At 57.2% G+C, this 115,343-nt stretch carries 106 protein-coding genes and 1 tRNA gene (2 of these 107 only partly in view); 50 read left to right on the forward strand and 57 right to left on the reverse strand.

Annotated elements, in window-relative coordinates; all coding sequences use genetic code 11:
* The 3 genes in view from ACYVIA_RS03235 to ACYVIA_RS03245 are tightly spaced (each overlapping or abutting the next) and all read left to right on the forward strand, a layout consistent with a single transcriptional unit that may run on beyond the window.
* Window positions 1-942: the 3' portion of a sensor histidine kinase N-terminal domain-containing protein gene (locus tag ACYVIA_RS03235; RefSeq protein ID WP_460837841.1), read on the forward strand. 609 nt of this gene lie to the left of the window's left edge; the window shows 942 of its 1,551 coding nt (coding positions 610-1,551); its start codon lies off the left edge, out of view; its stop codon occupies window positions 940-942.
* A complete protein-coding gene (locus ACYVIA_RS03240; RefSeq protein WP_460837843.1) occupies window positions 942-1,220 on the forward strand; it encodes a DUF4212 domain-containing protein in 279 nt (92 codons plus the stop codon). Before ACYVIA_RS03235 ends, ACYVIA_RS03240 begins: the two co-directional genes overlap by 1 nt.
* Window positions 1,213-3,249 (forward strand): sodium:solute symporter family protein, encoded by a 2,037-nt coding sequence (locus tag ACYVIA_RS03245; RefSeq protein ID WP_460837845.1) that lies wholly within the window; start codon window positions 1,213-1,215, stop codon window positions 3,247-3,249. Before ACYVIA_RS03240 ends, ACYVIA_RS03245 begins: the two co-directional genes overlap by 8 nt.
* A 135-nt stretch (window positions 3,250-3,384) precedes the next feature.
* On the opposite strand, the gene purM is transcribed toward ACYVIA_RS03245, so the two are convergent.
* Window positions 3,385-4,428: a phosphoribosylformylglycinamidine cyclo-ligase gene (purM, locus tag ACYVIA_RS03250; RefSeq protein ID WP_460837847.1), complete on the reverse strand. Its 1,044-nt coding sequence runs from the start codon at window positions 4,426-4,428 to the stop codon at window positions 3,385-3,387.
* Between the two features lie 253 nt (window positions 4,429-4,681).
* Here purM and hda point away from each other — a divergent pair, with 253 nt between their 5' ends.
* Genes hda through panB form a run of 7 tightly spaced genes read left to right on the forward strand, consistent with a single transcriptional unit; the run spans window position 4,682 to window position 9,700 of the window.
* The gene (gene hda / locus ACYVIA_RS03255) at window positions 4,682-5,368 is read left to right on the forward strand and encodes a DnaA regulatory inactivator Hda (protein WP_460837848.1); all 687 of its coding nucleotides are present in this window, start codon (window positions 4,682-4,684) and stop codon (window positions 5,366-5,368) included.
* Window positions 5,365-6,036 carry a histidinol-phosphatase gene (locus ACYVIA_RS03260; protein ID WP_460837850.1) on the forward strand — a complete coding sequence of 224 codons (672 nt, stop codon included), beginning with the start codon at window positions 5,365-5,367 and terminating at the stop codon, window positions 6,034-6,036. The genes hda and ACYVIA_RS03260 overlap by 4 nt, the downstream gene beginning before the upstream one ends.
* Window positions 6,029-7,396: a polynucleotide adenylyltransferase PcnB gene (pcnB, locus tag ACYVIA_RS03265; RefSeq protein ID WP_460837852.1), complete on the forward strand. Its 1,368-nt coding sequence runs from the start codon at window positions 6,029-6,031 to the stop codon at window positions 7,394-7,396. Before ACYVIA_RS03260 ends, pcnB begins: the two co-directional genes overlap by 8 nt.
* Entirely contained in the window at window positions 7,393-7,878 is a 486-nt protein-coding gene (gene folK / locus ACYVIA_RS03270) for a 2-amino-4-hydroxy-6-hydroxymethyldihydropteridine diphosphokinase (protein ID WP_460837854.1), read from the forward strand. Before pcnB ends, folK begins: the two co-directional genes overlap by 4 nt.
* Window positions 7,879-7,881: 3 nt before the next feature.
* Window positions 7,882-8,229, forward strand: coding sequence for a DMT family protein (locus tag ACYVIA_RS03275; protein WP_460837856.1), 348 nt, complete (start codon window positions 7,882-7,884; stop codon window positions 8,227-8,229).
* Complete coding sequence (locus tag ACYVIA_RS03280) at window positions 8,226-8,867, forward strand: deoxynucleoside kinase (RefSeq protein WP_460837858.1); 642 nt, start codon at window positions 8,226-8,228, stop codon at window positions 8,865-8,867. The genes ACYVIA_RS03275 and ACYVIA_RS03280 overlap by 4 nt, the downstream gene beginning before the upstream one ends.
* Window positions 8,868-8,869: 2 nt before the next feature.
* Entirely contained in the window at window positions 8,870-9,700 is an 831-nt protein-coding gene (gene panB / locus ACYVIA_RS03285) for a 3-methyl-2-oxobutanoate hydroxymethyltransferase (protein ID WP_460837859.1), read from the forward strand.
* Here panB and can read toward each other — a convergent pair.
* The 8 genes from can to ACYVIA_RS03325 all read right to left on the reverse strand — a co-directional run bounded on the left by can (window position 9,697) and on the right by ACYVIA_RS03325 (window position 19,317).
* A complete protein-coding gene (gene can, locus ACYVIA_RS03290) occupies window positions 9,697-10,377 on the reverse strand; it encodes a carbonate dehydratase (protein WP_460838695.1) in 681 nt (226 codons plus the stop codon). The two genes, panB and can, sit on opposite strands and share 4 nt — an antisense overlap.
* A 156-nt stretch (window positions 10,378-10,533) precedes the next feature.
* Window positions 10,534-11,142: a chalcone isomerase family protein gene (locus ACYVIA_RS03295; RefSeq protein WP_460837860.1), complete on the reverse strand. Its 609-nt coding sequence runs from the start codon at window positions 11,140-11,142 to the stop codon at window positions 10,534-10,536.
* Window positions 11,143-11,336: 194 nt separating this feature from the next.
* The gene (dnaJ, locus tag ACYVIA_RS03300) at window positions 11,337-12,473 is read right to left on the reverse strand and encodes a molecular chaperone DnaJ (protein WP_460837862.1); all 1,137 of its coding nucleotides are present in this window, start codon (window positions 12,471-12,473) and stop codon (window positions 11,337-11,339) included.
* A 115-nt stretch (window positions 12,474-12,588) separates the two neighbouring features.
* Window positions 12,589-14,535, reverse strand: coding sequence for a molecular chaperone DnaK (gene dnaK / locus ACYVIA_RS03305; protein WP_460837864.1), 1,947 nt, complete (start codon window positions 14,533-14,535; stop codon window positions 12,589-12,591).
* Between the two features lie 103 nt (window positions 14,536-14,638).
* A complete protein-coding gene (gene grpE, locus ACYVIA_RS03310; RefSeq protein WP_460837865.1) occupies window positions 14,639-15,169 on the reverse strand; it encodes a nucleotide exchange factor GrpE in 531 nt (176 codons plus the stop codon).
* Window positions 15,170-15,550: 381 nt separating this feature from the next.
* Entirely contained in the window at window positions 15,551-16,657 is a 1,107-nt protein-coding gene (gene hemH, locus ACYVIA_RS03315) for a ferrochelatase (protein WP_460838697.1), read from the reverse strand.
* Window positions 16,658-16,712: 55 nt separating this feature from the next.
* Window positions 16,713-18,362, reverse strand: coding sequence for a DNA repair protein RecN (gene recN / locus ACYVIA_RS03320; RefSeq protein WP_460837867.1), 1,650 nt, complete (start codon window positions 18,360-18,362; stop codon window positions 16,713-16,715).
* A gap of 37 nt (window positions 18,363-18,399) precedes the next feature.
* Complete coding sequence (locus ACYVIA_RS03325) at window positions 18,400-19,317, reverse strand: NAD kinase (protein ID WP_460837870.1); 918 nt, start codon at window positions 19,315-19,317, stop codon at window positions 18,400-18,402.
* Between the two features lie 73 nt (window positions 19,318-19,390).
* On the opposite strand from ACYVIA_RS03325, the gene ACYVIA_RS03330 reads away from it, so the two are divergent.
* Window positions 19,391-20,143, forward strand: a complete 753-nt coding sequence (locus tag ACYVIA_RS03330; protein WP_460837871.1) for an HAD family hydrolase — start codon at window positions 19,391-19,393, stop codon at window positions 20,141-20,143.
* Between the two features lie 33 nt (window positions 20,144-20,176).
* Window positions 20,177-21,199, forward strand: a complete 1,023-nt coding sequence (gene hrcA, locus ACYVIA_RS03335; RefSeq protein ID WP_460837875.1) for a heat-inducible transcriptional repressor HrcA — start codon at window positions 20,177-20,179, stop codon at window positions 21,197-21,199.
* Between the two features lie 44 nt (window positions 21,200-21,243).
* On the opposite strand, the gene ACYVIA_RS03340 is transcribed toward hrcA, so the two are convergent.
* Both ACYVIA_RS03340 and fur read right to left on the reverse strand, forming a co-directional pair.
* Window positions 21,244-21,567 (reverse strand): PilZ domain-containing protein, encoded by a 324-nt coding sequence (locus ACYVIA_RS03340; RefSeq protein ID WP_460837877.1) that lies wholly within the window; start codon window positions 21,565-21,567, stop codon window positions 21,244-21,246.
* 121 nt (window positions 21,568-21,688) lie between these two features.
* Window positions 21,689-22,120 carry a ferric iron uptake transcriptional regulator gene (fur, locus tag ACYVIA_RS03345; protein WP_460838699.1) on the reverse strand — a complete coding sequence of 144 codons (432 nt, stop codon included), beginning with the start codon at window positions 22,118-22,120 and terminating at the stop codon, window positions 21,689-21,691.
* Between the two features lie 76 nt (window positions 22,121-22,196).
* On the opposite strand from fur, the gene ACYVIA_RS03350 reads away from it, so the two are divergent.
* The 14 genes from ACYVIA_RS03350 to ACYVIA_RS03415 all read left to right on the forward strand — a co-directional run bounded on the left by ACYVIA_RS03350 (window position 22,197) and on the right by ACYVIA_RS03415 (window position 36,517).
* Entirely contained in the window at window positions 22,197-22,724 is a 528-nt protein-coding gene (locus tag ACYVIA_RS03350) for an outer membrane protein assembly factor BamE (RefSeq protein ID WP_460838702.1), read from the forward strand.
* Window positions 22,725-22,733: 9 nt separating this feature from the next.
* On the forward strand, window positions 22,734-23,540 hold the full coding sequence (dapB, locus tag ACYVIA_RS03355; protein ID WP_460837879.1) for a 4-hydroxy-tetrahydrodipicolinate reductase: 807 nt from the start codon (window positions 22,734-22,736) through the stop codon (window positions 23,538-23,540).
* A 48-nt stretch (window positions 23,541-23,588) separates the two neighbouring features.
* Window positions 23,589-24,293, forward strand: coding sequence for an energy transducer TonB (locus ACYVIA_RS03360; RefSeq protein ID WP_460837881.1), 705 nt, complete (start codon window positions 23,589-23,591; stop codon window positions 24,291-24,293).
* Between the two features lie 16 nt (window positions 24,294-24,309).
* The gene (locus tag ACYVIA_RS03365; RefSeq protein ID WP_460837883.1) at window positions 24,310-24,987 is read left to right on the forward strand and encodes a MotA/TolQ/ExbB proton channel family protein; all 678 of its coding nucleotides are present in this window, start codon (window positions 24,310-24,312) and stop codon (window positions 24,985-24,987) included.
* Window positions 24,988-25,002: 15 nt separating this feature from the next.
* The gene (locus ACYVIA_RS03370) at window positions 25,003-25,425 is read left to right on the forward strand and encodes an ExbD/TolR family protein (protein WP_460837885.1); all 423 of its coding nucleotides are present in this window, start codon (window positions 25,003-25,005) and stop codon (window positions 25,423-25,425) included.
* A 4-nt stretch (window positions 25,426-25,429) separates the two neighbouring features.
* Window positions 25,430-25,756, forward strand: a complete 327-nt coding sequence (locus ACYVIA_RS03375) for a barstar family protein (RefSeq protein WP_460837887.1) — start codon at window positions 25,430-25,432, stop codon at window positions 25,754-25,756.
* Between the two features lie 106 nt (window positions 25,757-25,862).
* Window positions 25,863-28,511 (forward strand): leucine--tRNA ligase, encoded by a 2,649-nt coding sequence (gene leuS / locus ACYVIA_RS03380; RefSeq protein WP_460837888.1) that lies wholly within the window; start codon window positions 25,863-25,865, stop codon window positions 28,509-28,511.
* Between the two features lie 26 nt (window positions 28,512-28,537).
* Window positions 28,538-29,041: an LPS-assembly lipoprotein LptE gene (locus ACYVIA_RS03385; protein ID WP_460837890.1), complete on the forward strand. Its 504-nt coding sequence runs from the start codon at window positions 28,538-28,540 to the stop codon at window positions 29,039-29,041.
* A 12-nt stretch (window positions 29,042-29,053) separates the two neighbouring features.
* Window positions 29,054-30,076: a DNA polymerase III subunit delta gene (gene holA / locus ACYVIA_RS03390; protein ID WP_460837891.1), complete on the forward strand. Its 1,023-nt coding sequence runs from the start codon at window positions 29,054-29,056 to the stop codon at window positions 30,074-30,076.
* 103 nt (window positions 30,077-30,179) lie between these two features.
* Complete coding sequence (locus ACYVIA_RS03395) at window positions 30,180-31,475, forward strand: glutamate-5-semialdehyde dehydrogenase (protein WP_460837892.1); 1,296 nt, start codon at window positions 30,180-30,182, stop codon at window positions 31,473-31,475.
* A gap of 433 nt (window positions 31,476-31,908) precedes the next feature.
* Window positions 31,909-32,325, forward strand: a complete 417-nt coding sequence (locus ACYVIA_RS03400; RefSeq protein ID WP_460837894.1) for a CopD family protein — start codon at window positions 31,909-31,911, stop codon at window positions 32,323-32,325.
* A 92-nt stretch (window positions 32,326-32,417) separates the two neighbouring features.
* Complete coding sequence (locus ACYVIA_RS03405; RefSeq protein ID WP_460837896.1) at window positions 32,418-33,623, forward strand: THUMP domain-containing class I SAM-dependent RNA methyltransferase; 1,206 nt, start codon at window positions 32,418-32,420, stop codon at window positions 33,621-33,623.
* A gap of 68 nt (window positions 33,624-33,691) precedes the next feature.
* Complete coding sequence (locus ACYVIA_RS03410) at window positions 33,692-35,170, forward strand: NAD-dependent succinate-semialdehyde dehydrogenase (protein ID WP_460837898.1); 1,479 nt, start codon at window positions 33,692-33,694, stop codon at window positions 35,168-35,170.
* 183 nt (window positions 35,171-35,353) lie between these two features.
* Window positions 35,354-36,517, forward strand: a complete 1,164-nt coding sequence (locus ACYVIA_RS03415; RefSeq protein WP_460837899.1) for a GGDEF domain-containing protein — start codon at window positions 35,354-35,356, stop codon at window positions 36,515-36,517.
* 59 nt (window positions 36,518-36,576) lie between these two features.
* Here the strand turns inward: ACYVIA_RS03415 and ACYVIA_RS03420 are convergent, their stop codons facing one another.
* Complete coding sequence (locus ACYVIA_RS03420) at window positions 36,577-38,184, reverse strand: DUF342 domain-containing protein (RefSeq protein WP_460837901.1); 1,608 nt, start codon at window positions 38,182-38,184, stop codon at window positions 36,577-36,579.
* A gap of 395 nt (window positions 38,185-38,579) precedes the next feature.
* Here ACYVIA_RS03420 and ACYVIA_RS03425 point away from each other — a divergent pair.
* Together ACYVIA_RS03425 and trmB are read left to right on the forward strand one after the other, a co-directional pair.
* Window positions 38,580-38,653 (forward strand) — tRNA-Gly (locus tag ACYVIA_RS03425).
* Between the two features lie 66 nt (window positions 38,654-38,719).
* Window positions 38,720-39,439, forward strand: a complete 720-nt coding sequence (gene trmB, locus ACYVIA_RS03430; protein WP_460837902.1) for a tRNA (guanosine(46)-N7)-methyltransferase TrmB — start codon at window positions 38,720-38,722, stop codon at window positions 39,437-39,439.
* A 9-nt stretch (window positions 39,440-39,448) separates the two neighbouring features.
* Here the strand turns inward: trmB and recQ are convergent, their stop codons facing one another.
* The 4 genes from recQ to ACYVIA_RS03450 all read right to left on the reverse strand — a co-directional run bounded on the left by recQ (window position 39,449) and on the right by ACYVIA_RS03450 (window position 43,032).
* Complete coding sequence (recQ, locus tag ACYVIA_RS03435) at window positions 39,449-41,269, reverse strand: DNA helicase RecQ (protein WP_460837904.1); 1,821 nt, start codon at window positions 41,267-41,269, stop codon at window positions 39,449-39,451.
* A gap of 11 nt (window positions 41,270-41,280) precedes the next feature.
* Entirely contained in the window at window positions 41,281-42,114 is an 834-nt protein-coding gene (locus tag ACYVIA_RS03440; protein ID WP_460837906.1) for an undecaprenyl-diphosphate phosphatase, read from the reverse strand.
* 87 nt (window positions 42,115-42,201) lie between these two features.
* Window positions 42,202-42,753, reverse strand: coding sequence for a DUF1439 domain-containing protein (locus ACYVIA_RS03445; RefSeq protein WP_460837907.1), 552 nt, complete (start codon window positions 42,751-42,753; stop codon window positions 42,202-42,204).
* 9 nt (window positions 42,754-42,762) lie between these two features.
* Window positions 42,763-43,032 (reverse strand): YkgJ family cysteine cluster protein, encoded by a 270-nt coding sequence (locus ACYVIA_RS03450; RefSeq protein ID WP_460837909.1) that lies wholly within the window; start codon window positions 43,030-43,032, stop codon window positions 42,763-42,765.
* Between the two features lie 327 nt (window positions 43,033-43,359).
* On the opposite strand from ACYVIA_RS03450, the gene ACYVIA_RS03455 reads away from it, so the two are divergent.
* The 7 genes from ACYVIA_RS03455 (at window position 43,360) to ACYVIA_RS03485 (ending at window position 52,774) form a co-directional block, all read left to right on the forward strand.
* Window positions 43,360-44,013, forward strand: coding sequence for a TetR family transcriptional regulator (locus ACYVIA_RS03455; protein ID WP_460837911.1), 654 nt, complete (start codon window positions 43,360-43,362; stop codon window positions 44,011-44,013).
* A gap of 7 nt (window positions 44,014-44,020) precedes the next feature.
* On the forward strand, window positions 44,021-45,205 hold the full coding sequence (locus ACYVIA_RS03460) for an efflux RND transporter periplasmic adaptor subunit (RefSeq protein ID WP_460837912.1): 1,185 nt from the start codon (window positions 44,021-44,023) through the stop codon (window positions 45,203-45,205).
* Between the two features lie 27 nt (window positions 45,206-45,232).
* A complete protein-coding gene (locus ACYVIA_RS03465; RefSeq protein ID WP_460837915.1) occupies window positions 45,233-48,457 on the forward strand; it encodes an efflux RND transporter permease subunit in 3,225 nt (1,074 codons plus the stop codon).
* A gap of 41 nt (window positions 48,458-48,498) precedes the next feature.
* The gene (locus tag ACYVIA_RS03470; RefSeq protein ID WP_460837917.1) at window positions 48,499-49,155 is read left to right on the forward strand and encodes a protein-L-isoaspartate O-methyltransferase family protein; all 657 of its coding nucleotides are present in this window, start codon (window positions 48,499-48,501) and stop codon (window positions 49,153-49,155) included.
* A 9-nt stretch (window positions 49,156-49,164) separates the two neighbouring features.
* On the forward strand, window positions 49,165-49,488 hold the full coding sequence (locus tag ACYVIA_RS03475; protein WP_460837918.1) for a rhodanese-like domain-containing protein: 324 nt from the start codon (window positions 49,165-49,167) through the stop codon (window positions 49,486-49,488).
* Between the two features lie 27 nt (window positions 49,489-49,515).
* Entirely contained in the window at window positions 49,516-50,805 is a 1,290-nt protein-coding gene (locus tag ACYVIA_RS03480; RefSeq protein WP_460837920.1) for a TolC family outer membrane protein, read from the forward strand.
* Between the two features lie 400 nt (window positions 50,806-51,205).
* Window positions 51,206-52,774 (forward strand): methyl-accepting chemotaxis protein, encoded by a 1,569-nt coding sequence (locus ACYVIA_RS03485; protein WP_460837922.1) that lies wholly within the window; start codon window positions 51,206-51,208, stop codon window positions 52,772-52,774.
* Between the two features lie 361 nt (window positions 52,775-53,135).
* Here ACYVIA_RS03485 and ACYVIA_RS03490 read toward each other — a convergent pair whose 3' ends face one another.
* Window positions 53,136-53,813, reverse strand: coding sequence for a TetR family transcriptional regulator (locus ACYVIA_RS03490; RefSeq protein ID WP_460837924.1), 678 nt, complete (start codon window positions 53,811-53,813; stop codon window positions 53,136-53,138).
* 214 nt (window positions 53,814-54,027) lie between these two features.
* Between ACYVIA_RS03490 and ACYVIA_RS03495 the strand changes: the two genes are divergently transcribed.
* The 3 genes from ACYVIA_RS03495 to adeC are packed head-to-tail and all read left to right on the forward strand — an operon-like array spanning window position 54,028 to window position 59,821.
* Window positions 54,028-55,236 carry an efflux RND transporter periplasmic adaptor subunit gene (locus ACYVIA_RS03495; protein WP_460837926.1) on the forward strand — a complete coding sequence of 403 codons (1,209 nt, stop codon included), beginning with the start codon at window positions 54,028-54,030 and terminating at the stop codon, window positions 55,234-55,236.
* An 11-nt stretch (window positions 55,237-55,247) separates the two neighbouring features.
* Window positions 55,248-58,409 carry an efflux RND transporter permease subunit gene (locus ACYVIA_RS03500; RefSeq protein WP_460837927.1) on the forward strand — a complete coding sequence of 1,054 codons (3,162 nt, stop codon included), beginning with the start codon at window positions 55,248-55,250 and terminating at the stop codon, window positions 58,407-58,409.
* A complete protein-coding gene (gene adeC / locus ACYVIA_RS03505) occupies window positions 58,406-59,821 on the forward strand; it encodes an AdeC/AdeK/OprM family multidrug efflux complex outer membrane factor (protein ID WP_460837928.1) in 1,416 nt (471 codons plus the stop codon). The genes ACYVIA_RS03500 and adeC overlap by 4 nt, the downstream gene beginning before the upstream one ends.
* Before the next feature lie 159 nt (window positions 59,822-59,980).
* On the opposite strand, the gene waaA is transcribed toward adeC, so the two are convergent.
* From waaA to ACYVIA_RS03570, 13 genes are all read right to left on the reverse strand, one after another.
* A complete protein-coding gene (gene waaA / locus ACYVIA_RS03510; protein ID WP_460837930.1) occupies window positions 59,981-61,252 on the reverse strand; it encodes a lipid IV(A) 3-deoxy-D-manno-octulosonic acid transferase in 1,272 nt (423 codons plus the stop codon).
* Between the two features lie 249 nt (window positions 61,253-61,501).
* Window positions 61,502-62,878, reverse strand: coding sequence for a phosphomannomutase/phosphoglucomutase (locus ACYVIA_RS03515; protein WP_460838704.1), 1,377 nt, complete (start codon window positions 62,876-62,878; stop codon window positions 61,502-61,504).
* A gap of 100 nt (window positions 62,879-62,978) precedes the next feature.
* Window positions 62,979-64,241, reverse strand: a complete 1,263-nt coding sequence (locus ACYVIA_RS03520; protein WP_460837932.1) for a lipopolysaccharide biosynthesis protein — start codon at window positions 64,239-64,241, stop codon at window positions 62,979-62,981.
* A gap of 200 nt (window positions 64,242-64,441) precedes the next feature.
* Window positions 64,442-64,759: an H-NS histone family protein gene (locus ACYVIA_RS03525; protein ID WP_460837933.1), complete on the reverse strand. Its 318-nt coding sequence runs from the start codon at window positions 64,757-64,759 to the stop codon at window positions 64,442-64,444.
* A gap of 100 nt (window positions 64,760-64,859) precedes the next feature.
* On the reverse strand, window positions 64,860-66,803 hold the full coding sequence (locus ACYVIA_RS03530) for a polysaccharide biosynthesis protein (protein ID WP_460837936.1): 1,944 nt from the start codon (window positions 66,801-66,803) through the stop codon (window positions 64,860-64,862).
* A 144-nt stretch (window positions 66,804-66,947) separates the two neighbouring features.
* Entirely contained in the window at window positions 66,948-68,168 is a 1,221-nt protein-coding gene (locus ACYVIA_RS03535) for a DegT/DnrJ/EryC1/StrS family aminotransferase (protein ID WP_460837938.1), read from the reverse strand.
* 18 nt (window positions 68,169-68,186) lie between these two features.
* Window positions 68,187-68,843: an acetyltransferase gene (locus ACYVIA_RS03540; RefSeq protein WP_460837940.1), complete on the reverse strand. Its 657-nt coding sequence runs from the start codon at window positions 68,841-68,843 to the stop codon at window positions 68,187-68,189.
* A complete protein-coding gene (locus ACYVIA_RS03545) occupies window positions 68,840-69,463 on the reverse strand; it encodes a sugar transferase (RefSeq protein WP_460837941.1) in 624 nt (207 codons plus the stop codon). The genes ACYVIA_RS03540 and ACYVIA_RS03545 overlap by 4 nt, the downstream gene beginning before the upstream one ends.
* A complete protein-coding gene (gene galE / locus ACYVIA_RS03550; RefSeq protein ID WP_460837943.1) occupies window positions 69,460-70,521 on the reverse strand; it encodes a UDP-glucose 4-epimerase GalE in 1,062 nt (353 codons plus the stop codon). Before galE ends, ACYVIA_RS03545 begins: the two co-directional genes overlap by 4 nt.
* Entirely contained in the window at window positions 70,518-71,714 is a 1,197-nt protein-coding gene (locus tag ACYVIA_RS03555) for a glycosyltransferase family 4 protein (protein WP_460837945.1), read from the reverse strand. Before ACYVIA_RS03555 ends, galE begins: the two co-directional genes overlap by 4 nt.
* Window positions 71,715-71,769: 55 nt before the next feature.
* Window positions 71,770-72,846, reverse strand: coding sequence for a glycosyltransferase family 4 protein (locus ACYVIA_RS03560; RefSeq protein WP_460837947.1), 1,077 nt, complete (start codon window positions 72,844-72,846; stop codon window positions 71,770-71,772).
* 194 nt (window positions 72,847-73,040) lie between these two features.
* Window positions 73,041-74,288, reverse strand: a complete 1,248-nt coding sequence (locus ACYVIA_RS03565; RefSeq protein WP_460837949.1) for a hypothetical protein — start codon at window positions 74,286-74,288, stop codon at window positions 73,041-73,043.
* A gap of 34 nt (window positions 74,289-74,322) precedes the next feature.
* Window positions 74,323-75,381: a hypothetical protein gene (locus ACYVIA_RS03570; RefSeq protein ID WP_460837950.1), complete on the reverse strand. Its 1,059-nt coding sequence runs from the start codon at window positions 75,379-75,381 to the stop codon at window positions 74,323-74,325.
* 155 nt (window positions 75,382-75,536) lie between these two features.
* On the opposite strand from ACYVIA_RS03570, the gene ACYVIA_RS03575 reads away from it, so the two are divergent.
* Complete coding sequence (locus ACYVIA_RS03575) at window positions 75,537-75,800, forward strand: hypothetical protein (protein ID WP_460837952.1); 264 nt, start codon at window positions 75,537-75,539, stop codon at window positions 75,798-75,800.
* A gap of 38 nt (window positions 75,801-75,838) precedes the next feature.
* Here ACYVIA_RS03575 and rfbC read toward each other — a convergent pair whose 3' ends face one another.
* The 6 genes from rfbC to ACYVIA_RS03605 all read right to left on the reverse strand — a co-directional run bounded on the left by rfbC (window position 75,839) and on the right by ACYVIA_RS03605 (window position 81,987).
* On the reverse strand, window positions 75,839-76,384 hold the full coding sequence (rfbC, locus tag ACYVIA_RS03580) for a dTDP-4-dehydrorhamnose 3,5-epimerase (RefSeq protein WP_460837954.1): 546 nt from the start codon (window positions 76,382-76,384) through the stop codon (window positions 75,839-75,841).
* Window positions 76,385-76,386: 2 nt separating this feature from the next.
* Entirely contained in the window at window positions 76,387-77,268 is an 882-nt protein-coding gene (gene rfbA, locus ACYVIA_RS03585; RefSeq protein ID WP_460837955.1) for a glucose-1-phosphate thymidylyltransferase RfbA, read from the reverse strand.
* Window positions 77,269-77,276: 8 nt separating this feature from the next.
* On the reverse strand, window positions 77,277-78,170 hold the full coding sequence (gene rfbD / locus ACYVIA_RS03590; protein ID WP_460838707.1) for a dTDP-4-dehydrorhamnose reductase: 894 nt from the start codon (window positions 78,168-78,170) through the stop codon (window positions 77,277-77,279).
* 5 nt (window positions 78,171-78,175) lie between these two features.
* Window positions 78,176-79,234 (reverse strand): dTDP-glucose 4,6-dehydratase, encoded by a 1,059-nt coding sequence (gene rfbB, locus ACYVIA_RS03595; protein ID WP_460837957.1) that lies wholly within the window; start codon window positions 79,232-79,234, stop codon window positions 78,176-78,178.
* Window positions 79,235-79,414: 180 nt separating this feature from the next.
* On the reverse strand, window positions 79,415-80,518 hold the full coding sequence (gmd, locus tag ACYVIA_RS03600) for a GDP-mannose 4,6-dehydratase (protein ID WP_460837959.1): 1,104 nt from the start codon (window positions 80,516-80,518) through the stop codon (window positions 79,415-79,417).
* A 62-nt stretch (window positions 80,519-80,580) separates the two neighbouring features.
* On the reverse strand, window positions 80,581-81,987 hold the full coding sequence (locus ACYVIA_RS03605; protein ID WP_460837960.1) for a mannose-1-phosphate guanylyltransferase/mannose-6-phosphate isomerase: 1,407 nt from the start codon (window positions 81,985-81,987) through the stop codon (window positions 80,581-80,583).
* 130 nt (window positions 81,988-82,117) lie between these two features.
* Here ACYVIA_RS03605 and ACYVIA_RS03610 point away from each other — a divergent pair, with 130 nt between their 5' ends.
* Window positions 82,118-82,942, forward strand: coding sequence for a symmetrical bis(5'-nucleosyl)-tetraphosphatase (locus ACYVIA_RS03610; protein WP_460837962.1), 825 nt, complete (start codon window positions 82,118-82,120; stop codon window positions 82,940-82,942).
* On the opposite strand, the gene ACYVIA_RS03615 is transcribed toward ACYVIA_RS03610, so the two are convergent.
* The 12 genes from ACYVIA_RS03615 to ACYVIA_RS03670 all read right to left on the reverse strand — a co-directional run bounded on the left by ACYVIA_RS03615 (window position 82,921) and on the right by ACYVIA_RS03670 (window position 97,883).
* Window positions 82,921-83,694 carry a lysophospholipid acyltransferase family protein gene (locus ACYVIA_RS03615; protein ID WP_460837964.1) on the reverse strand — a complete coding sequence of 258 codons (774 nt, stop codon included), beginning with the start codon at window positions 83,692-83,694 and terminating at the stop codon, window positions 82,921-82,923. The two genes, ACYVIA_RS03610 and ACYVIA_RS03615, sit on opposite strands and share 22 nt — an antisense overlap.
* A 9-nt stretch (window positions 83,695-83,703) precedes the next feature.
* Complete coding sequence (locus tag ACYVIA_RS03620; RefSeq protein ID WP_460837966.1) at window positions 83,704-84,990, reverse strand: dihydroorotase; 1,287 nt, start codon at window positions 84,988-84,990, stop codon at window positions 83,704-83,706.
* A gap of 6 nt (window positions 84,991-84,996) precedes the next feature.
* On the reverse strand, window positions 84,997-85,956 hold the full coding sequence (locus ACYVIA_RS03625; protein WP_460837968.1) for an aspartate carbamoyltransferase catalytic subunit: 960 nt from the start codon (window positions 85,954-85,956) through the stop codon (window positions 84,997-84,999).
* The gene (pyrR, locus tag ACYVIA_RS03630) at window positions 85,949-86,461 is read right to left on the reverse strand and encodes a bifunctional pyr operon transcriptional regulator/uracil phosphoribosyltransferase PyrR (RefSeq protein WP_460837970.1); all 513 of its coding nucleotides are present in this window, start codon (window positions 86,459-86,461) and stop codon (window positions 85,949-85,951) included. Before pyrR ends, ACYVIA_RS03625 begins: the two co-directional genes overlap by 8 nt.
* Window positions 86,442-86,831, reverse strand: coding sequence for a Holliday junction resolvase RuvX (gene ruvX, locus ACYVIA_RS03635; protein WP_460837972.1), 390 nt, complete (start codon window positions 86,829-86,831; stop codon window positions 86,442-86,444). The genes pyrR and ruvX overlap by 20 nt, the downstream gene beginning before the upstream one ends.
* 12 nt (window positions 86,832-86,843) lie before the next feature.
* On the reverse strand, window positions 86,844-87,518 hold the full coding sequence (locus ACYVIA_RS03640; protein ID WP_460837974.1) for a YqgE/AlgH family protein: 675 nt from the start codon (window positions 87,516-87,518) through the stop codon (window positions 86,844-86,846).
* Between the two features lie 188 nt (window positions 87,519-87,706).
* Window positions 87,707-93,775 (reverse strand): hybrid sensor histidine kinase/response regulator, encoded by a 6,069-nt coding sequence (locus ACYVIA_RS03645; protein WP_460837977.1) that lies wholly within the window; start codon window positions 93,773-93,775, stop codon window positions 87,707-87,709.
* 96 nt (window positions 93,776-93,871) lie between these two features.
* Window positions 93,872-96,133, reverse strand: a complete 2,262-nt coding sequence (locus ACYVIA_RS03650) for a methyl-accepting chemotaxis protein (protein WP_460837979.1) — start codon at window positions 96,131-96,133, stop codon at window positions 93,872-93,874.
* A 58-nt stretch (window positions 96,134-96,191) separates the two neighbouring features.
* Window positions 96,192-96,728 (reverse strand): chemotaxis protein CheW, encoded by a 537-nt coding sequence (locus ACYVIA_RS03655; RefSeq protein ID WP_460837981.1) that lies wholly within the window; start codon window positions 96,726-96,728, stop codon window positions 96,192-96,194.
* Between the two features lie 48 nt (window positions 96,729-96,776).
* Window positions 96,777-97,142: a response regulator transcription factor gene (locus ACYVIA_RS03660; protein ID WP_460837982.1), complete on the reverse strand. Its 366-nt coding sequence runs from the start codon at window positions 97,140-97,142 to the stop codon at window positions 96,777-96,779.
* A gap of 29 nt (window positions 97,143-97,171) precedes the next feature.
* Window positions 97,172-97,564, reverse strand: coding sequence for a response regulator (locus ACYVIA_RS03665; RefSeq protein ID WP_460837984.1), 393 nt, complete (start codon window positions 97,562-97,564; stop codon window positions 97,172-97,174).
* Between the two features lie 166 nt (window positions 97,565-97,730).
* On the reverse strand, window positions 97,731-97,883 hold the full coding sequence (locus tag ACYVIA_RS03670; protein WP_019141929.1) for a rubredoxin: 153 nt from the start codon (window positions 97,881-97,883) through the stop codon (window positions 97,731-97,733).
* A 99-nt stretch (window positions 97,884-97,982) separates the two neighbouring features.
* Here ACYVIA_RS03670 and thiD point away from each other — a divergent pair, with 99 nt between their 5' ends.
* A complete protein-coding gene (gene thiD, locus ACYVIA_RS03675) occupies window positions 97,983-98,813 on the forward strand; it encodes a bifunctional hydroxymethylpyrimidine kinase/phosphomethylpyrimidine kinase (protein WP_460837986.1) in 831 nt (276 codons plus the stop codon).
* 23 nt (window positions 98,814-98,836) lie between these two features.
* Window positions 98,837-100,120: a glutamate-1-semialdehyde 2,1-aminomutase gene (gene hemL / locus ACYVIA_RS03680; protein WP_460837988.1), complete on the forward strand. Its 1,284-nt coding sequence runs from the start codon at window positions 98,837-98,839 to the stop codon at window positions 100,118-100,120.
* A 61-nt stretch (window positions 100,121-100,181) separates the two neighbouring features.
* Here the strand turns inward: hemL and corA are convergent, their stop codons facing one another.
* From corA to mpl, 9 genes are all read right to left on the reverse strand, one after another.
* The gene (gene corA / locus ACYVIA_RS03685; RefSeq protein WP_460837990.1) at window positions 100,182-101,147 is read right to left on the reverse strand and encodes a magnesium/cobalt transporter CorA; all 966 of its coding nucleotides are present in this window, start codon (window positions 101,145-101,147) and stop codon (window positions 100,182-100,184) included.
* Window positions 101,148-101,461: 314 nt separating this feature from the next.
* Window positions 101,462-101,866 carry a hypothetical protein gene (locus ACYVIA_RS03690; protein ID WP_460837992.1) on the reverse strand — a complete coding sequence of 135 codons (405 nt, stop codon included), beginning with the start codon at window positions 101,864-101,866 and terminating at the stop codon, window positions 101,462-101,464.
* A gap of 18 nt (window positions 101,867-101,884) precedes the next feature.
* Entirely contained in the window at window positions 101,885-102,586 is a 702-nt protein-coding gene (gene mtgA, locus ACYVIA_RS03695) for a monofunctional biosynthetic peptidoglycan transglycosylase (RefSeq protein WP_460837994.1), read from the reverse strand.
* Window positions 102,583-103,413 carry a shikimate dehydrogenase gene (gene aroE / locus ACYVIA_RS03700; protein ID WP_460837996.1) on the reverse strand — a complete coding sequence of 277 codons (831 nt, stop codon included), beginning with the start codon at window positions 103,411-103,413 and terminating at the stop codon, window positions 102,583-102,585. Before aroE ends, mtgA begins: the two co-directional genes overlap by 4 nt.
* On the reverse strand, window positions 103,410-104,300 hold the full coding sequence (locus ACYVIA_RS03705; RefSeq protein ID WP_460837997.1) for a TonB C-terminal domain-containing protein: 891 nt from the start codon (window positions 104,298-104,300) through the stop codon (window positions 103,410-103,412). Before ACYVIA_RS03705 ends, aroE begins: the two co-directional genes overlap by 4 nt.
* A gap of 70 nt (window positions 104,301-104,370) precedes the next feature.
* The gene (locus ACYVIA_RS03710; protein WP_460837999.1) at window positions 104,371-106,350 is read right to left on the reverse strand and encodes a ribonuclease catalytic domain-containing protein; all 1,980 of its coding nucleotides are present in this window, start codon (window positions 106,348-106,350) and stop codon (window positions 104,371-104,373) included.
* 31 nt (window positions 106,351-106,381) lie between these two features.
* On the reverse strand, window positions 106,382-106,954 hold the full coding sequence (locus ACYVIA_RS03715) for a chorismate--pyruvate lyase family protein (RefSeq protein ID WP_460838000.1): 573 nt from the start codon (window positions 106,952-106,954) through the stop codon (window positions 106,382-106,384).
* Window positions 106,951-107,535, reverse strand: coding sequence for a YqiA/YcfP family alpha/beta fold hydrolase (locus tag ACYVIA_RS03720; RefSeq protein WP_460838002.1), 585 nt, complete (start codon window positions 107,533-107,535; stop codon window positions 106,951-106,953). Before ACYVIA_RS03720 ends, ACYVIA_RS03715 begins: the two co-directional genes overlap by 4 nt.
* On the reverse strand, window positions 107,535-108,908 hold the full coding sequence (gene mpl / locus ACYVIA_RS03725; protein ID WP_460838004.1) for a UDP-N-acetylmuramate:L-alanyl-gamma-D-glutamyl-meso-diaminopimelate ligase: 1,374 nt from the start codon (window positions 108,906-108,908) through the stop codon (window positions 107,535-107,537). The genes ACYVIA_RS03720 and mpl overlap by 1 nt, the downstream gene beginning before the upstream one ends.
* A 129-nt stretch (window positions 108,909-109,037) precedes the next feature.
* Between mpl and ACYVIA_RS03730 the strand changes: the two genes are divergently transcribed.
* The 8 genes from ACYVIA_RS03730 to ACYVIA_RS03765 form a co-directional block, all read left to right on the forward strand.
* The gene (locus ACYVIA_RS03730) at window positions 109,038-109,652 is read left to right on the forward strand and encodes a hypothetical protein (RefSeq protein WP_460838709.1); all 615 of its coding nucleotides are present in this window, start codon (window positions 109,038-109,040) and stop codon (window positions 109,650-109,652) included.
* Window positions 109,649-110,170: a TlpA family protein disulfide reductase gene (locus ACYVIA_RS03735; RefSeq protein ID WP_460838005.1), complete on the forward strand. Its 522-nt coding sequence runs from the start codon at window positions 109,649-109,651 to the stop codon at window positions 110,168-110,170. Before ACYVIA_RS03730 ends, ACYVIA_RS03735 begins: the two co-directional genes overlap by 4 nt.
* Window positions 110,171-110,262: 92 nt before the next feature.
* Window positions 110,263-110,700: a type II 3-dehydroquinate dehydratase gene (gene aroQ, locus ACYVIA_RS03740; protein ID WP_460838007.1), complete on the forward strand. Its 438-nt coding sequence runs from the start codon at window positions 110,263-110,265 to the stop codon at window positions 110,698-110,700.
* A gap of 77 nt (window positions 110,701-110,777) precedes the next feature.
* Window positions 110,778-111,251, forward strand: a complete 474-nt coding sequence (gene accB, locus ACYVIA_RS03745; protein WP_460838009.1) for an acetyl-CoA carboxylase biotin carboxyl carrier protein — start codon at window positions 110,778-110,780, stop codon at window positions 111,249-111,251.
* 86 nt (window positions 111,252-111,337) lie between these two features.
* A complete protein-coding gene (gene accC, locus ACYVIA_RS03750) occupies window positions 111,338-112,717 on the forward strand; it encodes an acetyl-CoA carboxylase biotin carboxylase subunit (protein WP_460838010.1) in 1,380 nt (459 codons plus the stop codon).
* Window positions 112,718-112,720: 3 nt separating this feature from the next.
* The gene (prmA, locus tag ACYVIA_RS03755; protein ID WP_460838012.1) at window positions 112,721-113,635 is read left to right on the forward strand and encodes a 50S ribosomal protein L11 methyltransferase; all 915 of its coding nucleotides are present in this window, start codon (window positions 112,721-112,723) and stop codon (window positions 113,633-113,635) included.
* Window positions 113,636-113,640: 5 nt separating this feature from the next.
* Window positions 113,641-114,807 (forward strand): DUF3426 domain-containing protein, encoded by a 1,167-nt coding sequence (locus ACYVIA_RS03760; RefSeq protein WP_460838014.1) that lies wholly within the window; start codon window positions 113,641-113,643, stop codon window positions 114,805-114,807.
* Window positions 114,808-114,884: 77 nt separating this feature from the next.
* A protein-coding gene (locus ACYVIA_RS03765; protein ID WP_460838015.1) for a carbohydrate kinase family protein crosses the window boundary here: on the forward strand, window positions 114,885-115,343 show its 5' end (the start). 474 nt of this gene lie beyond the right edge of the window; only the first 459 of its 933 coding nucleotides appear in the window; it begins with the start codon at window positions 114,885-114,887; its stop codon lies off the right edge, out of view.

The following is a 115,343-nucleotide window of genomic DNA, read 5'->3' on the forward strand; positions in this document are numbered from 1 at the left end:
GGTGTGATCCTGCCGCAATTCATCATCCTTCCCATTGCGCTGGCACTGGTCTGGTTCGCCTTGTCGCGCGGACTATCGCCACTGGCGGAACTGCAGCAGCGCATACGGGCGCGACGTTCCGATGACCTGAGTCCGATCGAGCCCGGTCAGGTTCCCGAAGAGATTTCCCCCTTGGTACGCTCACTGAATGATTTGCTGGAGCGCCTGTCGCAAAGCATCGAGATGCAGAAGCGCTTCATTGCCGATGCCGCGCATCAGATGAAGACGCCACTGGCTGGCATGCGGATGCAGTCGGAACTGGCGCTGCGTGAAACCGACGCCGCCGAAATCCATCGCTCGCTGGAACAACTCGCCAAAAGCTCGGAATCCGCAACCCGGCTGGTCAACCAGTTGCTGGCGCTGGCGCGTACCGAGAACCAGACGCCGGAAGCGAAACCCTTCGTTCCGCTTGAGCTGTGCGAGCTGGCGCGCAATGTGGTCCAGGACTGGGTGCAAGCATCCTTCTCGCACCGCATTGACTTGGGTTTCGAGCAGCCGGGGCATCCGATCATGGTACGCGGTAACCCTGTGATGTTGCGTGAGCTGCTCAGCAACCTTGTCGACAATGCCTTGCGCTACACACCCCAAGGCGGATCGGTCACGGTGCGGGTGCGGGCAAATGCGATGGAAGACCAGGCAATCCTGGAAGTGGAAGACACCGGCCCCGGCATTCCGCCTGCGGAGCGCTCGCATGTTTTCGAACGCTTTTATCGCATTCTGGGTAGCAATGCGGAGGGTAGCGGACTCGGCCTGGCGATCGTGCGGGAGATCGCATTACAGCACGGCGCCAATGTTGAGATATTCAGCAATCCCCACTGCAATGATCCGAAATTCCCGGGCAGCTTGTTCCGCGTGACATTGCGTATGGAGCAGCGCCCCGAATTTATCGAGGATATAGGTTGATGCCGCACAACTCAGCAAAGGCCATGCACCATCGCGCCATGTACTGGCAGCGCACACGCCGCTTCACATTCACTCTGCTCGCGATCTGGTTTATCGCAACCTTCGGCATGATCTTCTTCGCGCGTGAGCTTTCGCACTTCAGCCTGTTTGGCTGGCCGTTTTCCTTCTATATGGCTGCGCAGGGACTGACCCTGCTGTATGTGGTTCTGGTCGCGCTCTACGCAAGGCGGATGCGCCGCCTCGACAAACAGTTGAACAACGACACGCGCAATGGCTAACTCTCCATTCTTCCGCCGGCTGGTCAATTACTACAGCCTCTATACAATCGGCTTTGTGATTTTCCTGGCGGTGCTCGCGATCTTGGAAAGGGAAGGCTTTCCTCGCGCATGGATCGGGTACATGTTCATTTTCTCGACCATCGTGCTGTATGCCGGCATCGGCGTCATCAGCCGGACCTCTGATGTGTCGGAATACTATGTTGCCGGCCGCCGCGTACCGCCACTGTTCAACGGCGCGGCCACTGCAGCCGACTGGATGTCCGCCGCAAGCTTTATCAGCCTGGCCGGCGGCCTTTATCTGATGGGATTTGACGGCCTGGCTTACATCATCGGGTGGACCGGCGGTTTTTGCCTCGTGGCGCTACTGATCGCGCCCTTCCTGAACAAATTCGGCCAATACACGATTCCCGATTTTCTGGCCGCCCGCTATTCCGGGCGTTACGGCAGCAATGTTGTCCGCATCCTTGCGGTAGCATTCACCATCCTCGTTTCGTTTACCTACGTGGTCGCGCAAATCTATGGCGTCGGCCTGATCACCTCGCGCTTTACCGGCGTCGATTTTTCGGTCGGCATATTCCTCGGATTGGCAAGTATCCTCGTCTGCTCCTTCCTCGGCGGCATGCGGGCAATCACCTGGACGCAGGTAACGCAGTACATCATCATGCTGATCGCCTACATGATCCCGGTGGTCTGGCTTTCCGTGAAGCACACGGACTTCCCGGTGCCGCAGGTAGCCTACGGATCGGCCCTGTCGAAGCTGAGCGAGCGCGAAAAGGAAATCGGCAATGACCTGATGGAGCAGCAGGTTCGGGCGATGTTTCGTCAGCGGGCGGAAGAATACGATGCGAGGATCAATGCATTGCCAAAGGCCTGGGAAGATGGACTCATGGAGGCGCGGCAGAATGTCGAAGACCTCAAGCGCAGCAATGCTTCGCTCATCGAGATCAAGGCCGCAAGCCGTGCGCTCGCCGACTATCCCAAGGACCCGGATGAAGCGCGGCGCAAGTGGCTGGACGCAAAGGCGCTGAACCTCGCGCGCGCCGAGCCCGTCGTGGCCCATACGACGCCATTCCCCGGCAAGACGGAAGAAGCGTCAGACAACAAGCGCAACAATTTCATGGCACTGGCGCTTTGCCTGATGATGGGGACCGCTGCGCTGCCACACATCCTGGTGCGCTTCTACACGACACCTACGGTGCCGCAGGCACGGCGGTCCGTGTTCTGGGCACTGCTCTTCATCATGCTCCTGTACATCACCGTGCCGGCACTGGCGGTACTGGTGAAGTACGATATCTATACCTCGCTCGTCGGTACCGAGTTCTCCAAGCTGCCCTCTTGGGTCTCCTACTGGGCAAGCGTGGACAAGATCAATCCGCTGGTGACCATCACGGACATGAACAAGGATGGCATCGTGCAGCTGGCGGAGATAGCCATGGATGGCGATATCGTGGTGCTGGCGACGCCGGAGATTGCCGGCTTGCCTTATGTGATCTCCGGCCTGATCGCTGCGGGCGGCCTCGCAGCGGCACTATCAACGGCAGACGGCCTGCTGCTGACGATCTCCAACGGACTATCGCATGACATCTACTACAAGACCGTCGATCCGGTAGCTTCGACGCAGAAGCGCGTCACGATCTCGAAGCTGCTGTTGCTCGTCGTGGCATTGGTCGCGGCTTACGCCGCCTCACTGAAGCCCGGCGACATTCTTTCGATGGTAGGCGCGGCATTCTCGCTGGCCGCATCAGCGCTGTTCCCCGCACTCGTATTAGGCATTTTCTGGAAGCGGGCGAACCAGCAAGGCGCAATCGCGGGGATGATCGCCGGCTTTGCCGTATGCGTGTATTACATGTTGCGAACCTATCCGGCGTTTGGCGGCACCGCACTTAACCAGTGGTTGGGCATTGCACCGATCTCTGCGGGTATCTTCGGTGTTCCGGCCGGCTTCCTGACCATCGGAGTGGTCAGTCTGATGACGTCCCGACCGGACCAGCGCACCGACGCACTCGTTGACCATATCAGGACCCCCTGATTGGCGGCATCGATTGAGCAAATGCTGGCCTGGCAGGGCAACGGCAGGGGCCCGTACTGAGTCTGCAAAGTAAAAACGGCCGCAGGATATCCTGCGGCCGCCTCGCTGACCTTCGCGCCAGTTTACTGGTCTCGCTTAAACCACGATGGTCGGTGCTTCGTCGCCCTGGCGTTCGCGGATCTCGCCGATGCGGCTGACGGTTTCTCCTGCGGCCTTCAAGTGAGCGATTGCCGCATCTGCATTTTCCTTAGACACAATCACGACCATGCCGATGCCGCAGTTGAATACCCGATGCATCTCCGCATCTGCCACGCCACCGTGCTGCTGCAACCACGTAAACAATGGGGGCATGGTCCATGCATCTCGGTGCAGGACAGCAGTCAGGCTCTTGCCCAGCACACGCGGCACGTTTTCCACGAGGCCGCCGCCTGTGATGTGCGCCATCCCTTTGACTTCCAGCTTTTCCATTAGTGACAACAGGGGCTTCACATAAATGCGCGTCGGTTCCATCAGCACATCCGCCAGCTTGCGACCATGGAAGTCGGCATTCAGGTCGGGCTTTGCGACGGAAATGATCTTGCGTACCAGCGAATAACCGTTCGAATGCGCGCCGGAGGAAGCCAAACCGAGTACGACGTCACCCGGGACGATCTTGGTGCCATCGATGATCTTCGACTTTTCGACTGCGCCGACAGCAAAACCGGCGAGGTCATATTCACCATCCGGATACATGCTCGGCATTTCGGCCGTCTCACCACCGATCAGCGCGCAGCCAGCCTGTTCACATCCCTTGGCAATGCCTTTGATGACGTCGGTCGCGGACGGGACGTCCAGCTTGCCGCAGGCGAAATAGTCGAGGAAGAACAGCGGTTCCGCGCCCTGTACCAGGATGTCGTTGACGCTCATCGCGACCAGGTCGATGCCGACCGTATCGTGCTTGTTCAGATGGAAGGCCAATTTCAGCTTGGTGCCGACACCATCGGTGCCCGACACCAGCACCGGCTCCTTGTATTTCTTGCTGATTTCGAACAGTGCGCCGAAGCCGCCGATGCCGCCCAAGACGCCTTCGCGCATGGTGCGTTTGGCAAACGGCTTGATCGCTTCGACCAGCGCGTCGCCTGCATCGATGTCAACACCGGCGTCGCGGTAAGAAAGGGATACGTTGGAAGTGGAACTCATGATCTGAATAGTGTGAGAGGCGGTAAAATAGACAGTTTTGGCACGAATGCTGCGGGCAAGTCTGGTATTTTAACAAACCGCTCCGTTTCGCCCCCTTGCTGGTGGCTTTTTCTTTCACTCCTGTGCAAAACGGATCAGACAATGTTGCCAGCATTGCAAAAGCAGGATCAATCACAATCCGTGCTGCAGCGTGCTCGCCTTCGAAGAAGTATTTGCGCACCCAACTTTTGAATAGCAGTTTATATCGTCAGCTATGAGGCAATTAACGCTCGATCTCGGCGCCGTAAAACCACAGACGCTTGATACGTTTGTCGTCGGACGCAATGCAGAACTGTTGCAGCTGATGCGGCAATTTGCGGGCCGGACCGGGGTCAGTGCCAACGAGCGTTTTGTCTATCTGTGGGGCGAAGCGGGCGCCGGCAAATCGCATCTCCTGCATTCCTTGGCCGGACAGTCCGATGCGCGGTACATTCCGATCAGCGAGAAGGCCGACGACTACCTGTTTGTCCCGGACATCAAGCTTTACCTGGTCGATGACTGCGAACGCCTGTCGCCGGAAGCGCAGATCGCCGTTTTCAATCTCTTTAACCAGGTGCGGGAAAACGACGCCTTGCTGGTCACCGCAGGAGACAAGCCTCCCGCCAACCTGGAACTGCGCGAGGACTTGCGTACCCGCCTGGGCTGGGGCCTGATCTACCAGGTCCATGGGCTGACCGACGAGGAAAAGATCGCCGCACTGAATCAGGCGGCCTTGGCGCGCGGTATCACCGTGTCGCCCGGCGTGTTACCCTATCTCATTACCCATTTCCGCCGGGACATGCGGTCCTTGTCCGCCATGCTCGACGCACTGGACCAATATTCACTGGAAACCCAACGCCCGATCACATTACCGCTGCTGCGCAGCCTGCTGCAGATCGAAGGCGAACCGAAAGTAGAATGAATTTAGCTTTATTCGACCTGGACCATACCATCCTGCCCCTCGATTCCGATTACGAGTGGGGACAATTCCTGGTTCGCATTGGCGCTGTCGATGCCGACGCCTTTGCCAAGCGCAACGCCGACTTCTACGCACAGTACGAAGCGGGAACGCTCGACCCGGTGGAGTACCTCGAATTTGCGCTCGGCACGCTGGCGCAATTCCCGCGCAGGCAGCTCGACGCATGGCATGCGCAATTCATGGATGAAGTCATCCGCCCGGCAATCCTGCCTGTCGCGCGCGACCTGGTGAAAAAGCACCAGGATGCCGGTGACGTGGTCGCCATCATCACCGCAACCAACAAGTACGTCACTGCCCCGATTGCCGAAGCGTTCGGTGTACGCAACCTGATCGCCGCCGAGCCAGAAGTCACGCCGGATGGGGAAATCACCGGCAAGCTCCGCGGCATCCCGACCTCCGGTCCCGGCAAGGTAATCCATACGAATGAATGGCTGGGGGCGCAGGGCAAATCTCTCGACACATTCCCGCGCAGTTACTTCTATAGCGACTCGCAGAACGACATCCCGTTGCTGTCCGCCGTTACCCACCCGGTTGCGACCAATCCGAATGCCTTGCTCAAAGCACATGCGCAGGCACAAGGCTGGCCTATCCTCACTCTGTTCGATGATTAAAAAGTTTATCAAGCGCATACTCGGCACGAAGAAGAAGGCGGACAGTCACGCCAAGCCGGTCGTGCTCGGCCCGAAGGAACATGGAATCAACCCGCAGCTCCTGTCGCCGCATGCGGTGCGCGTGACGCAAACCCTGCAGGAAGCCGGCTTCAAGGCATTTGTCGTCGGCGGCGCAGTGCGCGACCTCCTCCTTGGCGTCAAGCCAAAGGATTTCGATGTCGCGACGAACGCCACACCGGAACAGGTGAAACGCCTGTTCCGACGCGCGTTCATCATCGGCAAGCGTTTTCAGATCGTACATGTGATGTTTGGGCAGGACATCATCGAGGTCACGACTTTCCGCGGCGCTTCGGCTGACAACGCCCCCAAGGACGAGCACGGTCGCGTATTGCGCGACAACACCTTCGGCGAACAGCACGAGGACGCAGCAAGGCGCGACTTCAGCATCAACGCGATGTACTACGATCCGGCAAGTCAGACAGTACTCGACTACCACCACGGCATCGAGGATATCCGCCACAAGACGCTGCGCATCATCGGCACGCCGGAAGCGCGTTATCGCGAAGATCCGGTGCGCCTGCTGCGCGTCGTGCGATTCGCCGCCAAGCTGCAGTTCACCATCGATCCGGCAACGCGTGAGCCAATTCAAGTGATGGCCCCGCTCATTAACAACGTGCCGGCTGCGCGTGTTTTTGATGAAATGCTGAAGCTGCTGATGAGCGGCCATGCCCTGGCCTGTCTGCAGCAATTGCGCACGGAAGGTTTGCACCATGGCCTCTTGCCGCTGCTGGACGTCGTGCTCGAACAGCCATTAGGCGAAAAATTCGTCACCCTTGCGCTATCCAATACCGATGAGCGCGTTCAGCAAGGCAAACCGGTATCGCCGGGCTTTCTGTTTGCGGCATTGCTGTGGCATCAGGTGCTGGAGAAGTGGAACGCATACCAGGCGGCAGGCGAATATCCAATTCCAGCGCTGCATCTTGCAGCAGACGACGTCCTCAACACACAGACAGAGAAACTGGCACTGCAGCGCCGCATTGCGACCGACATGCGAGACCTTTGGGCCATGCAACCTCGCTTCGAGCGGCGTACCGGCAAATCGCCCTACAAGCTGCTCGAGCATCCGCGTTTGCGCGCCGGCTATGACTTCCTGTTGCTGCGTTGCGAATCGGGCGAGATCGACATGGATATCGGCGACTGGTGGACCGACTTCATTGCTGCAGATGGGCCCGGACGCGAAGCCCTGCTCGCCAAGCTCCGCAAGCCTGAAGGCGAAGGCGCACCCGCGAAAAAACGCCGCCGGCGCAGCGGACGCAGCAAACACAAGAGCGCACCTGTCGAAGGCGGCAGCACGCCATGAGTAAGGTTCGGACCGCCTGCTATATCGGCATCGGCTCCAATCTTGGCGACGCGCGCGGAAACGTTCAGCGCGCGATTATCCGCCTCGGGCAGCTTCCGGAAACGCGGCTTGACGCGCACTCCAACCTGTTTCGTACGGCGCCTGTGGATGCGGGAGGCGACGACTACATCAATGCTGTCGCGCGGGTCGACACTGGTTTGAGTGTCTCCGAGATGCTGCACGCACTGCAGCAACTTGAACTCGAATTCGGACGCGAGCGGCCATTCCGCAATGCACCACGCACGCTCGATCTCGATATCCTGTTGTACGGTCAACAAACGATCAAGACCGAGAAGCTCACTGTTCCTCATCCCCGCCTCACGCAACGCGCGTTCGCGTTGATCCCCTTGCTGCAGCTTGATCCCCTACTCACGATTCCCGGACAGGGGCCTGCGCACAGCTTCGTTCCCGGTGTGGCGGGACAAGCAATTCAAAAAATCTGACGCATGCAAATCCCTGTTGCACTCCAAACGGTCGGCCTGCTGACCTTGTCGAACGTCTTCATGACAATTGCCTGGTATGGGCACCTGAAGAACATGGCAAGCAAGCCATGGTGGATTGCCGCAATCGTGAGCTGGACGATTGCCTTGTTCGAGTACATGCTGCAGGTTCCGGCCAACCGCATCGGTTACACCGAGTTCAGCCTGGCACAGCTCAAGATCATGCAGGAAGCGATCACGCTGAGCGTCTTCGTGCCGTTCGCAATGCTCTACATGAACCAGCCGTTCAAGATGGATTACGTATGGGCGGCGCTTTGCCTGGTTGGCGCTGTCTACTTCATCTTCCGCACATGAGTCTCGAGAAGTATCGCTACATCGTCGTCGAAGGCCCGATCGGCGTCGGCAAGACCAGTCTGGCGCGCAAACTTGCCGAGAACATCAACGCTCAGACGCTGCTCGAACTTCCGCAGGAAAATCCATTCCTGGACAAGTTCTACCGCGACTCTGCGCGTTATGCGCTGCCGACGCAGATGTTCTTCCTGTTCCAGCGCATGAACCAGCTGCGCGATCTGGCACAAACGGACCTGTTCAATGCTCGCATCGTGTCCGACTTCCTGCTCGAAAAGGATCCGCTCTTTGCACGCCTGACGCTGGGTGATGACGAGCTGAACCTGTATCAGCAACTTTACGATCATCTGCGTCCGCAGGCGGCACGTCCCGACCTCGTGATTTACCTGCAGGCCCAGCCCGAAACCTTGATCGACCGTGTACGCAAGCGCGGCTTGCCGACCGAGAACAGCATTTCGGAGCTCTACCTGCATCGCCTTTGTGAAAGTTACAGCCGCTTCTTTTATCATTACGACGCTGCGCCGCTGTTGATCGTCAATACCGAACGACTGAATCCGATCGAGCGCGATGAAGACTTTACCCTGCTGCTGAATCGAATCGGCAACATGCGCGGCAGACGCGAATTTTTTAATCTTGGGGAATGAATATGTCGGGCTATCTGCAAGACGCAACATCCACCGTCCGCAACAAGGCGGTGACGGTGACATCGCTGCAGGCACTGCGCAACAGCGGTGAAAAGATCACGATGCTCACCTGCTACGACGCAAGCTTCGCTGCGCTAATGGATCGCTGTGGTGTCGAAGTGCTGTTAGTCGGCGACTCGCTCGGCATGGTTTGCCAAGGCCATACATCGACACTGCCTGTGACGCTGGCAGATGTCGCATATCACACCGCGAGTGTTGCTCGCGGCAACCAGACCGCATTCCTCGTTGCCGACATGCCATTTGGCAGTTACGCCACGCCGGAAGCCGCATTCAACAATGCCGTGCAACTGATGCAGGCAGGCGCGCAAATGGTCAAGCTCGAGGGTGGTACCTGGCTGGCAGAGACCATTCGCTTCCTTACCGAGCGGGCAGTTCCTGTATGCGCTCATCTCGGCCTGACGCCACAATCCGTTCACCAGTTGGGCGGTTACAAGGTACAGGGCAAGACCGTGGAAGCCGCCGACGTGCTGAAAGCCGATGCGTTGAAGCTGCAGGCTGCGGGCGCCTCGCTGCTGGTGCTGGAAGCGATTCCGTCGGTGCTCGGCAAGGAAGTAACCGATATGCTCTCCATTCCAACCATCGGCATTGGCGCCGGGCCTGATTGCGCCGGGCAGGTTCTCGTCATGCATGACATGCTGGGCGCATTCCCAGGTCGCAAGGCACGCTTCGTGAGAAATTTCATGGAAGGCCAGACCAGCATTGAGGGCGCCGTCCGCGCCTACATTGCGGCGGTCAAGGACAAGTCCTTCCCAGCCGCTGAACACTGCTTCTAGGCAGAACTGCCGGCATTGCCTTCGTAGCGGGCGAGGCTGGCCGGCAGCTTCGCCGCCAGCTCTTCCGCGCTCCTGACTGTCAGGCCGAGGTCACGCAGCAAGCCATCCTGCAAACCATATACCCAACTGTGCACGGTCAAAGACTGGCCGCGCTCCCATGCATCCTGCACGATAGTGGTCTGGCAGACGTTAACCACTTGCTCGATCACATTGAGCTCACAGAGGCGATCCTGCCTGACTTTGGTTGGAAGCGCTTCGCCGAGATAGCGCTCGTGTTTCTGATGCACGTCCTGCACATGACGCAACCAGTTATCGGCAAGGCCGATGCGTCGCCTCGCAAGTGCCGCATGCACGCCGGAACAGCCGTAATGGCCGCAGACAATCACATGTTTTACGCCGAGCACGTCAATAGCGAACTGCAAGACCGAAAGGCAGTTCAGATCGGTGTGAACAACGACGTTGGCAATATTGCGGTGAACGAATAACTCACCCGGCAGGAGATCGACAATTTCATTGGCCGGGACTCGGCTGTCCGCACAGCCAATCCACAAGTACTCCGGCGATTGCTGGCCGGCCAGCTTCTTGAAGAAACCGGGATCCTGCCCCTCCATCGAGGCAGCCCAGTTGCGATTGTTTTGGAATAGTTGTTCCAGCGTGCCGTTGTTTTGTTCTGTCATCTGTTCGAGCCAAAGCGGGAAGAAGCAAAGCCCGGCGTGAATGACAAAGGCTGACCGCTCTATTTGAAAGATGCGGGAACGCCAGGCGCTCAGCACATTATACAGACGGCTGCCGATGCCTCCATGGAACCGGATGCACCGGGCAGAGGCATAAGGTCAGCGCTCCTCGGATTTCACGCCGAGCAGCATCGGCTTGAGTCGCGAGTCGGCCGGATGATCACCAAGCCAGATCTTCAAAATGGCATTGTAGAAAGCGATGTCCGGCAGCGGATCGATAGTCTTCTTCCCGTTGATTTGGATGACTGTTCCGACGCCGGGGATCCAATCAGTCGTCAGCACATCGCCCTTCTTCAGCTCTGGGATCGAAGCAAACAGCTCACCGAACTTCTGCAGCTGCGTGACGAGCTTGGCCTTCTCCGTCCTGTCACTGTTCTTTTGAATGCCGGACATGAAGGCGCGCCCGAAATCCTCGTTGCTGATGTCCCTGAGCGGAATAATCACAGTCCGTCGCGCTCCCGGTGCCGCCAAGACATCAGGGACCGTGGTTTTCTTTTCCGTAAGGTAGAGGCCCATGGCATAGACCTTGAAGATTGCCCTGTAGCGAATGCCGGCACCATTCAGCTTCAGTTCCTGATCGGCGAGACGTATCGTGTCGTCGAGTTTCATACCGCCCACCTCCGCTGCACCTGCTGTGTGCGCAACCAATAATGCGATCACGACAGTCAGGACGCCGAGCGTACGGGAAATGTAAGTGTGTCTCTTCATGTTGCCTCCCAGGTAGTTAGTCGACCACGAACAGAACGACCGTTTCTTATTATGCGAAGAAAGAATGGAGAAGATTTTCCACGCACATAAAAACTACCATAGAAAGGAAAAAGCCGCTTTCCGGTGGAATAGCGGCTTTTTCCTTGATTGCGCCCCGTCTTTGCAGGCCGAGAAAGATTGGAATCGATCTTCGATTATTCGAAGAATTCCTTGACCTTATCCTTCCACGACTTGCTTTGCGGGCTGTGCTTTGAACCGCCAGCAGTCATAAGCTGGTCGAATTCCTGCAACAACTCCTTCTGCCGATCCGTGAGTTTCACCGGCGTCTCGACCACTACATGGCAGAACAGATCACCCGCGTAACCTGAGCGTACGCCCTTGATACCCTTGCCGCGCAGACGGAATGTCTTGCCGGACTGGGTGCCCTCTGGAAGGCTAAACGACGCCTTCCCGCTGAGGGTGGGCACTTCGACTTCTCCACCCAATGCCGCTTTCGCAAAAGAAACCGGAATCTCGCAATGAAGATCGTCGCCATCGCGCTGGAACACCGGATGCTGCTTGATGCGAATCTCGACATACAGGTCGCCCGGCGGCCCACCATTCATGCCCGGTTCGCCGTTGCCGGAGGAGCGAATACGCATGCCGTCGTCGATACCGGCGGGAATCTTCACTTCCAGAGTCTTGTTGCGCTTGATGCGTCCTGCACCGCTGCACGATGAACATGGCGTCGGAATGATCTTGCCCGTCCCGTGGCACTTCGGACAGGTTTGCTGAATGCTGAAGAAGCCCTGCTGCATGCGGACCTGACCCTGGCCACCGCACGTAGTACAGGTGGTCGGCGAAGTCCCCGGTTTTGCACCGGAACCATGACAGGTGTCGCACTCGGTCCAGGAGGGAACACGAATGGTGGTATCGAAGCCATTCGCGGCCTGTTCGAGCGTGATCTCGAGGTTGTAGCGCAGATCCGCGCCGCGATAGACCTGCGGACCACCACGACCGCCGCGTGCGCCCTGGCCGAAGATGTCGCCGAAGATGTCGCCAAAGGCATCGGAGAAGCCTCCATAGCCGGCACCAGCACCGCCGAAGCCGCCGCCAGCCATGTTCGGATCTACACCGGCATGTCCATAGCGGTCATAAGCCTCGCGCTTGCTGGGATCGGACAGCATCTCGTAGGCTTCTTTTGCCTCCTTGAACTTTTCTTCCGCTCCCTTGCTATCCGGATTACGGTCCGGATGGTATTTCATTGCGAGCTTGCGGTACGCCTTCTTGATCTCGTCGTCCGAGGCGTTTTTCGCAACACCCAGTATCTCGTAAAAATCGCGCTTTGCCATTTTGTCGGCACCTTCTATTCAAGCGAAAACGCCGAGCCGAGGACCGCATGACGATCACTACGACTCGGCGGCTCATCGCGACCAGTAAACTCCCTGGTATCGCGACGAAGACAGATTATTTATCTTTGACTTCCTTGAAGTCGGCGTCAACGACGTCTTCCTCGTTCGCCTTCGCTTCCGAAGCGCCGGCACCCGCACCTGCTGCGCCGGCGGCACCAGCAGCACCAGCCTGCTGGGCTTGTGCATCGGCATACATCTTCTCGCCGAGCTTCTGCGCTGCAGTCGACAACGCGGCAACCTTGGCATCGATCGTATCCTTGTCGTTACCCTTGAGGGCTTCTTCCAGATCCTTGATCGCCGCTTCGATCTTCTCCTTCTCGCCGCCGTCGAGCTTGTCGCCATACTCGGTCAGCGCCTTCCGAGTCGAGTGCACCAGCGCATCACCCTGGTTGCGCGCATCGGCCAGTTCCTTCAGCTTCTTGTCTTCGTCCGCATACAGCTCGGCGTCCTTCACCATCTTCTGGATTTCCTCCTCGGTCAGACCGGAGTTGGCCTTGATGGTGATCTTGTTCTCCTTGCCGGATGCCTTGTCCTTCGCGCCAACATGAAGAATACCGTTGGCATCGATGTCAAACGTCACTTCGATCTGCGGAATGCCGCGCGGTGCCGGCGGAATGCCTTCGAGGTTGAACTCGCCGAGCAGCTTGTTACCGGTCGCCATTTCACGCTCACCCTGATACACCTTGATGGTCACAGCGGGCTGGTTGTCGTCCGCAGTCGAGAACACCTGGCTGAACTTGGTCGGAATCGTGGTGTTCTTCTGGATCATCTTGGTCATCACGCCACCAAGTGTCTCGATACCGAGCGACAGCGGGGTCACGTCCAGAAGCAGCAGGTCCTTGCGGTCGCCGGACAGCACGGAACCCTGAATCGCAGCACCGACGGCAACTGCCTCATCCGGATTGACGTCCTTGCGTGGATCCTTGCCGAAGAACTCCTTTACCTTTTCCTGCACCTTCGGCATGCGGGTCATGCCGCCAACCAAAATCACGTCCTGGATATCGGAAACCTTCACGCCGGCATCCTTGATCGCAATACGGCACGGCTCAATGGTGCGCTCGACCAGCTCCTCGACCAGTGACTCCAGTTTGGCGCGAGTCAGCTTCATGTTCAGGTGAACCGGTGCGCCATTGACCATCGCGATGTACGGCTCATTGACTTCAGTCTGCTGCGAGGACGACAGCTCGATCTTCGCGCGCTCGGCCGACGCTTTGATGCGTTGCAAGGCAATTGCGTCCTTCGACAGGTCGAGGCCGTTGATCTTCTTGAACTCGTCGATGATGTAGTCGATCAAGCGTTGGTCGAAGTCCTCACCGCCGAGGAAGGTATCACCGTTTGTCGACAGAACTTCGAACTGCATTTCGCCTTCGACATCGGCGATCTCGATGATCGAAATATCAAAGGTGCCGCCGCCGAGGTCATACACCGCGATCTTGCGATCGCCCTTGCCGCTCTTGTCGAGGCCGAATGCGAGCGCAGCCGCGGTCGGCTCGTTGATGATGCGCTTCACATCCAGGCCGGCGATGCGGCCGGCATCCTTGGTTGCCTGACGTTGTGCGTCGTTGAAGTAGGCCGGCACCGTAATGACGGCTTCTGTCACCTCTTCACCGAGATAATCTTCGGCGGTCTTCTTCATCTTGCGCAGGACTTCAGCGGATACCTGCTGTGCTGCGAGCTTCTTGTCACGTACCTGCACCCAGGCGTCGCCGTTGTCGGCCTTGACGATCTGGTAGGGCATCAGATTGATGTCCTTTTGTACTTCATTCTCAGCAAACTTGCGTCCGATCAGGCGCTTGACGGCGTACAGCGTATTTTTCGGGTTGGTCACAGCCTGACGCTTGGCCGGTGCACCGACGAGAATCTCGCCGTCTTCCTGATACGCAACCACGGACGGCGTCGTCCGGGAGCCTTCGGAGTTTTCGATGACCTTCGGCTGGCCACCTTCCATGATTGCTACGCAGGAGTTGGTGGTACCAAGGTCGATGCCAATGATCTTGCCCATAATGATGTTCCTCTTAAAGACTGGATTTCTGATGTGTTGAATATATGGAACAAAGCGCCGGTTTCAAGCACTTTTGCAGTAATTTCGTATTCTTTTCCTGTTTTTACTGTGCAACCGTCACCAGTGCTGGCCGCAACAAACGGTCAGCAATCGTGTACCCCTTCTGCAGGACGGTGACAACAGTATTGGCATCCTGTTCTGCAGGAACCATGGAAATCGCCTGATGCTTCATCGGGTCGAGCTTTTCGCCCGGTTGAGGATTGATTTCCGCCAGCCGGTTACGGTCAAAAGCCGCGTTCAACTGCTTCAGGGTCATTTCTACGCCCTCTTTCAGCGCCTCCACGGATGGCGTATCCAGTTTCAACGCCATTTCGAGGCTGTCCTTTACCGGGACCAACGCTTCTGCGAAATTCTCGATTGCGAATTTATGCGCCTTGGCAACATCTTCTTGTGCGCGCCGACGGATGTTTTCCGTATCCGCCTTAGCACGGAGAAACGCATCCTGCATTTCTGCTGCCTTGGCTTCCGCAGCCGCGAGTCTTTCTTCCAAGGAGGGCGCGGTCTGCTGTGCTTCGGTGCTTTCCGGAGCGGCCTGAGGCTGTGGCTGAGGCGGCTGCTCTACCTGCTCTTGCATTTTCTCTTGCTCTTGCATCGCAAAAACTCTCCAATAATCAAAGACTTAGTTGTAACTGCCCTTGTAAATAAGGATTCTCCCCTTTTTTTCAAGGGGAATCACTATCTTTATTGAACGGTACTTCGTCAGTGGCGGATGCGGCGTCTCCCTGCATGTCGCGAGGCGTAAATTCTTGTTACATTCTTTATGCCTCGGGCGCTTCCGTTTTCCGGCTGGCGTATTACGATGGTATTAACCATGTTGCAACTGCGTTTGTCGGTTGCAAGGAGAAACCATCATGAAACTGCCTTTGATCTCGGCAGCTATTGTTGCCTATTCATTGCTCGCTACCGCTTGGATTTGCCAGGTAAACCTGATTTCGCTGCCGTAAAGCAGGTGATCTTATTTCTCTGCGCCGAGTAGCAGTGCCTGTGCGCGTGAAATCTCCGAATCCTTCCTGATCTGCTCGCGCATTTGGACCGTCAGGACAGTCGGCCAGCCGATCATGTGCTGTTCGACGATCTCGGCAAGCGCAGTAATCCATGCCGGAGACTCATTCAGACATGGGATGTAGTGAAATTCCTTGCCTCCCGCCGTGAGGAAGTCGCGCTTGGCCTCCATCGCGATCTCTTCCAGCGTTTCCAGGCAGTCGCTCGTGAAACCTGGACAAATCACATCGACGCGGCGTGTACTCTCCTTGCCCAGCTTTTCCAGGGTAGGTGCGGTGTAGGGTTGCAGCCATTCCGCGCGGCCAAAGCGTGATTGAAATGTCACGATGTACTGCTCCGGCGCCAGCTGTAGTTGCGCAGCAAGAAGTCGTGCCGTCTTGTGGCATTCGCAGTGATACGGGTCGCCGAGCAACAAGGTCCTCTTCGGCACGCCATGGAAGCTCATGACCAGCTTGTCGGGGCGGCCGTGCACCTCCCAGTAGGAGAGCAACGATTCCTTGAGCGCGCCGATATAGGCCTCATGGTCGTGATAATGCTTCACCATGCGCAGTTCCGGCACGTTGCGCACCTTCGCGTAATGTGCGAAGACGGCATCGAAGATGGACGCAGTCGTGGTACCGGAATACTGCGGATAGGCAGGAAGGATCAGGATGCGGTCGCAGCCATCAGCCTTGAGCTTGTCGAGCACGCTTGGCAGGGAAGGATTTCCATAACGCATCGCATACGCAACGTCGACCTGGTGTCCGCGCTCCCCCAGGTAACCGCGCAACAGCAGCGCCTGCTTCTCCGTATGAATCTTTAGAGGCGACCCTTCCTGAGTCCAGATCGATGCATATTTTTCTGCCGATTTGCCGGAGCGGAAAGGCAGGATGAACCCATTCAGGATGATCGACCAGGCAGCCTTCGGGATTTCGACCACGCGTGGGTCGGACAGGAATTGCTTCAGATAGCGACGCAATGCCGGTGCTGTCGGCGCATCCGGCGTGCCGAGATTGACCAGCACCACTGCCGTACGTGGAACGGTGCCGTGTGTATAGGAGGGTTCCTTGTTGGGACGCATCGTATAAGGTTTGTTTTCTACTGCGTTATTGGGGAGGTAGGCAGCGTCCTTGGAATCAGGAAGCAAGAAGCTCTCTCGCATGCTTGCGCGTGGTCGCCGTGATCTCGAGACCGCCAAGCATACGGGCGATTTCTTCGATCCGTTCTTTGGAATCCAGCGCATCGATCCGGGACAGCGTCCTGCCATCGGCATTGCGTTTGCTGACCTGGAAGTGCTGGTTGGCCTGGCTGGCCACCTGCGGAAGATGCGTCACGCACAGGACCTGCCGGTCATGGCCGAGGCGTTTCAGCAAGCGCCCGACGACTTCGGCCACACCGCCGCCGATGCCACTGTCCACTTCATCGAAAATCAAGGTCGGCGTTGCGGTCGAACTGGACGTAATGACGGAAATAGCCAGGGAAATACGGGCCAGTTCACCGCCGGACGCCACTTTCGCGAGCGGCCGCAAGCTTGTGCCTGCATGTCCGGCGACCATGAATTCCACCTGTTCGACACCATAGCTGGCGGGCTCGCAAGGGTTCAACGCGACCTCAAAACGTCCACCTGACATGCTGAGGTCCTGCATTGCCGATGTGACCGCATCGCTCAATGCCTTCGCAGCGCGTGCACGAGCCTTCGACAGCTTCTGTGCCGCCGCCATGTACGCCGCCTTGAGCTTTTCTTCCTGCTCGCGCATTGCGTCAAGATCGGTAGCGTCCGCAAGCTGCCTCAACTGTGCCGACAGAGAGGTGTACTCCTCGGGCAAATCGTCCGGCGTGATGCGGAACTTGCGCGCAGTCGAGTGGATCGCTTCGAGCCGCGTCTCGACCTCGTGCAAGCGTTCGGGATCAAGTTCGACACGGCTGAGATAATCGTTCAGCGAATACACCGCTTCCTGCAACTGAATGCGTGCCGGTTCCAGCGCATCCACTACCGGCTTTAATGCCGCGTCGATATCCGCCAGCTTGCCAAGCTTTTGCGTCAATGCAGACAACTGGGACAGAATCGGGTTGGTGTCCGACTCGGAAATCGTATTGAGTGCCTCCTGCGCGCCCTCGATCAGACTGGCAGCATGTGAAAGACGGCTGTGCTCGTTGCTGATTTCGGTCCACTCACCAGGCTTGACTGCCAGCTTCTCCAGCTCGCCGACCTGCCATTCGAGACGCTCGCGCTCGAGCAGTACGTTTCGTGCATTTGCCTCGAATTCTTCACGTTGCTTCGCAAGTGCGCGCCACGCCTTGTAGGCCGCTGCAACTGTCTTTGCATCCTCCTGCAGGCCGGCCTGCGTGTCGAGCAGTACGCGTTGCGCATCGACCTTGAGGAGCGACTGGTGGGCGTGCTGGCCGTGGATATCAACGAGCATTTCCCCCAGCTCCCGCAACTGTGCGGCGGTCGCCGCAACGCCGTTGATGAAGGCCTTGGAACGTCCCGCGTTGTCGATCACGCGACGTAGCAGCACGGCGCCATCATCACTGCCAAATTCATGATCAGCCAGCCAGGTGTCGATCCTGCCGCCCGTCGAGAACTCGGCAGTGATATCGGTTTTGGCAGCACCTTCACGAACCGCGCTGGCATCCCCCCTTCCGCCAAGTGCAAGCGCGAGGGCATCGATCAGGATCGACTTGCCAGCGCCTGTTTCACCGGTAAAAACGGTAAAGCCGGGGGAAAAGTCGAGCTCGATCGAATCAACGATCACGAAATCGCGAATGGAAAGTGTGCGCAGCATGGTGCAATGATTGTTTCTTGTAGCGAAGACAAGCTGGTTATTTTAACTGCCCGGCCACGGACGGGTATTCATGCCAATGGAGCTTTTCGCGCAAGGTATCGTAATAGCTCCAGCCTTGTGGGTGCAGGAAGGTAATAGTATGGGCGGAACGCTTGACGACGATACGGTCATGATGCTGCAGGCTGGCAAGCGACTGCATGTCAAAATTGACACTAATGTCACGCCCGCCCATGATTTCGATGACGATCGTGCTCGCATCAGGCAATACGATAGGCCTGTTGGACAACGCATGCGGCGCGATCGGCACAAGCACGACGCCGGAAAGACTGGGATGGAGCAACGGTCCGCCGGCAGATAAGGCATAGGCAGTGGAACCTGTCGGGGTAGAAACAATCAGACCATCCGACCGCTGGTTGTACATGAAGTGTCCGTCAACCTCGACCTTCAGTTCCGCCATACCGGTTGTCGCACCGCGCGCCACAACAACGTCGTTGAACGCCAGCGCATGGAAGATCGTTTCGCCGCCACGAATCACGGAGCCTTCGAGCAGCGTCCGTTGTTCGGCTTCCAGTTTGCCGCTAAGCATATCGGCCAGGAGGGGGATCATCCCTTCCTGCGAAATGTCGGTCATGAAGCCGAGTCGGCCCTGATTGATCCCGATTAATGGAACATTGAAAGGCGCAAGCTGGCGTGCGATACCAAGCATCGTGCCGTCGCCGCCGACAACAATCGCGACGTCGGCATGCTGGCCGATTTCGGTCGGCGTCATGGCTGCGACATGCGGGAGAGACAGGTTCAGCGCAGTTTCCTTCTCGAGCACTACAGTATGTCCGGAACTGCTGAGAAAACTGACAATGTCGGACAGGGACTGTTCGATACCGGCGGCCATGTACTTGCCGACAACGGCGACAGTCTTGAAGGCGTTTGGGGTGGCAAGTGACTGGGAAGGCAACATGCTGCAGATTAGACCATAATTCAGGCGTCTGTTACAGCGCGCCGCCGTTGAAAATCGTTGATTCAGGGACCATATGTCAGTTATCAAAGCCGTTCTGTTCGACTTGGACGACACGCTCTGGCCGATCGTGCCCGTGATCGAGCGCGCGGAGAACGTGTTGCACGAGTGGTTGAAACACCACGCCCCGGAAGTTGCAGGTCGGGTGACGATCGACGGCATGCGACAACGCCGGCAGGAATTGATGGCAACGGATCCGGTATACCAGCTGGACTTGAAAGCCTTGCGTCATGCTGTGCTGCTTGAGGCTTTCCGCAAGCATGACGGGGATGTAGCAATGGCGGATATGGCAATCGACGTGTTTTCCAGAGCCCGCAACGAAGTCACGCCTTTCGATGATGTCCTCCCCGTACTCACCAGATTGCGCGAGCGCGTCGTACTGGGATCAATATCGAACGGCGTAGCAGACCTGCATGAGATCGGCATCGCCCATTTTTTCAGCGCTTCGGTCGCAGCGTATCGATTTGGGCGGGCAAAACCGGATGCGGCGATCTTCCATGCTGCGTGCGAGGCGCTTGATGTGGCGCCGCATGAAGCGGTCTATGTGGGTGACGATCCCTTGCTTGACGTGCAAGGCGCGCAAAATGCCGGTCTTCGCGCCGTCTGGATGAACCGTCCCGAGCTTGGACCAACGCGCCCCCTGCCTGAACACATACGTCCTCATGCCATCTGCACAACGCTGTTTGAACTGGAGCATTGGCTCGCAACGCAGGAAGAGTGGAATACAAAACCGGAGTTTGATCTGACTCGGGTCGGCAACAGAATCTAACATCTCGATTGGCTGCTCGCATAAAATAACCACATGCAACTCGATACTCGTGCACAAACGCTCCTCAAGGCGCTAGTCGAAAGGTATATCGCCGACGGCCAACCGGTGGGCTCGCGCGCATTGTCGAAAATATCCGGCCTGGATCTCTCGCCGGCGACCATCCGCAACATCATGGCCGACCTGGAGGAGATGGGTTTTGTCGCCAGTCCCCACACGTCCGCAGGCCGCATACCGACGCCGCGCGGCTACCGTGTGTTCGTCGATACCTTGCTGACGGTCCAGCAAATCGACGAAACAACCGTCGAATCGAAGCTGCAACCGCGCCTGCAGACCAACTCCCCGCACAAGATCATTGCCAACGCCGCGCAAGTCCTGTCATCGCTGTCACAGTTCGCCGGCGTAGTGATGACACCCAAGCACGAATCGGTATTCCAGCAAATAGAATTCCTGCGCCTGTCTGAACGGCGGATCCTGCTGGTGATCGTTGCACCGAACGGGGATGTGCAGAATCGCCTGCTGCTGACCGACGTGGATTACACGCCCGCACAACTCGTCCAGGCGGCCAACTACATCAATCAGCATTACGCAGGCTGCGGTTTCGATGAAGTACGCACTCGCCTCCAGGGCGAACTACGCCAGTTGCGTGACGACATGACTCGACTGATGCAGGCAGCTGTCGAAGCCGGCAGCGACGCCATGGCGGAAGCCGCTGATGATGTCGTCATTTCCGGCGAGCGCAACCTGTTGAGCGTGACGGATCTCGCGTCCAACATGACCTCGCTGCGCAAACTGTTTGACCTGTTTGAACAGAAGACGAGCCTGATGCAATTGCTCGATGTCTCGAGCAAGGCGAGCGGTGTACAGATCTTTATTGGCGGCGAATCACAACTGGTGCCGGTAGACGCAATGAGCGTAGTGACTGCTCCTTACGAGGTCAACGGCAAAATCGTTGGCACACTTGGCGTCATCGGGCCAACGCGCATGGCTTACGAACGCGTCATCCCGATTGTCGACATCACGGCAAAGCTGTTATCGAATGCATTGAGCCATTCCTGACCGTTCAGCACGCAGCCCTTTCAAGCGGTCGGTCGCAGGACAGGTCAAATCATCAATTCAGCGAGCGTCTTGTTGCTGGCTGAATCGATTTCGACGATCTGCAGGCCAGTACGGAATCCTTCCGTCCCCTTGAGAATGCTGTAAACGACTTTTGTTGTCGCGGTTACCCGCGCAATATTGCCATTGACAGGCGCTTCGAGCGTCACCGTACAGATCTGGCCTACTGGAAATTGATCGACAACGATCACGGAAACACCACCGAGTGAGATATCCATTGTCTTGGCGCGGTAAGTGGGTCGCCCCGGGAATGTGACTTTGGCGGGTGCCCGCAATATCTTGCGCGGGAAACTTCTGGTATCGGACTTCATTATTTCGTTCGGTATTGCGCTGCACTCTACCCGGACGCGAGTAGTTGCACTGCCGTGTTTTGCACGACAGTCTTACATCATTCTGCAGAAAGGGTGTTTAGACGAGCAATGAAAGATATGTCTAACGCGGGCGGTGCGGGCAATCCGGCTTGGTGCAGTGCCCGTAGAGTGCAAGCGCATGCTCGGCAATATTGAAACCTCGCTCCTTGGCGACTCGCTGCTGACGTTTTTCGATCTCTTCGTCGAAGAACTCTTCCACCCGACCACAATCCAGACAGACGAGATGATCATGGTGTGAGCCTTCGTTCAGCTCAAATACCGCCTTGCCCGTTTCAAAGTGATTCCGGTGCAGGAGCCCGGCTTGCTCGAACTGCGTCAGCACACGATAGACCGTTGCCAAACCGACATCCATGCTTTCGGTAAGCAGGATCTTGTACACGTCTTCAGCACTGAGATGCCGGACGGGACTGTTCTGGAAAATTTCAAGAATCTTGAGCCGGGGCAGGGTCGCTTTCAGACCGCTGGCTTTCAGCTCGGAAGGATTAGTAGGCATGTCGTTGATCGGAATAGGTATATCTGCTTTATCATATAGCGTTTTGGCCAACTTGCTCAACGAATTGAGATCCTCTATGCGAAAGCCGTTGCTGCGCTCAACCCGCCCTTTGGCCGGAACCATCTGTCTGGTCGCCGCCTGCCTTGCCGGCTGCGCGTCCAAGAATCCCCTCATCGATGAGCCGTCCGCGCCTTCCGCAAGTGCTGCAAAACCGGGCGAAAGCGGTGTCTCTACCGCCGGGCCAAGCCGTGCACGACGGGTATTTGGATTTCTGACGCCCTATCGCATTGATATTCAGCAGGGTAATTTCATTTCCCGCGAAATGGTCAACCAACTCAAGGAGGGCATGCGCACCAAAGACGGTGTCACGCCCGAGCAGGTTCGCTTCGTTCTGGGAACGCCTTTGCTGACGGATATCTTTCATGCCAACCGGTGGGATTATGTGTTCCGCCTGAAAAAGGGCAACGGCGAAATCATTTCCAGCCGCGTCACCGTCTATTTCAAGGACAACCGACTGGTCAGTATCGACGGCGGCATCCTGCCGACCGAACAGGAATATCTCGCATTGATTGCCGGTTCTACACCGGCGCAATCCAACAAATAAGTGCAAGCAATGACCCAACTGAAAATCGCCGTAGCAGGCGCCTCCGGCCGCATGGGCCGCATGCTGATCGAATCCATCCAGAATGCTGAAGATATGACGCTGGCAGGCGCACTTGATGTTGCTGCTTCGCCTGGAATCGGCACCGACGCAGCTGCTTTCCTGGGTAAACCCACCGGCGTCCCGATCGAATCCGACCTCGCCAAGGGTCTCGCGAACGCCCAGTTCCTGATCGACTTCACACGCCCCGAAGGCACATTGAAGCACCTCGAATACTGTGCTGCGCACGGTATCAAACTCATTATCGGCACCACGGGTTTCGACGATGCCGACAAAGCTGCCATTGCAGCAGCCGCACAGAAAACCGCCATTGTTTTCGCTCCCAACATGAGCGTCGGTGTAAACGTCACGATGAAGCTATTGGAGATGGCGGCGAAGAACTTTTCGCATGGCTACGACATCGAGATCATCGAAGCGCACCATCGCCACAAGGTCGATGCGCCGTCCGGTACCGCACTCAAGATGGGCGAAGTCGTTGCGGGCGCGCTCGGCCGCGACCTGAAGGATGTCGCAGTCTATGCACGTGAAGGCGTGACCGGCGAACGCGATCCCTCCTCCATCGGCTTTGCCACGATCCGCGGCGGCGACATCGTCGGCGACCACACTGTCCTGTTTGCGGGCATCGGGGAGCGCATCGAGATCACGCACAAATCGTCCAGCCGCGTCAGCTATGCGCTTGGCAGCCTGCGCGCAGCACGCTTCCTTGCGGACAAGGCAACCGGCTTATACGACATGCACGACGTGCTGGGACTGCGTTAAGCCTCAAGGACCCATTGCAGGCGCCCGCGCTCCAACACGGCGAATTGCATGAAACCTGTATCGCCATTGCCGGCTGCTGCAGCAACAATTTTGCTACATGCGGCGTTGATAGGCGTGGCGATGACGGCAATCTCGGACAACACACAGCAAGCGGCCGAAACTGTCCCGCTCGCTGTTGAGATCGTACCGACGCCACTACCGGCTCCCACGATGGCTCAGGCAGAGCCGGAGCCTCCGCCTGTTCCCCCGCCCCAAAAAAAAATTCAGCCAAAACCTCGCGAGCGCAAGCAGGCTGTGCCCAAGCCGGATCAGGCTCCCGCTCCGCGCCAGGAAAGTGCCGCGACGCCACCTTCCGATGCATCTCCTGACATAAAGCCGGAGCCATCGCAAGCGCCGCCAGCCGTGACCGCCACGGCCGTTCCGGAAGCGGTTGCACCGGGCCTCAACTCTCCAACTGCAGCAGCCAGGACGCGCGCGTCCGACGCGCATTACGCGGCAACGAACCAGCGTCCACCCTATCCTCGTCTTTCGCAAAACTACAACGAAGAAGGCACCGTATTGCTGCGTGTACTCGTGAAAGCGGACGGCACGGCCGGCGCAGTTGAAATCAAGAAGTCGAGCGGTTACCCGCTGCTCGACAAATCAGCAAGCACCACCGTCCGAACCTGGCGTTTCACTCCCGCCACTGTCAACGGCAACCCCGTGGACGAGTGGTATGAGGTTCCGATCCCGTTTAAACTTCAGGACAATTAAATTACCGCCACACACCATGAACCAGACTCTCGGATTTGCACATTACTGGGCCCAGGGCGATGCAGTGTCACATGCAGTCGCCTATCTCCTGCTGCTGATGTCGGTGGTCAGCTGGTACTACATATTCTCGAAAGCCTGGAGCTCTTTCCGCATCCGGAAAAGCGCAGGCGCCCTTGAAGGATTCTGGAAGGCCCCGACCCTGCCGGACGCCATCGCCATCGTCCGCAAAGCCGACAGCGAAAACGTCTATGCACCGCTGGCAATCCAGAGCGCCGAAGCAGCCAGCGTCACCGCACAGGCCGGCTCGCTGAACGCCACCATCGACCCGAGCGAGCTGATTACGCGCACGCTGCGCCAGGAAATCAACCGCGTGTCGTCGCGCCTGGAAAGCGGACTTACCTTGCTGGCATCGGTGGGCTCCACCGCTCCTTTCGTCGGCTTGTTCGGCACCGTCTGGGGTATTTATCATGCGCTCGTCGCCGTATCCACGACAGGCACTGTCCAGATCGACAAGGTCGCGGGGCCGGTTGGCGAGGCACTCATCATGACCGCGCTCGGACTGGTCGTCGCCATCCCCGCTGTGCTGGCTTACAACGCATTCACCCGCGTCAATCGCGTGACGCTCGCTGAGCTGGACGCATTTGCGCATGATCTGCATGCGTATTTGACCACCGGCACCCGCGTCGGCAAATAAAACCGGAGCAACCACATGGCATTCGGCGGATTCAACTACAACAAGCAGAACGCACCAATGGCGGATATCAACGTTACGCCGATGGTCGACGTGATGCTGGTCCTGCTCGTCATTTTCATTATCACCGCGCCACTCTTTACGCATGCGATCAAGCTCGACTTGCCGAATGCGCAATCAGCTGCAGCACCGCAGAAGCCTGAGACCATCTCACTCTCGATCAATGGCGAAGGCAAGATTTTCTGGAACAACGCCCCGATCGAACAAGCCGACCTCGGACCTAAACTGGCTCAGGCCGCGCAGCAAAATCCGCAACCGGAACTGCAACTTCGTGCCGACAAGGCAACACGCTACGAGGTGATCGCACAGGTCATGTCGGCAGCCCAGACCAACGGCATGACCAAGATCGGCTTTGTTACCGACGCGAAGGAAAAACAGTAATCCGATGCCTACCGTCCGACTCGACGGCCGCCAGATCGGCAACTGGGCCGCATTCCACGATGCCTGCAAGGCCGCCTTCGGCTTCCCGGATTTCTATGGCCGGAACATGGATGCCTGGATCGACTGCTTGAGCAGTCTTCGCGACGATGACGGCATGTCGTCCTTTGTGCTGGGTGCCGACGACGTGCTGGAAATTGAAGTCCCGCATTCCAGCACCCTGCGACGCCAGGCGCCGGATATCCTCGACGCCCTGGAAGAGTGCACTGCCGAAGTTAATGAGCGCTACGTCGAGAATGGCGAAAATCCCGCCCTGTCGCTTGCCCTGCGCTGACCTATTTGGTTGATTTTCCGGCGAAAATCCAATGCCGCCGCGACGCAATATGGATGGACGAACCAGTATAATGGCTGGTTTACATCCACTTTCAGCTTCATCCGTCATGCAAGAAAAATACATCCCCGGCGACGTCGAAAAAGCGGCGCAAGACCACTGGCATGCCATCGACGCGTACAAGACCGTCGAACACGCAAAGGACAAGAACGGCAAGGACAAGAAGAAGTTCTACGCCTGCTCCATGCTGCCCTACCCGTCCGGCAAGCTGCACATGGGCCACGTGCGCAACTACACGATTAACGACGTGATGTACCGCTACTTGCGGATGAACGGCTACAACGTGCTGATGCCGATGGGCTGGGATGCATTCGGCATGCCGGCGGAAAACGCGGCGATGGCCAACGGCGTGCCGCCGGCACAGTGGACCTACTCGAACATCGAGTACATGAAGAAGCAGATGCAGGCGATGGGCCTGGCGATCGACTGGTCGCGCGAGATGACCGCCTGCAAACCGGAATACTACAAGTGGAACCAGTGGATGTTCCTGAAGATGCTGGAGAAAGGCATCATCTACAAGAAGACCGGCACCGTGAACTGGGACCCGGTCGACCAGACCGTACTCGCGAACGAACAGGTGATCGACGGACGCGGATGGCGTTCCGGCGCGCTGATCGAAAAGCGCGAGATTCCGATGTACTACGCGAAGATAACGTCGTACGCGGAAGAACTGCTCGACTATGTCGACAACAAGCTGCCGGGCTGGCCGGAGCGCGTGCGCATCATGCAGTCGAACTGGATCGGCAAGTCGACCGGCGTGCGCTTCGCCTTCCCGCATGACATCAAGGATGCGTCGGGCAAGGCGATCAACGACGGCAAGCTGTGGGTGTTCACCACCCGCGCCGACACCATCATGGGCGTCACCTTCTGCGCGGTGGCGCCGGAACATGCGCTGGCCACCCATGCCGCGCAATCGAATCCGGCACTGGCCGACTTCATCGCCGAATGCAAGAAAGGCAGCGTGATCGAAGCCGACATGGCGACGATGGAAAAGAAGGGCATGCCGACCGGCCTGTTCGTCACCCATCCGCTGACCGGCAACAAGGTCGAGGTCTGGGTCGGCAACTATGTGCTGATCACCTACGGCGACGGCGCCGTAATGGGTGTGCCGGCGCATGACGAGCGCGACTTTGCATTCGCGAAGAAGTACAACCTGCCAATCGAACCGGTCATTGCCGTCGAAGGCAAGGCTTATTCGACGGACGCCTGGCAGGAATGGTATGCGGACAAGGAAAACGGCCGCTGCGTCAACTCCGGCAAGTACGACGGACTGAATTACCAGCAGGCGGTCGATGCGGTCGCGGCCGATCTGGCCGCGCAAGGCATCGGCGAAAAGAAGGTTACCTACCGCCTGCGCGACTGGGGTATTTCGCGTCAGCGCTACTGGGGCACCCCGATCCCGATCATTCACTGTGCAGACTGCGGCGATGTGCCGGTTCCGGAAAAGGACTTGCCGGTGGTGCTGCCGGAAGATTGCGTACCAGATGGAAGCGGCAATCCTCTGAACAAGCACGAAAAATTCCTGAAGTGCGACTGCCCAAAATGCGGCAAGCCGGCGCGCCGTGAAACCGACACGATGGACACCTTCGTCGATTCGTCTTGGTACTACATGCGCTACTGCTCGCCGGGCAGCAACGACGCCATGGTCGACAGCCGCAATGGCTACTGGATGCCAATGGATCAGTACATCGGCGGCATCGAACATGCGGTGCTGCATCTGTTGTACGCGCGCTTCTGGACCAAGGTCATGCGTGACTTCGGCCTGCTGAAGTTCGATGAGCCCTTCGTCAACCTGCTCACGCAGGGCATGGTGCTGAACGAAACCTATTACCGCGAAGACGCCAGCGGCAAGAAAACCTGGTTCAATCCGGCCGACGTCGAACTTTCCTTCGACGACAAGGGCCGGCCGGTATCCGCGATCCTGAAATCCGACGGCAAGCCGGTCGAACTCGGCGGTACCGAGAAAATGTCGAAGTCCAAGAACAACGGCATCGACCCGCAGGCGCAGATCGACCAGTACGGCGCCGATACCGCGCGCCTGTTCACGATGTTCGCCTCGCCGCCCGAACAGACGCTGGAATGGTCCGGTGCTGGCGTAGAAGGCGCGAACCGTTTCCTGCGCCGCGTATGGGCATTTGGCCATGCGCAGAAGGACCGCATCGCCGCGTCGAGCGACGTTGATTTCGGCGCACTGCCGGAAGCGCACAAGACGCTGCGCCGCGAGATCCACAAGATCCTGCAGCAAGCCGAGCATGACTTCAAGCGCATCCAGTACAACACCGTCGTCTCTGCCTGCATGAAGATGCTCAATACGCTGGAAGCAGCGAAGCTTGACGAATCAGCCGCGTCCAATGCGGTGATCGCGGAAAGCTATTCGATCTTCCTGCGTGTGCTGTATCCGGTTGCGCCTCACATCACCCACGTGCTGTGGCAAGAACTGGGTTTTGCAGTCGCCTTTGGTGACATCCTCGATGCACCATGGCCGCAGGTCGACTCCGCCGCGCTGGAGCAAGCCGAAATCGAACTGATGGTGCAGGTCAACGGCAAGTTGCGCGGCAGCGTGAAAGTGCCGAAGGAAGCCGACAAGGCGGCCATCGAGGCAGCAGCGCTTGCCAACGAAAACGTGAAGAAGTTCGTTGAAGGCACGCCGAAGAAGGTCATTATCGTACCCGGCAAGCTGGTCAATATCGTCGCCTGATGAACTGAATTGGATTGCAACCGGAGATGCCCATGAAACGCCGTACCCTCCTCACGCTGGCCGCCGCCGCGATGTTGTCCGCATGCGGTTTCCAGCTGCGCGGATCGAACGGCGGGACCGCGTTGCCGTTCAAGACGATCTACGTGGGGTTCGCCGAAACATCGCCGCTCGGCACTGAGCTCAAACGCCACATCCGCGCCAGCGGCGACACACAGGTCGTGACAGATCCTAAAGCCGCACAGGTGATCCTCGATGTGCTGTCGGAAAGTCGCGAAAAGGCGATTCTCTCCAAAAACACGCAAGGTCGTGTGCGCGAGTACACGCTCTATTACAGATTGGGATTTCGCGTGCGGGACAACAAGAGCAGAGAATTGCTGGCGCCGACGGAAATCGTCCTCAAGCGGGACATCAGCTTCAATGAGTCGGCAGTGATGGCAAAGGAAAGCGAAGAAGCCCTGCTCTATCGCGACATGCAAAGCGACCTGGTGCAGCAGATGCTGCGGCGCTTGCAGGTGCTCAAGCCGGTATGACAAGGAAACATCATGCAACTGCGGCTTGATGCCCTGGATGCGCACTTGGCAAAGACGCTGGCGCCGCTGTACGTGATCACCAGCGACGAACATCTGCTGGCGCTGGAGGCAGCGGACAGGATTCGCCAATCGGCACGCGCGAAGGGCTTTTCCGAACGCGAAGTGCTGGTTGTCGAACGCAGCTTCAAGTGGGGCGAGCTGCTGGCAGCCAACCAGTCGCAGTCGCTTTTCGGCGACCGCAAGCTGATCGAATTGCGCATCCCCACTGGCAAGCCGGGCAAGGATGGCGGACAAGCGCTGCAGGAGTATGTCGGATCCCTCAACCCCGACAATGTCACCCTAATTACGTTGCCGAAGCTTGATTGGCAAACGGCAAAGAGCGCCTGGGTGGCGGCACTGCAGCAGGCAGCTGTGTCTGTGTACATCGACATTCCTCTGGTGGAACGCAATCAGTTGCCGGCATGGATTGGCGCGCGGCTGGCGGCACAACGGCAGAGTGCCGATCGGCAAAGTATCGACTTCATCGCTGACCGCGTCGAAGGCAATCTTCTTGCGGCCCATCAGGAGATTCAGAAGCTCGCATTGCTGCATCCCGAAGGAAAGCTCAGTTTCGAGCAGGTGCAGGACGCGGTATTGAATGTTGCCCGCTATGATGTATTCAAGCTCAATGAGGCGATGCTCGCAGGTGACATCGCCCGGCTAGTACGCATGATCGAGGGTCTCAAAGGCGAAGGGGAAGCGCTGCCGCTGGTGCTGTGGGCAATGGCGGAAGAGATTCGCACGCTACTGAAAATCAAGGCCGGTGCCTCGCAAGGTAAGTCAGTCGGCATGCTGCTGAAGGAATACCGCATCTGGGGTCCGCGTGAAAAACTGATGGAACCCGCCCTGCGCCGCCTGAAGTTATCGACGCTGGAGAGCGCACTGCAGCAAGCTGCGCAAGTCGATAAGATGGTCAAGGGATTGCGTGCGAAGGAATTCGCGGGCGACGCATGGGATGCACTGTTGCAACTTGGCCTGAGAGTGGCCCACGGCTGACGTTACAGAATTCAAATAGACCGTAGGGCGGAAAAGCGCAGCGCCTTCCGACAGATCGCAAATCTATGGCGGAAGGCGCTGCGCTTTTCCGCCCTACGTATTCATGACATTTTTTAGGCAGGTTCATCGAAACATGGACATCAAACATTACATGAACGAAGTCGGCCAACGTGCCCGAAAGGCATCGCGTGCAATGGCCAAGGCCGATACCCGAGCCAAGAACCAAGCGCTGTCGCTGATCGCGGTCGCCATCCGGCGCGATGCTGCGGCCTTGCGTGCGGCCAACCAGAAGGACCTGGATGCGGCGCGTGCGAACGGCCTCGCGGAAGCGATGCTGGATCGCCTGACCCTGTCCGACAAGGCAATTGCGACCATGGCCGAGGGACTGGAGCAGATCGTCGCCCTGCCCGACCCCATCGGAGAAATCTCGAACATGAAATATCGCCCGACCGGCATCCAGGTCGGACAGATGCGCGTGCCGCTGGGCGTCATCGGCATCATCTACGAAGCACGGCCAAATGTGACTGTCGATGCCGCAGGACTGTGCATCAAGAGCGGCAATGCCACCATCCTGCGTGGAGGCTCGGAAGCGATCCACTGCAACCAGGCGCTGGCGAAGCTGGTCAAGGAAGGTCTGGCCGGTGCAGGACTGCCGGAAGATGCGGTGCAGATCGTCGAAACCACCGATCGCGCCGCCGTGGGCGAACTGATCACGATGCCGCAATATGTGGATGTGATTGTCCCGCGCGGCGGCAAGGGCCTGATCGAACGCCTGATGAAGGAATCGACGGTGCCGATGATCAAGCACCTCGACGGCATCTGCCATGTGTATATCGACGACAAGGCCGACATCGACAAGGCGCTGAGGGTTTCCTTCAATGCGAAGTGCCACCGCTACGGCACCTGCAATACGATGGAGACGTTGCTCGTTGCGCGCGGCATTGCACCTCAGATGCTGCCAAAACTGGCGGAACTGTACGGCACGAAAGAGGTGGAACTACGCGGTGACGACGAAGCGCGCAGGATACTTGCCGGCTATCCGCATCTGGCGGCAGCGACCGAAGAAGACTGGCGCACCGAATATCTCGCGGCGATCCTTGCCGTGAAAATCGTGGACGACGTGGCCGAGGCGATCGAGCACATCAACACCTATTCGTCGCAGCACACCGATGCGATCGTGACAGAAGACTACACCCGTGCGATGCGTTTCCTGCGCGAGGTGGATTCTGCTTCGGTGATGGTGAACGCCTCTACCCGTTTTGCCGACGGCTTCGAGTACGGACTGGGTGCGGAGATCGGCATTTCGAACGACAAACTGCATGCACGCGGTCCGGTCGGCTTGGAAGGACTCACCTCGCTCAAGTACGTGGTGTTTGGGCATGGAGAAGTTCGTGAATAAATGCCATGCAAACGGAGTGTCGCCTTGCAAGGCGACACCGTTACGCAGGCACGGGGCATGCCCCGTGAAACCCCTGCTTCACCATGGAGAAGTTCGTGAATAAATGCCATGCAAACGGAGTGTCGCCTTACAAGGCGACACCGTTACGCACGCACGGGGCATGCCCCGTGAAACCCCTGCTTCACCATGGAGAAGTTCGTGAATAAATGCCATGCAGACGGAGTGTTGCCTTGCAAGGCAACACCGTTACGCAGGCACGGGGCATGCCCCGTGAAACCCCTGCTTCACCATGAAGAAGTTCGGGGATAAGTTTGCGATGCTAAGGGTGCTCCTCGCACGGCCGCACCATTACGTTGACAGTGGACATGGAATACAAACTTCGTTCCCTGTCACGACGAGATACGCGAAAAACATACAAGAAAAGGAAGAATAAATGCTCTGGATTAAATCGCTGCACGTCATTTTTATTGCCTCCTGGTTTGCCGGCCTGTTCTATCTGCCGCGCATCTTCGTCAATCTGGCAATGGAAACCGACCAGAAGGCAAATGCCCGCCTGCTCCTGATGGCACGCAAGCTGTACCGCTTCATGATCATTCTCTCGGTACCTGCGCTCGTATTCGGCCTGTGGCTATGGCTAGGCTACGGCTTTGGAAAGGGACAGGGCTGGGTACACGCGAAGCTGACGATCGCGGTGCTGCTGGTCTTCTATCAGCACGGCTGCGGCGTACTGTTAAAAAAGTTCGAGAATGGCCAGAACAAGCGCAGCCATGGTTGGTATCGCTGGTTCAATGAGTTTCCGACGCTCTGCCTGTTTGCCGCAGTGATCCTGGCGGTGGTCAAGCCGTTCTGATCCGTACGGATTCGAAGGGTGCGCCCCGCGCACCGATCAGGTTTTAAAGCATGGGTGCGCGGGGCGCACCCGCCACGGATAAAGGGTTCCCCATGACACATTCATTTTTCTGCCCCTGCCCGCGCGGCCTGGAAGCCGCACTCGCGGAAGAGATCGGCGAAATCGCGCAGCAAAGCGCAACGCTGAAGGTTCATAACCAGGTACCCGGCGGCGTGCACTGCTCCGGCACGCTGGCCGACAGTTACCGCATCAACCTGCACTCCCGTATCGCCTCACGCGTACTGCTGCGCATCGCGCAAGGCGGCTATGCCAACGAGAACGACATCTACGACCTGACGCTGGCACAGCCTTGGGAAGAGTGGTTTGGTCTCGACCACACGATCCGCATTGACCTCACCGCGATCAAATCGCCGCTGAAGAGCCTGGAGTTCACAACGCTCAAGATCAAGGACGCTGTCTGCGACCGCTTCCGCGACCTGTATGCGAAACGGCCGTCCGTGAATACACGTACACCGGACATGCGCATTTTCGGCTTCCTCGATGCACACAGTTACACGATCTATCTCGACACCTCCGGCGAAGCGCTGTTCAAGCGCGGCTGGCGCCAGGAAACCGGTGATGCGCCCTTGCGCGAAAATCTTGCTGCAGGCTTACTGCGCGTGTCGGGCTGGAAGCCGGGCACCCTGCTACTCGATCCGATGTGCGGCTCCGGCACCATCCTCATTGAGGCAGCACAGATCCTCGCAGGCATTCCGCCGGGTGCGCGCCGCCATTTTGCATTCGAGAAGTTCCATGACTTCAATGCGGATGAGTGGCTGGCGATCAAGGGCAGCTTCAAGCCGAATCCGCTGCCGACGACACCGACGCTGTTCGGCAGCGATATTTCGGGCGACATGATCGTCATGACACGCAACAACCTGCACAACGCAGGCATCCAGTTCGAGGTTCCGTTAAAGCAGATCGAGGCGCAGGAAATCAAGCCGCCGACCGACACCCCGGGAATGATCGTTACCAACCCGCCCTACGGCGAACGTATTGGCGTGCGCGGTGATCGCTCGCAGGCGCCGGACGAAATGGCGGCGGCGTTCTATAGTGCTTTCAGCACGACCTTGAAGCAACGTTTCGCGGGCTGGCAGGTTTTCCTGTTCACTGCGGATCTCAGCCTGCCCAAGATGCTGCGGCTGAAGGAATCGCGCAAGACGCCGTTCTTCAACGGTGCCTTAGAATGCCGCCTGTTCCGGTTTGACATGGTTGCCGGATTCAACCGGCGTGATGAGGCAAAGCCGAAGCAGCCATAGCGCCTGCAGAGCCGTGCCCGGATTGTGCAGTATTTGTTTATCCATTAGACAGAGACGAGGAGAACATCATGCAGCAACAAATTAAAGGGATGCCGCAACTCAACGATGCCGCGCTGCTGCGCAACCAGGCATTCATTAACGGGGCATGGACCAGCTCGGTGACGAAATTTGAGGTAACCAATCCGGCTGACGGCAGCACGCTTGCTTCGGTGCCGGATATGGGTGCCGAAGACGCGCTCAAGGCCATTGAAGCGGCCAATGCAGCATTTCCCGCCTGGGCGGCAAAGACCGGCAAGGAACGTGCAGCCATCATGCGCAAGTGGTACGAGCTTCTGCTCCTGCATGCGAACGACCTCGCGGCGCTGATGACCGCCGAGCAAGGCAAGCCGGTTCCAGAGGCAAAGGGTGAGGTGTTGTACGGCGCCAGCTTCGTCGAGTGGTTCGCGGAAGAAGCCAAGCGCGTGAATGGTGATGTGCTTCAATCGACGTGGAGCGACAAGCGCATGCTCGTGCTGAAGCAGCCGATCGGTGTCTGCGCAGCGATCACGCCCTGGAACTTCCCGATTGCAATGATCACCCGCAAGGTGGCGCCCGCGCTGGCAGCAGGATGCTCGATCGTCATCAAGCCGGCGGAGCAGACACCACTGTCGGCACTGGCCATGGCAGAGCTTGCGCATCGCGCGGGCATTCCTGCCGGCGTGCTGAACGTCATCACCGCCGATTCGGAACGCTCGATCGAGGTCGGCAAAGTGCTGTGCGACAGCCCGATCGTGCGCCATCTGTCTTTCACCGGGTCGACGCCGGTTGGCCGCATCCTGATGCAGCAAAGCGCACCGACCATCAAGAAGCTCGCACTGGAACTGGGTGGCCACGCGCCGTTCATCGTGTTCGACGATGCCGACCTGGATGCCGCGGTTGAGGGCGCGTTGATCTCCAAGTATCGCAATGCCGGCCAGACCTGCGTCTGCACCAACCGTTTTTATGCGCATGAATCGATCTACGATGCCTTCGTCGAGAAGCTGGCTGCCGGCGCGGCGAAGATCAAGGTCGGTAATGGCTTTGAACAAGGCGTTGCGCAAGGCCCGCTGATCGACGACCAGGCGGTTGCCAAGGTCGAGGAACATGTCGCCGATGCATTGGCCAAGGGCGCAAAAGTGCTCGCCGGCGGCAAGCTGCATCCGCTCGGCGGCCACTTCTATGAACCGACTGTGCTGGCCAATGTGACGGGCGACATGAAGATCATGCGCGAAGAAACCTTCGGCCCGGTGGCAGCAGTCACCAGGTTCAAGACCGAGGAGGAAGCCATCGCCGCCGCCAACAACACCGAGTTCGGCCTGGCGAGCTACTTCTACTCACGCGACATCGGCCGCGTGTGGCGCGTAGCGGAAAAGCTGGAATACGGGATGGTCGGCATCAATACCGGGATCATCTCCAATGAAGTCGGCCCGTTCGGCGGCGTCAAGCAGTCCGGGCTCGGGCGGGAAGGCTCGAAATACGGTATCGAGGAATACCTGGAGATGAAGTACTTGTGCATGGGCGGAATCTGAGCACTGTTCGCACGAAAAGATAGCCAGTTCTTGCTCCGCCTCGCCGCAATCCGGGCGTATGTGCCGGTTTTGCGGCGGCTTGCCTACCACTCTTTGGCAATCGGTGCGCCAACAATTTCCGAGTAACAACTCTTGGCGATACTTGCCGAATGCTTGCTATAGTCGGACAAGGAGAAATGCACCTTGGCTGAACTCGATCCACGTTCCCTGATTTTTGTTGCCGGTTTGCTCGGCCTGCTGTGCTCAGCCATTCTGTTCATGCTGCGGCGCAGTTTTCCGCCGACCATCGGCGGTCTGGTGTTCTGGAGCCGAGGCTTGCTCGGGATGGTCATCGCAAGTGCGCTGTTTGGACTGACCGGCGTCATCCCGCCCCTCTTTTCTGTCGTACTCGCCAACGCCATGCTGGTAGGCGGCATCATGTCCTTCTATGCAGGATTTCGTGATTTCGCCGGCATGCCGACACACCACCCCGCACTGGCGGCAGTGCTGGCAGGAGTGATTGCCCACGTCGGCTGGTTTACTTATGTCGACGACAGCTATCCCGCCCGGGCCATGCTGGTCACGACGGTCGATACGCTGCTCTTCATCGCGTCCACAGTACTTGTGTACAAGACCAGCGGCCAGACGCTTGCGGGCCGGTTCACCTGCCTGGTCTTCGCATCGATTGCCGTCGTGTCCGGTGGCCGCGCACTGACGCTGATTCTGCAACTGGACGCCACCGACAGCGTGCTCGGCACGACGCTGTCGCAGAAAATCTATCTGGCCGCACTCGCGTTCTCGGTGCTTGCGATCACCCTGGGCGCCATGATGCTGGCGAATGAACGCTTGCGCACCGCCCTGGAATTCATCGCCTCGCACGACCATCTCACCGACGCCTTCGCGCGTGGCGCCTTTATCGAATTACTGAAAAAGGAGATGGCACGCAGTCAGCGACATCATCGGCCGCTGGCGCTATTGATGTTCGACCTCGACTACTTCAAGTCCGTCAATGACCGCTACGGCCATGTCGTCGGCGACCGGGTGATTGTTGATTTTGTCCGCCGCACCAAAAGCCTGCTGCGGAAGCACGATTCAATAGGTCGTTATGGCGGCGAGGAATTTGTCGCGCTGTTGCCGGAAACCGACTGCGACGAGGCGCGGGCCGTGGCAGAGCGCATTTGCACCAGCATTGCGCAGCAGTCCGGAGATCTACCGCACTATACGGTCAGCATCGGCGTGGCCGTCACAATGAACGGATCGCTGCCGATTGATGTCCTGCTGTCCGATGCCGACCGTGCGCTCTATCTCGCCAAGGCAAAAGGGCGCAACCGTGTTGAAGTCGCCGGGCAGGAGATCCGGCAGTCATAGCCGGTAGTCATAGCCGTCAGTCACAGTCGTCAGCATCCTGTTCGACCGCCGCATGCCAGTTATCGCTGAAGTTCGATATAGCCATCCTGCAACCGCAGCGTGCCCCCACCCTGGTCTTCCGACGCCTGCCACATATGCTGGGCGATCTGCACCTCCACGCCATCGTGGATCTCACTGCCCACTTCCACGCGCGCCTGCTCCGCCAGCTGCTCTTTAGCGCGTAGCGCCTTCAATTCCTCCGTAATTCCGGCAATGCTGGCAAGCAGCTGCTGGCGAGTCGCCTCGACTTTTGCGGCAACACCTCCCTCGCCCTTCTTCGGGTTCTGCCTGAAGTACTCGAGCAGCTTGATGACACGATCCACCTCCTCGCAGCGATGCGTGAAATCGTGTTCCTTGTCCGCAATTTGCTTTTCAAGATAAGGGTCAAAGCCGACACGCACGCAGGTCTTTACTCCGGAGCTTGCACCAAGCGAACCGGCCGCAACCCTGAGCGTTGCCTGCGACCTTCCACCGATGATCTGCCCCGTCTTCGCGCCATCCTTGCCGGCGACGATTTCCTCACCTGCGATCAGCTCGCACTGTCGGGCACTGCGATACACCAGGATGGATTTGTCGGCCTCGACATGGCAACTCTCCATGAACAGCGCCTGCACGGATCCGCCACAGATAATCCTTGCCGTCGTCTCCGGCAAGGACCGGGACCCGGGTCGTACATCGACATGGCCGACGATCCCCCCCTTCACCGCCACGTTGCCGCCGGCAGTGATTTCCGCCGCCTCCACCATGCCGTTAACGATGACATCGCCCGCCACCTTGATCCGCATGCCTGCCTTAACGTCGCCCCGAACGCGCAAGGTTCCTTCGAACTTGATGCTGCCCGTGCCGAGATCCACGTCCTCCACCTCGATCACGGGATTGACCGCCACACCAGTGTCGAACAGGATGGGCTGGCCACCCAGCGTCGCCACCAACAGGTTGAGGTCATCCTTGTCGGGCTCTGCCCCCTGCAAGCCGCTTTTGAATGGAATATCGGGAACCGCGTCTGCAGGGACGCACTTGCCGTGGATGTCCGTGCCGTCGCTTCCAGGCGCGGGCGGAATGCGGCGCATCAGTTTGTCGCCCGGTTCGACCAGCAAGAGATGGCTGAGGTCGGCATATCTGATGCGCTCACGCTCATCGCTATCCGTCGGGTCGTCCTTGTGGTCGAAGAGGCTTTCGAAGCGGGTCGGCTCGCCTTTCGTGGCCGGTGCGCCGCGCGCTATCTCCTTGCGTTCGCAGTACCCCACCTCGAAGGCCGCATCGATTTCACGCGTGAGCACGCCGTAGATTACATCCTGTTCGCGCAGTGCCGCGTCAAACTCTTCACGCGCGACGGCTTTGCCGCCCTTAGGAGGCAACAACGTGAGCCACGCAGTCATCCGGTCATTGTCAACCACAAGGGAAAATTCACCGTCGCGGCGTGCGCCGATGCACTTTTCCATCGGTTCTTCTGCGGTGCGGCAGTGGAGGATAAAGTCGGCAACGGCCGGCTCATCCAGAAAGAAGTGGCTCCAGCCTTGTTCGGCCATGGCCTCCTTGATCGCTGCCAGATCCGGCGCCGGCATGCCGAGCGCGGGCGTGAACCTGGCCAGCACTTCGCCGCTCACCTCGCTGAGGGAAAGTGACAACGCACGAGATCCCGACTCCTCCATGACCACCGCTCCCGACAAGGGTTAATGATGAGAACGCCTTGTAGCTTTCTACGGTCCGAAACAGCAAGAAATAGCGTTTTTTGTTGATTGATAGTAACAGAACGAGGTAAGAAGCGGCCTTTTTTCGCAAAACTGCAGCAAGGCGGCAACAGCAACCACAAGATATAGGGAGGAAAAGGATTCGCATACTTGGAAGACGGCACACGCAGCGAACAAGGGCAGCGAACAAATCCGCCAACACACGATTGCATGGGCTCGGAGCCCGCACCCGGCACGCGCTAACACTAGGCGCGGTGCGCCATGCAGGGTCGCGCTTTGCATGCTCTACCAATTTGCAAGCGTGCTTCAATCCAGCGTACAATGCGCGTTTCGCGGGTGTAGCTCAATGGTAGAGCAGAAGCTTCCCAAGCTTACGACGAGGGTTCGATTCCCTTCACCCGCTCCAGGTCGATCAGGCACCGTCAGGTGCCTTTTTTATTTGCACATCTTCCACTGTTCGCGCATGTCCGATATGTCCGACAACCACTCCGACGAGAATAATGGCAGGGCCATGTTGTATGACCCGACCGAGCGCCGCATCCGCAGTTTCGTGACGCGCGCCGGCAGGCTGTCCACCGCACAGGCCAAGGCCATCGACACACTCGGCCCGCATTACTGCATTTCGTATGTGAAGCAGCAGTTCGATTTCGATGCCGCATTCGGGCGCCACGCGCCGACCGTACTGGAAATCGGGTTCGGCATGGGCGACACCACGGCAAAGATTGCGGCGGCGATGCCAGGCAAGAATTTCGTCGGTGTCGAGGTCCACACACCGGGCGTCGGCAGCCTGCTCAAGCTGATCGGCGAACAGGAGCTGACAAACCTGCGCATCATCCAGCATGACGCTGTCGAAGTCGTCACCCACATGATTGCGCCGGATTCTCTCGCAGGCGTGCATGTATTCTTCCCCGATCCATGGCACAAGGCACGGCACAATAAGCGCCGGCTGATCCAGCCACCCTTCGTGAACCTGCTGGTGTCGCGCCTTGCGCCCGGCGGCTATCTGCACTGTGCGACCGACTGGCAGGACTATGCGGAGCAGATGCTGCAGGTACTGAGCGATGAGCCCGCGCTGAAAAATACCGTCGATGGATATGCGCCTCGCCCGGATTATCGGCCGGTGACGAAATTCGAGAACCGCGGCCTGCGGCTCGGCCATGGTGTGTGGGATCTGGTGTTCACCAAACGGTAGCGTTTTGCGTTACGTCATGGCGGCGATCAGGGACACAATCTCTTCGCCGTAGGTTTCCAGTTTTTTCTCGCCCACGCCGGACACGTTGCGAAGATCGTCGAGCGAAGCTGGCTTCGTCTTTGCGATCTCCCGCATCGTCGCATCATGGAAGATGACGTATGCAGGTACATTGTGCTTGCGCGCGGTCTCGACGCGCCACCAGCGCAGCTTTTCGAATATCGCCTGCTCTTCCGTCGACAGATCGCTTTCGACATAGCCTCTTGCTCTGGCGCTCTCGCGCTTCTTCTTGACCGGTTTCTGGTATTGCCTCAGCTGTACCTTGCGCTCTCCGCGCAACACCGGGCGCGCCGCCTCTGAGAGCTTCAGCGAGCCGTAGGCATCATGGTCGACAATCACCAATCCCAGCGCGATCGCCTGGCGCAGAATCGCTCGCCATTCCGCGTCGCCGGTGTTGCTGCCGATGCCGAAGGTGGACAGCTTCTCGTGCCGCCATTGCTTGATTTTTTCTGATTCGATCCCGCGCAGCACATCGATCACATGGCCCGCGCCGAATCGCTGGTCGACACGATAGATGGTCGACAGCAGCTTCTGCATCTGGACCGAACCGTCATAGGAGACCGGTGGATTGAGGCAGATGTCGCAGTTGCCGCAGGGGCCCGATGCCTGCCCGAAGTAATCGAGCAATCGGACGCGGCGGCAATTCAATGTCTCGCAAAGCCCAAGCATGGCATCGAGCTTGGCGCCCTGCACACGCTTGAAATTCTCGTCCGCTTCGGATTCATCAATCATGCGCCGCTGCTGCACGACGTCCTGCAGACCATACGCCATCCAGGCATCGGCCGGTGCGCCGTCACGGCCGGCACGCCCGGTCTCCTGGTAATAGCCTTCGATGCTTTTTGGCAGGTCGAGATGTGCGACGAACCGCACATCCGGCTTGTCGATGCCCATGCCGAACGCAATCGTCGCCACCATCACCAGCGACTCCTCGCGCAGAAAGCGGGCCTGGTTCGCGGTGCGCGTCGCGATATCCATCCCGGCATGATAAGGCAGCGCCGTCACACCATGCTCGTTCAGGAACGCCGCGGTCTCCTCGACTTTTTTGCGGGACAGGCAATAGACGATGCCGGCGTCGCCCGGATGTTCTTCGCGAATAAAGTCCAGCACTTGCTTGCGGCCATTCGTCTTTTCGACGATCTGGTAACGGATATTCGGCCGGTCGAAAGACGACACAAATTGCATCGCATCGTCGAGCTGCAGGCGATGCGCGATTTCTGCACGAGTCTGTGGGTCTGCGGTCGCCGTCAGCGCAATGCGCGGCACGTTGGGGAAGCGCTCATGCAGGACCGACAGCTTGATGTATTCCGGCCGGAAGTCGTGCCCCCATTGCGACACGCAATGCGCCTCGTCAATCGCAAACAGTGCGATCTTCGACGCATCCAGCAATTCGAGGCAGCGCGGCGTCATCAAGCGCTCGGGCGCGACATACACGAGATCCAGCTCCCCGTTGCGCACACGACGCTCGGTGCGCATCGCTTCGTCGAAGGTCTGGGTGGAGTTGAGGAAGGCCGCGCGCACGCCGAGTTCGGCCAGCGCATCGACCTGGTCCTGCATCAGTGCGATCAGTGGCGACACGACGACGCCAACACCGTCGCGCAGCAAGGCAGGAATCTGGTAACACAGCGACTTCCCGCCGCCGGTCGGCATCAGCACCAATGCATCGCCGCCCCTGGCGACGTGATTCACAATGTCGGCCTGCTGTCCCCGAAATGCGGGATAACCGAACACTGTTTGCAGAACGTGCAACGCACGATCCGATCCTGCCTGATTCATAGGCTGCGCTTCTATTCCACCCAGTTCACCCAGCCGCCATAGGCGGTGATGAGTACGATAATCCCGAACACAATGCGGTACCACGCGAACAGGGTGAAATCATGCGTGCTGATGTAACGCAGCAGCCAGCGCACGCAAAGGAATGCGGAGAAGAAGGCAGAAACCGCGCCGATGCCGAACCAGGGCAGGTCGGCCGCCGTCAGCAGCGCACGTTCCTTGTACACCGAGTAGATGGTTGCACCGAACAAGGTAGGAATGGCCAGGAAGAAGGAAAACTCGGTCGCCGCCTTGCGTGACAGGCCAAACATCATGGCACCGATGATCGTCGCGCCGGACCGGCTTGTTCCAGGAATCAATGCAAATGCCTGTGCGCAGCCAACCTTCAATGCGTCGAGAGCCGTCATGTCATCGACGGAATCGACACGTACTGCGGCGGGGCGCATGCGGTTTCTCTTTTCGATCCACAGAATCACCAGGCCGCCGGCAATGAATGCGAGCGCCACGGGCACCGGCGAAAACAATTCTTCCTTGATCGTCTTGTTGAATAGAAAACCCAGTGTGGCTGCAGGCAGGAAGGCAATGACCAGATTGGCGGCAAACCGCTGTGCCTTTGCATCGCTGAACAATCCGCTCAGGACGCTGGCGATCTTGACCCGGTACTCCCAGCACACCGCGAGCATGGCGCCCGCCTGGATCGCGATCTCAAAGACTTTGACTTTTTCGCCGGTGAAGTTAAGCAGGCTTCCGGCAAGGATCAGATGCCCAGTGGAGGAAATCGGGAGAAACTCCGTCAGACCTTCGACGATTCCCATGATGAGCGCCTTGAGCGCGAGCGTAACATCCATGTACGAGTTGATTGTTATCAGTTGGATTATCAATAAAAAACCCGCCGGAAGTGACGCCGAGCGGGTCGGTACAGAAAACGGGTTCTGCTATCGTGCGGGCTCAAAGGTTACCACGAGACTGTTGGGGCGCGTCGTGATTTTGGTCGGATTGAAGCGCGTGCCGGAAAAACGCAGGTCATCCGGCTGGAAGGTGTACAGCGGCGCATCCTTCAGCAATTGCTCGGCGAGCAGGCTGCCCACCTTGGCAATCTGGTTGGCATATAACGGGTCGAGCCCATTGACGGCGAACTGTTCGACACGCGGCTCGGCCAGCACCAGCGCATTGCGCGCCGGATCAAAGCGCAATAGCCCGGACACCGCAAAGTTGCCATTCCAAGAACGGTTCATGAATGGCGGCGCCACGGACGCATCCATCGTCGTCACGATGCGATTGGTATCCGGCTGCAGCGCGACCCTGGGATTGGTGACGCGCACATCCAGCAGTTCGAGAAAGCGGTTATTGAAGGGGAACCGGTTGGCAATCGATTCCTGCAAACGTGCCAGCGGAATTTCCATCTCCCGCGACCCGAGCAAGGACGCGCAGGATGCGAGCAGGACCGCCATGAACAACATGACGAACGAGGCATATCGTCTTCTCATCGTTTCTCCTTACTGTGCCGAGGTCAGGGCGTCGAGGCGGGCCAGATACTGCAGGGCGTATTCCCGGTTGGAACCACACATCTCGGCCGACGCCTGCAGACTTTGACATACGACAGGGCGCTCTGGTTTGCCGAAGATCATGCACTGGTTCAAGTCATTTAACTGAATACAACGGACGCCGGCAGGTTTCCCATTCGGCATGCCGGGGATCGCGGACGAAATCGAGGGCGCGATGCAGCAGGCACCGCAATCAGGTCGGCAGGAAGGTTTTTTATTCATAACGCAAGGTCTGGCTTGGTAAGAGGGGCGCCGCTTAGCGCCGGGTAGAAATCAAAGGAGATGCGAGGCTGCCGCTACCAGCAACGTCATGATGCTCGGGGACTCTTCCTGAGCCTGCAAGCTGCCCCCACTTCTTTGATAAACGCATAACACCGGAAGAATAGGTGCGTACCCCGTCATTCTACTGGCGATGCCGAACGCAACTTTTTCCGTTTTTAGAGGACCCGCCGGAGCGCGTTTGCAACCCGCTGTTTCCTTGCTTGACGCTATGGATATAGGCGCTTATATTACTGACTCGTCAGTAAGTTATTTTCCATCCCTATGCCCATGAGCTGCCCCTTCAAGAAACCGCGCTGGGAAAGGCGCAAGGATGCGCGCCCGCAAGAATTGCTCGCCGCAGCCCTCGACCTGTTTGTCGAGCGCGGTTATGCAGCGACCCGCCTCGACGATGTAGCGGCGCGCGCAGGCGTTTCCAAGGGCACACTTTATCTCTATTTCACCAACAAGGAAGAACTGTTCAAGGCCGTCGTCCGCGAAAACATGGTGCCGTTGCTTGGCGAAGCGGAAGGCATCGTCGAAACCTTCGAAGGCTCGTCCATCGAACTCTTCCGCGAGATTCTCCTTGGCTGGTGGGAACGCATCGGCAACACAAAGCTGTCCGGCATCACCAAACTGATGGTGGCCGAGTCCTCCAACTTTCCGGAAGTGACACAGTTCTATCATGACGAGGTCATCGTGCGCGGTACGGCGATGATCAGGCGCATGCTCGAGCGCGGCATCGAGCGTGGTGAATTCCGCAATATCAACGTGCACGATACCGTCCAGTCCGTCTGCTCGCCGGTAATCATGCTGATGGTCTGGAAGCACACCTTCAACAGCTGCACCGCCGAGCCGGTGGACCCCGAACAATTCCTCAATACGTTTATTGACCTGTTCCTGCATGGCTTGCTGAACCACGACGCCACGGCGCAAAAAGGATAAGAACGCAATGCTCAAACGCCGATCTTTCTGGATCACTCTCACCATCGTCCTGCTGCTGGGGGCCATTGCAGGTGCCGTGCTGAAAAAACAAAATCAGCGCGCGGCGGCATCCATTGCAGCCGCACCGAAAGCACCGGTCGCGATGGAATTCCTGACAAGCGACGTGACGCTAGTAAAGGCACGCGATCTGCGCCAGTTGCTCCCCTTGTCCGGCTCGCTACGCGCGGTGAACCAGGCCAGCGTCAAGGCCAGGGTCGCAGGCGAAGTGCGCGAGGTGCTGGTCCGCGAAGGCGAAGCCGTCAAGGCCGGCCAGATCCTCATCCGCATGGATACCAGCGATTACCAGGCGCGCGTCGACCAGGCACAAGGCGCGCTGCTGGCGGCACGCGGCCAGCTCGACATCGCCACCAAGACACGCGACAACAACAAGGCATTGCTCGACAAGGGGTTCATCTCCAAGACCGCATTCGACAACGCGGAGAGCCAGTACAGCATCGCACGCGCGAACGTGGACTCTGCTCGCGGCGCACTCGATGTGGCGCAGAAGGCATTGGCGGACACGGTGATCCGCGCGCCGATATCTGGCCTGATCAGCAGCCGCAGCGTCCAGCCGGGCGAGAAGGTCTCGGTAGACAACCGGCTGCTCGATGTCGTCGACCTCAGCCAGATGGAAATGGAAGCCGCCGTGCCGGCAGCGGACATCATGCAGGTTGCGCTCGGCCAGGAGGTGCGCGTCAAAGTGGAAGGCATCCCGCAGCCGCTGACGGGCAAGGTCGTCCGCATCAATCCTGCCACCCAGGCGGGTTCGCGCTCGATCATGACCTATATCCAGATCGACAACCCGGAAGGCGTGCTGCGGGTCGGCATGTTCGGCGAAGCGCAACTGACGATGGCAAAAAAGGCTGGTGTGCTGACGGTGCCGCAAGCGGCGATCCGCACCGATGCCGGCAATACCTATGTCTACGCGATCGAGAACGGCAAGCTGGTGCAGAAGCAGGTGACGCTCGGCGTAGGCGGTGACGACGGCGAGGGTGGTGCCGTCGAGATCGTCCAGGGGCTGGACAACGGCGCCCAGATCGTACGCGCGAATCTCGGCACCCTGCGCGTCGGGACTGCAGTGAAGTTCGCGCAAACCGCCAATCCCGTCGCTGCAGGCGCGCCCAAGGCAATGCGCACCGCCGCCTCAGAATAACAACACCGTACCCGAGAGACATCCTCCATGTGGTTTACCCGCATCAGTATCGGCAACCCGGTCCTCGCCACCATGATGATGGTGGCGTTCGTCGTGCTCGGGCTGTTCTCCTACCAGCGCCTCCAGGTCGATCAGTTCCCGGACGTCACTTTCCCGGTGGTCGTGGTGCAAACCGATTATCCCGGCGCATCGCCCGAGACGGTGGAGTCCGACATCACGCGCAAGGTGGAGGAAGCGGTCAACACGATCAACGGCATCAAGAACCTGTTTTCCCGCTCGTACGAAGGCAGTTCAGTCGTCATCATCGAGTTCGACCTGACGATCGACCCGTCGCAGGCGGCACAGGATGTGCGCGAAAAAGTCGCGATGGTGAAAACCGTGTTCCGCAAGGAGGTCAAGGAACCGCGCGTCATGCGCTACGACCCAGCTGACCGCCCTATCCTTGCGATTTCCGTCACCAATGATGCAGGGACAAGGCAGCGTGATCTGCGTGAACTGACGACGATTGCCGATCAGGTCGTGAAGAAGCGCCTGGAGAATGTGCGCGGCGTGGGTTCCGTCACGCTGGTTGGCGGCGTCAAGCGCGAGGTGCAGATCTATGTGAAGCCGGGCGAAATGGAAGCCCTCGGGATCGGCATCGACCAGGTGATCAATGCACTGCGTAATGAGAACCAGGAACTGCCGACCGGCGCGATCCGTTCCTCCACCGATGAAAAGGTCGTGCAGATCCAGGGCAAGGTGAAGGACCCGCAGGATTTCGGCCGCATCATCGTTGCCCGCCGCGGCGGACAACCGGTATTCCTGTCGCAGATCGCCACCGTCGTCGACGGCCAGGAGGAACAGGAAAGCTTAGCGTTGTATAACGGCCAGCGCACCCTCGCGCTGGCGGTGCTGAAGGCACAGGGCCAGAACACGATCGACGTCGCAGACGGCATGAAGGAAGCGCTGAAGGAACTCGAGCCGCGCATGCAGTCGATGTATCCCGGCGTGAAAATCGACATCATCCAGGACAGCTCGCGACAGATCCGCACCGGCGTCGAGAATGTACGCCGTACGATGATCGAGGGCGCAATCCTGACGGTGCTGATCGTCTTCCTGTTCCTCAATTCCTGGCGCTCCACCGTCATCACCGGCCTGACGCTGCCGGTGGCGGTTATCGGCACCTTCCTGTTCATGTACATCTTCGGCTTCACGATCAACATGATCACGCTGATGGCGCTGTCGCTGTGCGTGGGCTTGCTGATCGATGATGCGATCGTGGTGCGCGAGAACATCGTACGGCACGCAGGAATGAAGGTGCATGGCGTCTTCAAAAGCCACAAGACAGCGGCACTGGAAGGCACGGCAGAAATTGGCCTTGCCGTGCTGGCCACCACCTTCTCGATCGTCGCGGTGTTCCTGCCGGTCGGCTTCATGGGCGGCATCATCGGCCGCTTCTTCCACCAGTTCGGGATCACCGTCACCGCAGCAGTGCTGATCTCGATGTTCGTGTCCTTCACACTGGACCCGATGCTGTCGTCGGTATGGCCGGATCCGGATACGCATGGCGAAAAAGGCACACACAAGAACTGGTACGACAAGACGATCGGCCGCGTGCTCGGGCAGTTCGACCGCATGGTGCAATGGATGTCGCGCACCTACCAGGTGCTTCTCGACTGGTCGCTCAGGCACCGGATGGCAACGCTCGCAATCGCCGCCGCAACCTTCTTCGGCGGCCTGGCCATCCCGGCGACCGGACTGATCGGATCCGAATTCGTGCCCCAGCCCGACTACTCCGAAACCGGCGTCACCTTCTACACGCCGGTCGGTTCCTCGCTCGAATTCACCGAAAGCAAGGCGCGCCAGGTCGAGGCAGTGCTGCGCGAGTTCCCGGAAGTGCGCGACACTTACACCACCGTCAACACCGGCTCTGCTCAAGGCAAGAACTATGCATCGATCTTCATTCGCCTTAGCCCGCGTGCCGAGCGCACGCGCAGCGTGGCGCAACTCGCCGCCCCAATGCGCGAGCGACTGGCGCAGGTTGCCGGCGTCACGGTGACACATATCGGTACGCTGGATGGTGTCGGTGGCGACAACAAGCAGCTGCGCCTGAGCTTGCAGGGCACCGACCTGAAGGAACTGGCCAAGCTCACTGAAGTGGCGATGAACAAGATGCGCGCAGTTCCCGGCGTGGTGGACCTGGACTCCAGCCTGAAGGCAGAGAAACCGACGATTGCCGTCGAACCCAAGCGCGACATTGGTGCGGACCTTGGCGTGGGTGTCGCGCAGATCGGTAACGCGCTGCGTCCCCTGCTTGCCGGCGAGGCGGCCACCACATGGCGCGCACCCGATGACGAGAACTACGATGTGAAGGTTCGTTTGGCGCCGTCGGACCGCAACAACGCCGACGACCTCGCGCGACTGATGCTGACCAGCTCGCAAACCAATGCGGACGGTACGCCGAGGATGGTGGCGCTGCGGCAGGTCGCGAACATCACGCCGTCCACCGGCGCCAACCAGATCAACCGGCGCGATCTGAACCGCGAGGTCGAGCTGTCGGCCAACGTCGTCGGCCGCTCCGCCGGTCAGGTAAGTGCCGATGTGAAGCAGGCCCTGGACACGATCGATTGGCAGCCCGGCTATCGCTACCAGCTCGGTGGCTCGACCAAGAACATGCAGGAATCGTTTGGCTACGCGCTGTCGGCGCTGGCACTGGCGATCATCTTCATCTACATGATCCTGGCGTCGCAGTTTGCGAGCTTCCTGCAGCCGGTTGCCATCATGTCGGCACTGCCGCTGACGCTGATCGGCGTATTCCTGGCACTGATGTTCTTCCGCTCCACGCTCAACCTGTTTTCGATCATCGGCTTCATCATGCTGATGGGCCTGGTGACCAAGAATGCCATCCTGCTGGTCGACTTTGCCAACCAGGCACGCAAGCACGGCATGGATCGTACTGCGGCGCTGCTGGAAGCCGCCCATGTCCGCCTGCGGCCGATCCTGATGACGACGCTGGCGATGGTGTTCGGCATGGTGCCACTGGCGTTCGGTTTCGGCGAAGGATCAGAACAGCGGGCACCGATGGGACAGGCGGTCATCGGTGGCATTATCACTTCGTCATTACTGACGCTTGTCGTGGTTCCGGTGATTTATACCTACCTGGATGATTTCGCGGCATGGGCACGTAGCAAATGGCGCAACACCCAACCTGAGCAGCATCAAGGCGCGCCTGCGATAGTAGTTCCACAAAGCAAAAACAGCGATCCCCTTTGATAAAATGCCGGGTTTGTCCCCCTAACCCATTGAGTGCCGAAATGAATATCGAAAAAGCCCGTTTCAACATGATCGAACAGCAGATCCGCCCGTGGGATGTGCTGGATACGGAGGTGCTGGACCTGCTGCTCGTGGTCAAGCGTGAAAACTTCGTACCGGAGGCGCACAAGAACCTGGCGTTCATGGACACCGAGATCCCGCTGCCGGGTGGCGAATGCATGTTCACCCCGAAGCTGGAAGCGCGCATCCTGCAGGACGTGGAACTGAAGAAGCATGAAAACGTGCTGGAAATCGGCGCGGGTTCCGGCTACATGGCGGCGCTGCTGGCTCATCGGGCGCGCCACGTGACGACGGTCGAGATCGACCCGACGCTCAAGGCCTTTGCAGAAAAGAACCTGACCGCCAATGGCGTCACCAATGTCGACGTCGTGCTGGGCAACGGTGCACAGGGCTGGGGCGGCGCGGAAGCGCAGTACGACGTGATCGTGATCTCGGGCTCGCTGCCGGTACTGCCGGACACCTTCCTGCAGCAACTGAAGGTGGGCGGTCGCATTTTCGCCATCATCGGCGAAGCGCCGGTGATGCAGGCACAAATCATCACACGCGTGTCCGATAGCGCCTTCAGCAAGGTCAATATTTTCGAAACCAACGTCAAGCCGCTGCACGCAGCACTGACGCCGTCTCAGTTCGTGTTCTAAGGATTAGCGATGCAAACAGTCACTGCACCGGAACTGGCGACCTGGCTTGCCGACGAGTCACGCGAAAAGCCGGTGCTGCTCGATGTGCGCGAACCCTGGGAATTCCAGACCTGCCATATCGAGGGCTCCGTGCCGATGCCAATGCAAAGCGTCCCGGCACGGATGCAGGAACTGGAGGAAGACGCCCCTATTGTGTGCATCTGCCATCACGGCGCACGCAGCATGTCCGTCGCAGCCTTCCTCGAACGCAACGGCTTTACGCAGGTGACGAACCTGACCGGCGGCGTCCATGCCTGGGCGCTGCAGGTCGACAATTCGATGCCAACCTACTAATCCTCTTCCTGACACCCGGAGAACCGAATGCGGAAACCTGTCCTTGCCACGCTGATCGCTGGTGCCTTCCTGTCGCTTAATGCGCATGCAATCAACTTGCTGCAGGTGTATCAGGAAGCGCTCGCCAACGATGCGCAATACGCAAGTGCGCGTGCGGCACTGACGGCAGGACAGGAGAGGACGACGCAGGGGCGGGCGGGTTTGCTGCCGGTGATCGGTGCAACGGGCACGCGCAGCAAGGCCGAGCCGCCGAATATCCCGACAAGCATCATGGCGACGACCTACGGCGTGTCGCTATCGCAGCCTCTGTTCCGCTGGGGTAACTGGGAACAGTATCAACAAAGCAAGCTGTCGGTCGCCGTGAGCGAAGCGCAATTTGCGCAGGCACAGCAAGACTTGATCGTGCGCGTCGCCCAGGCCTACTTCGACGTGCTTGCGTCGCAGGATGCACTTGCGTCGGTGCAGGCCCAAAAGACGGCCATCACCGAACAGCTGGCATCGGCCAAGCGCAACTTTGAAGTGGGCACGGCCACCATTACCGACACCCATGAAGCGCAAGCACGCTACGACCTCGTCGTCGCGCAGGAATTCGCTGCCCAAAGCGACCTCGACATCAAACGCACCGCGCTGCAGCAGATCATCGGCAAGCCGACCGGCGAACTCGCCATGCTGCGCCCTGGCGTGAAGCTGAGCACGCCCGAGCCCGCAGTCATCGACCAGTGGGTGCAAAGCGCGGAGCAGCAAAATTACGGCGTGCTAAGCCAGCAGCTTGCGCTGGAGATCGCCCAGCGCGAAATATCCCGCAATCGCGCCGGCCACTATCCGACCGTGGATCTGGAAGCAAGCCGCAGCTATAGCGATCGCACCACTGCCACAACGGCCAACGGCTATACCAATTCCGTGGGTGTACGCTGGACCGTCCCGCTTTTCTCCGGCTTTGCCGTCACCAGCCGCGTGCGCGAATCGATTGCCCTGGAAGACAAGGCACGTGCCGACCTGGAAAACACGCGCCGCGTCGCAGCGCAAGGCGCTCGCCAGGCCTTCCTCGGCGTGAATTCCGGCCTGGCGCAGGTAAAAGCGCTGGAGGCCGCCGAAGTATCGAGCCAGTCGGCGCTGGAATCCAACCGCCTCGGTTATCAGGTCGGCGTGCGCATCAATATCGACGTGCTCAATGCGCAGCAGCAGCTGTATTCGACCCGTCGCGACTTGGCAAAGGCGCGCTATGACACGATCGTGAACAGCCTGAAGCTGAAGTCTGCTGCCGGCACGCTCAAGGAAGAAGACCTGGTCCAGGTCAATTCGCTTCTGGTCGAGTAACCCTATTCCTGCCTACCTGCGGTGGTGCCCGCCACCGCAACTGCCCGCCCTTTCCGCACCCGCCGTGCCGCGTAGGATAAGTTCCGTCCACCGCAGCAGAACTCAAAACCATTAAGAAATTCGCAAAGCGCCACCGCACGGCGGGTTGATCCCAATCCCACAAGCGTAAAGTGGGCTCTCTAAGTTGGGAAATTCGTTACCGACAATAGGAAATACTCTTGCCGATATCGGGAAAGCCGCCGCTTGCTTGTCGCACATGTAAGACAAATACGCACACATAACATGGCATTCCGTATGGCGCATACTGCACTCTGCGCACCCATTTTGTTGGCTTGCTTATTGCTCAGTACGACGCCGCAGTAGCAGGACACATCCACCAACCCGCGAGCGGAACCACACAATGAGAACCAACATGCCGGTGACCGGCATTGAATACATCCTGCAGGACTCCGAGACGGTCGTATCGAAGACGGATCTGAAAGGGATCATCACTTACGTCAACCAGGACTTCATCACGATCAGCGGCTTTTCCGAACAGGAAGCGATCGGCGCTCCACAGAACATCGTGCGCCATCCGGACATGCCTGCCGAAGCCTTTGAAGATCTCTGGCGCACCCTCCGCAGCGGCAAAGCCTGGACCGGGCTGGTGAAAAACCGCTGCAAGAACGGCAATCACTACTGGGTCGAAGCCAATGCGGCGCCGATCATGGAGAACGGCCGCATCACCGGCTATACCTCGATTCGCATCAAGCCGGGCCGCGAACAGGTTGCCGCCGCCGAGCACGCCTACCGCGAGATCAGGGCCGGCAACAAGTCACTTGCGATACGCGAGGGCGCGGTCGTCCGCCGATCGCCCCTGGACGCGATGAACTTCCTGCAGAAGTTCTCGATCAGGGCGCGGATACGCCTTGCCTTCGGCACACTCGGCATGCTGTTCGCGGCAAATGCCGCCGCCGCAATCGGGGCGCAGCACGGCATTACTGCAGCGGTTGTCAGCGCCACGGGACTGCTGCTCGCAGGCCTGTCGTGCGCGCTGCTGAACCGGATCATCGCTTCTCCGCTGGAGCGCGCCCGGCATGACATCGCACGCATGAGCGCTGGCGACCTCAGCGGCAAGATCGCGTCGGATGGCGACCATGAAATCGCGAAGGTGCTGCAGGCCGTTCGCATCCTGCAGACCAACATCAAGCTGCTGGTTGGCCAGATTAAGGAAGCGACCGACCTTGTGAACAAGGGCGCGCAGGAAATCGCGGCCGGCAACTCTGACCTGTCCTCGCGCACCGAGTCGCAGGCCAGTTCGCTGCAGGAGACAGCATCCTCCATGGAGGAACTGACCGGCACCGTGAAGCAGAACGCCGACAACGCCGCGCAGGCCGATACAGTCGTGAGATCGGCATCGGCCATCGCCGTCAAGGGCGGCGAGGCAGTCAGCCAGGTAGTGGACACCATGGGCTCGATACGGAACAGCTCGCAGAAGATCGCCGAGATCATCGGCGTCATCGACGGCATCGCTTTCCAGACCAATATCCTTGCACTGAACGCCGCGGTTGAAGCTGCACGCGCCGGTGAACAGGGGCGCGGCTTTGCCGTGGTTGCCGGCGAGGTGCGCAGCCTCGCGCAACGCTCTGCTGCCGCTGCAAAGGAAATCAAGCTCCTGATCAACGATGCGGTCGAGAAGGTGGAGGCCGGGGACAGGCTGGTCGAACATGCAGGCAAGACGATGGACGAAGTCGTGTCATCCGTGCGCCAAGTGACAGCCATCATGAACGAGATCACCTCTGCCAGTCGCGAACAGAGCGCCGGGATCGAGCAGGTGAACCAGGCAATCACGCAGATGGACACGATCACCCAGCAGAATGCAGCTCTGGTGGAACAATCCGCAGCGGCGGCGGAAACCCTGCAGGAACAGGCGATGAAGCAATCCGAATTGGTCAGTGCCTTCCGCCTGACGGCGCCGGCTTCACGCTAACGTCTCTTTCCTAAGAGCGTCTTAGAGCCTGTTTGAAAACTTACTGCACAGCCCGATTTTGGCTCTGCGATGCTCGCCGTACCTCACGTACGACTGCGCTTCTCCAACCAAACTCGGACCGCTCGCTACAGTTTTCAAACAGGCTCTAACACAATGCTGATGGCAAGGCGCGCCGACGAAGACAGTACATGACGTACGGCGAGGAGGCGGACGGCCGCCCCACGCAACGCTGCAAGCGGCATTTTGTTAGACGCTCTAAGCTGCGCTGCGCCCCATGATGGCAAAGGCGACCACGCACAGCACCGTAAGTCGAAGCAGCGGAATGGGCGCCCTCATACAAAACGCCCGCTTCAACAAGGCTTCATTGCTCAGCGACATCGGCACACGTGGAACGATGTCTGGAAGCCGGCTTGCGCAGGGACGGCGCAAAGCGCACCGTGTCGATGCAGGCATCGGCCAGCCTTTCCGCGTTGCTGGCGAGATTGAAGCTGTCGGGCGAGAACAGCCAGTTATTGAGCAAGCCATCGATCTGCGCATGCATCGCGGTTGCCGCCAGGCGGACATCGAGGTCGGGCGGCAGTTGCCCTCTTGAAATGGCGTTGCGCAAGATACGTTCGAGATTCTTCGATCCTTTCGTGAACCATTCGCGCCGTCGAATCAGGATCGGGTCGTCCTCGCTGACGAACTCGCATTTGTGGAACATGATGTCGAACACCTTGCGCGAGTGCGGATTGCGGACGGTTTCCTTGAACAGGAACACGCAGGTCGCGCGCAGCTGTCCCAACGGATCCTGGCCGCCGGCTTCGCCATTGGCTTCGACCATCGATTCCATCGGTAATCGCACGCGTTCGCACATCGCATCGAACAGGTCCGTCTTGTTCTTGAAGTGCCAGTAAATCGCACCGCGCGTGACGTTCGCGGCGCTGGCGACATCGGCGAGAGATGCGCGGCTCACACCCTTCGCGTAAAAGACGTCTTCGGCCGCATCGAGGATGCGATTGCGCGTTTCCAGCGCTTCTTCTTTCGTGCTTCTGGCCATGTCAGAACGGGAGTTTGCGGTTGAGGGTATGATCAGCCAGCTGGCGCCGGCTTCGATACACTACGAAAAACATACATACATGCATGTATGTATAATACCCCGGGCGCGGCAGAATAAGAACCAGCGCACTCCTGTTGTGGTGCTTCGCATGACTGCGGTCAATTTCCACTCCGACACAGCGCCACAACGCAACCCGTATTTCAAGTGAGAACGTATGAACCCGCTACGTCATGTTCCGCGCGTTGCCGCGGCTGTGTGCATGTTTTCCCTGCTGGCCGGTTGCGGCGACAAGATCCCGAGCGCAAATGCCCAAGGTGCAGGCATGCCACCGCCCGAAGTGTCGATTGTTACCGTTGCGCCGGAACGTGTCGTGATGACCACGGAACTGCCCGGCCGCCTCGAAGCAACGCGCGTAGCCCAGGTGCGCGCCCGTGTGCCAGGCATCGTTCTCAAGCGCGTATTTCGTGAAGGCAGCGACGTTAAAGCGGGCCAGTTGCTCTTCCGCATTGATCCGGGACCGTATCAGGCTGCCTATAACAGCGCACAAGCCACCCTTTCAAAAGCCGAAGCGAACCTAGCCCAAGCCGACCTGAAGGTTAAGCGCTACAAGCCACTGGTGGAAACCACAGCCATCAGCAAACAGGAATTCGACGAAGCGCAGACGGCACAGAAACAGGCTACCGCCGATGTGGCCGCCGCCAGGGCTGCAGTCGAGACGGCGCGCCTGAACCTCGGTTATGCCACGGTTACCGCGCCGATTTCCGGCCGCATCGGCCGCGCGCAGGTCACCGAAGGGGCACTGGTTGGCCAGGGCGAAGCTACACCGCTCGCCACCATCCAGCAAATCGACCCGATCTATGTGAACCTGACGCAATCCGCTACTGAGGTGCTGCAACTGCAACGTGCAATGGCCAGCGGCCAGCTCCAGCGCGTCGGCCAGGGACAGGCCAAGGTGACGCTCGTTACCGAAGACGGTCGCCCCTATCCGCACGCAGGCAAGCTGCTGTTCTCCGACCTGACGGTCGACGAAAGCTCCGGCGCGGTCACCCTGCGCGCAGAATTCCCGAACCCGGACCGCATGCTGCTTCCCGGCCTTTATGTTCGCGCCCGCCTCGAACAGGCCGCTGCCGAGAATGCAATCCTGGTGCCGCAGCAGGCGGTGCAACGCTCGCCGTCCGGCGCTTCCGTCATGGTGGTCGATGCCGAAGGCAAGGTGGCCGCACAACCGGTAAAGACCGGCGCCGTGCAGGGCAATGCGTGGATCATCAATGAAGGCCTCAAGGCAGGTGACCGCGTCATCGTGGAAGGCATTCAGAAAGTGAAACCCGGCGCTCCTGTGAGCGCAGTGCCGTGGAAACAGGCAGATGCCGGCAAGTCGGCTCCTGCGCCTGCACAATCCGAGCAGAAAACCCCGGCCAAATAACGGAGTAGCGCATGCCCAAGTTTTTTATCGATCGCCCGGTATTTGCCTGGGTTATCGCCATCTTCATCCTGCTTGCCGGGGCGCTGTCGCTCACGCGACTGCCGATCGCGCAGTATCCGACCATTGCACCACCGGCGATTCAGGTCAATGCCACCTATCCGGGTGCGACCGCACAGACACTGGATGAAAGCGTCATCAGCCTGATTGAACAGGAGATGAACGGTGCCGAGGGCCTGCAATACATCGAGTCGCAGGCGCAAGCCAACGGTCAGGCACAGATCACCGTAACCTTCCTGCCGGGCACCAATCCCGACCTCGCCGCCGTCGATGTGCAAAACCGCATCAAGCGCGTGGAGGCCCGTCTGCCGCAGTCTGTGACGCAGCAAGGTGTGCAGGTGACGAAGGCGCGCAGCAACTTCCTGCTGGTAATTACGCTGTCGTCGGCCGACGGCCGCATGGATCCGGTGGCGCTGGGCGATTACCTGTCGCGCAACGTCCTCAACGAAGTCAAGCGCGTACCCGGCGTCGGCCAGGCGCAACTGTTCGGCACCGAGCGCGCAATGCGTATCTGGATCGATCCTGCCAAGCTCGTCGGCCTCAAGCTTGCACCTGCCGATGTCACCGCCGCCATCCGCGCGCAGAATGCGCAGGTCGCGTCCGGCAGCCTCGGTGAATTGCCCAACCCGAGCAACCTGCAGGTAACCGCGCCTATCGTCGTGAGCGGTCAGTTAACCTCGCCCGAGGAGTTCGGCAACATCATCCTGCGCGCCAATCGTGACGGTTCCACCGTCCGCCTGCGCGACGTTGCACGCATCGAAGTCGGCGGACAGCAGTACGGCACCTCCGCCCGCTTGAACGGCAAGCCGAACGCAGCGATCGGCGTGCAGCTTTCGCCAACGGCAAACGCACTCGCCACGGCAAAAGCAGTACGTGCCCGCATGGAGCAGCTGGAGAAGTATTTCCCGGCTGGCGTCAAATACGACATCCCGTACGACACCTCGCGCTTCGTCCAGATTTCCATTGAGGAAGTCGTGAAGACATTGCTGGAGGCGATCCTGCTGGTATTCCTCGTGATGTACCTGTTCCTGCAGAACATGCGCTACACGCTGATCCCGACCATCGTCGTGCCGGTTGCGTTGATGGGGACATTCGCCACCATGCTGCTGTTCGGTTTTTCGATCAACGTGCTGACCATGTTCGGCATGGTGCTGGCGATCGGCATCCTCGTTGACGATGCGATCGTGGTGGTGGAAAACGTCGAGCGCATAATGAGCGAAGAAGGGTTGTCGCCGCGTGAGGCAACCCGCAAGGCCATGGGCCAGATCACCGGCGCTATCATCGGCATCACGCTCGTGCTGATCGCCGTGTTCCTGCCGATGGCATTGTTCGGCGGCGCCGTCGGCGCGATCTATCGCCAGTTCTCGCTGTCGATGGTGGCCTCGATGGCTTTCTCCGCACTGATGGCGCTGACGCTGACGCCGGCTCTGTGTGCGACGCTGCTCAAGCCGGTCGAAGCAGGACACCATCATGCAAAGACCGGTTTCTTCGGCTGGTTCAATCGCGCCTTCCATCGCACCTCCGTCGGCTATCAGTCGATGGTCGGCCGCATGCTCGGCAAGACCACGCGTTACATGGTGCTGTACGGCCTGATCCTCGCCGTCGTCGCGCTGCTGTATGCACGCATGCCAACGTCATTCCTGCCGCAGGAAGACCAGGGCTTCCTGATCACCAACGTGCAATTGCCGCCCGGCGCCAGTGCCAACCGCACTTTCGAGGTGCTAGGCCAGATTGAGGATTACTACATGAAGCAACCGGCCGTCGCCAACGTCATCGCGATTGCCGGCTTCAGCTTCTCGGGTAGCGGCCAGAACGCCGGTCTCGTCTTTACACCGTTGAAGGACTGGGGCGAGCGCGGCAAGGACCAGAGCGCCGAAGCGATTGCGGGGCGTGCATTCGGCGCCTTCTCGCAGATCAAGGACGCGATCGTATTCCCGCTGAGCCCGCCGCCAATCATGGAACTCGGCAACGCAACGGGTTTCACGATGCGCCTTCAGGACCGCGGAGGCCTCGGTCATGACGCACTGCTTGCCGCACGCAATCAGTTGCTCGGCATGGCGGCACAGAGCAAGGTCGTGGCCGGCGTTCGTCCGGAAGGCCTGGAGGACACGCCGCAACTGCAGCTGAACATCGACCGCGACAAGGCCAATGCTCTTGGCGTGAGCTTCGTCGATATCAACAGCACCATGTCCACCGCGCTGGGCTCGTCATATGTGAACGACTTCCCGAGCCAGGGCCGGCAACAGCGCGTCATCGTGCAGGCGGATGCACAGAAGCGCATGCAACCAGAAGACTTGCAAAACCTGTACGTTCGCAATACCAAAGGCGATATGGTGCCGTTCTCCTCGTTCACGACATCGCAATGGATCGTCGCGCCTGTCCAGCTCTTCCGCTACAACGGCTATCCTGCAATGAAGGTCTCCGGTGCCGCCGCTCCGGGCCGCAGCACCGGCGAAGCGATGGAGGAAATGGAACAACTCGTGGCCAAACTGCCGGCGGGCATCGCGCTTGAATGGACCGGCCAGTCACTGGAAGAAAAAACGTCCGGTGCGCAAGCGCCTGCCTTGTTTGCATTGTCGATACTGGCGGTGTTCCTCGTGCTGGCTGCACTTTACGAAAGCACCACCATTCCGATCTCGGTGTTGCTGGTTGTGCCGCTCGGCATCCTCGGTGCGCTGCTCTTTGCGACCATGCGCGGCATGCCAAATGACGTGTACTTCAAGGTCGGCCTGATTGCGATCATCGGCCTGTCGGCGAAAAACGCCATCCTTATCGTCGAGTTTGCCAAGGACCTGCAGGCGCAGGGCATGAGCCTGTTCAATGCGACGCTGGAAGCAGTGCACCTACGCTTCCGTCCCATCATCATGACCTCGCTTGCCTTCATCCTCGGCGTGCTGCCGCTGGTGATTGCCTCCGGGGCGGGCTCGGCCAGCCAGCGCGCAATCGGCACCGGCGTGATGGGCGGGATGATCACTGCGACCGTGCTCGCCGTGCTGCTGGTGCCGGTGTTCTTCGTCGTCATCCGCAGCCGTTTCAAGGGAAGCGAGCGTCAGCGCCGCTTCTACATGGAACACATGCAGGCACAAGAGCAAGCACAAAAGGACGACAAGCAATGATGAAAAAACTTACCTTCTCCTTGGTGGTCGCCGGTGTCCTGTCCGGCTGCTCGCTTGCGCCGCGTTATGAACGCCCGGCCGCTCCGATTGCCGCAGTCTATCCTGCGGAAGCAGGGCAGACGGGTGAACACGCAGCAGCAACGGGCTGGCGCGAGTTCTTCCCGGATCCGAGGCTTCAGACGCTGATTGATACAGCACTCAACAACAATCGCGACCTGCGCATTGCGGCCCTCCGCATCGAGGAAGCCCGGGCGCAATACAACATCCAGTCTGCCGACCTGTGGCCAAACCTGAACGCGACTGCGAGCGGGTCACGAAGCCGAACACCGGCTGACCTCTCTGCGCGCGGCGTATCCGGCGTCGGAAGCAGCTATCAGGTAGGCCTGAGCCTCGCCTCCTTTGAACTGGATTTCTTCGGCCGTGTCCGCAGCCTGAACAACGCTGCACTCGCACAGTACCTGGCGACCGAAGAGGCTGCCCAGGCTGCCCGCATCACGCTGGTAGCAGAGGTCGCTAAAGCCTATCTCGCCGAGCGCGCGTTCGAGGAGCAATACGACCTTGCCCGTAAGACGCTCGATAGCCGCGAAAGCGCATACAAACTCGCCAAGCAGCGGTTTGAAGTAGGCGCATCCTCGGCACTCGACTTGCGCCAGAACGAAACACTTGTCCAGTCGGCGCGAGCATCCCTCGCGACGCTGACCAGGCAACGCGCACAAGCGAGCAATGCATTGAACCTGCTCGTCGGCACGACAGCTGCTAACCTGCCGGCGGCCCAACCACTGTCGGAGCAAAGCATCGTCACCGACATTCCCGCTGGATTGCCATCGGACCTGCTAACGCAACGTCCGGATATTCGCGCATCCGAACAACGCCTGAAAGCTACCAACGCCAATATCGGCGCGGCGCGAGCAGCCTTCTTCCCGCGCATCTCCCTGACCGCCGGCATCGGCACGGCGAGCAACGAATTGTCGGGCCTGTTTAACGCCGGCTCTCGCACCTGGTCGTTCGCACCGCAAATGGTATTGCCGATCTTCGATGCCGGACGCAATCGTGCCAATCTGAGCCTGTCAGAGACGCGCAAGAATATTGCCGTCGCCGAATACGAGAAAACGATTCAGACCGCCTTTCGCGAGGTTGCCGACGCATTGACGGCACGCGCGGCGCTGGAGGAACAAATCGAAGCGCAACGTGCTGTTCTGGAAGCGCAAACGGAACGCATGAAGCTGGCCGACCTGCGCTATAAGAGCGGCGTGGCAAGTTCGCTAGATGTGCTGGATGCGCAGCGCGAACTGTTTTCCGCGGAACAGGCACTGGTACAGGCGCGACTACTGCGTCTCACGAATGCAATTGACCTGTATCGTGCATTAGGTGGCGGTTTGAACGAAACGTCCGCAGCTCGGGCGCCGCAGTAATTGTTGTGATGAAGTTCTTGGCTCAGCCATTCGCGGGGCCTGACTGAGCGCCGGTTGCAAGGTGCGCTGCCGGAAAGCTTACCGCTCGTTGTAGCAACGAGGCGGACGGTCATCGCGCGGATGGCGCCCCACGCAACACTGCAATCGTTTTTTTACTCTCTAAAGAAGCTGCCTCAGCAAATCCATGGTTCGTGCAGTGGCACCGCGATGCTGCCGTGCGAATCCCTGTGCGTTGGCACCCATCTCCTGTCGTGCCTGATCCGTATGCAGCAAGCGCAGCGCTTCTCGAGTCATTTCCGATGCATCAGCTACACGCAAGGCAGCGCCCGCAGCAATCGCATCTTCCGTCGCAACGGCAAAATTGAAGGTGTGCGGACCGATCAGCACCGGTTTGCCTACCGCACAGGCCTCAATCAGATTCTGCCCGCCAAGGGGTAAAAGGCTGCCGCCAATAAAGGCCACGTCGCACGTAGCGTAATACGCAAACATCTCGCCCATCGTGTCTCCTAGCAGGACGTCGGCATCCTGAGGGGCGGGTGCATCCGCGATTGCGGAACGCCGACAGATCTTTAGTCCGCGCGATTCGATCAATTTCTGCACTTCGTCGAAGCGCTGCGGATGGCGCGGCACGATGGCCAGCAAGACGTCGCTCGATCTGGATGCCATCCATGCATCCAGAATCATTTGCTCCTCCCCTTCCCGCGTGCTTGCGCACAGCAGAACAGGCCGGCTGCCAAGCTGCCGCCGCAGTGCAGCGCCCCTCGCGAGCATTTCCTCCGGTGGAGTGACATCAAACTTGATGCTGCCAGTGACATGAACATTCGGCGTTCCAAGTTGCCGCAACCGATCTGCATCAGCCTCAGTTTGCGCCGCGACACATGACATCGCATGCGCGGCCTCGTCCATTAACGCGGACAAACGCTTCGCCCGCGCGAGCGAACGCTCCGACAAGCGCGCATTCACCAACGCAACAGGGACACGGCGGCGCACGCATTGCGCCATAACGTTCGGCCAGACTTCGGTCTCCATCAGGATGCAGATGCGCGGCGCAAAGCGGCGCAGAAAGCGGCCAACCATCCAGCCAATGTCATAGGGAAGGTAGCACTGCACGACGCGAGCGCCATGCTTCCCGAACAGCGAGCGTCCGGTTGCGCGGCCAGTCGGCGTCAAGTGCGTCAAGAGAATGGAATGATCGGGATACGCCGCTAGCAAGGCGTCAATCAGCGGTTCGGCCGCGCGCGTCTCGCCCACGGAGACAGCATGCACCCATAGCATGCACATGCGAGATTTTCCGGGCGTACTACGGCCATAAAAGCCGAAGCGCTCGCCGAGATGCTGGCGATAGCCCGGCTCCTTTCGGCCGCGCACCCAAAGCCTCAAGAGAACCAGAGGCAATGCAAGACACCAGGCGAGGGAATAAAGTGCGCGCATCAGCAAAATAACCCGCGCAGACGGAGCGGCCGATGACCAGAATCGGCGTTACAGCTCGTACCGAGGTTCAGTTGCATATATCTCGTCTCGCTCCACATACCAGGGCAGGCATGTCATGTGTGAAACGCACGAGTTTAACGTATGTGACTGCGTGAGACTGCCTCACCGGTGCAATCTGACAACATCATGCATGCTCAATGAGATGGTGCACCGCACCCCGCCCTGCAGAAAAAACGTTTCGCCGAATCGTCAGAACGGAAAGGCTGCGTCCGGTTTCACTGCAAGGATCGCCCGCTTAATGTCGGCCTGTATGCGCTGCAGTGCGTCCACCGATTCCGCCTCGAAGCGCATTACCACCACTGGCGTCGTGTTCGACGAGCGCGCCAGCCCGAAACCATCCGCATACTCGACCCGCACACCGTCGATCGTCACCACCTGCTGTGCTTCGGGAAACTTCGCTTCCTGCTGCAGCCTAGCAATCAACGCAAAGTTCTCGCCCTCTTCCAGCTTCAATTGCAATTCCGGCGTGCTCACCGATTGCGGCAATGCATTCAGCGTCGCCGACGGATCCGCCACGTGCGACAGCAACTCCAAGAGCCGTGCGCCGGCATACAAGCCATCGTCAAAGCCATACCAGCGGTCCTTGAAGAAGATGTGGCCGCTCATCTCGCCACCCAGCGGTGCGCCGGTCTCGCGCATCTTTGCCTTCACCAGCGAATGCCCGGTCTTCCACATCAGCGGCACGCCGCCATGCTGCCTGACCCACGGTGCGACGTGGCGCGTGCATTTGACGTCGTACAGGATTTCCTTTCCGGCATGGCGTGTCAGCACATCCTGTGCAAACAGCATCAGCTGCCGGTCCGGATAAATGATCTGGCCATCCTTCGTCACGACACCGAGGCGGTCGCCATCGCCATCGAATGCGAGGCCGATTTCAGCATCCGTTTCTTTCAGGCAGCGGATCAGGTCTTGCAGGTTTTCCGGATGGGCAGGATCGGGATGGTGGTTCGGGAATGTGCCGTCGACGTCGCAGAACAGTTCCTGCACTTCGCAGCCGAGCATGCGGTACAGGTCGCCGGCCACGGCACCGGCGACACCATTGCCGCAGTCGACTGCAATCTTCATTGGCCGCGCCAGCTTCACATCGCCGACGATGCGCTGCAGGTAGGCGTCGCGGATATCATGCGTGCGGTAGTCGCCATTGCCTTGCGCAAAGTCGCCCTTGACGATGGTCTGGTACAGCGCCTGGATCGCGTCGCCGTAAATCGCTTCGCCGGCCAGCACCATCTTGAAACCGTTGTAGTCGGGTGGGTTGTGGCTGCCGGTGACCATGATGCCGGACAGCGCATCGAGCACCTGCGTGGCGAAGTACAGCATCGGCGTGGCGACCACGCCGAGGTCGATCACATTGACGCCGGCGCGGCGCAGGCCGGACGCGAGTGCCTGCGACAGTTCGGGACCGGACAGGCGGCCGTCGCGGCCGATGACGACGGTGGTTTCTTCCTTGACACGCACGGCGGTGCCGAACGCCTGGCCGATCTGGCGGGCAATGCCGATGTCGAGCGTTTTGCCGACGATGCCGCGGATGTCGTAAGCCTTGAAGATGCTGGGAGAAAGAGTCAAGATAGCACGCACAATAGACCGTGACTACTTATTGAAATAGCTAAGTTTAATAGCTTTTCTGTTGCACCGTTTAGCATATCCCCCATATGAGAACGCATGTTTTTCAAACGGGAGATAGCGGGCGAATCGTTCCGGTCCAATTACGAGTGAAAACAAATAAAATTGAAAGCAGTAGTCCCATCACAAACCCCATTGCCAGCACGAGGCCTTTACGAACAGTTGAATGGTTTGGCAAAGTGGGACCTGCAATGAAGCGGCTTTTCTCCAGATATAGGTTTACTGCGTCCTGATTATCGACTGTGATCATATTGTAGACCTCTTTTACAATATCATCTTCCAAATTTTTGTCCTTAAAAACGGATGCTTTGATTCCTTCAAGGCTACGCAAGACCTTCTCACCCGATTTCGTTTCGTCGAGCCTTGCCTTGACACCATCATAATATTCAAGAAGTAGCCTGTATTGCATTTGCTCACGCTTCGCTTTAATGATTGCCTCGTTTGCCTCCACGGTCTGAACTTCAGTTGTCATCAGTAGTGTCGCCGGCGGAAGATATTTTGCGCTGTCCTCGGTAATTGTTACTACTTGTCGTGGAACGTCATTTCTTCCAATCGGGTTCCGGTCAATAATTTGCTTTAAGTACGCAACTCGACGGCGATACTCTTCAAGCTCTACCTTTTTAGTGATTATGACATTTTCCAGCTCAGTAATTCGCACCTGAATCTCATCATGCTTAAAACGAAGCATATCCGAGAAAATAAAGTAAATGATACTGTCCATGGCGTAATTACCGAGAACACCGACCATTTTTTGGGCGATTTCCGGAGATCTGGCTTGGTAATTTATTCGGAGACCGATTACATTATTGCTACTACCCTTCGGCTGCTCCATTAACTCTTTAGCGTCAAGTTTGGTAAAGGGATAAACAGGCTCTATATTTTGTGATATCCCTTGCCGTGAAGAGAAAACTCGAGATAAATCTTTGACACCCTCCATGTCGGCAAGATTCTTATCTTGCACGTAGTCTTCAAAACGCTCACTTGTCGTATATGCGGCGGCATATCGTTTAAAATCTGACAGAGAGATTCCTGGTGCCCGCTCCATATTTTTATTGTTTTCTTTATCTTTTTCTCTTTCCTTTTCCTTCTCCTTTCCCATTAACATCGGGATAGCACCACCAAACTGGATAAAGCCTTGGCTTTTGTATTCGGCCACTAGTAGAAAGGATACAAAAGTGATACTCATAATTACGCCAGTAACTATGCAAATTTCTTTTCGAGCAGCTAAAATGGGTGAAAGCACGTCACTCAACGTAATAAAATCTCTTGATGTTACATCTTTCGCATTCAAACCTGTGCCTACTTGCATAATATTTTTTATTAAAGTCAGTTACCTTAGGAGGAGCGCACAATACGCTTATCAACACCTAAGTCAACCGTTAAATTGCAAGAGCTATTTGGGTAACTCTTATGAGCTTCCTTGCTCTGCACACAATCACAAATATCGACGTTACATTTCAAAGCTGCCATTTACGTCAAACAACGATAATGATCAAAGCGTTTTTTCTTTTAAATTTTTAAATCCTTCAAGGTCTGACCAGATGCGAGCCAGTCTTTAATCCACTGAGGTTGGCGGCCTCGGCCGGTCCATTGCAACGCTCGGTCCGTTGGATGCCTGTATTGAATTGCAACCTTTTTTGCTTGATCTGCTTTTATGACACCCCGGCCACCAATCAACTCTTCTAAGGGAATCCCTACTTCTTGAGCAATTGCCAAGATTTGCGCCCGCGCTTTTGCGATTTCATCTTTTTCACGGATCTTGATCTCGTCTTCAACTTCGCCCAGCAACGCACGCAGCTCAGCTAATGATAAAGTAGATAATTTCATTATAACCTCAAAGAGAAAAACCAGTGTTACTGATTAAATTGTTGGGCTCGTATACCCTTGCAACGTTAATAAACAATATTTATTGCGATTTTCTACGATATCATTGGTTCTTTCTAGCAAGAGTCACCACATTTTCATGTGTTGTTCCTGTTTGATTTTGCCGTCGCCAAATAAGATCTTCAATGCCGCATTGAGGTGTATAGCCCGAAACGGATCGCAATAATAGCTCACGAACTTTTTCGAGGTTAAAATCGTTGCAGGCGCATTCTAGTTCGGCCAATAAAAGACGTAGAGTTTGCCATGGGATTTCGGCTTCTTTAGCGCACATGATCAGCGGGTGTTCTGTTCCCTCGACGTTATCACCAATTAGCAACTCCTCGAAAAGCTTTTCCCCAGGTCTTAATCCCACATGGCTTATTTCAATCGTGCCATCAGGATTAGCATCGCTCCGGACTTCTAAACCACTTAAATGCACCATCCGTGTTGCTAGGTCGACTATTTTGACTGGCTCTCCCATGTCCAAAACGAAAACCTCGCCCCCCACCCCCATCGCTCCCGCCTGCAAGACCAATTGAGCAGCCTCGGGAATAGTCATAAAGTAACGTGTAATTTCCGGATGTGTTACTGTAATTGGCCCCCCCTCTAAAATTTGCTTGCGAAACAGTGGCACAACAGAGCCCGAAGAACCAAGCACGTTCCCGAAACGCACCATGCAAAACCGTGTCTTGGTTTCTTGCCTTGAGAAAGCCTGCAAAACCAGCTCAGCTAAACGTTTCGTCGCTCCCATCACGTTCGTAGGCCGCACAGCCTTGTCTGTAGAAATGAGAACGAATGATGACACGCCTGTAGCAAGCGCGGCCTGAGCAATCGCCACTGTACCAAATACGTTATTACGTATGCCCTGAATTGGATTGTGTTCAACTAAGGGAACATGCTTATATGCAGCTGCGTGATAAATCGTCTCGACAGAAAAATGATGCAGAATTTTTTCGCACTTAACCTGCTCAAGGACGGAGCCTAAAAACGGAACCAGCTCAACGTCTATCTGGAGCTTATTCTGGAGTGCCCTTAATTCTTGCTCAATCGAGTAAAGTGCGAACTCGGAGAGGTCCAACATTATGAGGCGTCTAGGCCGCAATCTAATGATCTGGCGGCACAATTCCGAACCAATGGACCCGCCCGCCCCTGTAATCAGTACTGTCTTATTAGTAATGCACGCAGAAATCAATCGACTATCCGGCACGACTGGATCGCGCCCAAGCAAGTCCTCAATTTCTATTTCGCGTATATCTTGTACCCGTAACTCGCCATTAACTAGGTCCGCAATTGCAGGAGTGACTTTAATTTTTAGTTTAAGTGATTCTAATCGCTCAAGTATTCGCTTTTGCTGTGCTTGTTTTATGGACGGCATTGCCAACAAAATTTCCGCAATTCCTTTTTTGGCAACTAAATGTTCCAGAGTGATTGGCGAATATACTCTGATGCCGGCGATAAGCGTATCATGAAGCGCTTTATTGTCATCAATAAACGCAACTGGAATATACTCGTGTCCTGCACGTAGTGCACTTGCGAGCTGCATTCCTGCCCTGCCGGCGCCGTAAATTGCTATGGGCTTACCATTATACAAACCAGTTGTATGCAATAAATAACCACGCGCAATAAATCGACTTATTACGATATACGTTATTGCGCTTACCCAGTATATGCCAAAAACACCTCGCGATACTCCGGCCATTTGGGTTGTAAATGCTACGCCTGCAAACAGAACTAGAACGGCAAGAGTAACGCCGAGGACTACAACGTATATGATTTTCTGATCGATATAGCGGATAACTGCGCGGTATAGGCCAACACGAATAAAAATCGGGATAGCAACCAATGGTGCGGCTACAATAATCCAACCGTACTGTTTGAGAAGAGCAACATCGCTATAGTCATATCGCAAATAGACCGCCACACAAAACGTTAGCGGCAGGAAAAGCAGATCTACCCAAACGGCAATTAGCTGTTTATAGAAGCGCGGGAGTTCAACAAATGATTTCATTTGCGGCCACTACGAAAAATATATAGATATTGCATAAGTATTTCCGCACTGACAAATGCTTATTAGTTTGAAACATAGAATAACTGGCTCTGGAAAAAGAACCTTTTATTGGTCCAATTGTTTTGGCGGCCTATATGATTCGGCCTAGCCTTTCGTTTGCGCCATTTCAATAACGGATTCAATTGCCCTGCAAGTTTTAACTATTTCCGAATCTGTGAGCGTAGGGTGAACCAAGAACATCAGCGAGGTTTCACCCAATGTCTTCGCGACAGGCAATCGCTTCGCAGGACGCCACCCAGTGTTGTCGAATGCCTTTTCGAGGTAGACCTCAGAACAAGAACCCTGGTAACACGGCACCCCGAGTGCGTTGATAGCATCAATTATGCGGTCTCGCGACCAGTCATCCGCCAACCGTTCGGGCCTAACATATACGTAGCACTTATAGTGCGCATGTACGCACTCGCTGCACTCCATATGTGAACTACACTCGGAAGCCCTGTTACACCGAAAATTTGGCACGCGGAGTGCGCTGAATTTGCGGCAAGTATTCCAGATCGCTGCAGCATATTTCGTACGCAAGGCCGTCCACTCCGCCAGTCGACGCAACTGAATACGGCCGATCGCTGCCTGCATCTCCATCATGCGCCAGTTAGTACCAAAACTCTCATGTAGCCACCGAAAGCCTGGCGCATGCTGACGTTCATACACTGCCTCGTAACTTTTGCCATGATCCTTGAACGACCACATACGGCGCCAAAGAGCTTCATCGTTGGTAGTGACCATCCCCCCCTCACCACCTGTGGTCATGATCTTATCCTGGCAAAAGCTCCATGCACCAACATGACCAATAGCGCCCACGCTCCGACCCTTGTAACGAGCTCCATGCGCCTGCGCACAGTCCTCGATCACGTTGATATTATGGGTTTTAGCCAACGCCATGATGGGATCCATGTCACATGGCCAGCCTGCCAGATGTACGCAAATCACTGCTCGTGTACGCGACGTAAGCACTCTCTCAATGGTTGCGGCGGAAATGTTACCGCTATCAGGCTCTACGTCAGCAAATACGGGTATTGCTCCTGCGTTTACTACACATGAGATGCTGGCGATGAATGTGCGGGGCGTAACCACGACCTCGTCACCTGGACCAATTCCCAAAGCTTTCAATGCCACATCGAGTGCCAAAGTGCCGTTACTTAACGCTACGGCATACTGCGTGCCGCACCAATTGGCGAATTCCCTTTCGAACTCTCGGCATTCGCTACCGGTCCAATAATTAACCTTATTTGAAAGAAGCACTTGTGCGACGGCACATGCTTCTTCATCCGTAAAGTTTGGCCAAGGTGAAAATGCGATATTCAGCATAAGACTCTCAAGCAAGTATTATTTTGCACGTAGCTCCATTACCCGTGCGGGATTACCGACAACCGTAGTTCCTGCGGCAACGCTCTTGGTCACTACCGCCCCCATCCCTACTACTGCGCCACGACCAATCACCAACGGCTCGCCTGGCTTACCTTGCTTCAAGACGGCGCCAGTACCGATGTAAGCATGATCTTCCACGATCACATTACCGTTACAGCAGACGCTTGGTGCAAAGGTCACAAAATTGCCGATGACACAGTCATGCTCCACATAACTATAGAGATTTGCATGAAAGTGCTGGCCGATTCGAATATTGCTAGTAAGGGTAACAAAGGGACATAGCACAGCACCAGGGCCGATTTCCACTTCGTCCATCACGACAACATTCGGGGCTCTCACATCAAAAAACTCCACGCCATCGCCGCGGCAGCGGATCACAAGCTTCTCGCGTATTTTGCTATTCGCAATTGCAACACTTATGTGCCGCGATGCAGCTGGCTCCGCTAGCCACTCCAAATAAGTCAATACTCTATGTCCGTTAAGCTCTCGTCTGGGCGAGTTATCATCGACAAATACCAAGTCCCAAGGTTGGGATTCAACCTGTAGCTGTTGGCGAACCAAAGGCATGACACCACGCCCACAACCACTAGCACCAAAAACAGCGAATCGCTTCATCGCCTTCCTTTTTGATGTGAACCACTCGTATTTATATTGCCCGTAAATTTTGGCATTGTAGCGTCGCCCGCGGCACTGATGCCATCGCGCGCAATCACTCTGCGAACAGTTAGCCAAAGAATTTTGAGATCGAGCCAAAGTGACCTGTGGTCCACATACCAAACGTCAAGCTTAAACTTAGCTTCCCAACTTAGGGTATTGCGGCCGTTAACTTGTGCCCATCCTGTAATGCCGGGACGAACTTCATGACGGCGCGCCTGTTCTGGCGAATACAAGGGTAAATATTCCATAAGAAGTGGACGCGGTCCCACTAAACTCATGTCACCCTTTAAAACATTCCACAGCTCCGGCAACTCATCAAGGCTCGTCGCGCGCAAGAATCGACCAAAATCCGTTAGGCGATCCGAGTCTGGTAGCAACTGACCGTCGGCCCCATATGCATTCGTCATTGTCCGGAACTTGACCATCTGAAACGGCCTGCCATGCAGCCCCGGACGAATTTGGCTAAAAAATATTGGCCTACCGAGTTTTCGGCTCACCTGCCAGCTTAAAAGAAGAAGCGGCACGCCAAGCAGGAATAATCCTAAGCCGGCACATACCACATCAAAAACACGCTTCATATATCTCGCCTAACATCGTTCACATCCACTTCAATCCGCTTGCAATACCCTTGGGGATTGCGCAGTTGCCACCGCCATGCATCGAGCATCATTTCATCCAACCCACGTTCAGCTTTCCAACCCAGGTCCTTTGAAGCCTTTGTGCAATCGGCCCAGCACTCCGCTATATCTCCTGGACGGCGCGCAACGATTTGATATGGAACCAACTTACCACTAGCGCGTTCGAAAGCACGTATCATTTCCAGGACACTATAACCACGTCCCGTTCCCAAATTCCAGACCTCAAGGCCGGTCGTTCGCTCAAGAGCATCGAGAGCTTTGATATGCCCGCTGGCCAGATCGACGACATGAATATAGTCGCGCACCCCTGTACCGTCGTGTGTGGCGTAATCAGAGCCAAACACCGGCAGTGTCTCCAAGCGACCAATTGCTACCTGACTTATATACGGGAGAAGATTATTGGGGATACCATGCGGATCCTCCCCTATTAGCCCACTGTGATGGGCGCCGATCGGATTGAAGTAACGGAGTAACGCGATACGCCAACGTGAGTCAGATCGAGCCAAGTCTTGTAAGATTTCTTCCGCAATAAGTTTGGAACGACCATAAGGATTTGTGGGAACCCCGGTCGGCGCATCCTCGTTAATTGGTATCTTTGTCGGCTCTCCATATACCGTAGCCGACGAACTGAACACTAACCGATACACTTGGGCCTTAATCATTGCCCGACATAGCTCTATCGTACCAGTCACGTTATTGTGATAATAGTCTACTGGCCTTTGGACACTCTCACCCACCGCCTTCAGGCCGGCGAAGTGCAACACCGCTTCGACACGATGTTCGTCAAAAAGCTTATTCAGTAGCCCAGAATCGCGGATATCGCCTCGATAGAAGACCGGCGTTTTGCCGCATATTTGTGCAACGCGATGCAGTGACTCAGCTGTGCTATTGCAGAGATTATCCAAGACTAGTACCTGATATCCAGCCTCTAAAAGAGCAAGTACCGTATGCGAGCCAATGTAACCGGCTCCACCTGTTACAAGAATTTTCCTACTCATTTAGCGCCTAGAAGGTCTTGATAAAACGTAGCCAGACGATCCCAATGCTGCTGTCGTTCATAGCGTTGCTGTATACGTGATCTTGCCCGCTCTCCCATCTTACGAAGCCGGCTCGTTGGTGTTTGCATCGCTCGACGCATCGCCTCTTCCAGCGCTTGCGAGTTACGCGATGGCACTAGCCAGCCATTGTAACCAGCCTCAATTACCTCATTAGATCCATTGATATCCGTTGCGATGACAGGCAATTCCATAGCCCCCGCCTGCAATACAACGTTTGGGAAACCTTCGCGGTAGCTTGGCAAAACCAAGACATCGGCCGCTCGAAGAGCAGCACGAATATCATTTAAGAAACCCAAATGGTGAATACGGGGATGACATCCGATAGCCGCTAACGTAGTCGAGTCAACAGGCGCTGACTCATCGACACTCCCAACCAATATTAGTCGAGCAGTGGGCGGAAGTGCCATGAAGGCCGCGATTAATTCGGAAAGTCCCTTATCCCTGTTCAGGCGCCCAACGAAGCAAAATACGAACTCGTTAGCACCAACGCCAAGTTGCGCTTTTAACTTGGCGGCGTTCACACTAACTATCGACATGAAAGGTGAGAAATGATGCGTATCTACTCCGGCGATATTTCCGTAGCCGATTGTACGCAATGGCTTGCGTGTAATACAAAAACGCTCCAGATCTCTCTGCACACCCTTGCCTTCTGGGACAATATGAGTCGCGCAAGCGCAAATTAGCCTATCGATCCATATTAGCAACCTCTGGCGATGCCCCACGGCGGTCGGGAAAATGAGACCCGTAAAAGTATGCACTCTTACTGGGACACGGCAAAACCACGCGGCCAGCATCATCACTAATCCCGCCTTAGGCGTATACGAGTGCACCAACTCTGGCTTCACTTGCCGTAGCACCCATACCATCCGTACGAGAGACCCGAAGTCACTCAAGACATTAATACCACGCACCATTGGCACTACATGGACAGCAAGGTTCTCGCTCCGACTCATCCGCCTGAAACCTTTCCCTAAGCTTGTCACTAGCGCTACGTTAAAATATCGACTCAAGTAACGTGGCTGGTCTTTTAGTATGGTTGCAAACGTTTCAGGCACTGTTGTGCAAATGAGCACGCGCGGGGAAGTTGCTGCAGCAGCCTGATGCGTAACATTTGATGAATGGATTTTTCTCATTTGCGCAACGGTTTTCTTGTTACTAGAAGCTTTTAGTTAAAGTATTTACCCGATTTCATCGGTAACTAGCAGCGATTAACCGTAAGAGCTTAGCCATCCTCGCTCCGGTTTGCTGAATGCTGTACGTCTGCTCAACCATGGCGCGACCGGTCGATCCCAATCGACTGCGCAAACTTTTGTCGAGTAGTAATGCACCTAATGCCTCGCTCCAGTCAGTCGGGGTCTCGGCTAAGTACCCGTTCTTCCCCTGCTGTACGATTTCAGAGTTAGCACCCACATTAGACGCGACCACGGGCAGGCCACATGCGGCATATTGAATTAATTTATAACCACATTTACCCCGCTCCCAAAATGAATCAACTAGGGGCATCACACCAACATCACAAGCGTGTATCGACGCCACCTCACTGCTTTCTGTCCAACTAACCTCCTCAACCTGCACATTTCCCAAATCAGGCGCACTTGCGCCTACTACTCTGAATATGAAAGGGAGCCGTCCACTCAGGCTATTTAGTGGTTCGCGCAGCAACTCGAGGTATTGTGCCGTTGAGGGTGAGCCAATCCATACGATACGCGGAGGCTCACCAATATCCGACGCCTTTATACTGCTAGGATAGCGATTTAAGTCAATTACTGTTGGCACCACCTCGACGCATATTGCGCCGGCATCACGAGCGCGCTGCGCTAAGTAGTTGTTTCCAGCGACGACCAATGCGGCTTTTGCCATAAGTCGATCGAGACGTCGACCATAAAGCAGCCTAACTGCTAGAAAGCGATGTTGGTCGTATTGATGAAAAACCGCGTCATCATAATCCAACACATATGGAACGCCACGCAATAAGGTTTGCTCAAGCCATAAAGGCACCCAGGGCAAAGCCTCCTTTTCAATCCATATTAAGTTGAAAGCAGAACGCCGCCATAGCATTTGGAAGCGCTCTGCATATGCCCGGATTAGCGACTGAAGGTCATATCCACCATTTCTATAACGTTCCTGCAAGAGTTCGTCGGGAAGCAACGGGTGAGTGACAACCTCTATCCCCTCTTGCCGTAGCCATGGAATGTATTGCAAAAATCGCAAGCGCGAGGAAGAACCTAGGCGACCGTATTTCGTAAGTGCAAGTATCTTTAGCATTATTTTAAGTTTCTACTTCTCTCGGGATTAAACCCAAAATAGTCCTTCCATTTGACAAAACGATTTCCGCAAATCACTCAGTAAAACAAGAATGTCTGAAGATATGCGTAAAACTTAACTAATGTGGGAAACTTCACCACTTCATATCAGACAGCCCGTCGGGGATCTCATAAAAACGTCCGAAGCTAGCACTACTATAGACGCGAGCCGTTATTTTCTACCATAGAAGTGCTTAATATTGGCCGAAAAATTAGGAAGTGCACAACCGGGAATATGTACATCCACTGAAATGTAAAGCCCTCGATATACGGATTCGTATTTGATGCCAGCAACGCACAAATAAACCCGCCAAACATGAACACCTCCATTTCAGAGAGCTCATACCGCCACCATGCCGATACAACTTTATAAATATACAAAACAAACGGAATAATATAAATAATTCCTCCCAATATTCCGACGCGTAGAAGGGTGGCAAACCAAACTAATTCATATCTCCACGGAAACTCTTCGTTTCTGAGATAACTTACGCCAATTCCGTGCCCGTGCCCCATTCCGTAAGAGCTTAATATACCTTCCAAAAGGGCCGCAAATTGCTCGGCTCGCGCATCTCCTCCACCAGAGGACAATTTATCCAAAAAAACCCCGAATATTAAGCTTAAATCAATACCGCTCCAATGAATAAAAGAGAGTATCGCCACGAAACCAAAAATAATAAAAAGGAACAGATGAAGCCATCCGAGACCAAGGGTAAAATTCTCGACTTTTGTCGCTTTTTGCCGGGGATAAAATACCATACCAACCACAACGCCAACCGGAATCGCCAGAATCAGCGCAGAGCGTCCTGAAGTTAATGCAACGATGACAAGGCATGATAAAAGGCAAAATCTTAAAAATTTCCCCTTCACAATAGATGGTGATGTGAAAAGCCCCCCTGTGAAGAAGATTAAAGAGCCATACACATGCATTGTTGCGCCAACATATCCGCCATTCATATCAATGTTTGGCGACTGCTGAAATATAGAAACGGCACTTTCCCCAAAATTTATAAATAGATAAAAGAAAATTGCTACACTTAAAATAGCGAGAAAGGAGAATAATACTATCCACGATTTTGCCTTGTCATCACTCAAGCACTCGCTCAACGCCCCGCAAACAAGTATCCATAGCAAAGGGGAAACTATATATACGACTGAAGTTTGCGCAATTGCCTCGACCGTCGCCCCGCCGGATAGGCCAAGCAGCATATAAAAGACAGTTGTCAGCGCGCTCAGGCAATAAATGCAAAGAATCACAACTAATGATCGCGTCCACTTCATCAAAACAAGAGCAAATACTGAGCACACCACCAAAAACACAGCAGTAGCAAATTGCAATGAGTTAGGGATAATCGCCGCAAGAAAAAATAGGCAAATTGCAGAGAAATAAAAAAGGTTTTTCACAGCCGCCTTCTACCAAGGTTGAATATGAGACAACCTATTTAGCACACCGTTTGCTTACTATATTTTCCCCTCCACTGAATATAACCCCTGAAAGCAAATAGATAGCAAGCTGAACGAATCCCAAAAATAACATCATAAACTCGATATCGAGCATTAATGCCGCGACAAGAAAAGCAGCAGAAAAAATTATCGCGGTAAGCGCAGACTTGATTGTAATGTCAATCTTATTTGCCTTAAATAATATATACGTCATAAGATTTGCTGGCACAACCAAACAAGCTTGGAGAAAAAACGGCAAAAACCGATAGTCAAGATAGTTTTTTATTACAAATCCTGCCATCAAGGCAAAAACAAAAATCATTAAGCAGGCACAGGCATATACATACAATACGTTGGTCTTGAAAATAGCTTTAGCTCTTTTTAACGCTAAAGATCGCCCGGTAACAAGTGTTGGGTAAACTACAGCGGCAATTAAAAGTGTAGCAGCAGTGTAGAACTCGACGGCTTTAGCCCACACTAAACCGCCCCCAACAAATTCCGTCACACGTCCGCTCTTGTACAGCATGCCGATAAGAATTTGGTCGGAACGAAATATGACAAAATTCAAAGTCTGTTGGATCAACATCATTGAAAGTGGTGGTACATCGATAAAAAATGTAACCTTTGCTCCATGATGAAAAAATGCCTGAACAATTAGAAGGTAGCTCAATCTTCCAACGCTTCCCATTAAAATTACAAACGGTACCATTTCCTGGCGCCCCCCCATTAAAAATAGGAAGATGCACGAAATAGGCACATAGAACAGACTCGAAAACGAGGCAACTATGGGCTTTTGTTTTGCATTCAACTCAGATATTTTCAATACGGAGTATGTATCAACAGAAGCGGCCACCAAAAGAATTGAACCAAATACGAGTCCGTTTAAATAAACAATAACGAAAAACCCCGCAGCAACTATTATGGCAATTTTTCTAAAGTGAAGGCGATAGTTATACCCAACTTCCGGCTTGAGGCATTGCGACAAAATTATTGCGTCGCCTCCCAACTTAAATACTGTAACCATCATTAATGTAAGCTGAAGGCTCGTATTCAATTCCAGTGCTACACTTACATCGACTAATGGGATCGATCCCGATAAAAGCAACATTAGAACTACGACACTTATTAACCCATTAGCGCCTGTAATTAATATAAATAGAGCTTTACGCAATTTATGCTTTCGAAAACGACCTATATTCCTTGCGGAGCATGGCAAAGGATGTCGTTAACAGCTTCATGTTCAATGGTGCCCGCAACAAGGGGCATTTATACGAAAATCGGTTTGAGCTAAATACCGAAAAGAGCAGAAAAAAAATTCCCAGCGCAGAAATTGTGATTAGTTCCATTGCAAGAAAAAGTGCAACCCTTAATTCCTTTCAGCCAACAAAAAAAAGTTATTCTGATTCAGAACAGCAGGGAGAACTCAGAAAAAAGCCAAAAAAGCTATTCCTTCAACTCCATACAGACATTTAAAAACGGTTCCGAGATCTTCGTTTACACCGGGGAATCAGTCACATTTTCTCGGCATCATTTAATAAAAGAGCCTTCTTATCCTTTGCAGATAAAACAGGTTCACTCAACAAATTGGGCCATTCAATCGCAATAGCAGGATCGTTCCAAGCGATGCAGCGCTCAAATTCGGGAGCGTAGAACTCAGTCGTTTTATAAAGAAAATCTGCTTGGTCGGATATCACGAAAAACCCGTGAGCAAACCCTTCTGGAATCCATAATTGCTTTTTGTTTTCTTCGCTAAGTATTTCTCCAACCCACGCTCCAAATGTCGGCGACGATCTCCGAATATCGACTGCCACATCAAAGACTATGCCAGTAACTACACGAACTAACTTCCCTTGTGGTCGCCCAACTTGATAATGAAGTCCGCGCAGAACGTTTTTTGTAGAACGGGAATGATTGTCTTGCACGAAAGCCACTTTGCGACCGACCGCCTGCTCGAACTCGCGTTGATTGAAGCTTTCAAAGAAAAAACCGCGGTCATCGCCGAATACGCGCGGCTCGAACAAGATAACGTCGGGGATTGCAAGTGGACTCGCTTTCATTACTAGAACACTTTTTCGTTAAGTATTTGCAGCAGGTATCTTCCATACCCGTTCTTTGCGAGCGGACGCGCAAGTGCTTCCAGTTGCGCAGCATCGATCCATTTCTGCCGGTAGGATATTTCCTCTGGACACGCCACTTTGAGCCCTTGCCGTGCCTCGAGCGTCGAGATGAATTGGCTGGCATCAAGCAATGATTCATGCGTGCCCGTATCTAGCCAAGCGTAGCCGCGTCCCATAATCTCGACAGACAGGCTTCCTTGCTGCAGATAAAATCGGTTCAGGTCGGTGATTTCGAGCTCGCCGCGCGGGGAAGGCTTGAGGTCCTTAGCAATGCTGACGACCTGGCTGTCGTAAAAATAGAGGCCGGTCACTGCGTAGTTCGACTTTGGCACCTCAGGCTTTTCTTCCAGGCTGATTGCCTTGCCATCGTCATTGAACTCAACGACCCCATACCGTTCGGGGTCGTGCACGTGGTATGCAAAAACGGTCGCTCCCGAATCCCTTTGTTTCGCGTTTTCCAGCAGGCGCTGCAGATCATGACCATGAAAAATATTGTCGCCAAGGACGAGTGCGGACGGATCATTCCCGATGAAGTCCTTACCGATCAGGAAGGCCTGTGCCAGACCGTCCGGGGACGGCTGTACCGCATAGGAAAGGTTCATTCCCCACTGCGCGCCGCTGCCGAGAAGCCGCTCAAAACGCGGCGTGTCCTGTGGTGTCGAAATAATGAGCACGTCACGGATACCGGCCAGCATCAGAGTGCTGAGCGGGTAATAGATCATCGGCTTATCGAAAACTGGCAGCAGCTGCTTGGAGACTGCCATGGTCGCCGGGTACAGCCGAGTGCCGGATCCGCCGGCGAGAATAATTCCTTTGCGTTTCATAGTCCCCTCTATAGCGTGATTTCTGTCAACAGCCGCGCCACGTGATAGCGCCAGTCAGGCAGATCAACACCAAAAGTATTTGCCAGCTTTGCCGTGCTAAGCCGCGAATTTTTCGGGCGCTCCGCTGGAAGCGGATAAGCGCTCGAAGGAATAGGCTGTATGGCCGCAGGCGCCACCTTCAAGTGAGCACCTTTTGCCTGCGCCAACTCCAGCACGTAGTGTGCATATTGGTGCCAGGTCGTCTCACCGCTCGCGGCAAGATGATAGGTGCCGCTGAGCGAATCAGATTTGTCGCCACATGCATGGATGCGATACAGCGCGAGTGCGGTGACGTCGGCAATCAGCTCCGCGCTGGTTGGCGCGCCGTACTGGTCGGCGACGACCTTCAACTCCTCGCGTTCTTTAGCGAGCCTCAACATCGTCTTTGCGAAGTTGCTTCCACGAGCCGCATAGACCCAGCTCGTGCGGAAGATCAGATGTTTGGCTTGAGCACTACGAACAAGCTGCTCACCTTCGAGTTTCGTCCTGCCATAAGCAGATAGCGGATTCGTCGCGTCGTCTTCGGTATATAGCGAGTCTTTGGTGCCATCGAACACATAGTCCGTCGAATAGTGCACCAGCCAGGCGCCGAGCCGATGCACCTCTTCCGCGAGAACGCCGACCGACTCCGCGTTGACGCGGCGAGCCAGTTCGAGCTCGGATTCCGCCTTGTCCACCGCGGTGTATGCCGCGGCGTTGACGATCACGCTCGGCTGGATGTCTCTCACAAGAGCGCGCAGCGTGTCAGGGCGACTCAAGTCTGCCTGCTGCCGTCCCGCTGTCACTAGTTCACCGAGCGGGGCAAGCGAGCGCTGCAATTCCCAGCCAACTTGCCCATCCCGACCGAGGAGAAGAATCTTCATTTGCATTACCGTGCGTAGTTCTTGCTGATCCATTCGCGGTAGGCGCCCGACTGCACGTCGCTCACCCATTCGGCGTTGTCGAGATACCACTGCACTGTCTTGCGAATGCCTGTCTCAAACGTCTCTGCAGGTTTCCATCCGAGCTCCCGTTCGATTTTCGTGGCATCGATGGCGTATCGGCGATCATGTCCCGGCCTGTCCTTTACATAGGCAATTTGTTCGGAATAGCTCTTGGCGTCATGCCGTGGGCGTAACTCATCAAGGACTGCGCAAAGGGTGTTCACCACTTCAAGATTGGTTTTTTCGTTCCAGCCGCCGATGTTGTAGGTTTCGCCGACACGTCCCGCTTCGAGTACGCGCCGAATCCCGCTGCAATGATCCTTGACGTACAGCCAGTCACGTACTTGCTTGCCATCGCCATACACGGGCAGCGACTTCCCCGCGAGCGCATTCACGATCATCAGCGGGATAAGTTTTTCCGGGAAATGATAGGGCCCGTAGTTGTTGGAACAATTGGTGGTAAGTACCGGCAGGCCGTATGTGTGGTGATATGCGCGCACGAGATGGTCGCTCGCTGCCTTGCTTGCGGAATACGGGCTGTTCGGCGCATACGCGGTTGTTTCGGTAAAGGGTGGGTCGTTTGGCTCCAGGGAGCCGTACACCTCGTCTGTCGAAACATGCAGGAAGCGGAATGAGCTTTTTTCCGGCTCCTGCAGTGCGCTCCAGTATGCACGGGTCGCTTCGAGCAGGGAAAAGGTACCGTTGATATTCGTCCGGATGAACTCGGCAGGCCCAAGGATCGAGCGATCCACGTGGCTTTCGGCGGCAAAATGGACAACCGCACGCGGTTTATGTACGCGCAGCAGTGAGGAAAACTGCTCGGTATCGCAGATATCGCCTTGGACGAATTGATGACGGCTGTCGTCTTTTAGCGCGGCGAGGTTATTGACGTTGCCGGCGTATGTCAGGTTGTCGAGATTGACGACCGGCTCACCGACGACATTTATCCAATCAAGTACGAAGTTAGAGCCGATGAATCCGGCACCACCGGTTACTAGAATCATGAGAAGCCTCTGCAAATATGGCAACCCATGATTTTACCGCATGGACAAAATTTACTTATGCCGTTTTTCCTTCAACGGTCCAGTTTTTGGTCACATTATGTAAGGCTCGAGTAAGCCAGAGGGCTGTCAGTTAGGAAAGAAAACTGCCCTCCCTCCTCAGATGTCATTAGAGAAACGCATCTATTCATGATAATTAAATGCGTTATACCCATGCCGTTTGACGAGCTCATCCCGCTCAGCCGACTTCAAGTCCTCTCGGACCATTTCTGAAACAAGTTCCTCAAAAGTCGTCTTTGGTTGCCAGCCCAGTTTATTTTTCGCTTTCGAGGGATCGCCCAGCAATGTCTCCACTTCAGCAGGACGGAAATAACGCGGATCGACCGCGACGATGCACTTGCCGTTCGGGCCGTAGCCTTTCTCATTTACGCCCTCGCCGTCCCACTCGATCTCCATGCCGAGCTCAGTCGCGGCAGCATTCACAAAATCCCTTACGCTATATTGCACCCCGGTCGCAATCACAAAATCCTCCGGCTGATCCTGCTGCAGCATCAGCCACTGCATCTCGACATAATCGCGTGCATGTCCCCAGTCGCGCTTGGCGTTAAGGTTGCCAAGGTAAAGGCAATCCTGCAAGCCAAGCTTGATGCGTGCCAGTGCGCGCGTGATCTTACGCGTCACAAAGGTCTCGCCGCGATTTGGGCTTTCGTGATTGAAGAGGATGCCGTTGCAGGCGTACATGCCGTATGCCTCCCGGTAGTTCACGGTGATCCAGTACGCATACAGCTTCGCCACGGCATAGGGACTGCGCGGATAGAAAGGAGTCGTTTCCTTCTGCGGAATTTCCTGCACCAGGCCGTAGAGCTCTGAAGTGGATGCCTGGTAAAAGCGGGTCTTCTTCTCGAGGCCGAGGATTCGAATTGCTTCAAGAATACGCAGTGCACCAAGGGCATCGGAGTTCGCCGTGTATTCAGGTTCCTCGAACGAGACCGCTACGTGGCTTTGCGCGGCGAGGTTATAGATCTCGTCCGGTTGCACTGCCTGGATGATGCGAATCAGGCTGGTGGAGTCGGTCAGGTCGCCGTGGTGCAGTTTGAAGCGGACATCGGGCTCATGCGGATCCTGGTAGAGGTGGTCGATGCGATCGGTGTTGAACAAGGATGTGCGCCGTTTGATGCCATGGACTTCATATCCTTTTGCCAGGAGCAGTTCCGCCAGATATGCGCCGTCCTGCCCTGTCACTCCGGTGATCAGTGCAACCTTGTTCGTTTTTGTCTTCATAAGCATTCTCGACTTCCTCTTTTTCTGCTGGTGTATTCGTGAAAAAAACAGGCTGCCCCAAACGGGCATCATGTGCGTCCGTAGCAATCCGAGAACCGGACGATGTCGTCCTCGCCCAGATAACTTCCGCACTGGACTTCGATCAGGACAAGATCGACGATGCCGGGGTTTTCAAGCCGGTGGCGTGCGCCGATCGGGATGTAGGTGGACTGGTTCTGGCTCATCAGGACCGTCGTGTCGCCCACGGTAATGTTGGCGGTGCCGGAGACGACGACCCAGTGCTCGCTGCGGTGATGGTGCATCTGCAGCGACAGGGAGTGCTTCGGCTTGACCACCACGCGCTTGATCTTGAAGCCGGCCCCTTCGCCAAGCACTGTGTAAGTGCCCCACGGGCGAACGGCTGTGCGGTGAATCTTGTGTGCGTCGTGGCCGCTGGCTTTGAGCAGATTGACGACCTGACGCACTTCCTGACTCTTGGATTTGTCCGCCACGAGCAAGGCATCGGGGGTATCGACGACGAGTACGTTGTCGAGGCCGATGACGGCAACCAAACGGTCCTTGGAGTCGACGTAGGTGTTACGGCTGTCGATGAAAATGGGATTGCAGTTGTTGCTCGTATTGCCTTTTTCATCGGCAGGGATCATGTCTGCCACTGCATTCCATGCGCCGATATCGCTCCACCCGAATTCGCCGGGAACGACGGCAATGTTCTTTGCCTTCTCCATCACTGCGTAGTCTATGGAGATGTTCTCGAGCTGCTCGAAGCTCGGCGGCAGCTCTGTCTTGTCGCCCTCGGTTTTTGTCGTCTCCCAGACTTCCCGGGCGGCCTCAAGCAAGGAAGGGTTGTAGTCAGCAAGTGCGTCGAGCATGACGCTGGCCTTGAAGCAGAAGATGCCGCTGTTCCAGACGTAGTCTCCTTGCGCCAGATAGTTCATGGCAGTTGCGGCGTCGGGCTTTTCCACGAAACGTTCTACCGCATGCGCTTGCTGACTGACCCTGGCGGATAGCTGGATGTAGCCATAGCCCGTTTCGGGTGCTGTCGGGCGGATCCCGAAAAGCACCAGGAAGCCATCCCGTGCAAGCATCTCGGCGTGTTGCGCGGCACGCTGGAAAGCGACCGTATCGGTGATTAAGTGGTCGGCTGGCATGACCAGCAGGCAGGCGTCGCTTTTTTGCTGGACCGCCCACAGTGCAGCCAATGCAATCGCTGGTGCAGTGTTGCGGCCAGTTGGTTCCAGCAGGTAATGAGGCTTGATGTGCTGGCTGGCCAGCTCATCGTGCGAGCGCAGGTAGTATTCACGGTTCGTGACGATGAGCGGTGCGCTCTGCGGGGAAACTGCCTGTGCACGCTCGTAAGTCTGTACCAGCAGGCTCTTGCCGCCACCGATACGCATGAAAGGCTTCGGATGCGCCTCGCGCGATACCGGCCATAATCGCGTGCCGGCACCGCCAGAAAGAATGACGGGAATTAACATGGTATAAGTGAATGTGGTGAGGGCTTCGAAAGCCCGGTGGACACATTGACTTTATAGGCCACGCCCCATACGGCCTTATTGTTCTTCGACAAAAGGCGTGCTGCTTATTATCAAACAACAATTTTTGGGTATGACAACTTTTGCGATTGGCGATATTCAGGGCTGCCTGGACCGGTTGGATGAACTGCTTGAGAAGATATATAAAAAATGCACCAACCCCAGACTGATCTTCCTTGGCGACCTGGTGAACCGCGGTCCGCGATCCCTTGAAACGCTGCGTCGTATTCGTGCACTGGGAGATTTGGCAGAAGTCGTGCTTGGCAACCATGACTTGCATTTGCTCGCGGTCGCGAAAGGTATCCGGCCGCAGCATCGCACTGACACGCTCGGCGACATCCTGCGCGCACCGGATCGTGATGAACTACTTGACTGGCTGCGCCGGCGACCACTGGCGATTCTCGAGAACGATCACTTGTTCGTGCATGCCGGCGTGTTGCCGCAATGGACTGCCCAACAAACCATGGAGTTTGCCCGGGAAGTGGAAGCGGTCTTGCGCAGTCCTGACTGGGTGGAATTCCTGCGCAATATGTACGGCAATCAGCCTGCCAAATGGGACGATTCGCTACAGGGCGCTGACCGCATCCGTTGCATCGTCAATGCGTTGACGCGCATCCGTTTCTGCACTGCCGACGGAACGATGGAGTTAACTGCATCCAAGGGCATGGAAAGCGAAATCCCCGGCCACCTGCGCTGGTTCGAAGTTCCGGATCGCAAGACACAAGATGTGACCGTCGTTTTCGGCCATTGGTCAACATTGGGATTGATCGTACGGTCCGACATCATCAGCCTTGACACCGGATGCCTGTGGGGTGGGCAACTTAGCGCGATCTGCCTTGAAGACAAGGAAGTGCTGCAAGTCGACTGCCCGCAGTATCAGCGCCCGGGTTCGATTTGAGCGAGCGTTGGCCCAAGTTCGACATAGCCCAACGCAGCTGAAATTGCATGATGCGACGCATCGGCCAGTTCCCTGCGATGTGAGGCGCCGCTGGTGGGGATAGGTGATAGAAGAATCAAATGCGCAGTCATCGGCGCCGAACCAAGTATTTTCAGCATGCTCTGGGCAAAGCTCATCTCGCCGATAAAGTCGGCGGCAGGATGCAATTGCCCGTTCTTGTCGACATAACGCAGCGCATACGGTTGGACCGGCACCTCGGCCTCGATCGCCGCCTCGAACAGGTTCGCATGAAACGGCAGCAATTCGCCTTGTGCCGCAGTGGTGCCTTCCGGGAAAAATGCGACATGCTCGCCGGCGTGCAGGCTGGCGACCAGTCCTTGATAGATTCGTCGCACGTCACGCAGCTTGCCGCGAGAAATAAAGATGGTGCCAACCTTCTCACACAGCCAGCCAATCAACGGCCAGTCGCGGATGTCGGACTTCGCGACAAACCGGCACGGGTGCATCGTGTTGATGACGAAGATGTCGAGCCAGGAAACATGATTGGCGACGATGAGGGCGCGCGGCGCATCCGGCGCCCCGTGATCATGGACGATGCGCAGATCGACGCGGCAAATTGCAAGGAGTTTGGACGACCAGCGCTTGATATGCGCCCGGCGTCCCGCTGCATCAATCAGCGGAAACACCAGCGCACAAATCAGCAAGCCGCGAAACAGATGGAGGATGACTCGCAGTAAGCGAAAGAATGCCATGCGCAGGCGTCAGCGCTCGTACGCCACATGTCCGGCGACGATGGTTGACTTCACCTGCCCCGCCACCTCGTAGCCGAGGAAGGGCGTATGCTTGCCTTGGCTGGCCAGCGCTTTGGCATCGACTTTCCAGCGTGCTGCCGGATCAAACACGCAAATATCGGCAACACTTCCGACCGCCAGCTGGCCGGATGGAAGCCCGAGTACGCGTGCAGCGTCAATCGTCACCTTCCCGATTGCGCGCAGCAGCGGCTGTTGCGATTTGTCCAGGCACTCGTCAGCCCATTTCAGCGCGAGCGGCAACAGCAGCTCCAATCCGGTTGCGCCCGGCGAAGCCTCGCCAAACGGCAGCAGCTTTTCATCATCATCAACCGGCGTATGGTCGGAACAGATCACGTCGATCGTGCCATCAAGCAGTCCCTGGCGAATGGCTTCGCGATCACGCTGCGCACGGAACGGTGGGGTCATGCGCGCATTGGAATCGAAGAAACCTATATCGGCGTCAGTCATGTGCACATGATGTGCGCCGACATCGCATGTCACCGGCAGGCCTTCCTTCTTGGCTGCACGCACGAGTTCGAGGCCTGCAGCAGAGGACATCCGGCACAAATGGACCCGTGCACCTGTTGCCCGCATCAACTCGAAGATCGTGTGCAAGGCGACCGTTTCCGCCATCGCTGGTACGCCCGGCAGGCCCAATCGGGACGCAACCGGTCCGCTATGCGCAATGCCGCCTTTGCCAAGGTGAGGATCCTGCGGGCGCAGCCACACGGTATAACCGAAGGTCTGTGCATACTGCATCGCACGCAGCAGCACGGTGGTATCGAGGATCGGGACTTCCGCTTGCGAGAAGCCAATACAGCCTGCCTCTGTGAGCTCCGCCATTTCGGTGAGCGCCTCGCCTTTGAGGCCGGCAGTCAATGCACCTAGTGGGTACACATGCGCCTTGTTCAAGGTCTTGGCGCGATGCTTGAGCATTTCCACCAGCCCGGGCTCATCCAGTACAGGGTCGGTATCGGGTGGACAGACAAGGCTGGTGACGCCGCCCTGCATCGCGGCCTGCATTTCCGACTCGAGGGTTGCCTTGTACTCGTATCCGGGTTCGCGCAGGCGCGCGCTGAGATCCACCAGGCCGGGCGCAACAATCATTCCGCTTGCATCGATCACCTTCTCTGCTGCAAAGCCGTCCGGTGTCTTCCCTACAGCGGCAATCCTTCCTTCGGCAATATAAAGATCCTGTTGCGCGTCAATACCATTGGCCGGATCGATCAGGCGGCCATTCTTGATCTGGAGTTTCATCGTGTTTTAGTTTCCCGCCAAAATACTCATCACCGCCATACGCACCGCGATACCGAATGTCACCTGTGGCAGGATCACGGCCTGTGCGCCATCTGCCACCGATGAATCGATTTCGACACCACGGTTCATCGGCCCCGGATGCATCACGATGGCATCCGGCTTGGCCAGTGCAAGACGCTCGGGTGTCAGGCCATAGCTCTTGAAGAATTCCTGCGCGGACGGCAGCAACGCGCCCGTCATGCGCTCGTTCTGGAGGCGCAGCATGATGATGACGTCGACGCCCTTCAGTCCTTCATTCATGTCGGTGAACACCCGTACGCCCATCTGCTCCAGTCCGCCCGGTAGCAGCGTGCGCGGACCGATCGCGCGCACTTCCGGCACGCCCAGCGTCGTCAGCGCATGAATATCGGAGCGTGCAACGCGGCTGTGCAGGATGTCGCCGACAATGGCAACGGTTAGATTCGTAAAGTCCTTCTTGTAATGCCGGATGGTGTACATGTCCAGCAGCCCTTGCGTCGGGTGCGCATGACGTCCGTCTCCCGCGTTCACCACATGCACATGCGGCTGGTTGGTGTCGGTCAGGTGCTTGGCAATCAGATAGGGCGCGCCGGACTGGGCATGGCGCACGACGAACATGTCGGCATGCATGGCGGCGAGATTATCGATCGTATCGAGGAGCGATTCACCCTTGCTGGTGCTGGAAGCGGAAATATTCAGGTTGATCACGTCGGCCGACAGGCGCTTCGACGCGATCTCGAACGTGGTGCGGGTGCGTGTCGAGTTTTCGAAAAACAGGTTGAACACGCTCTTGCCGCGCATGAGCGGCACTTTTTTCACCTCGCGGTCGCCAATGCTGACGAAAGACGATGCGGTATCGAGGATATGGTTGATGACCGCTTTCGGCAGGCCTTCGATGGTGAGCAAATGTTGCAGCTCTCCGTTCTTGTTCAATTGCGGGTTATGCATGGTCCACCGTGAGGGAGAAGCGGCCGTCGTCGGCCCGTTTCAGCACGAGTTGCTGGTCGTCGGCGAGTGTCACCGTGTCGGCAATGAAGTCTGCTGCAATCGGCAGTTCACGCCCGCCGCGGTCCACCAGCGCAGCCAGCATGATCTTCGCCGGCCGGCCATAGTCAAAGAGCTCATTGATCGCAGCGCGGGTGGTACGGCCTGTGTACAGAACGTCGTCCACCAGCACAATGGTCGCGTTTTCGACTTCGAACGGAATGTGGGTCGGCTTGACTTCCGCGTGCAAACCCTTGGCCGCGTAATCGTCGCGATAGAAGGACACGTCGATGAAACCGAGCCGGTCATTGAGTTGAAGATCCGCCGCGAGCCTTTCAGCCAGCCATGCGCCACCGGAATAGATACCGACAATGGCGAGGTTCTTCGCTTGCGCAACACCGGTTTTGATGCGCTCTGCGAGCACCTTGTAGAGTGCTTCGGCATCGAAGTTAGGATTCGGCATAGTCATTGAAGTATTGTTGCAAAATTATTGCGGCGGCTTGTGCATCGATTGACTCACCGCGCTTTTGAGGAATTACTGCAGAAGAAAAACGTTCGTCCACCAGCACCGTGGCGACGCCATAACGGCCGTGAAGCTGATTGGCGAAGCGCCGGCAACGTACTGTCATTTCATGCTCGGTTCCATCCGGATGGCTTGGCAGGCCGACGATGCAACGCTTCGGCTGCCATTCCTGGATCAGTGCCGATATCTCGGCAAACTTGGCGTCGTTGGTTGGTGCATCGATCACGGCAAGCGGCTGGGCCTGCCTCAGCAAGGTATTGCCGACAGCGACGCCGATGCGTTTCAGCCCGAAATCGAAGCCCAGTACTGTTTCCACCAGACTCTCGTGTCAGGCGTGACCGGCTTGACCGGCCAGCATCATCGGGTCAATGCCCAAGAGCTTCATCGCTGCGGTGAAGCGTTCTTCAACCGGGGTGTCGAAAATAATGGACGGATCAGCGCGCACAGTCAGCCAGCCATTGCGACTGATCTCTTCTTCCAATTGCCCCGCACTCCAACCCGCACAGCCCAGGCTGACCAAAATACGACGCGGACCGTCACCAACCGCTACCGCCTCCAGCACGTCCTTGGAGGTGGTCAATGCGACTTCATCCGTCACGGGCATGGTTGATGAGTAGTTTCCGTGCAGGGAATGGAGGACGAATCCGCGCTCGACCTGCACCGGACCACCGAACATGACAGGCTGCTTGTCGATAGTTGGGCGCCCCGGCCCCGTTTCCAGGTTCAACTCGATACGCTCAAACAAGACATCCATCGTCATGTCTGTTGGCTTGTTGATAATGACACCCAAGGCGCCTTCCGTGTTGTGTTCACAGACATAGACGACCGTTCCGCCGAACATCGGGTCCAGCATCGATGGCATGGCAATCAGGAAATGATCTGCGAGATGCAATTCGGGAACAGGTGCGGCGTCGGCGGAAGAGGGAAAATCGGGAGCGTCCTGGGTACAGCCAGGCCTTGAGGAAAATGGGCGTGTCTTGCTATGTTTCACCATGGTGGCCATTTTAACAGTTTTGCTGTCTCCGCCCCTTTCGGACGACGCAAAATGAGGAAAACAACCTGGTGTCTTCCTTGATCCGCACGGCTTGAGCAGCGTGGCGTCGCGAAGACCGGGTTCGCAGAAAGAGATCCTCTCAAAATGGAAAAAGGCCCGCGTTTACCACGCGGGCCTTCTTTCCAACTTGCCTCCGCTTAGGATGCAGTGACTTCCTTCTTCACGAATCCGGCGATCAGGTTGAGCAACTGGTCTTCCTGGTAAGGCTTACCGAGATACTCATTCACCCCGAGTTCGAGTGCGTAATTGCGATGCTTGCTTGCGGTACGCGAAGTAATCATGATGATCGGAATGTGATTCGTCCGTGCATCACCACGAACGTTTCGAGTAAGGTCGAATCCGTCCATGCGCGGCATTTCAATATCAACCAACATGACATCCGGCGTGATGGATTGCAAATGTTCCAGAGCGTCCACACCATCCTTGGCAAGAACGACCTGGTAACCCTCGCGCACCAGCAGACGCTGCGTTACCCGGCGCACGGTCAACGAGTCGTCGACGACCATCACGATATTCTGCGTCCTCAGGCCTTGCACCGGTTCCGAGCTTGGCGTCGACGGCTGATGCGCTGCCATTTCCGCTACGGCCCCCATGGAAGATGGCGCATCGGATTGCGTCATTCGTGGCGCACGGATGTTTTCATGCGCGGCGCGCTGCGCCAACGGAACCGGATTCAGAATCAGGACGATGTCGCCTGAACCGAGCACAGTTGCACCGGCAATACCAATCAGACGTGCAAGCTGCGGGCCGATGTTCTTCACGACGACTTCGCGATTACCGATGATTTCGTCGATATGCACCGCTACACGGTCGGTACCACTCTTAAGGATCAGCAACGGTGAGTATTGCTGAGCAACCGGCGAAGCCTGGTGATCCCCAAGCAGTGCAGACATGAAGTACAGCGGCACACGCTGGCCTTGCCAGACGACGGCACCGTCGTTATAGGCGGCGGCGAGCGCGTTGGTCTTGAGCTGCTGCACCTGCTCCACGAGCACGGAGGGCACGGCGAAAGTCTTGCCACCGGTGGTGAGCAACACGACCTGAGTCACGGCCAGCGTCAACGGCAGGCGGATCGTGAACTGCGCCCCCTTGCCGGATTCAGACCAGGTCGAAACCCGTCCGCCGAGCGCAGCGGCTTCAGAACGAACCACGTCCATGCCGACACCGCGTCCGGCAAGCTCCGTAATCTCCTCAGCGGTCGAGAAACCCGGGTGGAAAATCAGGTCGCGCACTTCCTCGTCGGAGAGTTCGGTATCGTTGGTCAGCAGTCCCTGATGCACAGCCTTCGAACGAATACGCGCAAGATCAAGGCCGCGGCCGTCATCAGCGAACTGGATTACGACTTCATTGCCTTCCTGCCGGATCTCAATGCGCAGTTCGCCGGTTTCGTTCTTGCCAACAGCGCGGCGTTCATCACGTGATTCGATACCGTGAACGATCGCGTTACGCAGCAAATGCTCGAACGGGCCAGTCATCTTTTCCAGCACGCTACGATCCACCTCTACGGCGCTGCCGCGGATATCGAGGTTGACGCGCTTGTCCATCTCCTTGGCCGCCTGGCGAGTTACACGGAACAAGCGCTCGGAGATGCTGGCAAATTGCACCATGCGCACGCGCATCAGGTCCTGCTGCAGGTCACGCGTCAGCCGTGCCTGCGTCGACAGGTCGCCAACAGCGCTGTCAAGCGTGCGGCTCAGGTTATGGTGCACGGAACTGACGTCGTTGACGCTCTCCGCCATCATGCGTGTCAGCTCTTGCAAGCGCGTAAACCGGTCAAACTCCAGAGGGTCGAATTCGCGGTCCGCAGAATGGGCCATGCGCGACGTGATCTGCGTTTCGGCCTGCATCTCAATCTCGCGAAGCTGGTCACGCAAGCGGGTAACGTTCTCCGTGAGCTCGGTCAGCGACATCTTCAAGGTGCCGACCTCCGTTTCGATCTTCGAACGCGCGATGGAGACCTCACCAGCCTGGTTCACAAGGCGATCCAGAATGTCGGCACGTACGCGCACCAGCGGTACGGGGCCAGCCGGTGCTGCCACCCCGCGCGCTGCAGTCGGCATTGCCGGGGCAGGCTTGTTTGCCTCGAGCGGCACCAACGGCGAGAGTACGACCGCGTCCGGCCTTGCAGGCTCCGCGACCGAAGTGGCCTTGGCAGCTGGCGCAGGCTCTGCAGGCGCCGGACCTTGGACGGCCGCCTGTGGATTTTGCAGCTGCTCGAACATGGCCAAGCCTTGGTCGTAACGGATCAGCAGATCGTCGATCGCCAGTTCCGTCGGTGTACCGAGACGCATGATGTTCTCGGTACGCGTTTCCATATCATGCAGATGCTGGCCGAGCCGCATGGCGCCCGCCATACGGGCACTTCCCTTGAGCGTGTGCAGCAGACGCAGCATGGACTGCGGCAAGCTGAGATTACCTGGTTGCGCCTGCCATCCGCGCAACTCGGTCCCGAGCTGCGGCAACATGTCACGCCCTTCCTCCAGGAACACCGGCAACAGATCGGCATCCAGCTCATCCTTCAGGATCAGCGCAGGATCTGCCCCTGCATCGGTCGGGTTGGCGAATACCGGCTCCACAAAATCTGCGGCAGCGGCGCGATCCGATGGCGGCTCTGGAGTTTCTGCATTGACGTCATGGGCGAATCCGGTTTCCTGCTTGGGTTCCGGCATGACGACGTCGGCAGCGAGCGGCGAAACCAATTCTTCGCTCGCCGTGTCAGCGGAATCCGCGGCAGCAGGCAGCGACAAATCAACCGCAACGTGCTCCGGTTCTTCCAACCGGACTTCGATATCCTTGCGGATCTTGGCAAGCTGGCGCACGTATTCCGGCTCATGCGCCGGCATCTCGCCTAACGCGAACTTCTGCAGCATGAGCTTGAGGCGCTCGACGCTCTGTTCGACCGTATCGAATTCACTCGCCGTCAGCTTGACGGGGTTACGGGAGAGGAACTGCAACACCATCTCCAGCGCATGCGCCACTTCCTGCAAGGCCTTGAAGCCGACTGTGGCAGAACTGCCAGCGAGGGAATGCGTAGCATGTACTGACTGGATGCTGACCTCGCGGTGCGGCTCATGGCGCCACTCCGCCATATCCTGTGCCAGCACGCGAACGAGCTCATCGGTTTCTGCAATGTAGATGTTGTATAGCGGGAGGCTGATTTCCAGATCGCCGATGCGCTTGACATTATCGTCCGGCTTGGGCTGCGGCTCCTGCATGGTTGGGAACTCGATCACGTCTGCAATCGATACCGCAGGAGCAACCGGCTCCTCGAGTTCCTGTGCCGGGACGGGCACTGCTTCAGTCTCCGACAACGGCTTGGCAGCATTCTCAAACAACGCAAAGTCAGCGTCCGAAAGCTGAATTTCTTCAACCTGGGGCAGCACAGGAGAGTCTTCTCCAGGCATGTCCAGAGCCGCGTCTGACGGAGCAACGATATCGGCCAGCATCGGCTCTGCCAGCACCTCGTCAACATGCACTTCCGCCGCGATCTCCGTTACGCCTGACTGCTGAGTCAAGTCGATCGGCATTTCGGTCGCAGCGCCATCGGCTGCCGGGCCAGGTGCTTCGATGGATAACTCCGGCAAAGCCTCTGCCACTGCTTCGGTCGCCGCTTCTATAGCTGCAACCGAGCTCTCGACCAATGGCGCGGCAACTTCCTCTTCGTAGACAAAATGCCCACCCGCCTTGACCCGCTCAGCGGCGCTCACCAGCGCATCCGGCGTACGGTCGGCTCGGCCGAATTGCTTGAGGTCCTGGACCCAGGCCCCCAAGAGTTCAGCCGCCTTTTCCAGCAAGGCATAGAGATCCACGTCGCCTGCGCGCGATTCCGACAGACGGAGGTTAAGGACCTGTTCGATGCTCCATGCAGCTTCGCCAAAGGCCGTCAGGCCGACCATCCGGCCACTACCCTTGAGCGTGTGGAAGGAGCGACGCAGGGTCGTCAAATGCTCCTGGTTGTGCGGATGATTACGGGACTCAGGCAATGTTTGTGCGACTGCCTCAAGAACCTCCTCTGCCTCCGAAAGGAAAATCTCGAGCAGTTCTGCATCGATTGCCTCATCCGTCTCCGGTGCGACAACCGGCGGCAACAGCTCACCGGCCGGCGCAGCAGGAACGGTGGCGGTGATGATCTCCGCCAGTGCTTCCTTTGACGCGGAAAAATCCGGTCGCGCAAGAATATCGATTCCCGCGTTCGCGCGCTCCTTGATTTCAGGATCGTCAACCAGATCAGCATTCACGCTGATCTGCGTAAGCGATTCTTTGAGCTTCTCCTGCAAAGCCTGGTTGTCAGGCTCGACTGTTAATGATTTTGCGAGTTCTGCGGATTGTTGCTGGTGAAATGCGAGTTCGTCCTCAACCGTCGTTAAGGGACGAAAAGAGCGCTCCTGTGAAGGAAGCGCCTCCAGCTTCTCGACCGCCTCAATCACGGGGCCGCTGTTTTCCGGCGTATCAACGGGGGCAGGATTATGTTCGACGAGCTTCGCCTGGAACACCCCACGCTTCTCATCAAAGGTGAACCGCTTCGTGCCGCTTTCAGACGGGAGTTGCAGGGTTTCGATAAAGAAACTCAGCGCACCGACGTTCTGCGCCACATTCTGGAAATCCCGCTCGTTGGGTGCAGCATCGCCTTCCGCAGCGAGAAAGCGTTGAACGGCGGTACGCGTATGCTGGACGGTGCGCATTGCATCGTCCTGATCGAGAACCGCCAAAGCACCTTCGATCTGGTGCAGGACGGTATCAAGCTGCCCGAGCGATTCACGCTGTGCAGGATCGCGGAAATACTCGTCCAGCATTTTCTCAACCTGGCGCAAGCTGCTTTGCATCTCGCCTGCCAAAGTGATCATGGTCTGCCGCTGCTGCGCCTCCCGCGACATATCATCCAGCCACTCAGCACTCTGTGTCGGGGTTTCGCCAGAAACGACCGACAACAGGCGCGCCGTCAATGCATGCGCGCGTTCGTCAAAGTTTTCCGGCAAGCGACCAATATTGGCCAGCGCATTTTCGATAAATAGCAGGCTGGTCGCCATTTCCAGGCCCAGCGCATCGCCAGGCCTTGCATGAGCAGCATGCCGGGCGATACCTTTCAACTCGCGCAACAGTTTTGACAGCGGTGCAGAATTGAGTTTGGATCCCGCGTCTGCGAGCGCACGCATTTCATGCTCGAAGGTATCCGCGACGCTGGCGTCGCCGCCGGCAATCCGGTTCCACATGTTCTTGGCGTGCGACAGCCGTTCCTTCGCAGCCGCGAGTGCGTCCAGATTTACCTGTCCGTATCGTTTCTTGTCATAGTCGGATGGCACCAGGCCGTCCAACTGATAGGTTTTGCGAATTTGCTGCGCGCGGGACGACGGCTCTTTTGCCTTGGCAATGAAGAACAGCGCATCGCGCAGGAGCCGTTCGGCAATACTTGCCGACCCTTGGCTCAGGCGGCGGATCTGCAGGTTTATCCGGGCGAACAGTTGCTTGACATAAATTTCATTGTCGATCTGGCCGGCAGCAACGGTTTCAGCAAGACCATGCATCACCCACCAGAAGGCACGTGCCTGTTGGTTGCCTTGCACCCGCTCGATTTGCGCAATGATGTCACGCATTGCAGCGGCATTTGCCAGTTCTGATTTGCGGTCCGAGCTCTTCAGGAATGGAAGGAGCGCCCGCTCGAAGCGCTGGCGCAAGCTCACATACTGTGCCGGATCCACTGCGCCAATGGCCTCCGCCCCCGGAAACTGAGGACGAACGGCCAGATTCGGGAAGAACAAATCCGCCGGGTGGATGCGCTCTGCACCACGTGCTTCCAGCAGCGCACGATAGTAAGGAAAAAGCCGGACTGGTTGATGCGGCACGCCAGACAGCAGCTCGTCAAGATACTCGACAAGCGCCTGGTAACCGCTGTCGACAGTTTGCGCCAGTTCCTGCGTCAGCGGGAGCTGGCCCGCCTCAACGCGATCAAGCAGATCTTCAACAGTCTCGGTAATGATCGCCACGCCATCGACATCGACGATCTGCAATGCGCCATGGGCTTGGTGCAAGTAACTCTTCGCATGATGCAAAGATGTCGTGCGTGCCTCGGCATCCTGGGATACGGCCTCTGCAATCGCCGTCTTGGAACGATTGAGTGCTTCGCGGATTTCTCCCATCACCCAGGACAGCGGCCCGGTGTCAAAGTTATCCCGAGCACCCTGCGATGAGGTGGAGTTGGGGGTGGTCATGACTGCCTCGCGGGGTCAAAGGGCGATGCTCAGTGAGTGAGCATCGCCGAACATCACTAATGGGCCATCCGTTATGAACTGACTGTCTGGCAAACGTCAGGCAGCCACACGGAAACGCGATACCGAGTTCTTGAGCTCTTCGGCCAGCTTGGACAATTCGCGAATCGACTGTGCAGTCTGTTGCGTACCCTGCTGCGTCTGCTCGGTTACTGTCAGGATGTTCTGAATGTTTTGTGCAACGCCGTTGGCGGAAGTTGCCTGCTGCTCGGTTGCAGCGGAAATGCTTTGAATCAGGTCTGCAAGACGGTTCGAAACGCTTCGAATTTCCGACAGTGCAGCACCGGCCGCGTCGGACAGTTTTGCTCCCTCGACCACGCCCTGCGTGGATTTTTCCATAGCGGCAACCGCGTCGTGGGTATCGGTCTGAATCGTACGCACCAGCGCACCGATCTGCTTGGTCGCTTCACCTGAGCGTTCCGCCAGTCGCTGCACCTCTTCCGCAACCACCGAGAAGCCCCGGCCTGCTTCGCCTGCGGACGCCGCCTGGATCGCCGCATTCAGCGCCAGCACGTTGGTCTGTTCGGTAATGTCGGAAATCAGCTCGGTAATTTCACCAATTTCCTGCGACGATTCACCGAGACGCTTGATTCGTTTCGAGGTTTCCTGGATCTGCTCGCGAATTTCGTTCATGCCCTTGATGGCATCTTCCACCGCCTTTGCGCCCTGCTCAGCAGCGGACACCGACTGGCGCGCCACTTCGGCAGACTCGTTCGCGGATTTCGACACATCGGTAATCTGGACAGCCATTTCCAGCACGGCCTGACCGGTTTCCTGGATCTCGCGCGACTGCTTTTGCGACGCGACCATCAGTTCGTTCGAAATATCCTGCGCCTGGTTCGATGCGGCGGTAACCTGTTCAGCTGTCTTCGTCACGCGACCAACAAGGCCACGGAGCTCTTCCACCGTGTAGTTAACCGAGTCGGCAATTGCACCGGTAATGTCTTCCGACACCGTTGCCTGCACCGTCAAGTCACCGTCCGCCACTTCCTGCAATTCGTTCATCAGACGCAAAATTGCGGCCTGGTTCTGGTCGTTTGCGCGCTTGGCTTCCTCTTCCTGCTTCATCGCCTGAAGACGCTGATCTTCCGCTTCCTGGCGACGCTGGTCAGCTTCGGTGGCGCGGTTGCGACTGTCTTGCAGCAGCACGAGCGCAGTGCCCACCGAGGCGAACAGTGCTGCAATCGCACTGGCCACCATCATCCAGAACGACCAGTGTGCGGAGTCTTCCTCGGCACGGTATGCCTTCTGCAGCGTCGAGATGCGCTGTTTGAGAGTCTCGTTCTCGGCAAAGATCAACTGTTCCGCCTGCTTGGCGGCGATAAAATTCTGCAGGTTACCGAGAATCGTCGCGATCGACGCCTGGTACTCCGCGAACACCGTTTGCAGTTCGGTGAGTTTCTCGCGCGTATCCGGATCACTGGTTGCGCTCAGGCGCAGCACCTCGCTACCGTTCAGGAAGCCCTCGGTAATGTCGCGGAAGGTATTGGTATCCTTGCCGAGCAAGAACGCAGTTTCCGGGTTCACACCTTCCGAAGTCAGGAATTCGTTTGCACTTCGCCCCAAACGCTGGGTCAACATGACCAGCTGACCGGCGGCAGAGATTTCGCGCGGGGTTGCGCCACCTTGCGCCTTCAGGGTCGCGATCTGCTCGGTGAGTTCCAGCAGAACCGGGGAGAGTTCATTCAGCTTTTCAAGCGTTGCGCCAAAGCCGGTCAGCTCCTGTTTCAGCTTCAGGATCGTCTCCGCTGCCTTGTCGGACTCGCCCCACACCTTGCGGGTTTCGTTAAGGAGCACAGCCATGTCAGCGCTCGGTGCATCAATCTGACGGCCTTGATAATCACCGCCCTTGGACAGGACGTTAAGGTCGTTATTGAACTCCTTGCGGCTTTCCTCCAGCTGTTTGAACGCCTCAGGGTTGCCCTGAATCGCGTTCGGCGCCGCTTTACCGATACGCTGGGAGTGCATCAGCGCGTCACCGGCAATCTGCGTTTGCGTCGACGCGATGATGGATTGGTTGGAGTTGATCCACACAAAGACTGCGCCGAGCACAAGAGAGCCACCCAGCCCCATCAGCAATACGCGCATCTGCTGTTGCAGCGGCAGGTTGCCGATCACCGGCAGGCGAATATCACCGCCCTTCTGCAATGCGTCGCCGATAAACGTCGCGTTCAGGTTGCGAGTCTGAGGGCTGATGGTATCCGGAGCAACAGCTGCACCTTGCGCCAAAGCGTCGGATGCCGCTTCCTCAGCAAGCCCATCCTTGTTGCTCTTGGAAAAGAACGGTAGTTTAAACGCCATCACTGAGTCTCCTTGTTATTCTGCAAATGCTCAAACCCCGGCCAAGCAGCCTGGCTGCTTATAGACCGACATGCAGAAATTGGGGGTCTTGCACAATTAATGAAAGATTGAGTTCGGTCCAGACCTGCGATTCGCGGTCGAGATAATGTTGTCTCGCCCAAGGCGTCTCGCCGCTCTCGGAGAGCGTCTGTGGTTGCATATCTGCAACGTTACGGAGGCCAAGAACGCGCGACACCAGAAGTCCGCTATTGAAGGACAAAGCCGGCGCGAAGGCGATGATCCGGCTTTCCTTGTCGATGGGCGTCTGCGGCTGACCTCGAAAATTGGCGAGGTCGACCACACTGATCAAATTACCGCGGATATTGGTCAAACCCAGGAACCAATCCTGGGTCAACGGGACCTTGGTGATGGAACCGACGGACACAATCTCCCCAGCCTCCTGCAGGCTCAACAGCCAACGCGTCTGTCCGATCATTACCCCGAGCTGACTGGTATGAGGTTGCGTGCCGCTGCTCGCCGCTTGCATGCGCTCCACGAGCTGCGTCTGGAACTCCCGCAGGCGTGTGCGGCGCGAGCCGGTGTCCGGCTCTTTCATTGCGCCGCTTGACGCAAGCTCCGTAGTAGTTTGATGCATTTGCACTGTTTAACCGAGTGCCGCGATCTTCGACAGCAATTCTTGCGGATCGACTGGCTTGACAATGTAGTCGCGCGCACCCTGGCGCAGGCCCCAGATGCGGTCGGTTTCCTGATCCTTGCTGGTGCAGATGATGATCGGGACATCCTGGGTTTCAGGGTCACGCGCAATCGCACGGGTAATCTGGAAGCCGTTTTGGCCAGGCATCACCACGTCCATCAGGATCAATTGCGGCTTGTCGGCTTTTACTTTCGCCAATGCTTCTTCACCGTTTTCGGCGGTAGACACCGAAAAACCATTTTTGACCAGGATGTCGGTCAAGAAGTAGCGCTCTGTAGGCGAGTCATCCACCACAAGAATTTTTTGAATGGGCATGTTGCACCTTCTAATTCAGGAAATTATTTTCAAAGTTGCGCCGTATGCTCACGTACAGTCTTAAGCAGACTGTCCTTCGTAAACGGCTTGGTGAGATATGCGTCCGAGCCGACCATCGCACCACGCGCCCGGTCAAACAGCCCATCCTTGGAGGACAGCATGATGACCGGCGTGGAATGAAACTTGGCGCTTTTCTTGATAAGCGCGCAGGTCTGATAGCCGTCGAGACGAGGCATCAGGATGTCGCAAAATATCAGGGCAGGCCGGTGGTCATTCATCTTGGCAAGGGCATCGAACCCGTCATCGGCCAGAACCACTTGATAGCCAGCTTGTCCCAGGAAGATCTCGGCGGAACGACGAATAGTGCTGCTATCGTCAATGACCATGATCTTGAGACCGGATTTTTCCGAGGATGTTGTCATCAGGCAATCTCATTAAACGAGCTTTCAATATACGGCTCAATTGTGACAAAAAGCAAGATGCATTAGAACAAGCCCTCGACTTAACTTTTGGTCACCGTGGTTTTTCTGCGAAATTTAACGGATTTGCAACAGTGCCTGACCACGCTTGTGCGACTGTAGCGCGCCTTTAGATTGCCACCATCTCGAAGTCTTCCTTGCGCGCCCCGCACTCAGGACAAGTCCAGTTCATTGGCACGTCAGCCCAGCGCGTTCCGGGAGCGATCCCCTCTTCGGGCAAACCCGCTGCCTCATCGTAGACCCAGCCGCAAATCAGACACATCCAAGTCTTGAATTCCTGACTCGACGTTTCGTTATTACTCACAGTTACCAGCCCTTCAATCAAGTAAAATGCAAAGTCGAATATCTTAATCTACCGGCCGTGCAAAACCAAACCTCCCCCCTGATTCTGACTTTTGGTGCAGCCGACCCTGTCGGCGCAATCGGCATCCAGGCGGACCTCGCTTCGTTTGCCGCAATGGGATGCCATGGTTTGTCGGTGATTACCTCTATATTGATTAGCGATACGGCGCGGGTCGAAGACGTGCAGGTTGTGGACGCCGATTGGGTGGCAGATCAGGCGCGCGTCGTGCTGGAAGACATGCCGGTCGCGGCATTCAAGGTCGGTGCCCTCGGCAGCATCGAAAACGTCTCTGTGATCGCAGAAATCGCTTCGGACTACCCGGACGTGCCGCTGATCCTTGATCCCTTCATCAGCACCATGCCAGACCCGGGACAGGAAGGCGAAGACATGTTGCTTGCCATTCGCGAACTGTTGGTTCCGCAAGCCACCCTGCTTCTTGCGTCGGCTGTGGAAATCGCACGATTCGCTGAAACCTGGCGCGAACCGTCGTCAGATGATGCGCTTGCATTGGATGCGATGAAGATCATCGATATGGGCTGCGAGTATCTGTTCGTGACCGGCACGCCAAGTGACGTGCACGAGGTTGCCAATACGCTGTTCGACGAATCCGGGCTTGTTCGCCGGGATACCTGGCAAAGATTGCCGGGCTCTTTCAGCGGTGCGGGCAGCACGCTGTCCGCCACAATTGCGGCCATGCTGGCTAACGGCGTCGATGCGTCGGAAGCCGTGTTCGAAGCACAGGAATTCACGCATGCTGCGCTTGCCAATGCACATCGACTCGGGATGGGGAAACTGACCCCGGACCGTTACTTCTGGGCCAAGGATCCTGACCCAGCCTCCAATCCATAAACCTCTTCTTTGCTTCTTTGCGTATGACCTCCAAGAACGACACTCTCTTTGCCCGCGCACAAATCAGCACGCCGGGTGGCGTCAATTCGCCGGTACGCGCCTTCCGCTCGGTGGGCGGAACGCCGCGCTTCATCACCCGTGCCGAAGGCCCGTATTTCTGGGATGCGGACGACAAGCGCTATATCGATTACATCGGCTCTTGGGGCCCGGCGATTGTCGGCCATGCGCATCCGACCGTCATCAAGGCGGTACAAGAGGCCGCAGCACGCGGGCTGAGTTTTGGCGCACCGACCGAAGTCGAAATCGAAATGGCAGAGGAAATCTGCCGCCTGCTTCCCTCTGTCGAGCAGGTGCGCCTTGTGTCATCCGGCACCGAGGCGGCGATGAGCGCCTTGCGCCTGGCTCGGGGCGCCACCGGCCGCGACAAGATCATCAAGTTCGAGGGCTGCTATCACGGCCACGCGGACTCGATGCTGGTCAAGGCGGGCAGCGGCTTGCTCACTTTCGGCAATCCGACATCGGCCGGCGTCCCGGAAGATTTCGCCAAGCACACCCTGGTGCTGGACTACAACAATCCGCAGCAACTGGAAGACGTGTTCCAGAAGATGGGCGACCAGATTGCATGCGTGATCGTAGAACCGGTGGCCGGCAATATGAACCTGGTGCGCTCCACACCGGAGTTCCTGCAGACGATGCGCCGCCTATGCACGCAGCACGGTGCCGTACTGATTTTCGACGAAGTGATGTCAGGCTTTCGCGTCGCACTCGGTTGCGCACAGTCACTCTATGGCATCACGCCGGACCTCACGGTCCTGGGTAAAGTGATTGGCGGCGGCTTGCCGGTAGCGGCTTTTGGTGGACGCAAGGACTTGATGAAGCATCTCGCGCCGCTCGGTCCGGTGTACCAGGCAGGTACATTGTCCGGCAATCCCGTTGCTGTGGCAGCAGGCATGAGCACCCTCAAATTGATTCAGGCCCCTGGTTTCTATGAATCGCTTTCAGCACAGACGACGAAGCTGGCAACCGGGTTGACCGATGCGGCAAAGGCAGCTGGTCGTGCATTCTGCGCCGACTCGGTAGGCGGCATGTTCGGCCTCTACTTCGCGCAGCAGGTTCCGGGAACTTACGGAGAAATGATGGCTTGCGACAAGGACCAGTTCAATGCGTTCTTCCACGCGATGCTGGACCTTGGCGTATATCTGGCTCCCTCGGCATTCGAAGCCGGGTTCGTATCAGCGCAGCACGACGATGCTGTGATTAATGCGACTGTAGAAGCTGCACGCAAGGCGTTTGCCTCCCTGGCCTGATAACCAATAGTCTGGAACACTCCGGGCACCCGCTGGTGCCCGGACGTTGCAGCACTCTCGCCTACTTCAGCCAGCCACGGCGCCGGAAATACCAGAACGGCGCGACGGCGCTTCCCAGCATCAGTGCCAGTGCGAAAGGATAGCCGAAACTCCAGTTCAGTTCCGGCAGTATCCGGAAGTTCATTCCGTAAATGCTTGCGATGAGCGTCGGCGGAAGGAATGCGACCGAAGCCACCGAGAAGATCTTGATGATCTTGTTTTGGTTAATGTTGATGAAACCGACGGTCGCATCCATCAGGAAGTTGATCTTGTCGAACAGGAAGGCAGTGTGGCCGTCCAGCGATTCGATATCGCGCAGGATCTGGCGCGCCTCCTCGAATTGTTCGGCATTGAGCAGGCGACCGCGCATCAGGAAGCTCACGGCGCGACGGGTATCCATCATGTTGCGGCGGATGCGTCCGTTCAAATCTTCTTCCTGTGCGATCGCATTCAGCGCTTCGGCCGCATCCTGGTCCGTCAGCTCCTTCTGCAGGACGCGACGGCTGACCTCTTCCAGGCTCTGGTAGATGCCCTCAAGAGCATCTGCGGAATATTCGGCGTCGGTTGCATAGAGGTCGAGCAATACGTCCTTGTAGTCCGCAATCGATCCTGGGCGGGAGCGTGCACGCATGCGCACCAAGCGGAAGATTGGCAGATCGTGCATGTGCACCGAAAACAGCATATTCCGCGCAAGAATGAACGCGACTGTGACGGTTTGCGATGGCCCATCCTCCTCTTCCAGTAAGAAGTCGGTGCGCAGATGCAAGTCACCATTTTCCGCCTCGTAATAGCGAGCGGATGCTTCGATGTCCTTGACTTCGTCTTCGCCCGGCAGCGTTACGCCGTAGATGCTCTTTACCCAAGCGCGCTCGTCATCGTTCGGGTCGGTCAGGTCGACCCATACTGGCGCAACCCTTTCCAAGTCACTCTTCGACTCAATGTTGACCTGGTTCAGCCGCCCGTTCTGCAAGACGAATACATTAATCATGTGCTCTCCCGGCTGCACCTGGGTTGTAAAGCGCAGCCACCCTGCGGAGGGTTTCCGCAGGAAGATCAATTATTACAGGGAACGCGGCCATGAAAGTGGCCTGGACGCGCCCACGCTTTTGGCGAGAGGCGCTCTGGGGAGTCTGCCGTTATCTCGCCGGGCCACCGTTTACTGACGGCCGACAATCTGTACTGGGACTACCCAAGACGGGTCTCCGAAGACGAAAACAGCGCAAGTGTACTTATATCGATGGCAGCAGGCAAGCGAGATTCGAGGCGGCGCGGAATGCTGCGCTTCTGGGCAAACGCTGTGTACTACCTGCCAAGAGTTCTCTCGATGGCCTTGTCCTGCAGTGAGGGTTCCACCCCCGTTTGCGCAGCAGGATTTGGCGCCGGTTTGGGTGCCTCAAAGCCTTTCGTTTCTTGCAATACGACTTCGCGGCTCGTCGGGTTTGAGGCATTGCATTCGACATTGGAATAGATGATCTTGCCCGCCACGGTGCATTTGCGCACAACGGCGTTGCCGGATGCAATCGGCGCCTGCGCTGCCTGCAGCAGTTCCTGCTTCCCCCTGCTGGAAAGGTATTCCCATGCGTAGGTAAAATAGTTCCGCTCATGGCGCGCAGAGATCAGAGCCACCATCGCCATCAACGCGACGACGCCGACGAACACGGCGGCCCATAACAGACTGAGGGATCCACGTTGATTTTGAAGCCTCACCGCACTCTCCATTACAGGCTATTTCGGAAGTTCCGCCGCACTCATGCGGCGCATGATCAGGTCTGTCCTGTGTGCGAGATAACCCGAACGCCGGTTCTTGTCATAAAAGCGCGGCTTGGGGAGCATGACGGCGAGACGAGCGGCCTGAACAGAACTGAGGCTTGCCGCTGACACACGATAATAATGCTGGGCCGCCGCTTCGGCACCGAAGACGCCGACACCCCACTCGACCACGTTCAGGTATATCTCGAAGATGCGTTCCTTCTCCATCAGCATTTCAAGCATGTAGGTGATCACCACTTCCTGCGCTTTGCGCACATAGCTGCGCTCGCCGGACAAAAAGAGGTTCTTTGCCAGCTGCTGCGTGATGGTCGAACCGCCTGCGACTACCTTTCCCTTCTTGGTGTTCCGCTCGTAAGCCTTTTGCATGGCTTCCCAGTCGACACCTTCGTGGTCGGAAAAGTTGGAATCCTCGGCAGCGATGATGGCACGCTTGAGATGATTTGAAATACGGTTGTAGGGCACCCACTTGTGCTTGAGCTGAGCCTTGGGATTTTTTTCCTGGAGAATCGCAAGCTGCCGGTTCATGAAGGCAGTCGAGCTTGGATTGTGATCAACCCACCACCAGATCTGCACGAAGAAATACAACTGTATCGCCAGGACGATTGCGATTGGCGCGAGCAACAGCCAAAGCAGCAACTTGCGCAACTTCTTTTTCATTTCGCCTGAAGCCCGGCGCGCAGTTCCGCAAATACCGGCGCGGTATCGGGGTGTACTCCGCACCATACATAGAATGATTCTGCCGCCTGTTCGACGAGCATGCCTAGGCCGTCGCGCACCGTCGCGCCATGCTGTGAAGCGAATCGCATGAATACGGTCGGCTCTTTGCCATACATCATGTCGTAGGCCAGCGAGCCGGTTGCGAATACCTTCGATGAAACCGGTGGCAGGTCAGCACTAAGGCTCGCGGATGTTGCATTGATGACGACGTCGAATGAATCCTGCAACGCCTGGAAGGAGCAGGCACTGACCGCCCCATGCGTCGCGAAGTAGGTCGCGAGTTCTTGCGCTTTCTCGACAGTACGATTGGCAATCACCAGTTCAACCGGATGCCGCTCGAGGATCGGCAGGATGACGCCGCGCGCTGCGCCTCCCGCGCCAAGAAGCAAAACCCGCTTTCCGGCGATGGCAAAGCCTGCATTGCGCTCGATGTCTGTGACAAGTCCAACGCCATCGGTGTTGTCGCCCGCGATTTCACCCGCCTTGAAAGACAGGGTGTTGACGGCACCTGCCGCCTGGGCGCGAGGACTGAGTGAATCGGCAAGCGCAAATGCTTCCAGCTTGAAGGGGACGGTCACGTTTGCCCCCTTTCCGCCTTCACGCATCAGGTTGCGCACCGTCTGCTCGAAGCCATCGAGTGGCGCAAGCAACCGTTCATAGACGAGGTTCTGGCCGGTCTGCACGGCAAAGCGCGCATGAATGTCGGGGGACTTGCTATGCGCGATGGGATTGCCGATCACTACGTAGCGATCAGGTGCTCCGGTCAATTCGCACCTCCGTACAGTTGCGCCTCCAGCGCATCATCGCGTGTGAATTTGAACCGTGTCGTCATGACCCATACCTCGTCCTTGCCCGCAGTGCGCATGTTCTGCGCAAACGCGCCGAACGGAGCGGCACGACGCACGATCCTTCTCGCCGCCTCATCCAGCGCCGGATTGCCTGATGACCGCTCCACCATGATTCCATCGTCACGGTCCTTGGTATAGATGGAGCCGTCCTGGTAAATCGAGATCGACATGGTCAGCTCGCCGTAGAGCTTCTTCCCGTTTTTCTGCGGGAAGTTGAGCGTACCGATTTTCTCGATGCGCTGACGCACGCTGTCGAAGTACATTGCGTATCCGACCTCACGCGTGCTCGGCGAGATGAAGGTCTTTTTCGGACGCTTGTTTTCGTCCTCGATGCGTTTGTGGATTTCCGCCTCGCGGCGCAGGATCTCCCGCGTGCTTTCCGTGATGTCGCTGCCTTCCGATTGCGATTCCTTCGGCTTGACGTGGTCCCTGGTGGGCGATGCGAGCGGAGATTTCCTGGCGATCTGTGCAAGCATGCGCTGATGTTTTTCAAGTTCTTCGATGCGGCGCTGCATGGCCTTCAGGCCTTCGCCGTCCTCGCTGCGGCGCATGTCGGGCAGAGGCGACCTGGCACGTCCGGACTCGGCGTTCCCGCCACCGTCAAGGTTTGCTTGCGCAAGTGCCTCGGCTTTCAGCGGCTTCCGGTCGTGCTTGGCATTGACAAGGATGACTTCCAGTCCCGGATCCATCGGTTTGAACTGGAACGCATCAGGAGGCGCAAACCGCACTGCGAGCAGCGCGCCATGCACCAACAACGACGCCGCAACAGCGACGGACAGGATGCGGTTTTCAAGGATGAGCTTCACGCGCGGTAGCACTAGCGATTGCAGAAGATTTGAATTTTACGATAAAGCCTGTTCGGCTCATTCGAAGTTTTCACTCTTGTATCGATTCGGCATCGGACTCGCTGTCAGACGTTGGGATTTCGTCAGTCGTACCTACGGCAATATCCGCAACCGCTGTTGTCAACTCGATCAACCGCGCCTCCACGGTCAGATCCACCTCGTCCCAGCGGATCAGGTCCAGCTTGACTTGCGTCCCGCGCGGCGCGGCCGACATACCAGGCAGGCGAATGATTAACGGAATATCAACAAGACGCAGCACTTCTTCCTTCAGCACGACGGCTTCAACCTGCCGCGCCTGTTCCTGCGCGAGCCAGCGCAGGCACCAATAGCGCTCCATGTTCGACTGGAAGTCGGCGTAGGCCGTGTACGCGGCATCGAATGCGGATACGACGGCAAACAGGTCGGCGTCCTTCGGCTTGAACGGCGCAGCCAGAGGTGCTGTGACACCGTGCTCGACGCAGGCAAGGATCTGCCACTGGTTAACGAGGTCGGTATAGCGCCGCAGCGGCGATGTGCTCCACACATACTGATCTACCCCGAGCCCCTGGTGCGGTGCCGCGTGCGTGACCATACGCACCTGCATGCGAGCCGCCCAGCCACCGCCCGATGCACCCTGGCTGCGGTAGATGCCCGGCACGCCATGGTCGTGCAACAGCTTTCCCCATGTGCTATTAGCGAAGATCATCAGCTCGGCCACGATCTTGTCCAACGGCGCGCCCCGTTTACGGCGGAGAATCGTCACCACATCGTCTTCGACATAGAAATTGAAATCGACACGGTTGGTCTGCTCCGGCTTCAGTCCGAATGCCTCGCGCTTGGCCATGCGGCCTTTTTCGAGAGCCAGCGCCCACTGCCACAGCAGCTTGATGTCCGCCTTGTGTGCATAGTCGCCGGCGTCGGCGGCAAGGTTTTCCTCGGTGACGTGCGCATCCAGATCGTTGTGGCGCAGGTTGGCTGCGATCGGAACCGCCTCAGCCTTGGTTTCAGTGGCAACCAGCGACCAGTCGGCGGGGTCCAGCGTCGCGTACAAGGACAATGCGGGGCAGGTCCGGCCTTCGGCAAGCGTAAAGGCTTCGACCAGTTCGTCAGGCAACATCGTGATCTTGTCGCCGGGCATATAGACAGTGGATAGACGCTGGCGCGCAATCGCATCCAGCGCGTCGTTGCGTTTGATCCCGAGGCCCGGTGCCGCAATGTGGATTCCGACGCGCACCTTGCCGTCCGCCTGCATGACGACCGAAAACGCATCGTCGATCTCGGTAGTGGTTACATCATCGATCGAGAATGCCTGCACGTCCGCAACAGGGAGCGGGGTAACAGCCGGAATATCCACCTGTGGAAAACCGGTTCCTTTCGGGAAGTATTCGAACAGGAATTTGGACAGATGCAGCTGTTTGGGCGACGGGATGCCGCCGACGTCGAGCATCAGGCGTTGCGGCGTTGTTTGCAGTTCGCTGCAGGCAGCGTCAAGCGCCTTGTACTCGATGCTGTTCTTGTCGGGCTTGAACAACAGCTGCAATGCGATGGGCTTGAACGCTTCCGGCAGCTGATTCGCCTTCAGCTCCTCCACGTACTTCGCCTGGATCTGTGCCTGCTGCCGTTTTTTCTCAAGCCCGGCGAGCGCGGCCTTCAGCGATGCTTCCGGCGCAGCCTTGTAGCGCCCCTTGCCCTTCTTGTAGAAGTAGACCGGTGCGTTATGCAAGCGCAGCAGCAAGCCGGCAGCCTCATGCGGTTTTGGGTCATGACCGAAATACTCCGCGCCCAACTCTGCAAAGCCGAACTCTTCCTGCCCGGCGACTTCCCACAGGAAGTCGAGGTCAATGTCCTCGGCCACCGCCTGGGCATCTGCCAGCAATTGCACCGGCTCAGGAGAAGAAAACTGCAACAGCACGTCGCGCGCCTTGACCTTGGTCCGCTTACCGCTTTGCATTTCAACCTGGTAAGCCTCGCCTTGCTGGGACAACACTGCGCCGGCCTTGAAATCGCCGGACTCCTCGAAGAATAGATTCATTGAATGTTTTGCTTGTCAGCGTATGAGTACATTAGGCCCGGCCTGGAACCGGGAGGTCGGCAATCGCCGGCAGAAAGAGTTCAGTCACGAGCAATACACCCTTCTTGCGCCGATACAGGCAGCGGCGCGCAAAGAGCGGCGACTCGAAGCGGACGCCGCCAAGCGCGGCGCCCGCTCGCTGCACCAGCGGATGCTGCTGATGCAACCGCGCGTATTGCATCGAGCCGCGCTTCACGCGCGGGTCGCCAAACAAGGTCGTCCCCAGCGAGCGCTCGCCCAAAGTGCCGAAGAATGGCCAGTCGGAAGTCGTCGCGCTCAACGGGACGATGGTATGCGCAAAGACGACCGGCCGGCCGTCGCATTGCAGCAACACCTCGCGCTCTTGCACGCAGGCCCGTCGCGGCAGGTCAAGCAGGGCAAACTCATCGGCGAGGCAGCGGCCGTGATCCTGGCGCAGGCATCGCACCCGGAAGTGATTGCTGCGCGCAATCAGCTTCTTGGTCAGCGAAACCGTATCGGTAAGCCAACTGCGCATCTCGGGCGCCGCGTTCACGCCATTGACATGAGAGAACCAGCGCGCGCACGCCACCGCGTACGGCTTCACCCAGCCACCCCGGCAGAAACACCGCAGAAAGCGAGAACCTGGTCGAGGTACTGCTCAAACTCTGAAATGCCATGGTCGCTTCCCTCGATTACGCAGTGATGTGCACCGGCGTAATGGGCGACCATCTCCCGCCAGTCGAGCACTTCGTCGCCGGTTGCGGCAACCAGGAAGTAACGTTCAGGCTGAGAGATCCGGTCTACGGCAAGCGCCTTCAGCTCGTCTATGTATTCACGCTTGAATTCGAACGGCTCGTCCGAGTGAAACGCAGTCGTGACGCCGACGTATTTTTCCAGATCGCGTGGCGACTTCACTGCCGGATTGAGCAGCACTGCGCGGCATCCGAGCTCTTCCGCGAGATAGGTCGCGTAGTAACCACCAAGGGAGGATCCCACCAGCGTTAGCCCCTCGGGCGCCACTTGGGCAGCAATATTGCGCGCCAGCGCGATTGCTTCCCTGGGCGATGCCGGCAGCTGCGGACAGCAGTATTCGGCAGCCAGCCCAAGAGTCTGCATCCGCTGCGCGATCAGCCGTGCCTTGAACGATTGGGGAGAAGATCGGAACCCGTGCAGATAAAGAATCATTATGCGAGTGCATCCAGAATCTTTTGGTGCACGCCGCCAAAGCCACCGTTGCTCATCACCAGCACATGGTCGCCCGGACGAGCCGCCTGCGCGATCGCCTGCACCAGCGGCCCGAGATCGTCAAACGCGGCAGCTTTCTGTCCCAAGGGGGAAAGCGCTTCATCCAGATTCCACCCAAGTGCATCCTTGCCGGATTTGGCACCATAACCGAACACGAGGTCTGCATCGGTCAGGCTGCCAGGCAAGGCTTCCTTCATCGTGCCGAGCTTCATCGTATTCGAGCGGGGTTCGAGCACCGCAAGGATGCGCGCCGCGCCCACCTTCTTGCGCAGGCCGCCGACTGTCGTTGCGATGGCGGTCGGATGATGGGCGAAGTCATCGTAGACCGTAATGCCGTTGACGACGCCGCGTACTTCCATGCGCCGCTTCACGTTCTCGAATTTCGACAGCGATTCAATTGCCACGGCCGGTTGCACACCAACGTGCCGGGCAGCGGCAATTGATGCCAGTGCATTCAGCCGGTTGTGCTCGCCCGTCAGTTCCCAGCGCACCGTCCCCTGCTGCTCGCCGTTGAAGATCACGTCGAAGCTGCCATCCTCATGCTCCTTCAGTGCCCAGCCTTCGCCGCCGTCCACGCCGAACCACTCTTTTTCGCTCCAGCAGCCGCGCACGATCACGCGCCGCAGGGATTCTTCCCGGCCATTGACGATCAGGCGGCCGACACCGGGAACGGTTCGCACAAGGTGGTGGAACTGGGTTTCAATCGCTGCAAGATCCGGGAAAATGTCTGCGTGATCGTACTCGAGGTTGTTCAGGATCGCTGTTTTGGACCGGTAATGGACAAACTTGCTGCGCTTGTCGAAGAATGCCGTGTCGTACTCGTCGGCTTCGATGACGAAAAACGGGGAATCCGCATCTTTTCCAGCGAGGCGAGCGGAAATGCCGAAGTTCATCGGTACGCCCCCGATCAGGAAGCCGGGACTGTAACCCGCATCTTCCAGGATCCAAGCCAGCATCGATGACGTTGTCGTCTTGCCATGTGTACCGGCGACCGACAGCACCCAGCGGTCGCGCAGGATGTGTTCGCCGATCCATTGCGGCCCCGACACGTAGGGCAAACCGCGGTTCAGGATTTCTTCCATCAGCGGGTTGCCGCGGGAGACCACGTTACCGATCACAAACAGGTCGGGCTGCAGCTTCACCTGCTCCGGGCCGAATCCCTCGATCAGCTCGATGCCTTGCGCCTGCAACTGAGTGCTCATCGGCGGATAGACGTTTGCGTCGCAGCCGGTCACCTTATGACCGGCCTCCTTGGCCAGCACCGCGAGTCCGCCCATGAAGGTGCCGCAAATGCCGAGAATATGGATGTGCATGATGCCGTTCTAGAAAAAATAAAAATCTGACTGAACCATGCGTTGGAAGGTCCAAGGAGGAACATGTTTCAGCCGACCCGAGATTTTACCCGACCCACGTTTCCCCGCCTTACGAGTATCATCCTCGCCATGAACAATTACTCCTCCAGCACTGACATGCTGCGCGCGGAAATCGCAGCCGCTGCTGCCCGGCTCATCGCCGAAGACGGCGCCGACTATGCGACTGCGAAGAAGAAAGCCGCCAAGCAGATTCTCGGAAATGCCAAAGTTCGGGGGGAAATCATGCCGGACAATGCGCAAATTGAAGAAGAAGTGCGTATATATAACGAGCTTTTTCTGAGCGACTCCCAGCCGGCACGCTTATTACATTTAAGAAAACTGGCGATTCGGCTAATGAATGACCTGGCACAGTTTTCCCCTTACCTGACCGGCGCCGTGCTGAACGGCACAGCAGGCGAGCATTCAGATATTCATCTCCAGCTTTTTACCGAGAGCCCCAAGGACGTTGAAATTTTCCTGATTAACAAGAATGTTGACTTCGAGGTATCCGAAACCCCGCACTTCAAGGGGCGAGGCGAGCCGGTCGAGACGATCAGCTTTATGTGGAACAAAGAGGGTGTACACCTTTCCGTATACGAAACAGATGATTTGCGTGGCGCAACAAAAGCTGGCTCGGATGGGAGACCAGTGCGCGCCAACGCCGAAACGGTACATGCGTTGATCGAGGGAGCAGACCAGCCATGAAAAGGAATCTCGTTGTTTTTTCTGCGGTAGCCATGTTGTTTGCGGCACTTGGTGCTTTTTTTGGCATGCAACGACTCACCCCACAGGCACCGCAATCATCGGCAACGGCCTCGCTTTTCTCCCAAACATTTGCTGACGCCACCGGCAGCCAGCAGAAATTTGAACAATGGAAAGGGAAATTTCTGATTGTTAACTTTTGGGCAACTTGGTGCACTCCTTGCGTGGAAGAGATGCCCGAGCTGGTTGCATTGCAGGCGGAGATCGCTGCTCGAAACATGCAGATCATTGGAATCGGCATCGATTCTGCAGCGAACATCAAGCAATTTTCAGATAAGCATCACATTACCTATCCTTTATATATAGGCGGAATGGGTGGGACCGAGCTTTCGCGACAACTCGGAAATCAGGCTGGCGCATTACCTTTTACCGTGTTGATCGGAACAGAAGGACAAGTGAAAAAGACATACTTGGGTCGCCTCAAAATGGAGGAGTTGCGCCGCGACCTGCAAGCGATGTAGTCGCGATGTAGTGCCCGAAATATCTTTTCCTTGCCAGTGAACATCATTTGGCGGCAAAATGCGGCATCCTCGTCAAACGGAGCTATATCTCCATGGCAAAAAACATCCTTCTGGTCAACGGCCCGAATCTGAACATGCTGGGCACACGCGAACCGGAAGTGTACGGATCGACGAAGTTAGGCGACGTTGAGAGCGCGGCGGCCAAACAAGCGACTGCCGCTGGTGCGGTACTGGCCTGCTTCCAGAGCAACCACGAAGGCGCGCTCATCGACCGTATTCAGGAAGCGAAAGCCGAAGGCGTGGATGCGATCATCATTAACCCGGGTGGCCTGACGCATACCAGCGTTGCATTGCGCGATGCGTTGGCAGCGGTGGCAATTCCGTTTATCGAAGTACACATCTCCAATATCCACCAGCGCGAAACCTTCCGACATCACTCTTATCTGTCCGCAATAGCGATCGGTGTGATTTGCGGACTGGGCACCGAAGGATATCGGCTCGCAATCGATTTCGCGCTCAAAAAACTGTAACTTTCTCTATTTCGCCGCAGCCTCGTGTAAATTGCGGTGGTTCCAATTGCAACAAATACATAACTGAGGGATTTCATATGGATCTACGAAAACTCAAAACGCTGATTGACCTCGTCGCCGAATCAGATATCGCCGAACTGGAAGTCACCGAAGGCGAAAGCAAAGTCCGTATCGTCAAATCCTCCGGAGCGCCGCAAAACCAGGTTGTGATGATGCAGCCGCAGTCTGCGCCGCAAACCATGGCGGCCCCCGTTGCTGCTCCGGCGGCGCCACAGGCGGCAAGTGCACCGGTTGCTGCCGCTCCGGCGGAACCGGAAGGCCACGTCGTGAAGTCGCCGATGGTCGGCACCTTCTACCGCGCCTCCGCACCGGGCAATCCCCCGTTCGTCGAAGTGGGCTCCACCATCAAGGCGGGCGACACCCTGTGCATCATCGAAGCAATGAAGCTTCTCAATGAGATCGATGCCGACGTCGCTGGGGTCGTCAAGCAGATCCTCGTCGAGAACGGCCAGCCGGTGGAATTCGGCCAGCCGCTGTTTGTGATCGGTTAAGAGTCGTGCAGGGGCACATCTGTACACATCCATGTGCCTTGCATTCTCCAGAACGCTGACCCTTAACGCCTCACATATCCTCCGCCATGTTTGAAAAAATCCTTATTGCCAATCGCGGCGAAATTGCGCTGCGTATCCAGCGCGCATGCCGCGAAATGGGTATCAAGACCGTGGTCGTCCACTCGGAAGCGGACCGCGAAGCAAAATACGTAAAACTCGCGGATGAATCCGTTTGTATCGGCCCGGCGCCTTCGTCGCAGAGCTACCTCAACATGCCGGCGATCATCAGCGCAGCAGAGGTGACTGACGCCGAGGCCATCCATCCCGGCTATGGCTTCCTCTCCGAGAATGCCGACTTTGCGGAGCGCGTGGAGAAATCCGGCTTCGTCTTCATCGGTCCGCGTCCGGAATCGATCCGCCTGATGGGCGACAAGGTATCGGCCAAGCACGCGATGATCAAGGCCGGCGTACCCTGCGTGCCGGGATCCGAGGGTGCATTGCCGGAGGACCCGAAGGAAATCATCAAGATTGCCCGCAAGATCGGATACCCGGTCATCATCAAGGCGGCCGGCGGCGGCGGCGGACGGGGTATGCGCGTCGTTCATACCGAAGCCGCCCTGCTCAATGCAGTGACGATGACCAAAACGGAAGCCGGCGCAGCGTTCGGCAATCCCGAGGTCTATATGGAGAAGTACCTGGAAAATCCGCGCCACGTGGAAATCCAGGTTCTGGCAGATGAATTCAAGAATGCAGTCTGGCTGGGCGAACGCGACTGCTCGATGCAGCGCCGCCACCAGAAGGTGATCGAGGAAGCCCCGGCGCCGGGCATTCCGCGCAAACTGATCGAGCGGATTGGCGACCGCTGCGCGGAAGCCTGCCGCAAGATCGGCTACCGCGGTGCCGGCACCTTCGAGTTCCTCTATGAGAACGGCGAATTCTATTTCATCGAAATGAATACGCGTATCCAGGTGGAACATCCGGTGACGGAAATGATCACCGGCGTCGATCTGGTGCAGGAACAGATCCGCGTTGCCGCTGGCGAGAAGCTCCGCTTCCGCCAGCGTGACATCGTACTGGCAGGCCATGCGATCGAGTGCCGCATCAATGCGGAAGACCCGTTCAAGTTCACGCCGTCGCCTGGAAGGATCATTGCCTGGCACGCTCCGGGCGGCCCGGGCATCCGCGTCGACTCGCATGCCTACGCCGGCTACTTTGTGCCGCCGACTTATGATTCGATGGTAGGCAAGGTCATTTCGTATGGCGCGACGCGCGAACAGGCGATTCGCCGCATGCAAATTGCGTTGTCCGAAATGGTGGTCGAGGGTATCCTCACCAACATCCCGTTGCACCGCGAACTGATGGTCGACGGGCGCTTCATCGAAGGCGGCACCAATATCCATTACCTCGAGCAAAAGCTGGCTGACAAGCCAGACCTGCCGAAAAGCACCAAGAAGTCAGGCAAATAAGCTATGAGCTGGACCGAAATCGTCATCGAGGTCGCACGTGAGCATGCGGAGGCGCTGTCCGACGCATTGATGGACGCGGGCGCCCTGTCGGTGTCGGTGGAGGATGCAGACGAAGGCACCGAGGCGGAGCGCCCGCTGTTTGGCGAACCCGGCATGGAGCCCACGGAAGCGGCGTGGGAACGGAGCCGGGTCGTCGCACTGGCGGAGCAGGACGCCGACCATGCGGCATTGGTTGCAGAAGCCGCCGCCGCATGCGGCATCAGCAGCTCACCGCCCTATTCCTTGCGTCCGGTTGCCGAACAGGACTGGGTTCGCCTGACGCAGTCCCAGTTTGATCCCATTCATATCGGGAAGAACATCTGGGTCGTCCCTAGTTGGCATGATGCCCCGGATCCCAATGGGCTCGTACTGGAGCTGGACCCCGGCCTGGCTTTTGGCACCGGGAGCCATCCGACCACCCGGCTGTGCATGGAATGGCTCGAGGCGCACCCGCCCCAGGGACTCGCCGTACTGGACTATGGCTGCGGTTCCGGGATTCTTGCGATGGTGGCGAAGAAGCTCAATGCGGCTCATGTCTATGGCGTCGATATCGACCCGCAGGCAATTGAGTCGGCTCGCTACAACAGCGAGCGAAATCACTGCGAAATCGCGTACTTCCTGCCGGAAGAGTTTGCCACCGCATCCCATCCGCAGACGTTTGACGTCGTGGTCGCCAACATACTCTCCAGTCCGCTGAAGCTGATGGCACCGATGCTGTCGTCGCGCGTTGCACCGGGCGGCATGCTGGTATTGTCCGGCATCCTGAGCCGGCAGGCGGACGAAGTGGCCGCCGCCTACGCTCCATTCATCAAGATGTCAGTATGGGCCGAGCATGAAGGCTGGGTTGCGCTTGTCGGCCAGGCCGCCAGTGCACAATAACGGCAATGGCACTCGCTACCCAATGTCCTCATTGCCATACGACATTCAGGGTCGCCCATGACCAACTGAAGTTGCGCGCCGGACTGGTGCGCTGCGGCGCCTGCAAGCAGATCTTCAACGGCATTGAAAACCTGCTGCGCCCGGATGAACTGGAGAGTGCAGACAAGCCCACGCAGGCAGCTCCTCCGGAGCCGCCATCACCTCAACCCGTCTTTCGGTCGTCCGCACCGCCGGTGCCGGATTCTGCAGATGTGGTCACACGGCCTGTCGCACCTGAAATCAAGATGCCTGATCGGGAACCTGAGCCTCAATCACCCGAGCCAGAATCTCCGCCAACCGAACAAGAGAGCCCGTCACCGACGGAAACCGAATTTTCCGTTCCTGCTGAAGACATCGCTCAGCGCCCTTCGACGTTGAAACCCGACGACCCGTTGCTGCGCATGACACTGCTCGAGGTCGCGACAGAAAGGTATTCTGCCGCCCAACGCGGAGTACCGCTGACAGCAGAGAGCGCCGAGGCATCGGACCGACTGGAACAGACAATCGAAGACCTGCAGAGCAAGCCTTGGCGAACCAAGGAAGAGGCTGAAGCGGAAGCAGAAACAGAAGGCGACGCGCTGGACCGGGCAGAAGCGGCCGATTACGAAGAGCCTGCCTTCGTCAGGCAGGCTCGCCGCCGGCAAAGCATTGGCCGGGCGCTTCGCATCATAATGGGCACAGGCTCGGTGCTCCTGTTTTTCGGCCTCCTTGCACAATGCGCCTACATTTTCCGCGACGAGATCGCCGCGCGCTTCCCCGAAACGAGACCGACACTGGTTGAAGCTTGTAGCTACCTCGACTGCCAAGTGGGCCTCCCGGCTCAAATTGAGTCGGTCTCTATCGAGTCAAGCGAGCTGCAAACGGTTTCAACAAACGCCAATACGTTTTCGCTGACCGTACTGTTACGCAACCAGGGAGCTACCGAGCAGGCCTGGCCGCACATCGAACTCACCTTGAACGACGCCAACGAGAAACCGATCGCTCGCCGGGTTTTCGCCCCCCGCGAGTATCTGCCGCCACCCCCGGATCTGAGCCGCGGGTTGGCACCGGACTCCGAGCAACCCATCAAGATATTTTTTGAACTTTCGCAACTGAAGGCGTCGGGTTACCGCGTGTATCTGTTTTATCCTTGACGTTCAAAAATGCTGCGTCGCTTAGCCGGGTCGGCGACATGTGCGGAACAGTTTTTTCCTTTATCTGACGAGACTCCATGACTTCTCTCATTTGTGGTTCGCTCGCGTTCGACACGATCATGCTGTTTGGCGGACGCTTTTCCGAAGCATTGCTGGCCGACCAGCTGCATAAGATCAATGTCGCCTTTCTCGTGCCCGAGATTCGTCGTGAGTTCGGCGGGTGCGCCGGCAATATCGCCTACAACCTGAAGCTGCTGAACGGCGACCCGCTCATCATGGCGACGATTGGTAATGACGGAGGCCCCTATCTGGAGCGGCTCGACAAGTTGCAGATTTCCCGCCGCTGCATCCGCACCATCGACGCGTCATATACCGCGCAGGCATTCATCACGACGGATGCGAACAGCAACCAGATCACGGCGTTCCATCCTGGCGCGATGACCTTCTCCCATCAGAACCGCGTCGCCGATGCAGGCGCAGTGAAGCTCGCCATTGTCGCGCCGGACGGGCGTGACGGCATGCAGCAGCATGCACTG

The sequence above is a fragment of the Noviherbaspirillum agri genome (assembly GCF_054780595.1).

What these genes read in the sequence shown, in the direction of transcription:
- corA (WP_460837990.1), bottom strand. Translation starts at nt 101,147, where the DNA reads ATGATTAATGTATTCGTCTTGCAGAACGGGCGGCTGAACCAGGTCAAC.
- ACYVIA_RS03245 (WP_460837845.1), top strand. Translation starts at nt 1,213, where the DNA reads ATGGCTAACTCTCCATTCTTCCGCCGGCTGGTCAATTACTACAGCCTC.
- pcnB (WP_460837852.1), top strand. Translation starts at nt 6,029, where the DNA reads ATGATTAAAAAGTTTATCAAGCGCATACTCGGCACGAAGAAGAAGGCG.
- ACYVIA_RS03275 (WP_460837856.1), top strand. Translation starts at nt 7,882, where the DNA reads ATGCAAATCCCTGTTGCACTCCAAACGGTCGGCCTGCTGACCTTGTCG.
- folK (WP_460837854.1), top strand. Translation starts at nt 7,393, where the DNA reads ATGAGTAAGGTTCGGACCGCCTGCTATATCGGCATCGGCTCCAATCTT.
- can (WP_460838695.1), bottom strand. Translation starts at nt 10,377, where the DNA reads ATGACAGAACAAAACAACGGCACGCTGGAACAACTATTCCAAAACAAT.
- ACYVIA_RS03440 (WP_460837906.1), bottom strand. Translation starts at nt 42,114, where the DNA reads ATGGATGTTACGCTCGCGCTCAAGGCGCTCATCATGGGAATCGTCGAA.
- ACYVIA_RS03670 (WP_019141929.1), bottom strand. Translation starts at nt 97,883, where the DNA reads ATGTGTCTGATTTGCGGCTGGGTCTACGATGAGGCAGCGGGTTTGCCC.
- ACYVIA_RS03625 (WP_460837968.1), bottom strand. Translation starts at nt 85,956, where the DNA reads ATGCATAACCCGCAATTGAACAAGAACGGAGAGCTGCAACATTTGCTC.
- ACYVIA_RS03385 (WP_460837890.1), top strand. Translation starts at nt 28,538, where the DNA reads ATGCCCATGAAACGCCGTACCCTCCTCACGCTGGCCGCCGCCGCGATG.
- galE (WP_460837943.1), bottom strand. Translation starts at nt 70,521, where the DNA reads ATGAGTAGGAAAATTCTTGTAACAGGTGGAGCCGGTTACATTGGCTCG.
- ACYVIA_RS03340 (WP_460837877.1), bottom strand. Translation starts at nt 21,567, where the DNA reads ATGAAGTCCGATACCAGAAGTTTCCCGCGCAAGATATTGCGGGCACCC.
- ACYVIA_RS03610 (WP_460837962.1), top strand. Translation starts at nt 82,118, where the DNA reads ATGACAACTTTTGCGATTGGCGATATTCAGGGCTGCCTGGACCGGTTG.
- ACYVIA_RS03460 (WP_460837912.1), top strand. Translation starts at nt 44,021, where the DNA reads ATGCTCAAACGCCGATCTTTCTGGATCACTCTCACCATCGTCCTGCTG.
- ACYVIA_RS03375 (WP_460837887.1), top strand. Translation starts at nt 25,430, where the DNA reads ATGCCTACCGTCCGACTCGACGGCCGCCAGATCGGCAACTGGGCCGCA.
- hemH (WP_460838697.1), bottom strand. Translation starts at nt 16,657, where the DNA reads ATGCGTCCCAACAAGGAACCCTCCTATACACACGGCACCGTTCCACGT.
- grpE (WP_460837865.1), bottom strand. Translation starts at nt 15,169, where the DNA reads ATGCAAGAGCAGGTAGAGCAGCCGCCTCAGCCACAGCCTCAGGCCGCT.
- accB (WP_460838009.1), top strand. Translation starts at nt 110,778, where the DNA reads ATGGATCTACGAAAACTCAAAACGCTGATTGACCTCGTCGCCGAATCA.
- mtgA (WP_460837994.1), bottom strand. Translation starts at nt 102,586, where the DNA reads ATGAAAAAGAAGTTGCGCAAGTTGCTGCTTTGGCTGTTGCTCGCGCCA.
- purM (WP_460837847.1), bottom strand. Translation starts at nt 4,428, where the DNA reads ATGAGTTCCACTTCCAACGTATCCCTTTCTTACCGCGACGCCGGTGTT.
- ACYVIA_RS03735 (WP_460838005.1), top strand. Translation starts at nt 109,649, where the DNA reads ATGAAAAGGAATCTCGTTGTTTTTTCTGCGGTAGCCATGTTGTTTGCG.
- ACYVIA_RS03475 (WP_460837918.1), top strand. Translation starts at nt 49,165, where the DNA reads ATGCAAACAGTCACTGCACCGGAACTGGCGACCTGGCTTGCCGACGAG.
- hrcA (WP_460837875.1), top strand. Translation starts at nt 20,177, where the DNA reads ATGCAACTCGATACTCGTGCACAAACGCTCCTCAAGGCGCTAGTCGAA.
- gmd (WP_460837959.1), bottom strand. Translation starts at nt 80,518, where the DNA reads ATGCTTATGAAGACAAAAACGAACAAGGTTGCACTGATCACCGGAGTG.
- pyrR (WP_460837970.1), bottom strand. Translation starts at nt 86,461, where the DNA reads ATGACTATGCCGAATCCTAACTTCGATGCCGAAGCACTCTACAAGGTG.
- recN (WP_460837867.1), bottom strand. Translation starts at nt 18,362, where the DNA reads ATGCTGCGCACACTTTCCATTCGCGATTTCGTGATCGTTGATTCGATC.
- ACYVIA_RS03330 (WP_460837871.1), top strand. Translation starts at nt 19,391, where the DNA reads ATGTCAGTTATCAAAGCCGTTCTGTTCGACTTGGACGACACGCTCTGG.
- prmA (WP_460838012.1), top strand. Translation starts at nt 112,721, where the DNA reads ATGAGCTGGACCGAAATCGTCATCGAGGTCGCACGTGAGCATGCGGAG.
- hda (WP_460837848.1), top strand. Translation starts at nt 4,682, where the DNA reads ATGAGGCAATTAACGCTCGATCTCGGCGCCGTAAAACCACAGACGCTT.
- rfbD (WP_460838707.1), bottom strand. Translation starts at nt 78,170, where the DNA reads ATGAAGATTCTTCTCCTCGGTCGGGATGGGCAAGTTGGCTGGGAATTG.
- ACYVIA_RS03540 (WP_460837940.1), bottom strand. Translation starts at nt 68,843, where the DNA reads ATGAAGCGATTCGCTGTTTTTGGTGCTAGTGGTTGTGGGCGTGGTGTC.
- ACYVIA_RS03575 (WP_460837952.1), top strand. Translation starts at nt 75,537, where the DNA reads ATGGCAAAGGATGTCGTTAACAGCTTCATGTTCAATGGTGCCCGCAAC.
- ACYVIA_RS03720 (WP_460838002.1), bottom strand. Translation starts at nt 107,535, where the DNA reads ATGATTCTTTATCTGCACGGGTTCCGATCTTCTCCCCAATCGTTCAAG.
- ACYVIA_RS03395 (WP_460837892.1), top strand. Translation starts at nt 30,180, where the DNA reads ATGACATTTTTTAGGCAGGTTCATCGAAACATGGACATCAAACATTAC.
- ACYVIA_RS03615 (WP_460837964.1), bottom strand. Translation starts at nt 83,694, where the DNA reads ATGGCATTCTTTCGCTTACTGCGAGTCATCCTCCATCTGTTTCGCGGC.
- ACYVIA_RS03710 (WP_460837999.1), bottom strand. Translation starts at nt 106,350, where the DNA reads ATGAATCTATTCTTCGAGGAGTCCGGCGATTTCAAGGCCGGCGCAGTG.
- panB (WP_460837859.1), top strand. Translation starts at nt 8,870, where the DNA reads ATGTCGGGCTATCTGCAAGACGCAACATCCACCGTCCGCAACAAGGCG.
- ACYVIA_RS03400 (WP_460837894.1), top strand. Translation starts at nt 31,909, where the DNA reads ATGCTCTGGATTAAATCGCTGCACGTCATTTTTATTGCCTCCTGGTTT.
- rfbA (WP_460837955.1), bottom strand. Translation starts at nt 77,268, where the DNA reads ATGAAACGCAAAGGAATTATTCTCGCCGGCGGATCCGGCACTCGGCTG.
- leuS (WP_460837888.1), top strand. Translation starts at nt 25,863, where the DNA reads ATGCAAGAAAAATACATCCCCGGCGACGTCGAAAAAGCGGCGCAAGAC.
- ACYVIA_RS03495 (WP_460837926.1), top strand. Translation starts at nt 54,028, where the DNA reads ATGAACCCGCTACGTCATGTTCCGCGCGTTGCCGCGGCTGTGTGCATG.
- ACYVIA_RS03640 (WP_460837974.1), bottom strand. Translation starts at nt 87,518, where the DNA reads ATGGCCACCATGGTGAAACATAGCAAGACACGCCCATTTTCCTCAAGG.
- ACYVIA_RS03365 (WP_460837883.1), top strand. Translation starts at nt 24,310, where the DNA reads ATGAACCAGACTCTCGGATTTGCACATTACTGGGCCCAGGGCGATGCA.
- ACYVIA_RS03405 (WP_460837896.1), top strand. Translation starts at nt 32,418, where the DNA reads ATGACACATTCATTTTTCTGCCCCTGCCCGCGCGGCCTGGAAGCCGCA.
- ACYVIA_RS03665 (WP_460837984.1), bottom strand. Translation starts at nt 97,564, where the DNA reads ATGACAACATCCTCGGAAAAATCCGGTCTCAAGATCATGGTCATTGAC.
- dapB (WP_460837879.1), top strand. Translation starts at nt 22,734, where the DNA reads ATGACCCAACTGAAAATCGCCGTAGCAGGCGCCTCCGGCCGCATGGGC.
- ACYVIA_RS03500 (WP_460837927.1), top strand. Translation starts at nt 55,248, where the DNA reads ATGCCCAAGTTTTTTATCGATCGCCCGGTATTTGCCTGGGTTATCGCC.
- ACYVIA_RS03350 (WP_460838702.1), top strand. Translation starts at nt 22,197, where the DNA reads ATGCGAAAGCCGTTGCTGCGCTCAACCCGCCCTTTGGCCGGAACCATC.
- adeC (WP_460837928.1), top strand. Translation starts at nt 58,406, where the DNA reads ATGATGAAAAAACTTACCTTCTCCTTGGTGGTCGCCGGTGTCCTGTCC.
- ACYVIA_RS03450 (WP_460837909.1), bottom strand. Translation starts at nt 43,032, where the DNA reads ATGAATAAAAAACCTTCCTGCCGACCTGATTGCGGTGCCTGCTGCATC.
- ACYVIA_RS03360 (WP_460837881.1), top strand. Translation starts at nt 23,589, where the DNA reads ATGAAACCTGTATCGCCATTGCCGGCTGCTGCAGCAACAATTTTGCTA.
- ACYVIA_RS03445 (WP_460837907.1), bottom strand. Translation starts at nt 42,753, where the DNA reads ATGAGAAGACGATATGCCTCGTTCGTCATGTTGTTCATGGCGGTCCTG.
- ACYVIA_RS03650 (WP_460837979.1), bottom strand. Translation starts at nt 96,133, where the DNA reads ATGGCGTTTAAACTACCGTTCTTTTCCAAGAGCAACAAGGATGGGCTT.
- ACYVIA_RS03545 (WP_460837941.1), bottom strand. Translation starts at nt 69,463, where the DNA reads ATGAAGCGTGTTTTTGATGTGGTATGTGCCGGCTTAGGATTATTCCTG.
- ACYVIA_RS03325 (WP_460837870.1), bottom strand. Translation starts at nt 19,317, where the DNA reads ATGTTGCCTTCCCAGTCACTTGCCACCCCAAACGCCTTCAAGACTGTC.
- ACYVIA_RS03280 (WP_460837858.1), top strand. Translation starts at nt 8,226, where the DNA reads ATGAGTCTCGAGAAGTATCGCTACATCGTCGTCGAAGGCCCGATCGGC.
- ACYVIA_RS03490 (WP_460837924.1), bottom strand. Translation starts at nt 53,813, where the DNA reads ATGGCCAGAAGCACGAAAGAAGAAGCGCTGGAAACGCGCAATCGCATC.
- ACYVIA_RS03605 (WP_460837960.1), bottom strand. Translation starts at nt 81,987, where the DNA reads ATGTTAATTCCCGTCATTCTTTCTGGCGGTGCCGGCACGCGATTATGG.
- ACYVIA_RS03370 (WP_460837885.1), top strand. Translation starts at nt 25,003, where the DNA reads ATGGCATTCGGCGGATTCAACTACAACAAGCAGAACGCACCAATGGCG.
- ACYVIA_RS03645 (WP_460837977.1), bottom strand. Translation starts at nt 93,775, where the DNA reads ATGACCACCCCCAACTCCACCTCATCGCAGGGTGCTCGGGATAACTTT.
- holA (WP_460837891.1), top strand. Translation starts at nt 29,054, where the DNA reads ATGCAACTGCGGCTTGATGCCCTGGATGCGCACTTGGCAAAGACGCTG.
- ACYVIA_RS03730 (WP_460838709.1), top strand. Translation starts at nt 109,038, where the DNA reads ATGAACAATTACTCCTCCAGCACTGACATGCTGCGCGCGGAAATCGCA.
- ACYVIA_RS03525 (WP_460837933.1), bottom strand. Translation starts at nt 64,759, where the DNA reads ATGAAATTATCTACTTTATCATTAGCTGAGCTGCGTGCGTTGCTGGGC.
- mpl (WP_460838004.1), bottom strand. Translation starts at nt 108,908, where the DNA reads ATGCACATCCATATTCTCGGCATTTGCGGCACCTTCATGGGCGGACTC.
- aroQ (WP_460838007.1), top strand. Translation starts at nt 110,263, where the DNA reads ATGGCAAAAAACATCCTTCTGGTCAACGGCCCGAATCTGAACATGCTG.
- ACYVIA_RS03555 (WP_460837945.1), bottom strand. Translation starts at nt 71,714, where the DNA reads ATGAGAAAAATCCATTCATCAAATGTTACGCATCAGGCTGCTGCAGCA.
- dnaJ (WP_460837862.1), bottom strand. Translation starts at nt 12,473, where the DNA reads ATGGCAAAGCGCGATTTTTACGAGATACTGGGTGTTGCGAAAAACGCC.
- ACYVIA_RS03660 (WP_460837982.1), bottom strand. Translation starts at nt 97,142, where the DNA reads ATGCCCATTCAAAAAATTCTTGTGGTGGATGACTCGCCTACAGAGCGC.
- accC (WP_460838010.1), top strand. Translation starts at nt 111,338, where the DNA reads ATGTTTGAAAAAATCCTTATTGCCAATCGCGGCGAAATTGCGCTGCGT.
- trmB (WP_460837902.1), top strand. Translation starts at nt 38,720, where the DNA reads ATGTCCGACAACCACTCCGACGAGAATAATGGCAGGGCCATGTTGTAT.
- rfbB (WP_460837957.1), bottom strand. Translation starts at nt 79,234, where the DNA reads ATGATTCTAGTAACCGGTGGTGCCGGATTCATCGGCTCTAACTTCGTA.
- waaA (WP_460837930.1), bottom strand. Translation starts at nt 61,252, where the DNA reads ATGCGCGCACTTTATTCCCTCGCCTGGTGTCTTGCATTGCCTCTGGTT.
- ACYVIA_RS03760 (WP_460838014.1), top strand. Translation starts at nt 113,641, where the DNA reads ATGGCACTCGCTACCCAATGTCCTCATTGCCATACGACATTCAGGGTC.
- rfbC (WP_460837954.1), bottom strand. Translation starts at nt 76,384, where the DNA reads ATGAAAGCGAGTCCACTTGCAATCCCCGACGTTATCTTGTTCGAGCCG.
- ACYVIA_RS03260 (WP_460837850.1), top strand. Translation starts at nt 5,365, where the DNA reads ATGAATTTAGCTTTATTCGACCTGGACCATACCATCCTGCCCCTCGAT.
- ACYVIA_RS03530 (WP_460837936.1), bottom strand. Translation starts at nt 66,803, where the DNA reads ATGAAATCATTTGTTGAACTCCCGCGCTTCTATAAACAGCTAATTGCC.
- hemL (WP_460837988.1), top strand. Translation starts at nt 98,837, where the DNA reads ATGACCTCCAAGAACGACACTCTCTTTGCCCGCGCACAAATCAGCACG.
- ACYVIA_RS03560 (WP_460837947.1), bottom strand. Translation starts at nt 72,846, where the DNA reads ATGCTAAAGATACTTGCACTTACGAAATACGGTCGCCTAGGTTCTTCC.
- ACYVIA_RS03620 (WP_460837966.1), bottom strand. Translation starts at nt 84,990, where the DNA reads ATGAAACTCCAGATCAAGAATGGCCGCCTGATCGATCCGGCCAATGGT.
- fur (WP_460838699.1), bottom strand. Translation starts at nt 22,120, where the DNA reads ATGCCTACTAATCCTTCCGAGCTGAAAGCCAGCGGTCTGAAAGCGACC.
- dnaK (WP_460837864.1), bottom strand. Translation starts at nt 14,535, where the DNA reads ATGGGCAAGATCATTGGCATCGACCTTGGTACCACCAACTCCTGCGTA.
- ACYVIA_RS03520 (WP_460837932.1), bottom strand. Translation starts at nt 64,241, where the DNA reads ATGCAAGTAGGCACAGGTTTGAATGCGAAAGATGTAACATCAAGAGAT.
- ACYVIA_RS03295 (WP_460837860.1), bottom strand. Translation starts at nt 11,142, where the DNA reads ATGAAGAGACACACTTACATTTCCCGTACGCTCGGCGTCCTGACTGTC.
- ACYVIA_RS03535 (WP_460837938.1), bottom strand. Translation starts at nt 68,168, where the DNA reads ATGCTGAATATCGCATTTTCACCTTGGCCAAACTTTACGGATGAAGAA.
- ACYVIA_RS03240 (WP_460837843.1), top strand. Translation starts at nt 942, where the DNA reads ATGCCGCACAACTCAGCAAAGGCCATGCACCATCGCGCCATGTACTGG.
- ACYVIA_RS03465 (WP_460837915.1), top strand. Translation starts at nt 45,233, where the DNA reads ATGTGGTTTACCCGCATCAGTATCGGCAACCCGGTCCTCGCCACCATG.
- ACYVIA_RS03480 (WP_460837920.1), top strand. Translation starts at nt 49,516, where the DNA reads ATGCGGAAACCTGTCCTTGCCACGCTGATCGCTGGTGCCTTCCTGTCG.
- ACYVIA_RS03655 (WP_460837981.1), bottom strand. Translation starts at nt 96,728, where the DNA reads ATGAAAGAGCCGGACACCGGCTCGCGCCGCACACGCCTGCGGGAGTTC.
- ACYVIA_RS03485 (WP_460837922.1), top strand. Translation starts at nt 51,206, where the DNA reads ATGAGAACCAACATGCCGGTGACCGGCATTGAATACATCCTGCAGGAC.
- ACYVIA_RS03455 (WP_460837911.1), top strand. Translation starts at nt 43,360, where the DNA reads ATGAGCTGCCCCTTCAAGAAACCGCGCTGGGAAAGGCGCAAGGATGCG.
- ACYVIA_RS03410 (WP_460837898.1), top strand. Translation starts at nt 33,692, where the DNA reads ATGCAGCAACAAATTAAAGGGATGCCGCAACTCAACGATGCCGCGCTG.
- recQ (WP_460837904.1), bottom strand. Translation starts at nt 41,269, where the DNA reads ATGAATCAGGCAGGATCGGATCGTGCGTTGCACGTTCTGCAAACAGTG.
- ACYVIA_RS03470 (WP_460837917.1), top strand. Translation starts at nt 48,499, where the DNA reads ATGAATATCGAAAAAGCCCGTTTCAACATGATCGAACAGCAGATCCGC.